This is a genomic window from Saccharospirillum sp. MSK14-1 (assembly GCF_003054965.1).
GTDB lineage: Bacteria > Pseudomonadota > Gammaproteobacteria > Pseudomonadales > Natronospirillaceae > Saccharospirillum.
In genome coordinates this window covers 1434858-1548159 of sequence record NZ_MIES01000033.1, presented here as the reverse complement: position 1 = coordinate 1548159, position 113302 = coordinate 1434858, and the positions used below count along the sequence as shown (strand labels likewise).

The following is a 113302-nucleotide window of genomic DNA, read 5'->3' as shown; positions in this document are numbered from 1 at the left end:
CGTTTTGATTACCAACGCAACGATGGGCAGTGGGAAACTCAGGAACGCGAAGCCTACGATCGAGGAAACGGTGCCACTGTACTGCTGTATAGCCCGATTAAGCAGACGGTCATTTTGACTCGGCAGTTTCGTCTCCCGACCTACATTAACGGCAATGAAGAGGGGTTTCTCATTGAAGCCTGTGCCGGCCTGCTGGATCAGGATAATGCTGAAGACTGCATCCGGCGCGAAGCCGAAGAAGAGACCGGTTATCGAGTTGATCAGATACAGAAGATCTTTGAGGCATATATGTCACCGGGATCAGTGACCGAGCTGGTTTATTTTTTCGTTGCTCAATACTGCGAATCAATGAAAGTATCGGAAGGTGGTGGTCTGGCGCATGAGCAAGAGAATATCGAGGTGCTGGAATTACCCTTTACCGATGCGTTGGCAATGATTGAAAGCGGAGAGATACGTGATGGCAAAACCATCATGTTGCTGCAATACCTTCAGTTAAAGGGAATGCTGTGACATAGTCCGGATATCGACGTGATACCTTATATCATCATTTGCTTATGAACGCCCAAGTTGATGCCTTTATCGAGAATGCCAAGCGTTGGTCCGATGAATACCGGGCGCTGCGCCATATTGTGCTGCAGACAGGCCTGACCGAGGCGTATAAATGGGGCAAACCCTGTTACACCTTAAACGACAATAACGTTCTGATCATTCAGGGTTTTAAACACTTCTGCGCCTTGCTGTTCACTAAAGGCGCCTTGATTGAAGATCCCACTGGCCTATTGCAGTGGCCGGGCGAACACACTCAATCTGCGAAGCGCAGCTGTTTTAACAATGTCGAAGAGATCCAGCAGCAGGCCGTTGCTGTTCGTGCCTGCATAGAGGATGCGATTCGAGTTGAAAAGGCGGGGTTGAAGGTTGAATTCAAGAAAAGCAAGGCGTTTTCTGTGCCCGCAGAATTCCAGCAGCGTCTTGAAGAATTGCCCGCACTGAAGACAGCGTTTGAATCGTTGACGCCGGGTCGTCAGCGTGCCTATTTGATGTATTTTTCCAATGCCAAACAATCAAAAACCCGGGCTGCTCGGGTGGAAAAACATCTGGAACGGATACTGGATGGGTTGGGGTTAACTGATTAAGTTGATAGGCGAGGCAAGGTCGCCTGTTAACACCTAAAAACCGGGAGGTTGAAATGGATATTGTTGCACTGACTCTCATGCCCATTGGCATGCTGGGATTTATTTTTGGACTGATTGCCTTTTCGAAGGTGGTTCGCTTAGAAACACAAGTCGATCACTTACGGGCTTTATTGGAAGAGCGCTCATCAAAATTGGGTGAGGATGCGCCGTTATGAAGTTGGCGTTGTGGTGGTTTTATTCAACCCTGCTTATCGTCTTTATCACCTTTGGTCTTTTTCAGGCGTTAACCATCGGTCAGTTGACGCTGGGGGTGTTGTTAAATGTTGCGTTGAACCTGCTGTGTTTGGTTGGCGTATATGGCTATGTCTATGAAAAGCCAATTTTTAAAAGAACCCTGTGGATTTTCCTGTTTTGGTTCCGGGTTATTTCTGTTGTTCTGAGTGTCTTGTTGCTGGCTGTGTATCCCATTAATGTGGCTCAGCGGTCGGCTGAGATGCTGTTCAATGTCGTCCTGATAGTGCCGTTGCTTTATGCATTGTTTCGATATGGATCGATCAACAATCCCATCTGGGGTGTGGAGAGTCAGGAGAATTTTGTGGCCGTACTGAAGCGAAAGCTGGGCTCCGCAGACGACATTGAAACGGTCATGATATCCAACGAACCTGACGGCCAACTGAAAACAACTCTGCGTATTTCCAAGTCGGACAGCGGGTACTTGATCCGGATCGAGAAAGAGGTAGCGGGTAAAACAGAAGCGTTTAGCAGCGAATTGGCGAACATTCATCAGCTCGCCAGATTTTTACAGCACAATACGCTAGCCCGAGCGGCTGACTTCTCATAAATAGAGGATGTAGAAATGATTAATTTTGGTCAGAACCCCTTACCACTCAGTCCAGTTCAGTCGCATGAAAAGACACGAGTGATCATTATGTATATCTGTTGCCTCTTTGTCTCTATTACAGCCATTGCCGGCCCTATCATCGGTTTGGTCATCGCGTTGGTTTCACGGAATCAGGTCAGTAGCGAGTTAGCGGGAAGTCATATTAGTAAACAGTTGCGAGTGTTTATGTTTACTGCCATCTGGATGGTGGGAAGCATTGCGTATTTCTTTTTGGCAGTTACCTTAACCTATTGGCTCGATACGGGTTTGGGTATAGATACTGAAGATTTCGAAGACTATGTTCTTCTGTCGGCAGCAGCAATATTGTTGGGTGCCTTGCTCTGGTACTTCTATCGCTCTTTGGTTGGTTTCATCTTGATTCTGAGAAATGAACCGATTAAAGGCTCAGCTAAGCGCTAAAGAAAAGTGCCTTTTATGTCTCTGGTTTTTCTGAATTGCAGCGGTCAGTCGAAATGGTAAAACCCTTTTTATGGTGGCTATATGCGGTGTTGATCATTGCTGTAACCACCGCGAATACTGGTTTAGGAGTCAGGGAAGACTATTCTTTGGCCGCATCCTCGGCGGGGGGCGTTGGGAGCTTGTGGATTCTCTTTGCCCTTTTTGGTCATGTATACAATAAGCCCATCATGGGGCCTGAGCTGTGGCGGTTTTTATTTTGGGTGGGATTGGTTGCTCATGTACCGATCATATTGGTGTTCGTGCATCTATTATATTCGACGGTAATGCCCTTTTTTGGGGCTGGCATTATCGTTACGGTCTTTTATGGATTATTGACCGTACCCTCACTATACGTTTTATATCGCTATGGCGACTTTTATCACCCCGCCTGGAATAACCATCGGTTCGACGGCCAGTTAGAAGCGCTGGAACAGCGTCTGTCGAGTGACTCTGAAGTGGTGCTTAATTATCAAGATTCTGAAGCACCATTGCACTTTGACATCAAAGTGACGGTGGCTGATGAGGGTTATCGAGTCGATATTAAAAAGCGTTACTACGATCAATCCTCTTCTTTCACTGATTACCTTTCAGATGCAGAGCGTGTGCTTCGCTTTATCTATCGCTTCCCAGAATTGAAGGCAATCACAATATGAAACTCTACGGTGATCATCAGTCTGGTAATTGCTACAAAGTTGAATTGTTATGCCATCTGATAAACAAGCCGGTTCAGTGGTTCGACGTCAATATTCTGAATCATGAAACAGAGGCCGCGGATTTTCTTGCTAAAAATCCCAATGGCAAGATTCCATTACTCGAGTTGGATGACGGTCGTTGCCTTTGGGAGTCCAATGCGATTATCAACTATCTGGCTGCCGGAACGGATTTTTTACCCACTGATCCGTTCACGCTGGCTAAGGTTCAGCAGTGGCAGTTCTTCGAGCAGTACAGCCACGAGCCTTACATCGCCGTTGCCCGTTTTATTGCTAAATACCTGGGATTGCCGAAAGAGCGTCAGGCTGAATACGATGCGAAACAAGCCGGTGGTCACAAGGCATTAGCGGTGATGGAAACCCAGCTGAAGCAAACGCCTTTTCTGGTTGGCGGTCAGATAAGTACGGCCGATATCAGTCTGTACGCGTACACGCATGTGGCTCCTGAAGGTGGGTTCGATTTGGAAAGTTACCCCGCCATTCAAGCCTGGATACAGAGAATTGCTGCCCAGAACAATTATCAGCCGATGATGGTCAGTTGATGGTGAACCTCCTGTTGATCTGGCTGGCGAATGGCGTGCTGATGTTGCACGTCTTTTTTGTGGTGTTTGTTGTCTTTGGCTTGGTGTTGATCTATCTGGGTTATTTTCTGCATTGGCGCTGGGTTTATCATCGTTGGCTTCGCATTGCGCACTTAGCGGCGATTGCCATCGTGGTGCTGCAATCCTGGCTTGGTGTGGTTTGTCCACTAACGATTCTGGAAATGAAATTGCGAGCCAGTGCTGGTTTAGAAACCTACAGTGGGTCTTTTATTCAGCACTGGTTGCAGACGTTGTTGTATTACAGCGCACCCGATTGGGTATTCGTTCTGGTCTACAGTGTATTTGGCAGTTTGGTACTGCTCAGTTGGTGGTTGGTTCGGCCGCGTTAGGCATTGATGCGGGTTTCACGCTGCGATACAACAGTGCCAGTGGCAGCAAGACTTCACCAATAAAGGTGTAGTGCGCAATCATGTAGCGATCGGTACCCAGCCAAAACCAGGTGATGGTGTCGAGCGCATAGCCGATACCCCCAATGATCAGCAGCCAGCCAACCATGGATGGCAGAAAGCTGGATCGTGCGACCAACCAGCCCATCGGCATCAGCCAGAGTCCCCAGAAAACATGGGCGATCATGATGCCATCAGCGTGAAGCTCAAAGGCGAATAACGCGGCGGCCTGCAGTTGTTCGGGGTTGAAGACTGCGCTGAGCGTTTCGCTGTTGAGCAACATCAACCCGGCCACGCGGCAGAGCTCGTTGAGCATGGCAATCGGCATGGTTGCCAGCGTAAACAGCACCATAAACCAGGCGGCCGTTTTTCCGAACGGACGCAATAAATAGAACAACGCGACCACCAGAAACAGTTGCGTAATCTGGATGGCAAAGGCCGTTAAGATACTCAGGCGTATCGCTGTGGTGTTGGCTGTGATGTTGGCTAAGGTCGCTGCATTGTCACCCTCCACCCATATAAATTCGGGCATGTACAGAATGCCGAAAACGCCCAATGGGATGAGTAGCAGATAGAGTGCTGCGGCGATGCGGGCCAGTTTTTGTTGATCTGGGTTCATGGATGGGTTTCCTATTCAGTGTTGTGGGGAATAGCGCAGAGCTGATTCGCTTTTGCTGCTGCAAATGGCCGGAGCTTGTTGGATCAGGGTGGCGTCGTTGATGGCATGAACCATAAAGAGGGCGAAGTCGGTGCGACGGGTCCGGTTGCTCGCCAGAATGGGATCACCAACGTGTTTGGACCAAACGGGCAGCCCTTCGCTGTCGCCTTCTTCTAAATCACTGCCGCGTACCACGGTCCAGCGTCGGTCGCTGTTGAATATCTGTTGGGTGGCGCGAACCTGATCGTCGATATCCACGACGCGTAACCAGCGTGCAATGCGCCCTGCCACGGCGACGATCGCCTTGAGCTTCCAGTCATAGCGATCCTGTCCGTCCAAGCTGATGTGCCAGCCACATGAAAAGATCAATCGGGCGTCTTCCGGCGCTTCGTTCAATACCGCCTGTGCCGTTCCGGAGGCGTAGCGTTGCATTCCCCAGGGCACCAAGACAGTCAGTACCGCCTGGCAGCCTTGGCTGGCCTGTCGAATGGTGTCGGCGTCGTCAGTTGGCGCCGCGTGCATTTCAATGCGACCCACAAAACGTGCGATCTTGGGTAGGCTCTGTTCCCGGCAAACGGTAGAGACCTGATAACCGGCTGCCAAGGCGTGTTCGATCATGTACTGGCCCAGTTTTCCGGAGGCGCCAACAATGCAGATTTTTTTAGCTTTCATAGCTGAGTTCCTGTGTCGGTTAAGTTGAATGCAGTTTACGTCGGCGTTTGGGAGCGTTACATTGCCGAAAATGGCCTGCCGCCTATGCAAAAATGCATATATCGAGGCGGGATAAGGAGCAGCGTGTGGATTGGTCTGCGATTAATTTTGATTGGAATCGCGCTCGGGCGTTTTTGGTGACTGCAGAAGAGGGGTCCTTTTCTGCGGGCGCTCGGGCGCTAGGTGTGGCGCAGCCGACATTAGGACGCCAGGTAGCAGCGCTGGAAGAGGAGCTGGGTGTCACGCTGTTCGAGCGGTTGGGGCAGGGGCTGGCTTTGACGGATGCCGGTCGGCAGTTGCAACAACATGTGAAGCTGATGGCTGAGGCTGCCAGTCGTTTGTCGATTTCCGCGACAGGACACAAAACGCAGTTGGAAGGTCGGGTCACCATAGCGGTCAGTGAGATCGAAGCGGTGTACTTGTTGCCACCGGTCATCGGCGATATTCGCCGGCGCTGGCCGGGTATCGAACTGAACGTCCAGGTGTCACACACCGTCGCCGATTTAAAACGGCGTGAGGCGGACGTGGCGTTGCGTTCATTCCGGCCGACGGAGCCGGATTTAATTGCGCGCAAGCTCTACGAAGAGGCGGTATGGCTCTATGGTACGCCCGACTATTTGTCGACTTTGAGGCGTCCTGAACGTCGCCAAGATGTTCAGGATGTACAGATCATTGGCTTTGAACCGGATCATCAAATGATCGATTACCTGGCGCCACAGGGGTGGGCGATTGGCGCGGACAATATGCGGCTCACAACCTTGTCGCAATTGTTGCAATTAGAATTGGTCAAGCAGCATCTGGGCCTGTGTTTCCTGCCCAAGCGCATCGGCGATGCCATACCCGGCTTGCAGCGTGCCTATGAGCATTTGGGAGCGCCCTTGCAGTTGCCATTGTGGTTGGTCAGTCATCGAGAATTGCGCACCAATCCGCGCGTGCGAGTGGTGTTTGATGCCTTGGCTCACCGTTTGGTGAGTGAGCCAGGGCAAGACGACGGTGACTAACGTTGGCCAGGGTGTCTGCGGTCACTTGCGTTGCTCATGACTAGGGCGCTAAATAGGGTTGGCGCTAATTACTGCTTGTTCAGTGTTGGGAGTCTGCGTTTGTTAAATTGTTGTTTGGTTGAGCCCTATTAAGGAAAGGATGATGAAAGTCGAATCGCTCAGCAAAGATGATCTACATCGTTTTTCCAAAACGGTGGTATCGGAATTGACCTTTATTGCCGGCGAAGGGATCGAGGGCGACGCTCATCGTGGCAAAAAAGTTCAGCATCGTTCACGGGTGAAAGCGAATCCGGATCAACCCAATTTGCGTCAGGTGCATTTGATCGGCGCCGAACTGCTGGCGCAGTTACAAAGCGACGGCTTTGATGTTCACCCAGCGACACTGGGCGAAAACGTTCTGACGTCTGGCATTGACCTGCTTGCATTACCCACCGATACCCAGTTGCAATTGGGAGATGATGTGACCTTACGCATAACCGGGTTGCGAAATCCTTGTGCCCAGCTAGACAACTATCAAAAAGGTCTCACGGCTGCGGTGCTCGATCGCGATGCCGATGGCAAGCTGATTCGCAAAGCCGGTGTGATGGCGGTGGTGGAAACCGGCGGTACTGTGCGTATTGGCGATGCAATTCAAGTGAATTTTCCGCCAGAACCTCACCAAACATTGGAGCCGGTATAGATGGAGGCTTCGTTTTGGCATGACCGCTGGCAGAGCAATCGCATTGCCTTTCATCTGGATGAAGCGAACCCTTTGCTGGTGCATTATTTCAGTCGTTTGCAGTTGTCTGCCGGGCGGCGGGTATTTGTCCCGCTGTGTGGCAAAACCAGAGACATTGGCTGGTTGCTGACACAAGGATACAGCGTTGTCGGTGCTGAGCTGGTTGAAACTGCTGTGGTGCAATTGTTTGCCGAGTTGGGTGTAGAGCCGACGGTGCATGAATACGGTCCGCTGAAGCATTATCAGGCACCCGCTGTGGATGTCTGGGTGGGCGACGTACTGGAGCTGACGCCTGCGTTGTTGGGCGAGGTCGATGCCGTCTATGATCGCGCGGCCCTGGTTGCGTTGCCCGAACACATGCGACCGGCCTATGCCCGTCAGATGCATCGCTTGGCGGCTGGGGTGCCACAGTTGCTGGTCAGCTATCATTACGATCAAAATGCACTGGCGGGACCGCCGTTTTCAGTGAGTGATCATGAAGTGCAGCGTTATTATGGTGATGCCTATCAGTTATCGCCGCTGGCACGTTTCGACATTCCCGGTGGGTTGAAGGGTAAGACGCCGGCGGAAGAAACACTGTGGCTGTTGGAACCCAAATAAAAACCAAAAATAGGGAACGCTTATGTTTGATTACTCCATCGCACACTGGCTCACTTTTTTTACCGCCGCGACCTTACTGAATTTGTCCCCAGGCCCTGATATGGCGTTTATTCTTGGCCAGACAGCGCGCTATGGTCGCAAAGGCGGTGTTGCCGCCATGTTGGGTATTTGGACGGGTGCGGGTGGTCATGTACTGATGGCGGCGCTCGGTCTGACGGCTGTTTTGGCCACCTCGGCAACGGTCTTCACGGTGATTAAATGGATCGGTGCAGCCTACCTGGTTTGGTTGGGAATTCAGGCATTGCTGAGCCGTGGTGGCAGTTATGAATCGACGGTCGCTGAGTCCGGATTAAAGCCTTGGAATCTGTATCGGGAGGGCGTCTTGGTGTCTTTGTTGAATCCCAAAGTGGCGGTTTTTTTCCTTGCTTTCTTGCCGCAGTTTGTCGTGCCAGGTGCCGGGCCGGTCAGTGCTCAGTTGGCCTTGCATGGCATCTTGATTGTTTTGGTAGCCGCCGTGATCGAGCCACCGTTGATATGGCTGGGTGCGGGTTTGGTCTCGCGCATTAAGTCGCAACCGGCGATTGGCCTTTGGTTGGATCGTGGTCTGGGGGCTCTACTGGTTACTTTGGGTGTGCGTTTGGCACTGAGTGAACGCTGAAGAGGAACGCAACAATGATTGATGGAAGCTGCCACTGTGGCGCCGTGCAATGGCAATTTAAGAAACCCGTCGAGTTTGCAACCGCGTGCAACTGTACCATTTGCCGACGTTATGGCGCTTTATGGGCATATGACTTTGAAGGCGAAGGCATTACCTTGGACGGGCCAACACAAGAATACGTTCGCCCGGGTCGTGATGGTATTGGCTTTCATTTTTGTACCCACTGCGGTTGTGTTCTGGGCTGGCGAGCGTTGCATCCGGAAGCGGATGGCCGACGTCGAATTGCAGTGAATTTGCGAACGGCAGAGCCCGAGGCCGTGGCAGACCTGCCGGTCAAACGCTTTAATGGCGTCGGTGATGGTGAACAACAGCCCTCAAATAATCACCGCGTTGCGGATATCTGGTTCTGATGGACGGCACTTGTCATTGCGCAGCGGTGCACTGGCACAGCTCTAAAAAATTCTCAACGGCAACGGCCTGTAATTGCACGCTGTGCCGCCGTTATGGTGTGTTATGGGGATACGACTATGAAGGCGAAGCGATAACCGTCACCGGTCCAGCGCGGACCTACGTTCATGGTGATGCAGGCATTGGTTTTCACTTCTGTCCGCACTGTGGCTGTATTGCTTATTGGCGCTCGATAGAAGCACAGCCCGATGGCCGTCGTCGCATTGCCGTCAATCTGCGTCTGGCGGAACCCGAGGCGGTGGCAGACATTCCGATCAAACATTTTGATGGGCTGGACCGCTTTGAACCTTTGCCGCAGGATGGTCGTTGTGTTCGTGATTATTGGGGTTAAGCCGATCATGCAAACACCAACCGGCGGCATTAATCATCAAGTGAAACACGGATGATTGAATTACAACCGCTGTTGCTGCGTTACCTGCAGCAATTGATCCAGTTATTGGAGAAAATTCCGGAAGAGTGTTTCCAGGCATCGCTGGCACCGGACATGTTTTCATTGGCCGAACAAGCCCGCATCGCTTCAAACTACAGTTTGCGACTCTACTGTCCGCTCATTCGCCAGCCCGTCCCCCAGTTTGATCAGCAGGAACTCAGTAAATCGGCGTTGTTGCAGGAAGTGAGTCAACGACGTGACTACTTGCGGCGTCAGCCAGCTGTGACAGAACTGAGTGACGCCCGGCGAATTAACGAGCGAGCGGGTTTTGCCGACCTCGAATTATCCGAGCCCCACTTTATTCAACACTACGGACTGCCGAATTTCTTTTTCCATCTCAGCATGGTGTATGCGATTGCACGTCAGCACGGTGTGGCATTGAGTAAGGCTGACTTTGATGGCTATCACGACTATCCCGGCGGGTTCAGTTTTATCCAGCCGGGATCTGACGAATAATCATTAACCGCGCATGATGGGGCGATCTAAATCCACAGCGGCCTTGTCTGGTTGGGCACTGTGGTAGCGGACAATGACTCGGTCACCAATCATGGCGTTCAGTCCAAACGATGCCGGAAGACCACGAAACCATTGGGTGCGACCCAGGTAGTCGATTTGCGCATCGACCAATCGCATCCGGTTTACGCTGATGCGGGAATAGTTCATCGCAACCAGGGTTCCGAAGGTCTCGCTGTCCGCCTGTTTCAGTGTCCGCTCTGCTTGCAGTGAACCGTAAAAATACTTCACCACATAGGCAAGACCCGTCAACGCCAGGACCAGTGTCCCGAGCATGATCAAGCGTGTGCTGACCGGTAGAATGGAATCGGGATTGAGCAATCGTTGGAATTGGCCAGAACTGATCATGATGTAGACGGTAGTGACACCAATGGCGGCTACCATCACCAGGATCGCTAGCGCCGGCGAACGGTTTCTCAGTAAATAGTACAACCCAAGTACCGCGACAATCGCGATGGGCAGGTAGGTTGACATTAATTCTAGGTGGGCAGGCATGGCATCCTTTCCTTAAATTGCAAAAGCCGACCAATATAAACACTTGTGGCGAGGCTGTCAGGTCTGGTTTGAAAGCAATGCTGTCATCGCTGTGATGCTTGTTGCTTTCACGGAAAGTCTCTATAAACAACTTATGGCGAGCTATCGTGGGCCGCCTTAACAGGAGCGTTGATTATGATGTGGATTGCCAATGGTTTGGTGTTGTTGGTAGCGGCCTTACACGCCTATTTTTTGGTTCTGGAAATGTTCTTGTGGGACAAACCGGCCGGTATGAAAGCCTTTGGATTGACGCCAGAGCAAGCGGCGGCAACCAAGGTGATGGCAGGCAATCAGGGTTTGTACAACGGTTTTCTGGCGGCGGGTTTGGTTTGGGGTGTATTGCTCGGTGAGGCGGGTTTGGCGATCAAGCTCTTTTTCCTCGGCTGTGTGATTGTGGCCGGTATTTATGGCGCCGCAACCGCCAGCCGTAAGATTCTTTGGGTACAGGCATTGCCCGCTTGCGTGGCGTTGCTGTGCGTCGTTATCGCGTAGCCGGCATGGTCATGAAACAGGTTAGGCGTTGGATGACGGCGATGTGTTTTACGGCGATCGTTGGCGGCGCAAATGCGGATGTTAATGAAACGCTCTTGCTGGAGCAGGCGTTAGCGCAGTTTGGCTTTAGCGAAACGACTTTAACCGTCGATGATCATGAATTGACCTATTACTACAGCGCTCGTACTGATCGTCCCAGGAACCTGGTGCTGTTCATTCAAGGAACAGATCCATTCCCCTTGTTCTTCTATGAATTAACGGATTCAGGCCCGAATTTTTTTACAGCCTTTCCCGATGACGCTGCGCATTTGTCGGATGATTACGCCTATGTCGTGGTGGCCAAGCCGGCGCTGAGTGGTATTCGGCAGTGGCAACATTTTGAGGTACCTCAAGCCTACCACGATGCAAACTATCGCCAGCGCCGGATTAGCGATATCCGTGCCGTTATTACTCACCTAAAACGTCGTCGTTTGTCTGAAGGTGGCGATATTGTGGTGTACGGCCATTCTGAGGGTGCGCAAGTTGGGGCAAGCCTGGCGCGAGTGGACAGTCGAATAACCCATCTGGGTTTTTGGTCAGGTAACGTACTCAACAATTTTTATGAGTTTGCGCTTTTTGAGCGTTTGGCGGCATTGAATGGCCAGCAAAGCGACACTCAGGCACATCAGAATATAATGGGTTTGCTGGAATGGTATCGCTCCGTGGTTGATGATCCGCAATCCACTGAGGTAGATGAGTGGGGTTACACCAACCGTCGTTGGGCGTCGTATCGTCATGCTCCCATTGACGATTTACTGGCACTGGATATTCCTATTTATGCCCAGTTCGCCAGTGAGGATGACAGCACGCCGATCGAAACCGCTTACCTGTTGCCGGTGCAATTCATCACGGCCGGAAAAGATAATTTGAACTTCCAGGTATGCCTGGGTTGTGATCATTCATACCAAGAAGTCATCGATGGAGACTTGCGTGATCATTGGTCGGAGATTTTTGAAGATTTTGTCGATTGGGTTGAGGCGCATTAAATCGTCGGGCCTTAATCGAAGGGGCTATCGGATAAACAGATCGCTGTCTCGATAGGAGGATACATGTTATCTCGGTTACCACCTTGGGTTGAGTATGGGGCATTCACCCTGGCATTGGTGGCTGGGTGCATTAATGCGATAGGTCTGCTTGGCGTCGAGCATCAGGCCATTTCTCATTTATCGGGTACGGCCACGCTGCTTGGAACCAGTCTGTCGCAAGTCAGTATGGCCCACAGTGCGCAGTTGTTGGCCGTACTGATCAGTTTCCTGTTGGGCGCTGTGGTCTCGGGTCTATTGCTGCGTGACAGTGCATTGAAGCTTGGCCGACACTACGAAACGCTTTTGTTGTTGGAAGCGGTGTTGCTGACGGTTGCTTTGCTGTTATTGGAAAATAATTCGGTCTACGGCCAGTACTTTGCCTCAGCCGCCTGCGGTATGCAGAACGCTTTAGTGACGACCTACAGCGGCGCTGTCATTCGAACCACCCACCTGACTGGTTTGTTCACCGACCTGGGACTGTTGATTGGCGGTTGGTTGCGTGGGGAATCCTTTGATAAGCGCAAACTGATTTTGTTTTTACTGATCATCGTCGGTTTTATTGGAGGTGGCAGTTTGGGGGCCTGGTTATTTTCCTGGCTGCATTTTGTTGCTTTATCGGTACCGGCCGTTATTTGCGCTGTGTTGGCGTTGCTGTATCACCGCTACCGAGTAAGGTTGACGTAGGTGAACTCAGGGCAATCGTTTGACCATTGATTACGGCAAGGAATGGTTAACCCTGGCGGCCGAACGAGAATGATTATACCGTTATCTCCGTGATAAGTATGCGCTCTGAATATCGCGTTCCAGGGTGTTCAGGTCCGCTTCCAGAATGGGTTGTACTGGCGTCCGTGATAATTAATTCACGATGTTGTCGATTAATCGGTGACTCATTCGACTAAAGCAATACCCAAAAAAAAGAAATGCTTTAGTTGAAGTAACCTGATCGGGAGTTGAGATGAGAATAACCATTAGCACAACGGTTCAAGCGCCCTTAGATGCCGTTTGGCAGGCCTGGACCACACCGGACGATATCAACCAATGGAATGCCGCTTCGGATGATTGGCATAACCCGCGCAGTCAGATTGATTTGCAAGTGGGCGGTCGTTTCAATTATCGGATGGAAGCACGCGATGGCAGTGGCGGCTTCGATTTCGAGGGTACTTTTACTCAGGTAGAGGTGCCGATTCTACTGGCTTATCGCATGGATGATGATCGTGAAGTCGTCATTGAGTTTGAGACGACAGAATCGGGTGTTGTGGTGACTGAGTCCTTTGATAGCGAAGATCAGAATACGGCCGAATTGCAGCGCCAGGGTTGGCAGGCCATTCTCGATCGGTTTGCTCGTCATGTTGAACATAAAATGACTTAGTTGAGTAGCGCGTAGGCGGTTGCAGAACCGCCTACGCTGTTAAGTTAACGGCTGGTTTTATTGTCTTCTTCGTCCAGTTCACTGGGGTACAGCCGGCCTTGTAACATCTCTTCCCAATCGCGCGTCATTTCACGCACTTTTTCGATGTACGGCTGGTTTTCCAGCGTTGGAATATTGGGATCCCACAGCTCTGATACTTCCACCATGGAGCGTCGATCCACCTTCTCGAACTCGTCGGCAATAAATTGTGCGCGCTCACGCGACAGACCCATGGCTTCAATCGCCGATCGTCCCAGACGGATCGAGCTGTCGTAGGTTTCGCGGATGACGTCACGGCAACCGGCGTACCAGAGATCGTAAACATGAAAGCGATCATAGGCGCGAGCGGTGATATGAACAGTTGGGTAGGTTTTATGTATGTAGTGAACGAGCTTGGTGATTTCATCTTTGCCGTCGATGGCGACCACCACCACTTTGGTGTTTTCAATGCCCGCCGCTTCCAGTAAATCCGGTCGGGTGGCGTCGCCGAAGAAAACCCGCAGACCGAAGGTGCGCAACATTTCCAACTGGGTTGAGCTGTAGTCGATAACCGTGGTGTTAAATCCACTGGCGCGCATCATGCGATTGACGATACCTCCGACTCTGCCATGCCCCAGAATCAGCACATCTCCCTGTTCAATTTTTTCATCCATTCGTCCTTCCGGCCGCGCGTGACGGGGTACGATCCAATGCTCGAAAGCCAAAAACAGCAAGGGTGTCAAAATCATTGAAAGGCCAATGACGAGCATCAGGCGATCGGCAATGGCACTGGGCAGAACGGCGTTGCTGACGCTGAATGACAACAACACAAACCCAAATTCACCGGCCTGTGCAAGCGCGATGGCGGTGAGTGATTTATCGGAACCTCGAATGCGAAAAACGTAGGCCAGTGTTCCTAAAATAACCGCTTTCAGGACAATCAGCCCCAGCGTTAAACCCAGTAAGACGGCGAATTCGTCGAACAGCAATACAAAGTTAATGCCCGCGCCGACCGTCATAAAGAACAGACCGAGCAATAAGGCTTTAAAGGGCTGGATGTCGGCTTCGAGCTCGTGTCGATATTCGCTGTTACCCAATACCAAACCCGCCAGGAAGGTCCCCAGTGCCGGTGACAAACCGACCAGGCTCATCAGTAAGGCAATGCCAATCACCAACAACAGTGCTGCGCCGGTGAACAGTTCTCGCAGTTGGGCGCTGGCCACAAAGCGCAGCAGCGGTCGGGCAAGATAGGTTCCGATGATCAGTACGAACGCCACAGCGGCGATGGTGACCAACGCGGTTTGCCAACCGACGAGGCCGTCAACCAAGCTAAGACCTGCGCCATGACTATCACTGCTGCTGTGAATGTCGCCCAGTGCCAGCAGCGGAATTAAGGCCAGCATGGGGATAACGGCAATGTCTTGGAACAGCAACACCGCAAAGCTGGCTTTGCCGCCGTCGCTTTGCATCAAGCCTTTTTCATTGAGGGTCTGCAACACGATGGCCGTCGATGACAGCGACAGTACCAAGCCAATGGCCAGGGCAATTTGCCACGGCTGGCCGAGCAGCATGGCAATGCCCATCACCGCTGCGGTGGTTACCCCCACCTGTGAACCGCCCAGGCCGATCAGCTTGCGCCGCATCGCCCACAGTTGTTGCGGGTTGAGTTCCAGCCCAACCAGAAACAGCATCATGACCACGCCGAATTCGGCGAAGTGCTGAACCGCGACCAGGTCGACGCCCAGGATGGTCAGCAATGGGCTGATCAGCACGCCGGCCAGCAGGTAGCCGAGTACTGAGCCCAAACCCAGTCGAGCAGCAATGGGCACGGCGAAGACACCCGCAATCAAAAACAGAAATGCAATCAGTAAGACGTCAGTCACAGGCGGCCTCGTTTAATGGCTTAATGGCGCAGGGGCGGGAGGGGCAAGCAGTACCATCGGTCAAGCGGGCGGGCTTGTCCAGTCCGCCTACGGTGGAGCAAATCGCTCCCAGCGATGTCAAAAGGTGGCTATAGTGGGGCCGTTTTTCGCGATTCAAACGATGTTTATGATCAGTCCCAAAGCCGAGCGTTATTATCAGTTATTGCAGCGCCAGATGGATCGGTTGCGCGCCGAACGCCAAACCCTGGCGCAAGAACGTGCCGCCCAGGAAGACTTTGCTCAGATGACGTTGCGTCTACCGCCGGATATGAGCGTTAAGGTTGAAACTCTGGCGGGTGTGCCAGGGCGTTGGTTGTTGCCCGCCAAGGTGCGTTCGTTTGGCACGGTGTTGTTTCTGCATGGCGGGGCTTACCAGACAGGGTCGTCGATGACGCATTTGAACCTGGCGGCGCATCTGGCTCAGGCCACCGGTCATCGTCTGTGGTTGCCGGACTATCGTCTGGCACCGGAGCATCCGTTTCCGGCTGGATTGGAGGATGCGTTAGCGAGTTATCAGGCGTTGCAAAAAGACGGACCGGTGGCCCTGGCGGGCGACTCTGCCGGTGGTGGATTGGCCTTGGCGACGGCGTTGCGGTTGCGCGATCAGCAGTTGCCCACCGTGGCGCTGGCACTGTTATCACCCTGGACCGATTTAACGCTCAGCGGCGACAGTCATCAAAGCCGGGCGCAGGTTGATCCGTTCTTTCCCACACCCGAGGGGCTGGCGTTGGCAGCCGAGCGCTATGCTGCGGATTACGCTCTGGATCACGTTGAAATATCCCCTTTATTTGCCGATTTTCGTGGCTTGCCGCCGATGCAGATTCATGTCGGCGACTACGAAACCTTGCTGGACGATTCGGTCGCACTGGTGCGTCGCGCGGAACAGGCGGGGGTGACCGCTCACTTAGAGGTCTGGCCGCAGCTGTGGCATGTCTGGCAGAGCTACGCCGGTCGGTTGCCGGAAGCGGATGCGTCGCTGGCGGCCTTGGGCGATTTCCTCAGCCGCCAGCTACTGGCCGGGCGTTAAGCCTGACGGTAGTGACCGAAGAAACGCCCCATCCGTTCCATGGCATCCTGCAGAGTCTCACGCGGTGGCAGGAAGACGATGCGGAAATGATCAATGTCCGGCCAGTTAAAACCGCGCCCGTGGACCAAGAGGATTTTTTCCTGACGCAATAGGTCCAGCACCAGTCGTTCGTCGTCGCTCAAATTGAATTTCTGTTTGTCGACTTTGACGAACATATAGAGCGCGCCCTTGGGTTTGACGCACGACAAACCCGGGATGGCATCGATCATCTCCCAGCACAGGTCGCGTTGGTCGCGCATGCGGCCACCGGGAATGATCAGATCATTGATGCTTTGGTAACCGCCGAGCGCGGTCTGAATCGCATGCTGGGCGGGTACGTTGGCGCACAGGCGCATATTGGCGAGCATGTTCAAGCCTTCGATAAAGTCGGTGGCTTGATATTTCGGTCCGCTGACCATCATCCAGCCGGAACGAAAACCGGCCAGGCGGTAGGCTTTCGACAGACCATTGAACGTGATGGTCAGTACATCGTCCGACAGCGCCGCCAGGCAATGATGGAGGGCATCGTCGTAAAGAATCTTGTCGTAGATTTCATCGGCCAGTATCACCAGGCCGTGTTCGCGGGCGATCTCAATCACCTCGAGCAGCAGTGCTTTGGAGTAAACCGCACCGGTCGGGTTATTCGGGTTGATCAGCACGATGGCTTTGGTGTTTTCGGTGATCTTGGCACGGATGTCGGCCGGGTCTGGGAACCAGTCCGATTGCTCATCGCAGATATAGTGCGCGGCGGTACCACCGGAGAGCGTAATGGCGCCGGTCCACAGTGGGTAATCCGGCGCCGGTACCAGGATTTCATCTCCGTTGTTGATCAGCCCCATGCACGCCAGCTGGATCAGTTCGCTGACGCCGTTGCCCAGATAAATGTCATCGATTTCCACGCCTTTCACATCGCGCTGCTGGTAATACTGCATCACCGCTTTGCGTGCCGAATACAGCCCTTTGGAATCGCTGTAACCTTCACCTTGCGGCAGGTTGCGAATGACGTCAGTGATGATTTCATCCGGCGCATCGAAACCGAAGGGTTTGGGGTTGCCGATATTCAGTTTGAGAATGCGGTGACCTTCATCTTCCAGTCGACGAGCTTCGTCGAGCACCGGGCCGCGAATGTCATAAAACACGTTGGCCAGCTTGTGCGATTTGTGCAGCGTTTTCATGAAACTCCCAAGCAGTTTACAGCGAACGGAGAGGGCTCTTTTTAAAAAGGGCGCTTTCGAAAAGGGCGCTTTGCGGGTCGTCGTGAGTGACGCAGACCTTGAAGGGCGGGCGAAAGACGCCATTGTCCAGGGCAGTCTGTTGCGCAAATCAGTATAAACCCGCGCATCGTTATTTCCTATGGGAGGTCCCTATGTCCGATAAAATCGTCAAAACTGATGCTCAGTGGCGTGAACAGTTGACCGAGGAGCAATACCACGTCACTCGGCAAGCCGGCACTGAACGTCCGTTTACCGGTGCGTATTGGGACACCGATAAGCCGGGCATCTATCGCTGTATTTGCTGCGGCAGTGAGCTGTTTAATGCCAGCACTAAATTTGATGCCGGTTGTGGTTGGCCGAGCTTCTATCAGTCGTTGGATCGCAATGCCATTGTTGAACGCGACGATTTTTCCCACGGCATGCATCGCATTGAAGTGTTGTGTGCCAGTTGCGATGCGCACCTAGGTCATGTGTTTCCAGACGGCCCGGAACCCACGGGCATGCGCTATTGCATCAATTCAGCGTCGCTGAATCTGGATGAGGCAAAGCCAGAGTGACGCTGTCGTTTGCTAACCTGCAACGCGACGCACTGGCGCACCATCACCAGGATGACATTGCCGATCGTCTGCCGTTGGTTGCCAGCCGCGATGCGTTGATCCATCGCTCCGACGCCGACTGGCTCAGTCTGATCAGCCGCCGAGTATTTCGTGCGGGCATGAAGCACTCGGTGATTGACGCGCGCTGGCCCGCTTTCGAAGAAGCCTTCTGGGGCTTTGACCCGCGCGCCTGCCAGTTGATCGATGACGATCGCTTTGAACAATTAATGCAGGACGAACGCCTGATTCGCCATTGGGGCAAGATGAAAACCATCCCGGTGAACGCTTTGATGGTGCAGCAGCGTTCAAAGTCGCACGGCGGCTTTGGCCGTTTTATCGCCGACTGGCCGGAAGACGACATCGTTGGACTGTGGCAAGTGCTCTCCAAAGAGGGCGTGCATCTGGGCGGTGATGGGGCATCTCGCTTATTGCGCATGGCCGGCAAAGACACCTTTGTGCTGTCCGGTGACGTGGTGCGAGTGCTGACCAATGCGGGCATCGTCGCGCGCAAACCCACGGCTAAGCGCGATCTGCGATTGGTGCAGGAGGTGTTTAACGACTTGGCCGAGCAATCGGGCTGGCCGTTGTCGCATCTGAGTATGTTGATGGCGCTTTCTACGGGAGACGCATGATGGGAGACGGGAGACGCCAGCTACGGAACCACTGAACGCGACCGGTAACTTGCGTTCAGCGTCTCCCGTCAAGCGTCTCCCGCAAAACGCTAGCCGATTTGCCCAGCCACTAACGCCGACCAGACCGTCACCAATAACGCCAGCGCCAGCAATCGATTCATCCAGCGATGTTGGCTGACACTGTGCAACCAGCGATTGGCGCTTTCCCCGAGCCAGGCCCAACAAAAGATGGCCGGTATCACCAACGAGAAAAAAGTGCCCGCCAGGTGCAACGCCTGAGGCAGTACCGGCTGTGCCGGATCGGCAAAGAGGCTGCTGATGGTGACCGCCATCAACCAGGTTTTGGTGTTCACCACTTGCAATGCCAGCCCGGTCGGCCAGCTGATCAGTTTAGCGTCGGGATCGGCTTCCAGATTAACCGGCGCCCGCGCCAGGGAAATGGCCAGCCAGGTCAACCAGAGTGTTCCCGCCCAGGCGAGCGACAGCCGAATCCAGTCGGTGTCCAGCAGCCAATTGGCCAACCCCAGTACCACCAGCATCACAATGCTCGACGCCGCCAGTGCCGACGCCAGCGCAAAAGGCCAGACACTGCGCCAGCCAGCGTGCTGGCCTTGAGTCAGCGCCAGCAGGTTGGTCGGGCCGGGGGTGATCACAGCGAAGAAAGCGAAGAGGGCAAAGGGCATAACAGACTCCAACAACCATTTCGAGAAGGAGTCGTCAGTGTGATGGCGCCCGGGGCGTCAGTCTGGAAGGTCCGTGCAGCGGCGCCGGTAATCGGCTGGTGTCAGTTGATAGGCCCGACGAAACCAACGACCCAGATGGCTTTGATCGGCAAAGCACAAGTCGGCGGCAACCTGCGCCGGTGTCTGGCCCAGCGCTAACAGACGTCGTGCCTGGGTCAGCCGCAACTGAATCAGATAGGCGTGAGGCGCGAGTCCGTAAGCGGTTTTGAAGGCGCGGCTGAGACGAAAGCGGTCGGTATTCAGCGTTTGGGCAAGGTCGGTAAGACCGACGTCCTGATGAATGTGATCGTGCAGGTAGGCGCGGGCGCGCTCGGCCAGTTGAGGCTGGCGTGGATCTTCACTGCGTTTGCGCCATTGCAGGTGCGCCGTGGCCTGGGTCAGCATCTGGTCGGTGCAGGCGTCGCGCACCATCCGTGATTCGCCCTGGTGTAAGGCCAGAAAGGCCGAGGCGATGCTGCCGATCAGGCGGCGGTCATTCGACAGGGTGGCGTCAACGTGCCACTCGAATTGATCCGGCAGCGTATCGAACAGTCCGTTCAGCTGAGTGTGTACCCAGTCTTTGGGCAAATAGAGAATGCGATAGGTAAAGCCTTCCTGTTGCGGCGCTTCGCCGTCGTGCACTTCCCCCGGTTCCAGCAAAAAGGCGTTTCCCGGTGTCGAGCGCTGCACCTGGCGGCGGCAATTGAACTGCTGCACGCCTTGCTCGGTGTAGCCGATGCAGTAGTCGTCGTGAAAATGCGGGTCGTAGGCATGGCCGCGAAAATGCGCACGCAACGATTCGATGCCGCTGTCGGCGTCTCGTTTGAGATCAATCCAGTGACGATTTTCGGCGGTCATGGCGGTTGGGCAGCATTGGCGTTAGGCAGAAGTGTAACAGTGAAGCATCGGGGCTGTCGGCTGTCTGGAACATTTGTGCAGATGCATCCAGCGTCGCATCTACTTAGTGCACTACAGTTTATTTTGATCCGAAACAGGGCATCTTCCGCCCTGAAAGGGCGCCATGTCGTCGCTTTCAGTCATAAGCGGGTGTCGCTTCTGGAAGTTGAAGTTTAGGGTTCAATGCTTTAGGGTGTTTTTTATTGAATGATCAATTAATAAAAACGGGAGGCGCTGAACGGAAGACGCAAGACGCTTGTTAGTGGCTGTAGCCAGCGTCTCCCGTCAGCGAAGCGTGCGTTCAGCGTCTCCCCAATCCAAAAGGATTGCCAATGCCCAAAGTCGGAATGGAGCCTATTCGCCGCCAGCAATTGATTGATGCCACCCGTGCTTGCATCGGTGAATCCGGGTTTGCGGCGACGACCGTACAGAGCATTGCCAAGCGAGCGGGCGTGTCGGCGGGCATCATTGCGCACTATTTCGGCAATAAGCTGGGTCTGTTGGAAGCGACAATGCGCGAGCTGTTGCAGCAATTGAAGCTGGATCTGATCGGTCGATTGCCCGCGAATCCGACGGCGGAGCAACGCATCGACGCCATTATTGAGACCAACTTTTCCAAAACGCAGACCGATCCGCTGTCGGCCAAAACCTGGTTGGCATTTTGGTCCAGCGCGATGCACGAACCGACCTTTGCTCGATTGCAGCGCATCAACGAAAAACGGCTGCATTCGAATCTGCGTTACAGCTTTAAACAACTGAATCATCCAGCGCCGAATCAGGCGGCTGGAACCCTGGCGGCCTTGATCGATGGCCTCTGGTTGCGCGGCGCTTTATCTCCGGACGGCATTCAGGCCGATCGCTGTATTGCGCTGTGTCGACACCAGACTGAGCTGTTGATCTCTGTCGCTAAACAACACTCGAATAATACGGAGACTGCTTGATGAGCTTGCCGAGACTGACCTCTTTCATCCACGGCGAATACCTGGCGCCGGGTGACGGCGAGACCTTTGAGGTGCTGAACCCGGCCACCGGCGACGCCATTTATGAAGTGGAAATGGCCAACGCTGAGACGGTGAATAAAGCGGTACGCAGCGCCCAGGAAGGATTTGCTACCTGGTCGGCGATGAGCGCGGTCGAACGCGCGCGCATTCTGCACAAGGCGGTGGCCTTACTGCGCGAGCGCAATGACGACTTGGCCAAAGTCGAAGTGCTCGACACTGGCAAACCCTGGCAGGAAGCGAGCGTGGTTGACGTCGTGACCGGCGCTGACGTGATCGAGTATTACGCGGGTCTGGCTCCGGCCATCGAAGGCGTGCAGCAGTCGTTGGGTCAGGATTTTTATTACACCCGTCGCGAACCGCTGGGCGTTTGTGCCGGCATCGGCGCGTGGAATTATCCATTGCAGATTGCTTGCTGGAAAGCAGGCCCGGCATTGGCGTGTGGTAATGCGCAGGTGTTTAAACCGTCGGAGGAAACGCCGATGGGTGCGGCCAAGCTGGCGGAAATTTTTATCGAAGCGGGCATGCCTGCGGGTGTGTTCAATGTGGTGCAGGGCGATGCTCGCGTCGGCCAAGCGTTAACCGGTCATCCGGACATTGCCAAGGTGTCATTCACCGGCGAAGTCGGCACCGGTAAGAAAGTGATGGCCGCATCGGCGGGCACACTCAAAGACGTCACCATGGAGTTGGGCGGTAAGTCGCCGCTGATCGTTTTCTCCGACGCCGATTTGGACAATGCCGTTGGCGGCGCTCTGCTCGCCAACTTCTATACCCAGGGCGAGGTATGCACCAACGGCACACGGGTGTTTGTGCACGACAGCATTTACGACACCTTCGTGGAACGCGTTAAAGATCGTACCGAACGCAATGTCGTTATCGGCGATCCGATGCATCCGGACACCAACATTGGCGCACTGATCTCGCGCGAGCACCAACGCAAAGTGGTGGGTTTTATTGAAGCGGGTAAAGCCAGTGGTGCGCGATTGGTCACCGGTGGTCAGCCGGTGCAGCCGGAAGGTTGTGAAGGTGGTTTCTTCGTACAGCCGACGGTCTTCGCCGATTGCACCGATGAAATGCCGCAAGTGCGCGAGGAAATTTTTGGTCCGGTGATGTCGATTCTGCGCTTCAGCGATGAAGCCGAAGTGATCGAACGCGCCAACGATACCCATTACGGCCTGGCAGCGGGCGTGTTCACTCAGGATATTCAGACAGCGCATCGCGTTATTGCTCAGTTGCAAGCGGGTATTTGCTGGATCAATGCCTGGGGCGATTCACCGGCAGAAATGCCAGTCGGTGGTTACAAACAGTCGGGTGTTGGCCGCGAAAACGGCATCGAAACGCTGGCGCAGTACACCCAAACCAAAGCCGTTTACGTTGGCATGGGCAAGATCGACGCTCCATTTTGAGGCCGCCTTTTTGAGTCGGCTGTTTAAACCACATTCAATTAACTGTCAGAAGTGAGCAAGAGCATGGCGTACCGCTTCGATACCGAATACGACTACATCATCATCGGCACCGGCTCGGCCGGTTGCGTGCTGGCCAATCGACTGTCCGAAGACAGCGATCGTCAGGTGCTGGTTCTGGAAGCCGGCCGTAAGGACGACACCTGGAAAATTCATATGCCAGCGGCGTTGATGTACAACCTGATGGACGACAAATACAACTGGTACTACCACACCGAACCGCAAGAACACATGGACGGCCGCAAACTGTATTGGCCGCGCGGTAAAGTCTGGGGTGGTGGTTCATCGTTGAACGCCATGGTTTATATCCGTGGCCATGCCTTCGATTACGACCGTTGGCAGGAAGAGGGGGCTACTGGCTGGTCGTACGCCGATGTGCTGCCGTATTTCCGCAAGGCAGAAACGCGCGAAAAAGGCGCTGATGATTATCGCGGTGGTGATGGTCCGCTGAACGTTCATACCGGCGATTATCCGAACCCATTGTTCGATGCCTTTATCGAAGCCGGACAGCAAGCCGGTTATCCGTTCACCGAAGACATGAACGGTTACCAGCAGGAAGGCGTTGGCGTGATGGACATGACCATCAAGAAAGGCAAGCGCTGGAATACCGCACAGGCTTTTCTGCGCCCGGTGCTGGATCGCCCGAATCTGACGGCCGAAACCGGCGCCATGGTGCAACGCATTTTGTTCGATGGCGATACCGCCGTTGGCGTTGAATACATTCAGCGTGGCAAAACGGTTCGAGTTAAAGCCAATAAAGAAGTCATTGCCAGCGGTGGCGCGATCAACTCGCCGCAGTTGCTGATGCTCTCGGGTATTGGTGATGAAACGCACCTCAAAGAAATGGGCATCGATGTTGTTGCACATCGTCCGGGTGTGGGCCAGAACCTGCAAGATCACCTGGAACTCTACGTGCAGCAAAAATGTTCCCAGCCAATCACGCTGTACAAATACCAGACCCAGCCGCACATGACTTTCGCGGGCATCACCTGGTTTTTGAATCACGATAAGGGCGCCTGCCGCACCACTCATTTGGAAGCCGGTGGTTTTATTCGCAGTGAGGCCGGTGTGCGTCACCCGGATATTCAATATCACTTTTTGCCGTCGCAGGTGATCGACCACGGTCGTACGCCGCCGCAGTTGCATGCCTATCAGTGCCACGTTGGACCGATGCGTCAGACCAGTCGTGGTTATCTGAAACTGCGCTCGGCTGATCCGAACGAGCATCCGATCATTCAGCCCAATTTGCTGTCGACCGAACGCGATGTTTGGGAGATGCGTCAGAGCGTCAAGCTGACCCGCGAAATCATGGCGCAGGATGCCTTCAAAGAATTTCGTGGTGAAGAACTGGAGCCGGGTCCGAACGTCCAGACCGATGAAGAAATCGATGCCTGGGTGCGCCAGAACGCCGACAGCGCTTATCACCCATCCTGCACCTGCAAGATGGGCGCGGCCGACGATCCGATGGCCGTGGTCGACAGCGAAGCGCGTGTCTATGGCGTGAAGAATCTGCGCGTGGTGGATGCCTCCATCATGCCATCACTGGTCAGCGGCAACCTCAATGCGCCGACCATCATGCTGGCGGAAAAATGCGCCGACCATATTCGCGGCCGTGAAATGCTGCCGCGTTCGACTGCGCCGGTTTGGGAGCACCCGAACTGGCAGACCGAGCAACGTTAATCGACACAGTGTAAGCAAGACCGGTCGCCTGGTGGCGGCCGGATTAAAGATTGCCGATTCCCGGCAAATAGCGGGCCGCAGAGCCTGCCTTAAACGACAGTAACCCCGAAGAGGACGAGACCATGAAAGTGCAATCGATGATGGCGGCCGCTCTGGTCGCCGGCAGTGCTGCCACTTTGGCTCACGCCGCCGAACAATGTGAAACCGTACGTTTTGCCGACGTTGGCTGGACCGACATTACCGCCACCACCGCTCTGACATCCGCCGTGCTGGAACGCATGGGTTATGAAACCGAAAGCGAGCTGTTGTCAGTACCGGTGACTTACCGTTCACTGGCCAACGGCGAAATCGACATCTTCCTGGGCAACTGGATGCCAACCATGGAAGGCGACATCGCCGCTTACCGTGAAGCCGGTACCGTCGACATTGTTGGTGTGAACCTCGAAGGCGCCAAATACACCCTGGCAGTGCCCCAGTATGTTGCCGATGCCGGTGTCACCAGCTTCGCCGATATCGCCACTCATGCTGATGAATTCGAAGAACGCATCTATGGCATCGAGCCGGGTAACGACGGCAATCGTCTGATCCAGGACATGATCGATACCAATGCCTTCGACCTGGAAGACTTCGAACTGGTGGCGTCCAGTGAAGCGGGCATGCTGGCTCAGGTTGGCCGTGCGGTGAACCGCGATGAGTGGATTGTCTTCCTGGGTTGGGAGCCGCATCCGATGAACGCCAACTTTGATCTGGCCTACCTGTCCGGTGGCGACGACTACTTCGGCCCGGATTTCGGCGGTGCCACCATCTACACCAACACCCGTGCGGGTTACGTTGATGAGTGCGCCAACGTCGGCACGCTGCTGAACAACCTGACGTTCACGCTGGCGGCCGAAAACGAAGTGATGGCGCTGATTCTGGATGAAGGCATGCAACCGGAAGCGGCGGCTGAGCAATGGTTGAGCAACAACCCGGACGTGCTCGACACCTGGTTGGAAGGTGTGACCACCCTTGACGGTGAACCCGCGCTGGACGCTGTTAAGTCTGCACTCTGATCTCTCACCAGACGAGGCCCGCCCGTGTGCGGGCCTCACAATGAGACACTGACTTATGGATAACTACAAGATTCCGCTGGGACCCATCATCGAAGCGTTTTTCGATTGGCTGGTTGATTCCGGTGCCTGGTTTTTCGATGGCGTGTCGATTGCTCTGGAATGGATGATCGAAGGCGTTACCGATGCATTACTCTGGTTCCCGCCCTGGGCCTTTATTCTGATCAGTGCGGCCTTGATTTACTGGTTGCGCCGCAATGTTGGCCTGACGGTGTTTGCGATCCTGTCGTTCTTGCTGGTGTGGAACCTCGGCTACTGGGAAGACACGCTGCAGACACTGGTGATGGTGGTCTGGGCAACCTTTATTTGTGTGTTGATCGGCGTACCGATTGGCATTGCCGCTGCGCACCGCAGCTGGCTCTACACCATTTTGCGACCGATCCTCGATTTGATGCAGACAGTGCCCACCTTTGTGTATCTGATCCCGACCCTGACGCTCTTTGGTTTGGGTGTGGTGCCCGGGTTGGTCGCGACCATTATTTTCTCCATCGCCGCACCGATTCGCCTGACGTGCCTGGGCATTTCTCAAGTGCCGACCGAATTGGTTGAAGCGGGCAAATCCTTTGGTTGTTCCAATCGCCAATTGTTGTGGCGCATTGAATTGCCAGCGGCTGCGTCGAGCATCGCAGCAGGCATTACCCAGTGCATTATGTTGTCGCTGTCCATGGTGGTGATTGCTGCTTTGGTCGGTGCCGATGGGCTGGGTAAGCCAGTCGTGCGGGCATTGAACACCGTTGATATCGCACGCGGTTTTGAAGCCGGTCTGGCGATCGTCCTGGTGGCGATCTTGCTCGACCGTCTGTTTAAACAACGTGAAGGAGCGGGCGCATGATTGAGTTTAAGAACGTCGATCTGATTTTCGGTAAGCGACCGGAACGCGGCCTGCCATTGATTGACGACGGTTATGACCGCACGCGTTTGCAGGCTGAAACCGGTCTGGTGTTAGGTGTGCACAACGTCAACCTGCGCGTTGAGAAAGGCGAAATCTGTGTGCTGATGGGTTTGTCCGGTTCGGGCAAGTCGAGCCTGCTGCGCTGTGTGAATGGTCTGAATACCGTGACCCGGGGTCAGGTGTTGATTGACCAGGAAGACGGTCAGCAAGTGGACTTCACCAACGCCGATGACACCACTCAACGCGAATTTTGCATGAAGCGCATTGCCATGGTGTTCCAGCGTTTTGCGCTGATGCCGTGGCTGACGGTGGCGGAAAACGTTGCCTTTGCGCTGGATGTGCAAAACCTGTCGAAAGACGAGATCAAGCGTCGTGTCGACGAGCAGCTGGAGCTGGTGGGTCTGACCGGCTGGCGCGATCACAAGCCCAGCGCTTTGTCCGGTGGTATGCAGCAACGTGTCGGTCTGGCGCGCGCCTTGGCCACGGAATCGGACATTCTGTTGATGGACGAACCGTTCTCAGCGCTCGATCCGCTGATCCGTCAGCAATTGCAGGATGAACTGCTGGTGCTGCAGGAGAAGCTGCAGAAGACCATCATCTTCGTCAGCCACGATCTGGACGAGGCGCTGAAGCTGGGCAACAACATTGCCATCATGAAAGACGGTGTGATTGTGCAGCAGGGCAAACCGCAGGAGATTGTGCTTAATCCGGCGGATGATTACGTCGAGGATTTTGTCGCTCACACTAATCCTTTGCACGTGCTGCGCGGTCGGGATGTGGCCCAGGCTCTGGCGGAACATCGGCAGGAAAACGGCCGTTATTGCATCGATGAGCGCCAGGGTTGCTGGTTCGATCCGAGCGATAACAAAGTTTACCGCGGCAGTGATGCGGTTGATGTGCAAAGCTGGCAGGAAGGCGATGCCATTGAATCGCTGGCGGCGGTGCCGACTCGCGTCAGTGGTCAATGCCGTTTCCGTGACATTATGGAAGTGCGTTATCGCACTGGCTGTGCGGTGTTGGTGGAAGATTCCGGCGATGTGAAAGTCGTCGGTGATACCCAACTGTATCGCAGTCTGCTCGGTCAGCGCGCGGCCTGATCGAAAGGCGACACCAGGCGAGTGTCCTCGTCTGGTGTCGCTGCTCTTCTAACTCTCCACCGGTTCCAGCATGGCCAGATGCTGATACAGCGTTTCGGTCAATTCTTTGATGGTCATCGCCTGTTCGGCCGTCATACCGGTACGGCAATAGAACAGTTCCGGCACGCTTTGCGCCTCTCGCTGCTTGTTGCGTCCTGCCTGGGTCAACTGAATCACTCTTTGACGTTCATCGCTTTGCGACCGTTTGCGTTCAATCAAACCTTTCTGTTCCAAGCGTTTCAGAATCGGCGTCAGACTGCCCGAGTCAAATCGCGTCTGCCGCACCAGTTCTTTGACGGCAATGCCGTCCGCTTCCCAAAGCGCCAACATCACCAGATACTGTGGATAGGTCAGATCCAACGGCTCGAGTAACGGCCGGTAGGCGCGCACCATGGCGTTAGTGGCCGAATACAGGGAATGGCAGATCTGGTTACTGAGGGTTTGTTCCGGGCGGGTGCTCATGGTCGTGGTTCGTTGAAGTGTGCAAGTATTTTGCGCACAAGGTATTGACGGGTCAAGTGAATCGGCATAAAGTTTGCGCACAAGATACTTGCTGGCAAGCAAAAAGGAGAAAGACTATGAAAATCGTACTGATTGTGTTGTTGGTTCTGCTGGCGCTGGTCGCGCTGAATATCCTGACCATCATTGTGCAGAACAATAAAGTGCCGGAACTGGGCCATGACAATGGCAAATTGAAAGCCCTGAGCAAGAAGCCCAATGCCGTTTCTACTCAAGCGGATGATGAAGAGCGTCGTGTACGCCCGTGGCCGTTCAAAGCTGACCAGACCACAACCCGGGCAGCCATTTTGGACGCGGTAAAAGCCTATGGTGGCGCCGAAGTCATCACCGTTGAAGACGACTACGTCTATGTGGTGTTCACCACCGCCAAGATGCATTTCCACGATGATGTTGAGTTCTATCTGGACAGCGAAGCCCAGCAAGTGCATTTCCGTTCCGCCAGCCGCGCCGGTTATTCCGATATGGGTCTCAATCGCCAGCGTTATGAAAAACTGACGGAACTCTATACCCAGGCCGAGGTCTGATCCGCTATGAAAGCTTACGATTTGATTGTCATCGGCACCGGCGCCGCCGGTTTAACCGCCGCCTTTACCGCCCTCGGGTTTGGTAAGCGCGTGCTGGTGGTGGAAAAAGATCGTCCCGGCGGTGAGTGCACCTGGTCCGGTTGTGTGCCTTCGAAGGCGCTCATCAACCAGGCCAAAGCCATTCATACTGCCCGCCAGTTTGCCGACGTACCGGTCGATGGCGCGGCGGTGCTGGAGAGGGTTCGCGGCGTCAGCGAACGGGTGTATCTGGATGAAACGCCTGAGGTGCTGGAAAAGGCCGGGGCGGATTATCTGAATGGCACGGCGCGGTTTATCGATGCCCATCATATTGAGGTTGATGGTCAGCAGATTGAAGGCCGTAAGTTCATTCTGGCGACTGGCAGCCGGCCGATGGTGCCGCCTATTGATGGCCTCGACAGCGTCGATTACCTGACCAATGAAAGCGTCTTTCAGCAAACGGAGTTGCCCCAGTCGGTGCTGGTACTCGGTGGCGGTGTGATCAGCATGGAGCTGGCGCAGGCGATGAATCGCCTGGGTGTGACAGTCACCATTGTGGAGATGGCGCCGGAAGTGTTGCCGCGTGAAGAACCTGAATTTGCCGCTGCGCTGCGTGAGCGTTTGCAGGGCGAAGGCGTTCGCTTTGAAGTCGGTACCAAGGCGGTGGAAGTGACAGCGTCGGACGCAGGCACGACCTTGGTAGCCGAACGCGAGGGTCAAACGTTGGAATTCAGCGCCGAGCGGATACTGGTGGCGCTGGGTCGTAAAGCCAATGTTGAGAATCTGGGTCTGGAAAACGCTGGTGTACAGGTTGATCGTGGTCTGGTGCTGAATAAGCAACTGCGTACCACCGCGAAAAACATCTACGCCTGTGGTGATGTGGCCGGGCCGTACTTGCTGAGTCATATGGCCAATTATCAGGGCAAAATTGCGGCTATGAACGCCATTTTGCCGCTGCGTCGTTCGGTCAATTACGACCACGTCAGCTGGGCGATTTTCACCGATCCGGAATTTGCCCGCGCCGGTTTAACCGAAGCCGAAGCGCGCGAACATTATGGCGACAGCATCCGTGTTTATCATTACGACATGGCCGAAAAACTCGACCGCGCCAAGACCAAAGCCGGCGATGGGGGTCGCATTAAGTTGATTATCAGTTCACGCGGCAAAGTGCTGGGCGCTCACATATTGGCCGAGCGTGCGGGTGAGTTGATCGCCGAGGTGCAGGTGCTAAAAACACTGGGGCTGAATTTCGGCAAACTGCAGGGGGTCATTCATCCGTACCCGACCTATGCCGACAGTTTGCGCCAGATGTCACAGCAGGTTTTTCTGGATAACATTTTTCTACATCCAGTGGTGCGTTTTGCTCGTAAGTTAGTGGGTAAGTAGCAATCAGGCGGTGCGCCGCCATTCCCCAGGCCCGCGTTTTCCCCCTTTCTCGCGGGCTTCTTTTTTTTCTTTTTAAGCCAATCCCTTTGGCTGTCCTTGGTTTCCTATCTCGGCTCTGTTTAAATCCCTGCCTTCGTTGTACCCCTGGAGCCTGTCATGACCGCCATTGTTACCCCCGAACTCACCGTAAGAGGCACCTGGGCCGGGTTCTGGCGGCTGTTACCGCTGTCGTTGTTTGTGGTGGCTTTTGGCTTGGCCTTTGGTCTGGCGGCGGTGCAAACCGGATTGTCACCGGCTGAAACGGTCTTAATGAGCATGACGGTCTTTGCGGGCACCGCTCAGTTTGCGGCGCTGGATTTGTGGGAAGGGCAGGTGCCAGTGTTCACCTTGCTGGTGACGACGTTTGCCATTAACGCCCGTCATCTGCTGATGGGCGCCAGTCTTTATCCCTGGCTGCGCAAACTGCCGATCGGCAAGCGCTATGCGTCCATTCTGGTGCTGTCAGACGCCAACTGGGCGATGACGCTGAACGATTTTCAGGGTGGTCACAGCCGTAACCTGGGTTTGCTCCTGGGCGGTGGGATTGCTCTCTGGTGCACCTGGATGACCGGCACCTTGTTGGGTATGGCCGGTGGCAGCGCCATTGCGGAGCCGGAAGTTTTTGGTCTGGATATGGTGATGGGCTGCTTTATGTTGGCCATGGCACTGGGCGGGCGTAAAAACGCGCGCATGATTACCGCCTGGCTGGTGGGCGGTTTGGCCGCTTTGTCCGCCTATTTATGGTTGCCCGCCAACACCCATGTGGTGATCGGCGCGCTCGCTGGCGGTCTGGTCGGTGTGTTCTGGCTGGAGGGCGAGCGATGATCGGTATCGATGCGTTTGGCGGTTACGGCGGTTTGATACTGATCGGCCTGATGGCCATGGTGACCCTGGTAACGCGCTTTGGTGGCGTCTGGATTATGTCGTTTATCCCCATCAGCCGGCGCGTGGAAAGCTTTATTAACGCCATGTCCGGTTCGGTGCTGATCGCCATTCTGGTGCCGGTGGCCGTGGAAGGCGATAGCGCGGCGCGCTTGGCGTTACTGGCAACCGCGGCGGTCATGCTGGCGACGCGGCGTACCATGCCGGCCATTGCGGCGGGTATTGTTACTGCGGCGGGCTGGCGCTTTCTATTCGGTTAGTCCTTATCAGCGCAAACGGGCGCAAGGCCTGCGCCCGCGGTGTTATCTCGGCCTTTCCATTCCCATGAATCAGCTCTCTGTATGGGTGGCTCAGAGGTTCCCTAGGCGGAACTGGCCGATCAACTGACGCTGGTCGGATGCCAGTCGCGTTAGTTTTTCGCTGTTGGTGGCGGCTTCGCCAGCGGTCTTGGCCAAGTCGTCCGCCATGTCGGAAATGTGCACCACGTTTTGAGTGACTTCCCGGGCAACCGCGCTTTGCTGCTCGGAGGCAGTGGCGATGGATTGGCTCATGTCGTTGATGTCCGCCAGACGCTGTACCATGGCGGCCAGCGATTCGCCGGTGCGTCGCGATTGTTCGGCCGAATTGCGCGACAATTCGCGGTTGTTGGACATAATCTGCACTGCGTTCTGGGCGCGTTGACGCAGTCGGTCGATCATGTCACGAATGTCGCCAGCGGATTGTTCTGAGCGGTTGGCCAGGTTGCGCACTTCTTCGGCCACGACCGCAAAACCACGCCCTTGTTCGCCCGCACGGGCCGCTTCGATGGCTGCATTCAGCGCTAACAAATTCGTCTGTTCAGCGATCTCCTGAATCACGTCGAGCACCGATTCAATCTGCTGGCTTTCTTCGCTCAGGCTGGTTACGACGGCTTCGGCTTCCTGCTGGGCGCGATCCAGATCCTGGCTGTAACGAATGTTGGTTTCCATGCTCGCCATGCTGTCTTCGGCCGCTTGTGTGACCTCGGCCACTTCGCTGCGGGTGCGTTCAGCATTACCAGCCACTTCGCCAACAGCGGCTTCCATTTCAGTGATGGCGGTCGCCACCGAACCGGTCTGCTGTTGCTGCTGTTCGACGCTCTGACGCGTTTGGTCGCTGGTCCCGGACGCGGCGGTTGCCAGTGAAGAAATGGTGTCGGATGACGTGCGGATCTCGCGGATGACTTCGCTCAGTCGGTCGGCTAATGCATTGACGCCCGCGCCAATGCGGCCAATTTCATCGCTGGATAAATGCGCCACGCGATCTGTTAAATCGCCCTCGGATAACCGCTCCAGTGTATGGAGGGTGCGTTTGAGTGGCGCGCGCATTGAACGGACCACGGATGCGCCAACGAGCACTGATAAACCCAACGCGAAGAACAACATCAACAGCGTCAGACGTTGAGCGTTAGTGGCGGTGTTTTCTGCCTCAAGCCCGGCTTGCTGAGTCAGTTCACGAATGCCGTTAATGATGCCATCGAGAATGCCCAGGCTGGCGGTCATGTTGGCATCCATTTCCTGCATCAGTAAGTTGCCCTGGCTGGAAAAGCGCACGTAGTGTTTGTGGCTTTGGAACAGACCGCTGTGCCCTTCGGTTGCCTCATGGAGTACCTCGATATAAGGCGCAATCACTTCAACATAGGCGGCGTTGTCTTCACGCATCGACGCCAGTTTGGCGTCCAGTTGCTGCAGGATAATATCCAATTCGGCTTCGGTGCTGTTGATGCGATCTACCCGAGAAATGGCCAGCGAGCGTTGCAACATGGATTGCGCCGACTCGGCCTGTTGCATCACGGTTTGCAGGTCCCATTGCAGGCCGGATTGCCCCAAGGCTTCGGCCTGGCTGGATAACGAACCCAGATCGCCGCTGAAAAATGCCCAGTCATTATTGAACAATTGGGCTTCAGTGAGCGCGCGCTGACGAGCTTCGATGCGGTCGGCGTGCAAATCAAGATGACGCTCGGCCTGAGTGAAGAGGGTATGTGCCATCCCCGCTTGATTCGACAGCTGTTCATGCAGGTTGGGGTAGCTTTGCAGTCGTCCATCCAGGTCGCTGGCCAGGGTCTGGTAGGTGTCGCGAACGGTCTGATATTGCGTTCGCAGCAACGCCCGACGGTCGTCTTCTTCGGCATTGGCGTGGGAAGTGACGGCCCGGTTACTTTCCTGCAATAGGCTGCGCAATCGATTGGTATCGTCCAGCAGACTGCCCAAATGGCTGGAGGCCAGTTCCATTTGTTCCGACAGTTTGTTTTCGACGCTGATCGAGTAAAGAGTGATGGCGGAAAAGATTAACAGCAGGGCGGCAAACCCGGCTACAACGCGGGCAATCAGGGAGAGTTTCATGTTGGGCTAGGTCCGCGATACAGCAAGAGTCGAGCGATCAAGGCTAAGCGAAGGGGGCGAGGGTGTCTATAGGGCTTGAGCGCGAGAGACGCATAACGGCAGGCGCTAAACGCCTAACCGGCGTCTCCCGTCATGCGTCAAGCAGCTGGCCTATCCGGCCAGCTTATCTTTAAGCAACTGATTCACCTGACCCGGGTTAGCCTGGCCTTTAGACGCTTTCATCACCTGGCCGACGAAGAAGCCAAAGACTTTGTCTTTGCCGGAGCGGTATTGTTCAACCTGTTCGGGGTTGGCGGCGATGACTTCGTCGATCATGGCTTCGATCGCGCCGGTATCGGTGACCTGTTTCAGGCCGCGTTTTTCGATGACTTCATCCGCGCTGCCTTCACCGGCGGCGATGCCTTCAAACACCTGCTTGGCCAGCTTATTGGACACGGTGTTGTCTTGAATGCGCTGAATCAGCTGACCCAGATGTTCGGCGCTGACTGGGCTGTCGGCGACATCGACTTCGTCGCGGTTGAGCAGAGCGGCCAGTTCACCCTGACACCAGTTGGCGGCCAGTTTGGCGTCGCCACAGATTTTCACGACCGCTTCAAAATAGTCAGCCATGGCACGGCTGGCGGCGAGCACGGTGGCGTCGTAGTCAGACAGACCGTAGTCGTTCTGGAAGCGCGCGATCTTGGCGTCCGGCAGTTCCGGTAATTGGTCGGCTACGGCCTGAACGTAGGCGTCATCGATTTCCACCGGCAGCAGGTCCGGCTCGGGGAAATAGCGGTAGTCGTTGGCGAACTCTTTGGAGCGCATCGACCGGGTTTCATTTTTGTCGGCGTCGTAAAGGCGCGTTTCCTGAACGATGTTACCGCCGTCTTCGATCACATCGATGTGCCGCTGCACTTCGACGTTGATGGCTTTTTCCACAAAGCGGAAGGAGTTGACGTTTTTGATTTCGGTACGCGTGCCCAGCTCGGTGGTGCCTTTGGGGCGGACCGAGACGTTGGCGTCGCAACGCATCGAACCTTCGGCCATATTGCCGTCGCTGATGCCGATGTAGGTCACGATGGAGTGAATCTTGCGCAGATACGCCACGGCTTCTTTGGCGTTGCGCAGTTCCGGTTCGGAAACAATTTCCAGCAGCGGTGTGCCGGCACGGTTTAAATCGATACCGGACATGCCTTCGAAATCTTCGTGCAGCGATTTACCCGCGTCTTCTTCCAGATGCGCGCGGGTAACGCCAATGGTGCGGTGGCTGCCGTCGTCGAGCACGATGTCCACTTCGCCTTTGCCGACGATGGGGTGGTCCATCTGCGTGATCTGGTAGCCTTTGGGCGAATCGGGATAGAAGTAGTTTTTGCGATCGAAGACAGAGCGCTTGCCGATGTCGGCATCAATGGCCAGACCAAAGGCAACCGCTTTACGCAGCGCGCCTTCGTTGAACACCGGCAGAGTGCCGGGCATGGCCAGGTCGACCAGACTGGCCTGGCTGTTAGGCTCAGCACCGAAGCGGGTGGCTGAGCCGGAAAAAATCTTGGACTGGGTGGAGAGCTGTACGTGGATCTCCAGTCCGATGACGATTTCCCATTCCATCTTTGGGTCCTCTGGAAGTTCGTAGGTGAGCCACCGAGGGCTCGCCTGAATCAGGTTTCAGCCTTAAGCCGGTGTTTTGGTGTGCCAGTCGGTTGCTTGCTGGAAGCGATGACCGATGTTCAACAAACGGCTTTCGTCAAAATAGTTGCCAATCAGTTGCAGACCCACCGGCAGGCCGTCGACCTGACCGCAGGGCAGGGCCAGACCGGGTAAGCCAGCGAGGTTGACCGAGAGGGTGTAGATGTCCTCCAGGTACATCGACACGGGGTCACCGGATTTCTCGCCCAGATTCCAGGCCGGAGACGGCGTGGTCGGGCCGAGGATGACATCGACATCCTCGAAGGCGCGCTGGTAGTCGTCTTTGATCAGGCGGCGCAGCTGCTGAGCCTTACGGTAATAGGCATCGTAATAGCCAGCTGACAGCGCATAGGTGCCGACCAGGATGCGGCGCTGAACTTCATCGCCAAAGCCTTCACTGCGGGTGCGCTTGTACATGTCTTCCAGATCAACCGGGTCGTCACAGCGATGGCCATAACGCACACCGTCATAACGCGACAGGTTGGTCGAGGCTTCCGCCGGGGCGATGATGTAGTAGGCCGGAATCGACAGTTCGGTGCGCGGCAGGGAAATTTCCTGAACCACCGCACCCTGGCTTTCTAACTCTTTGACCGCGGCCATAACCGCCGCGCGAATGCCGTCGTTCAGGCCATCACCAAAGTATTCTTTGGGCAGGCCGACGCGCAGACCGTTGAGCGGTTTGTCCAGATTGGCGCAGTAGTCCTCGACCGGTACATCCATGCTGGTGGTGTCTTTGGCATCGAAACCGGCCATGACGTTGAGCATCATGGCGGCGTCTTCAGCGGTGCGAGTCAAGGGGCCGCCACAGTCCAGTGACGAACCAAAGGCGATCATGCCCCAGCGCGAAACACGGCCGTAAGTGGGCTTTAAACCGGTCAGGTTGCAAAAAGCAGCAGGCTGACGAATGGAACCGCCGGTGTCGGTGCCGGTTGCGGCGGCGGCCAGACCCGCCGCAACCGCTGCGGCGGAACCGCCGGAGGAACCACCGGGAACCGTGTCGCGATTCCAGGGATTGCGAGTCGGGCCGTAGAACGAACTTTCGGTGGACGAACCCATGGCGAATTCATCCAGGTTGGCCTTGCCGAGGGTCACCGTGCCAGCCGTTTTGAAGCGCTCGGTGACGGTGGATTCGTAAGGCGCAATAAAGTTGTCGAGCATTTTAGAGCCGCACGAAGTGCGCACGCCTTCGGTACAAAAGATGTCTTTGTGTGCGATCGGCACACCGGACAATGCACCGGCTTCACCTTTGGCGCGAGCTTCATCAGCGGCGGCAGCACTGGCCAAAGCCGATTCTTCGGTGACGGTGATGTAAGCGTTGGTATCGGTGTCGGCGGCGATGCGATCCAGGAAATGGCGTGTCAATTCAACGCTGCTGAATTCACCGGCGGCGAGGCCGTCCGACAGTTGTTTCAGAGTTTTGTGTTCCATGGTCAATGTAGGGCTCACTCTATAACTTTCGGGACCAGATAGAGGCCGTCGGTGGTGCTTGGCGCTACGCCCTGATAGGCATCGCGCTGGTTGCTTTCGGTAATTTCATCGGCACGGACGCGGGCGGTGGCATCGAGGGGATTGGCCAGGGGTTCGACGCCGGAGGTGTCGACTTCCTGCATGCGATCCACCAATGTCAGGATGCTGTTCAGGCTCGCCAGAGTGGCTGGCATTTGATCGTCGCTGACTTTCAGGCGGGCCAGGTGGGCCACGATTTCAACCTCGTTACGATCAAGGCTCATGGGTGTCTCCTTAGGATGACATCGACTGGCTGGGTTGGAATGTCGTCGAAGTGACGCTGCGTGCACAAAAGGCACGCTAAATATTTGAAAGCGCGTAAGTTATCATATTTACAGCTTGCCCAACATCCCCGCCATTGATACATTGCGAGGCTGTTTAGTGGGGTTGATAGTGCTTTTTAATTAGCGCTGATTCGGCATGCCGGAACAGTCATTTTGACCCCCACCGCAGCCATCGGAACTGGAATTGTCAAATCATGTTTAAAAAGATTCGGGGAATGTTTTCGAGCGATCTGTCGATCGACTTGGGAACGGCGAACACCCTCATCTACGTACGCGATCGCGATATTGTCCTTAATGAACCTTCTGTTGTAGCCGTGCGCATGACCGGCAACCAGAAAACGGTTGCCGCTGTGGGCGAAGAAGCCAAGCGCATGCTGGGCCGTACGCCAGGTAGCATCCAGGCGATTCGTCCTTTGAAAGACGGCGTTATTGCCGACTTCCACGTCACCGAAAAAATGCTGCAGCACTTTATTTCCAAAGTGCATGAGAATTCCTGGTTTGCACCCAGCCCGCGCGTGTTGATCTGTGTGCCGTGTAAATCCACTCAGGTGGAACGTAAGGCGATTCGTGAATCCGCTTACGGTGCGGGTGCGCGTGAAGTTTTCCTGATCGAAGAGCCAATGGCCGCAGCCATCGGTGCCGGCCTGCCGGTTGAAGAAGCTCGTGGCTCCATGGTCGTGGACATCGGTGGTGGTACCACTGAGATCGCCGTTATTTCCTTGAACGGTGTGGTGTACGCCGAATCCGTTCGCGTCGGTGGTGACCGTTTTGATGAAGCCATCATCGCTTACATCCGTCGCAACTACGGCTCGCTGATCGGTGATTCCACGGCCGAGCGCATCAAGATTGAGATCGGTTGTGCCTACCCGGGTACTGAAATTCGCGAAATCGACGTTCGCGGTCGTAACCTGGCTGAAGGTATTCCGCGCAGCTTTACCCTCAATTCCAATGAGGTACTCGAAGCCCTGCAGGAAAGTCTGTCTGCTATTGTTTCAGCGGTGAAAGGTGCGCTGGAACAAACACCGCCGGAATTGGCGTCGGATATCGCCGAACGCGGTCTGGTCTTGACCGGTGGTGGTGCCATGCTGCGCGATCTGGATAAATTGCTCAGCGAAGAAACGGGCTTGCCGGTATTGATTTCCGACGACCCGCTGACCTGTGTCGCCCGTGGCGGTGGCCGGGCACTGGAGCTAATGGATGAGCGCATCTTCGATTTCACCTCTGACTGATCGTTTGTAGGAGGCTGTCATCAGCGCGCTCTTCACTGCCGGCCCCCAGCATGGTTATCGCCTGCTGGTGGCCGTTGTTTTTGCCATCACCTTAATGACGCTCGACGCTCGTTTTACTCAGCTCGATTACGTCCGCCAAGGTCTTTCCTATCTGGTTTCTCCCGTCCAGCAACTGATTCGTTTGCCGACCGATATGGTGCAATGGTCGAGTCAGACCTTTGCCGAGCGTGACGAACTGCTCGACGACAACCAGTCACTGCGCAGTCAGGTGTTGATCCTGCAACAAAAAGTGCAGCAACTGGCCGTGTTGCAGGCGGAAAACCAGCGTCTGCGTTCACTGCTGGGCGCAACCGAACGTTTTGAAGCGTCTTATCTGACCGCTGAGATGATCAGCATCGACCCCGACCCCTTTACTCACCAGGTGATCATTAACCGTGGCGCCCAGGATGGTGTGTATATGGGCCAGGCAGTGCTTGATGCGACCGGTCTGTTTGGGCAGGTGATTCAGGTGGATTCGTTGTCATCGCGGGTGTTACTGGTGGCCGATGCCAACCACGCCGTGCCGGTGCAGGTGAATCGCAATGGCATGCGTTCTATTTTGGTCGGCACTGGCGATCTGACCAGTCTGGAACTGGAATTCGTACCGGAAACGGCAGACATCCAGGTGGGTGATTTGCTGATGACCTCCGGTTTGGCCAGTCGGTTCCCGGAAGGTTATCCGGTTGCTGAAGTTCAGGCGGTGGAACACAACCCCGGTGAAGCGTTTGCTCAGATTCGTGCGCGTCCGCTGGCGGCGTTAGCGCGTAGCCGGAACCTTCTGCTGGTGTTTAAAGATGGCGAGGAGGTCAACCGATGAGACAACGTGCTAACCAGCCTCGGGCGCTCTGGGTTATTGCGGTTTCTTTCTTCGTAGCGTATTTGCTGGCCGCTGTGCCACTGCCGCATGTGATTGCTCTGGGTCGGCCAGACTGGGTCGGCCTGTTTCTGATTTTCTGGGTGCTGGCTGTACCCGAGCGCGTCGGCGTATTCATCGGCTTTTGTGTCGGAATACTGCAGGACGTGGTGATGGGGACTTATTTAGGCACCTTCGCACTGGCGTATTCGGCGCTGGCCTACGTGGTGTTGGTACTGCACCTTCGTTTACGCATGTACCCGTTGCTGCAGCAGGCGGTGGTGGTTTTTATGATCATCGCTCTCAGTCAGATTCTGGTGCAATGGTTTAAGAGTTTCTTTAACGCTGGTTTTGATGCCGGTATGCATTTGTTGCCGGCGGTCATCAGCGCCGTTTTTTGGCCCTGGATTTATATTTTGCTGCGTTCGGTTCAGGTGCAATTTCGCGTGCAATAGCATTCACGCACTGGCGAGAATCCTGTATGAAACTTTATTTGGCGTCGCAGTCACCAAGACGCAAACAATTGCTGGCCGATTTGGGTGTTGAGTTTGAAGTTTTGCCCATTGAGGTCGATGAAAGTACAACGGCATTAGAAAGTGCTGAAGAGTATGTTGCGCGTTTGGGCGAAGCCAAAGCGCGTGCCGGCCTTGATGTTTTGGCGGGCCGTGGTGAGTCGCAGGTGTTGACGCTGGGTTCTGATACCACCGTTGTGGCCGATCAGGATATTCTCGGTAAGCCGCGCGACTATGATGATTTTGCCGATATGATGGAGCGTCTGTCGGGTCGTTCGCATCGGGTATTTACGTCGGTGGCCGTGGCCTCACACGATTCGGTTGATCTGAAAGTGGTGGAGTCACGTGTGGTCTTTGCCGAGCTTGAACCTCAGGCGATACGCGCTTATTGGGACAGCGGTGAACCCCAGGACAAGGCCGGAGGGTATTCAGTTCAGGGGCTCGGCGCAGTTTTTATCAAACGTATTGAAGGCAGCTATTCTGCCATTGTCGGTCTGCCGCTGCGCGAGACGGCCCAATTGTTGACCAAGCGCGGTTTGCAGGTTTGGTCTGGAGCGCTGGAACGGGTCTGAGCGCGGTTGTGACGGCCACGGCTCGACGCCGACGCAACCAAAGGACACACACATGAATTCGGAAGTTCTGGTCAATGTGACCCCCATGGAAACCCGGGTGGCCGTGGTCGAAAACGGTGCCGTTCAGGAAGTCATGATTGAACGCGAACAGACCCGGGGCATTGTCGGTAACATCTATCGCGGCAAAGTCGTGCGGGTGCTGCCCGGCATGCAGGCGGCGTTTGTTGATATCAACCTGGAACGCGCGGCTTTTATTCACGCCTCCGATATCGATGCCAGTCGCGGTGATGGCGACGGTCAGAAATCCATTCAATCCTTGGTGCGCGAAGGCGAATCGATCACGGTTCAGGTGATTAAAGACCCCATTGGTACCAAAGGCGCCCGCCTAACCACTCAATTGTCAGTTCCTTCGCGCTATCTGGTTTATATGCCGGACAGTCATCATATTGGTGTGTCACAACGCATTGAAGGTGAAGACGAGCGTGAGCGTTTGCGCACGGCGGTGGCCAAAGCCAAAGAGGCCGAGGAAATTGAGCAGGGTGGTTATATTCTGCGCACGGCGGCAGAAGGCATCGGTGAAGCAGAAATTCAATCCGATCTGAATTATCTCAAACGGGTTTTCCGGGTGTTGAATGAGCGCATTGCGACCACACCGGGCCCGGCCATTATCTACGAAGACTTGCCGCTGTATTTAAAAGTGGCCCGCGATCTGGTGCGCGCTGATGTGGAAAAAATACGCATCGACTCGCGCGAAACCTTTACCAAGGTGATCGACTTTGTGCGCAAATATACGCCGGAAGTCGAGCCGGTGTTTGAATATTATCCGGGTGAACGTCCCATCTTTGAAATGTTCTCGGTTGAAGACGAAATCGCCCGAGCGTTGGGGCGCAAAGTAGAACTGAAATCCGGTGGCTATTTAATCATCGATCAGACCGAAGCCATGACCACGGTCGATGTAAACACTGGCGCTTTTGTCGGCCATCGCAATCTTGAAGAAACCATTTTTAAAACCAATCTGGAAGCGGTCACCGCCATTGTGCGTCAGCTTCGTTTGCGCAATTTGGGCGGCATTATCATCATCGATTTTATCGACATGGAAGACACCGAGCATCAGCGTCAGGTGTTGCGCATGTTGGAGAAAAATCTGGAGCGCGATCACGCCAAAAGCAAAGTCACCGGTGTATCAGAGTTGGGGTTGGTTGAAATGACCCGCAAGCGCACCCGTGAAAGTCTCGAGCATATGCTGACGGAAACCTGTCAGGTCTGTAGTGGTCGAGGTCGTCAGAAAACCGCCCAAACGGTGTGCTACGAAGTGTTCCGGGAAATTTTGCGTGAAGAACGCGCCTACAATAATGATCAGTATTTGGTGCTGGCCTCACAAGAAGTGGTTGATCGTTTGTTGGACGAAGAATCGTCGAACGTTGCCGACCTTGAAGAATTTATCGGCAAGCCGATTCGCTTTCAGGTAGAGCCCATGTATACCCAGGAACAGTTCGATGTCATTTTGCAGTAAGGCGCCGATCACCACAGGACTGAAACGCGCCCGATGATTCCGATTCGTTTTGGCCGGGCGCTGCTGTCCGCCTTGCTTAAGGTTTTTGCCTTTTGGGTATTGCTGGTGGCTGCCTATTTGGCGTTGGGTCGCCAGTTCTTTCCGGAAATTGAACATTACGACGAACAGCTCTCTGCCATCCTGTCGCAGAAGCTGGGCGTTGACGTGCGCATTGGTGCACTGGAAGGTCAGTGGCAGCGTTTTAATCCGGTATTGATCGCGCAAGACGTGGTGATCGGTGATCAGATTGAAGTCGATCGGCTGTTGTTGGAACCGGCGATCGTACAATCGCTGGTCACGCTTTCTCCGGTCTTTGGTCGCTTTGAACTGTCGGGTTTCAGCGCACATTTAGAGCAGCGCCCCAATGGCTGGCGTATGTTGGGATTGAGCAACCCGAGTGCCGACAGCGGCTCTAACCAGAGCGGCGAATCGAGCCGGGTGTCGGTGGAACGGCTGGCCAGCCTGATTCGCCAGCAGCGTCAAGTCAGCTTCACCGATCTGACGCTGACCATTCAACCTCAGGATTTGCCTCAAACCACCCTGGTCCTCAGTGAAGGTCGTCTGACCGGTTCCGGTGAAAGCAACTGGTTGCGTGCCGATGCCCATCTGGTACGAGACACCTTGGATGTTCCATTGGAGTTGCAGGCAGAAAGCGTCCGCAGCGACGGTGACTATCAGGTGGATCTGTATGCGCGGCACGGCGCTTTCGATTTCGCACCCTGGCTGAAAAGCCGCTTCCCCTGGCTGGCTGAACTGGATGTGGCGGGGGAGTACTGGCTGAGTCTGCGCCAGGATCGCTGGCAGGATTTGACCATGAGACTGCAGACCGATCAGATGCAGCTGCAAGGCAGTCAGGCGCACTTGAGTTTGAACAATGCCCAAACCGAACTGTATCTCAGCCGTGCCGATAACGGTTTTGATCTATGGGTGAACCAGCTGGAACAGCAATGGTCGCTGGACGACCAACCGCTGGATCACGCGAATGTGCCGGTCCAGGCGCGTTTGCAACAGCGCGATGGCCAATGGCAGGCGCAGTGGGATCGATTGCCGACACAGCCCCTGAGCGCCTGGATGGGGCTTCATAACGGTGGTGGTTTCTGGCGACAAGCCTTGCCTTATGGCGAATTACGCCAAGGTTGGCTGAGTGTCGATCGTGCCGATCCAGGCAGCGTGCAATTGTACGCCGAGGTCGCGGGTGCTGGCATGCAACCGGCGTCCGGTGCGCCCGGCTTGCAGGGTCTGAATGGCCAGTTGCAGGTTGCTCATCACCGTGCGTTATTGCGTTACGACGATCGCCAGCTCGATTTTAATTTACCCAACATCTACGACGATCCCTTTGTTTTTGACCGCCTAGCGGGCGAACTGAATGTCAGCTGGTGGCCTGGACTGGGGGTGCAATTGGCATCACGGCATCAAGCCTGGCTGGCTGCAGACGCTGAACAGCAACAGGCTGGCGTGTCAGATTTGCCCATGGCGGCGCGCTGGAAGCTGAACATTCCGCTGGGTAACCGCGAGCGCGAGCTGGGCTATCAGCTGGCCATCGAAGTGCCACAGGCGCCGTTGAGCTGGGTACAGCGACTGCGCCCGGATCACCAAATACCGGAAAACGCCCGGGATTGGATTGCCGGTGAAATTCTGGCCGGCGACTTCACCGATCTAACCTTTGCCCTGACGACCTCAAATCGACAGGGGCGTCTGGTGCAGACCGGCCTGAGTCTCGACGCCGATTTCAACGCCGCTCAGGTTCGGATCGCTCCAGACTGGCCGTTGCTGAATGAAGGCGAAGGTCGCCTGATGGTCGGGCTCGACCGGCTTGATGTGGACGCCCAGTCCGGTCGTATGGCCGGGTTGTCTCTCAATGAAGGGCAGTTGGGTTTCCCCTATCGTGAGCAACGACTGGCGTTGGAACTGGATGTTGGCGGTCCGGCAGCGGCCACGCTGGATTTGTTTCAAAAAGGCCCTTTGTCAGACCTGAGCGGTGGCAATTTAGTCGACTGGCGCGCCAGTGGTGACACTCAGGCCCAGGTTAAGTTGTCGATTCCACTGAACGGTGAGCCACTGCAAGGCAATGTCCAAGGCCAGCTGAATAACGGGCAGTTGACGTTGCCGGAGCAACAACTGGAGATCAAACAACTCAGTGGCGAACTGAACTACAACAGTGAACAGGGGCTGTACTCCAACCGCCTGAATGGTCAGGTGTTCAGCACACCCTACCGGGCAAGCTTGCGTACCATTCAGCAGGATCAAGCCGATGCCATTGAACTGACTGTTGCTGGTAACGCACCGTTGGCGGATTGGGGGCGCTGGCTGAACGATCCCTGGCTGTCGGCGCGACCTGAGCGTACGGCCGCTCGCGCCCGAATGCGGTTTGGCCGAGACATCGATATCGACATCCAGTCCGACCTGATCGGTGTGCCGCTGGCCTTGCCCGAGCCCTTGGGTAAAACCGCCAGTGAAACTGCGCCATTAACGGTTCGGCTGCATCGCGGTTCAGCGCAACCTGGGTGGCGGGTGAATCTGGATTACCGTGACGCCTTGGCAGCCGAACTTGAACTGAACGCTCAAAATGCTTTTGAACGCGGCACCGTGGCCATCAATCAGCCATTACGGATGCGTCCGGGTGAGCGTGGGTTGTTCATCGATGCGCAGGTGGACGAGGCCGATCCAGCGGCTTGGCAGCAAGCGTTGCAGGCGCAGGCTGAACGCTTTGATACGTCGTCGGACCGCCTCAGCACCGACGATACCACCGGGGCCAGCTGGGAGTGGCTGCGTGAAGTGAACTTGAACGGTCGGCGCTGGACCTATCTGGGGCAGCAATGGACGGATCCGAGCATTCAAATTCAGCGGGGTGAGGAAGGCTGGTTAATAACGCTGAGTGCGGTTGAAGTGGGCGGCCGTATTTCGCAACCCTTTAACCCGCAAGATCCGTTATTCATGGACCTCGACTTCCTGGCCCTGCCGTCGCGTGATGACGAGAGTGACGCCGGTGATGAGCCCAGCAACGTTCCCGAAGAGCCGGATTTCCCGGTTGATCCGCTGCAAGCCGCCCGCCCGGAAGACATTCCGCTGATGAACGTGCAAGTGGCTCAGCTGTCAGTCGGGGAGCGCGATCTGGGCAGTTGGCGCGTTGAAGTGGTCCCCGGCGATGACGATGTTCATTTCCGCAACATCCGCGCTGAAATACCGGGGGCGGAATTGAACGGCGGTTTGGTCTGGCGTTATTTGAATGATCGTCACCGTACCGAATTGACTGGTCAGGTTAGCATTGGCGATATCCAGACACTGCTGAACAGTTGGGGCTATGCCCCGGTGTTGGCCAGTAATGGCGGGAATTTCGAACTGAATCTGGGCTGGCAGGGTTCGCCTGCCTTTTTCGATTACAGTCGCTTGGAAGGACGCATTGGTCTGGAGTTGACCGATGGGGCCATTCTCGAACTGGACGAATATGAAGGGGTGAAGTTGGTCGGGTTGTTGAATTTCACCCGGGTCTTGCGCCGGTTGGCGTTTGATTTCTCCGACCTGATCAACGACGGCATTACCTACGACGTGATTCGAGGTGAACTGCTGTTTGATCGCGGTTTTGCCCGTGTTGGTGAACAGCTGATCATTGATGGGCCGGCCACCAAGTTCAGTTTCACCGGTGACGCCGACCTGTTACGCGATCAGATTGATGTCGACATGGTCATGACCGTACCCTTGTCGAGCACCTTCCCATTGGTGGCTTTGCTGGCTGGCGTCACACCTCAGGCCGCGGCGGCCATTTACGTGACGGAGCGGGTGTTCAACAACGAATTGGAGCGTCTGAGCTCCGCCCGGGTGCACGTAACGGGATCGCTGGATGAGCCTGAATTGCGGTTTTACCGGGTGTCCGATGGCAGTCAGGTACCGGCAGGTGCCTTACCGCAGACGGATGAATAATAAGCCACCCAAGCACGTCTGATCTGGCAGAGAACGGAGGTTGGCATGAAATGGTATTTGGCGCAGTTGATCAGTACTCAGGATACCTCGGCGAATGTGCAGGCGGTAGAACGGCACATGCGCGAAGCGGCCGACCAGGGCTGCCATGCGGTGCAGTTGCCAGAAATGTTCGCTCGTTTCGGTACCGCTAAAAATGCCGATATTGCCGAGGCCGAAGGCGATTTTACCGGACCGGTTGGCGAGCCATTACGCGCCTTGGCACAACGCTACGGTATTTGGATTGTGGCGGGCACGGTCCCGGTTCGCATCGCCGAAGAACCTCTGCCACGGGCGCGTCTGCATGTGCTTGATGGCAATGGCGAACTCCGCGCTTATTACGACAAAATTCATTTGTTCGACGCCACCGTTGGCGACGCCCAGGGGCGTTATCGTGAGTCCGATTATTACCAACCCGGCGAGCCGAAGGCGACAACCGTCGATACACCCTGGGGAACTTGGGGGTTGAGTGTTTGCTACGACCTGCGCTTTCCCGAGTTGTACCGTCGCTTGCGTGAGGCAGGCGCGCAGACACTGCTGGCACCGTCGGCCTTTACCTTTAAAACCGGTCAGGCGCATTGGGAATTATTGTGCCGCGCGCGGGCCGTGGAAAACGGCTGCTATCTGGTGGCGGCCAATCAAGGTGGGCAACACGACGCCAAGCGTCACACCTGGGGCCATTCGTTGATGGTCGACCCTTGGGGAGAGGTGACGCAACTGGGCGAAGGCGATGCGGGCTTGGTGGTCGACACGGACATCGAGCGACTGCAAACCGTGCGAGCCAATCTACCGAGCTGGGAAAACCGGCGTTTTTTCTGAATGAGCCGATGGCCGCTGAGTAAACTGACGTCGGTCGGTGACCTCACCCTCTTCATTCAACTGCCCTTCCTCAATGTCAAAACCGCCGTTGGCGTGGACTCTTATCCAAGTCCGGCAGCGCGTGCCGTAACGATCCCCGGTGATGGTTTGAGCTGAGAGCTGACGCTCAATATCGGTGGGTACGCCGGTGGATGGCAGCTGTGCATCGGCAACCGGTGAGCGGTCCGTCAGAACCGAAGCCCGAGCAAAGTCGGTTTCTAACACCGTCGTATCCGTTGCCATTTGCTGACGGGCGAGCAGGGTTTTCGGCCAGGGCGTATCCAACGCATCATTACTCAAAGCATGAATGCCTGGCTGCAACCACTGACCTTGTGGATGATCGGAACTGAACCAGAACAACCGCTGGGCGTTGCCGATAAGCAGGTTGAAGCCGCCATATACCGTTATCTCTGCTTGGATCTCGGTGTGAAAAGTTTCCACGCTGCCGCCAGCGGCGAGGTGACGGAGAAACCGCAGTGGCAGTTCCCCGCGGCTGCGTTCGGCGCGGCGGCCGATGTAGCCAGGGCGAATGTTGGTCAGCAGTGCAACATCGCCTCCTTCACCCATGGCCAACCAGGTGCCGCCGGCTTGTTGATCGCGACCGGCCAGGACGGCGGGCTGTTCGGTGGTCGCAGGCCACCAGTGCATGGGTTCCGTTGGGCGTTCGCGAAATTCATCGCGATTAGCGACCAACAGCAAAGGCACATCGGCCTCAGGCCGCCAGTTCAATACCATCAAGCACATGAGGGCTCCTTTGGCGCGGGGAGACGCTTGACGGAAGACGCAGAACGCTGAAAAAGCGCCGCACCCTCTCCGCTAGCGAGCGTCTACCGTATAGCGTCGAGCGCGCAGCCTTAGCTGCGCATATCGGTTGATTCAAAAATTTTGTCGGCGCTGGCCGCGACAAATCCCTGATACAGCTGGCCTTCGTCATTCAGATAGCGTTTAGCGAATTCGTAATAGCAGGTGGTCACGTCGTGTGTTTCGCCACCGGCAAACTCAAACGGTTGAATGCTGGCTTTGGTGGACCCTTGCTCCAGTAATACGTCGGGTGAGCCTTTAACACGACCACCGCTGGCATTGATGGAAAAGCCCAGGTCTTCCACCAAGGTGTTAATCGAGTCAATGCTGTCGATGTCGCGCAGGGCGTTAACGTCGATGGTGAAGTGGTTGCAACGCAGGCCGATCACACTCAGCCAGGCGGCGTATTCGCTCTCGCTGGCCAGTTGCTGGTAGTCGGCCCACGTCGGCACCGCCCACAGAGGCCCACGCCAGAAAATAGAGGCGTCGTTGACATCGCTCGGGTCAATCTGCTCGATCAGGCCGTCGATTAAACGCTGCGCTTCGGCCGACAATTCTTCCACGCGCAATTCACTGAGAAAGATGCGCGGCTGTTCCGGGTTGGGTGGAATGTAACCGTAAGCATCGAGTTTTTTCTCGGCAAAGTGGTATGGCTCGTAACGCTGATAACCCAGATCGAGAATAAAAGGTTCCAGTTTTTCCAGCGAGATAGGGCCGCGATTAAACGTCCGGAAGGCAACATGATCATTCTGGATGGTTTCACCACGATCACGCAGCGCCTGGGCGATGGTTTCGGCCTGAGGCGTCATGCGGATGTAGTCTTGCCAGAGGTGATCGAAAAAAGTGTCGATGTGCATAGCGGTCTCCACGCTTTTTATTTGTGCTGCAGTCTAGAGTCTGGTTCGGTTGCACGGTTAACAAGGCTAGGCCATTAATTTGTCACAGCGCGACCTTCCCTTGACGCCTTTGGCTGGTTAGGGTGCCTGCTGGATTTTTACAGGAGCTTGGCATGCCCAGTTGGTGGCCTTTTGTACTGGTGTATACCGCCGCTGTCATCAGCCCCGGTCCGGACTTTGCGCTGGTGGTTAAATCGGCCTTAACGCGGGGGCGTCGGGCCAGTACCTTGAACGCACTGGGTATCGGTTGCGGCGTGACCCTGCATACCCTGATTGCGGTGTTGGGTATCAGTGCGCTGGTGCAATCCTCAACCTGGCTAGCCATGACGCTGCCCTGGCTGGGCATCGCTTATCTGCTGTATCTCGGCTGGGGCGGATTGACGGCCATGCCGGCCGGTGAGACCGATCCGCAACTCGCCGCAACCACCGGTCAGGGCGATTTCTGGCGTGGCTTTTTAACCAATGTGCTTAACCCCAAAGCCTTGCTGTTTTTCTCGGCCATCCTGGTGCAATTGGTCAGTGGGTTGAACAGCTGGATGCAGATGGCCCTGGTGTTGTATGTGTTTGTGATAACCAGTGCCTGGTTTGCAGCGGTCGGTCTGGTGTTAGCGCGGCCGGCACTGCGCCAGCGGTTTTTGCGTCGCCGTCATTGGATCGATCGCACCGCTGGCGTTGTGTTTGTATTGCTGTCGTTGCTGTTTGTACTCGACTGGTGGCAACGCTGGATCAGCTGATCAACTCGGTTCTGTGACCAGCAATTCGGCTTCGTGTTTACGCTGGCGGCGAGAACGGCGCATCTGACGCAGGGAATCGATGGAAATAATCAGTAAAGCCAGCCAGATCAACCCGAAGGTAACCAGCTTGGCCGGGCTTAACGGTTCGCCGTAAATAAAGACGGCGGATAAAAACATGCCGCTCGGGGCGATGTATTGGAAGAAACCCAGCGCCGTCAGACTGATGCGGTTGGCGGCGGCGGCGAACAGCATCAGCGGCGTCATCGATACCGGGCCGGCACCGATCAGCAGCAGGTTCAGCCACAGGCTGTTGTTTAAGGGGTTGCTGGTCGGCGTCTGAACGATGAATAAGTACAGCAGTCCGATGGGCAGCAGCAGACCCGTTTCCAGTGCCATCCCGGTCAGGCTGTCGACGCCCAGTTTTTTGCGCACCAGACCATAGACCGCAAAACTGCCCGCCAGCGCCAGTGCAATCCACGGCAACTGACCAAACTGAATCACTTCAAACACCACGGCGGACACGCACAAAGCGGCCGCGAGTGTGCGCACTTTATCGAGCCGTTCGCCAAAGAAGATCATGCCCAGCAAAATGCTCATCAGTGGGTTGATGTAATAACCGAGGCTGGCGCTGAGCATAAAGTTGGCGTTCACCGCCCAGATAAAGAGACCCCAGTTAAAGCCAATCAGCGTCGTTGACGCCAGCAGCGCCCAGAGCGCTTTGCGATTTCGCAAAACGGTGAGCAAGGCCTCGCGACGGCGCAATAGAACAATGATGACCAGCGTAATCAGGAACGACCAGATAATGCGGTGGGCCAGAATTTCCACCGCGGGCACGTCACGGAGAATCTTCAGATACATAGGCGCAATGGCCCAGATGGTGTATGCGAGCAGGGCGTAGATAGCGCCGGTTTTTGTGCTGTTGTCCATGTGCTGTCCTGATGTTGATGGCTGGTACTTGGGGTGAAAATCGTCAAATGTGGTTGAGCGAGTCACGACCGCATTCGGGGCTGTTAATCAGTTGAATCAAGGTGTCGATGGCGTTGAGCAAGGTGTCGCGCTGCAATTGACCGCCGATGCACAGGCGAATTGCCTGGGGTGCTGCAAACTGGCCAGCAGCAAACACTTCAGCGGCTTTGATGCGGATGCGGTGCTCGGCGGCGCGCTCGACGAGGTTAACGGCGCGCCAGGGCGGCGGCAGTTCCAGCCAGACGTTAAAACCACCGCAATGGGCGTCGAGCCCGGCGGCATTGAAGCGTGATTGAATGGCCTGGTGACGCCATTGCAGCTCGGCTTTTTGCGTCGCGATCAGGCGGTCGGCGTAGCCGGAGGTCAGCCACTGGCAGGCGACTTCTGTCGTCAATGGCACCGCCATCCAGCAAGTGGCACGAAAGGCGGCGCTTAATGCGGGAATCCAGCGTTCCGGGCCGCGCATAAAACCAACGTGCAAACCGCCGCACAAGGCTTTCGACAGGCTGGCGATGGTGATGGTCAGTTCTGGATGCCGGGCAGAAAAGGAGGGCGCCTCGGGGTCACCCAGACACCCCTGAACATCGTCCTCAATCACCATGATTTGATACTGGCGGCAAAGCATGGCCAGTTCATCAATGCGTTGCGCAGACATGGCGCCACCGGTCGGGTTGTGTTGTCGCGTCATCAGATAAAGCACGCGCGGCGGCTGGCGTAAGCATTGCGCTTCCAGCGCTTGTGGCAGCATGCCTTCAAAGTCGAACGGCAATGGCATCAACCGCAACCCCTGCTGGTTCGCCGACGCCACCAGGCCCGGGTAAGTAAGGCCCTCACAGGCAACGCCATCACCGGCTTGCGTCAGGCCGAGCAGGGCAACAAAAAAGCCGTGCTGGCCGCCCAGTGTGACCAGCAAATCATCAGCACTGAAATCGCCCAGTCCGGTTTGTTTCAGCCATTGCCGGCCGACTTCACGTTGATGCGGCAAACCGAATTCGGATTGATAGCGCAGCAAGTGCGGCAGGATGGGAGAGTCTTGCAAGCTGACCAGACTCGACTGCAATTGTTCCGCCTGATCAAGCTCCAGCGCCTTGGAAAAGCCCAGGTCGATGCCGGTATCGACGGTGGAATCGGTCACCTGAAAATCGGTGGTCGGCACTGTCGCACCACGGACATAGGTGCCGCTGCCGACGCGCGCTTCAACCAGTCGGCGCCGTTCGGCTTCGGCGTAAGCCCGGGTGACGGTACCCACGGTAACGCCCAGCTCTTCCGCCAGTTGCCGATGAGTCGGTAAGCGATCGCCGGGTTTCAGATCGCCATCCTGCAGGGCCTGTTCGATGCGACTGGCCAACGCTTTGTACTTAGGACCGGTACATTGATCGATATTGAAAATTGTCATGGTTACAAAGATTTGCTTGCAGCCAAATGTCTGCGCATTAGACTGCAATTGTTCCTATTTGCCAAGGCTTCAATGGTTCCGTTTTGCGGATCGATGTGTTGAATCATCTGCAGTCCAGCGCGATAGCCGCTTTGTAGGGACCAGAAACCCATCCGCCAGAATTGTACCCCTACAAAAGGAGACAATATGCGACAGCCGTTTCAATTGGATGCCTATCAAACCCGGATGTCGGCTCAGGTCGTGGCCTGTGAGGGTCAGCGATTGGTGTTAGACAGCACTCTGTTTTATCCGCGCGGTGGTGGCCAACCCGGAGACAGGGGTTGGATCACAGCAGCCGGACAACGCTATGAGGTGGTGGACACCTGCTACAGCGATGACCGCTCGTGCATCGAACATCACCTGGCTGAAGCGGTGACGCTGACGCCGGGTGAAACCATTGAGCTGGAACTGGACTGGGATCGCCGCCATCGCCACATGCGCATGCATACCTGTCTGCATTTGCTGTGTCATCTGATCAAAGACCCGGTGACCGGCGGTAACGTGGGTGCGGACCAAAGCCGCGCCGAATTCGATCTGACCACGCCGGTCGACAAGCTGGAACTGGAAGCGCAACTGAATGCGCTGATTGCCAGCGGTGCTGAAATAACCACCGAATGGCTGCCCGAATCGATTCTCGATGAGCAGCCGGAACTGGTGCGCACCATGAGCGTTCAACCACCACGCGGCGCCGGTGAATTGCGGATGGTTCGGGTCGCGGGTCTCGACTACCAGCCCTGTGGCGGCACCCATGTGCGCAATATTCGCGAAATCGGTCAGGTGCGCATTCCATCGATTAAAAGCAAAGGCAAACAAAATAAACGCATCAATGTCGCACTGGTGGACTGACCCCCGCGACGCTCACGCCACGCTAAAGGAGAACAGTGAGATGGCTTTTCCGATGTACCAGGTTGACGCCTTCGCCGAGGCGGTATTTCAAGGCAATCCGGCCGCGGTGATGGTACTGAATGCGCCGCTGGATGACGCGGTGATGCAACAGTTGGCGATTGAAAACAACCTCTCGGAGACGGCCTTTGTGTGGCCGCACGGTGACGACTGGAACATCCGCTGGTTTATGCCTGGTCAGGAAGTCGATTTGTGTGGTCACGCCACCTTAGCCACTGCACACGTGCTGTGGAATGAACTGGGCTACAGCGCTGAAGTGCTGCATTTGCACAGTCGCAGTGGTCTGTTGGAAGTGCGTCGCGTGGGCGATCAACTGGAGTTGGATTTCCCGGCTTATTCGCCCAATCCCAGCCAGCTGCCAGCGCAGGTTGAGCAGCGATTAGCGTTGCCAACGGTTGATGTCATCGAAGACGGTTTTTTAATGGCGGTTCTTAACAGCGAACAACAGGTCGCTGAATTTGAGCATCATTTTGCTGACATTGATGCCGTCGACAACGCCGTCATCTTGACTGCCGCAAGCCAGCGTCCCGATGTCGATTTTGTGTCGCGGGTATTTTGTGGGCCCAAAGATGGCGTTATCGAAGATCCGGTGACCGGTTCCGCCCATTGTTTGCTGGCGCCTTACTGGGGTGAAAAACTGAATAAAACCACCCTGGTCGCCGAGCAGATTTCCAAGCGTCAAGGCCGGCTTGAGTGTGAATTAAAAGGCGACCGCGTGCGTTTGCGCGGCCGGGCTAAAACCTATTTGCGAGGCTTTGTTGAATGGACGTCCTGACGCTCAGTTTTTTAGCACCCATTCTGTTGTATGCCGCCAGTGTCACTGTGACGCCCGGCCCGAATAATCTGATGTTGACGGCTTCGGGTGTGAATTTTGGTTACTGGCGGACACTGCCGCACATCACCGGTATCTTCATTGGATTCCTGGCGTTAAACCTGATGGTCGCCGCTGGCATTGGGGCTGTTTTACTGGCTATTCCGCAGTTGCACTGGGCACTGAAAATCGCCGGGTCACTGTATTTACTGTGGCTTGGGTGGAACATTGCCACCGCCGGGGGTCTGGGCAAAGCCGACGGCAAAGCGCAGCCCATGCGCTGGTGGCAGGCGGCGTTGTTTCAAATGATCAATCCCAAAGCCTGGGCCATGGGGGTGACGGGGATTGCCGCCTTCAGTTTGACCGGTGACGACTACTGGCCCAGTGCTTTGGCCGTGGCCGGTATGTTTGCGTTGGTCAGCTATCCAAGCTGCAGCTTGTGGGCCTTATTGGGCACCCAACTGCGTCGTGCCTTGCAAGATGAACGTAAACGCCGCTGGTTTAATGGCGTGCTGGGTGGGCTCACCGCCTTGAGTGTGGTGTTTATTCTGCTGTGATCGTTTCGACCTTCTGCCCACGACGGCAATGTTCACCCTCCCGGCATCCCATGCCAAGAACGTTGTCGGGCAGGAGGTTTTATGTGATCTTCAGATGCCAGGGCCAGGCCCCTGAAACCCTTAGGGCGAACGAATTCTAAGATAGAACTAAATGTTCTAATATATCCGATTGTCATTCCATTATCGTTTATTTACTCTCACCGCCATCTTAATAACCGCCTGTATTTAAGGAGTTCAGATGGTCCGGTTAATCGCTTCCGTTTCGGCTTTGGCTGTGAGTTTGACACTGGCCGCAGCGCCGGCTCAGGCCGAAGATTCCCGTGAAATCCTCAATACCTCGTACGACATTGCGCGTGAGTTGTTTGCCGCCGTTAACCCGAAATTTATTGATTGGTGGGAAGCCGAGCAGGGCGAAACCGTCAGCGTGAAACAGTCGCACGGTGGTTCGTCGACTCAGGCGCGTTCCATCATGCAGGGTCTGCGTGCGGATGTCGTAACCTTCAATCAGGTGACTGACGTGAACGTTCTGGCCGAAGCCGGCCTGGTCGCTGACGACTGGCAGGCGCAGTACCCCAATAACGCCTCGCCCTATTATTCGACCACGGCGTTTTTGGTGCGCAAGGGCAATCCGAAAAACATCGAAGGCTGGGACGATCTGGCGGCCGATGGCGTTGAGTTGGTGTTCCCGAACCCGAAAACCTCCGGCAACGGTCGCTACACCTATCTTGCGGCCTGGGGCTATGCCGATCGCACCTTCGATGGTGATGAAGCCCAGATCGAAGACTTTATGAAAACCTTCCTCGGTAACGTGGAAGTGTTCGATACCGGCGGTCGTGGCGCCACCACCACCTTTGTGGAACGCGGCATTGGCGATGTGTTGATCACCTTTGAATCGGAAGTGAACAACATCCGTAACGAATACGGCGTTGATGACTACGAAGTCGTCGTACCGCCGGTCAGCATCCTGGCGGAGTTCCCGGTTGCCGTGGTGGAAGATTACGCCGAGCGTAACGGCAACCTCGACCTGGCGCGTGGTTACCTCGATTACCTCTACACCGTGGAAGCCCAGCGTCTGTTGGCCGGTTTCAACTACCGGGTCAATGACCAGAACGTTGCCGCCGAATTCAGCGATCGTTTCCCGCAAGCCGAACTGCTGCGCGTGGAAGACATTTTCGGCAGTTGGCCACAGGCGATGGAAACGCACTTCAGCAGCGGTGCCAAACTGGATCAGTTGCAACGTCGATGACCACGGCCCGTTTTTCATTGCAACGCCAACACCGGGTTCTGCCCGGTTTTGGTCTTTCTCTGGGCGTCTCCCTGACGTTTATTTCGCTGGTTCTGCTGCTGCCGCTGACCAGTCTGGTCGGGCAGTTGTCGCAGTTAAGCTGGTCGCAATATTGGTTTTTAATTACCGACCCGCGCATTGTGGCCAGTTACAGCGTCACCCTTGGTGCGGCTGCTGTGGCCTGCCTGTTTAATGCCGCCTTCGGCTTGCTGATGGCCTGGGTGTTGGTGCGATACGACTTCCCCGGTAAACGTCTGGTCGATGCGTTGATGGATCTGCCTTTTGCACTGCCCACTGCGGTGGCGGGCATTACCCTGGCGACGCTTTATTCCAGCAACGGCTGGATTGGGTCTTTGCTGGAACCGACCGGTATTTCCATTGCCTACACCTGGGTCGGCATTGCCTTAGCCATGGCCTTCACCAGTATTCCGTTTGTGGTGCGTACCGTGCAGCCGGTGCTGGAAGATTTGCCGGCGGAAATTGATGAAGCCGCAGTCAGTCTGGGCGCTAAAGACGGTCACGCTTTTCGTCGTGTTATTTTGCCGCATTTATGGCCAGCGCTGGTGACCGGAACGGGGCTCGCCTTTGTGCGTTCGCTCGGTGAATTTGGCGCGGTGATTTTTATCGCCGGTGGCAAACCCTATGAAACCGAAATCACCTCCTTGATGATTTTTGTGCGCCTGCAGGAATACGACTACGCCGGTGCGTCAGCCGTGGCGTCCATTGTGTTGGCCACTTCGTTACTGTTGTTGTTGGTGATTAACCTTTGGCAAGGCCGCTTTATTAAACGACTGCACGGAGGGCGTGGCTGATGATTCGCATTGGTGATGCACCGATCGTGCGCCGACTATTAATCGGCTCGGCGTTGTCGTTAACCGGGTTGTTTTTAGTACTGCCACTGGTAGCGATTTTTGCTCAGGCCTTCGCACGGGGTGTGGATATTTACTGGGACAATTTAAGCGACCAGTACACCTTGGCGGCCATCGGCTTAACGCTTTTTGTATCGGCATTAACGGTGCCGATTAATTTGGTGTTTGGCATATTTCTGGCCTGGCTGGTGACGCGTTTTGAATTTCCCGGTCGGCGTTTACTGCAAACCTTAATCGACATTCCGTTTGCGGTTTCGCCGGTGGTTGCAGGTCTGGTGTATCTGTTGCTCTATGGTCGCAACGGCTGGTTGGGGGGTTGGCTGGATGCCAACGACCTGCAAATTATGTTCGCTTGGCCGGGCATCGTTTTGGTGACGCTCTTTGTTACCTGTCCGTTTGTGGCGCGCGAATTGATTCCGTTAATGCAGGCACAGGGATCGCGTGAGGAAGAAGCCGCGGTCACGTTAGGCGCTTCGGGTTGGACCGTTTTCCGTCGGGTGACGTTACCGAACATTCGCGGCGCACTGCTCTACGGGGTGATTTTAACCAACGCTCGTGCGGTGGGTGAATTTGGCGCGGTCTCGGTGGTGGCCGGTGCAATTCGAGGCGAGACCAACACCTTACCGCTGCAGGTTGAGCAGCTGTATCAGGATTACAACACCGTTGGTGCGTTCACCAGCGCGTCCTTGTTGGCGCTGATGGCACTGATGACGCTGGCCGCGAAGGCCATGCTGGACAGGCGCGCGGAGCGCCGGGAGAAAAACGCATGAGCATCCGCATTGAACAGGTTGCCAAAACCTTTGGTCGCACTCAGGCGCTGGCGCCGATTGACCTGAACATTGCCGACGGCGAGTTGATCGGTTTGCTCGGTCCGTCCGGTTCGGGCAAGACCACCTTGCTGCGCATCATGGCCGGATTGGAACAGGCCGACGGTGGCCGCATTCATTTTGGTGAGCGCGACGTGACGCAACTGCACGTGCGTGATCGTCGCATCGGTTTTGTGTTTCAGCACTATGCTTTATTCCGGCATATGACGGTGTTTGAAAATGTCGCTTTCGGGTTAAGAGCCATGCCGCGACGTGAACGACCTTCGAACGCGGATATTCGTTCACGCGTCACGCAATTGCTGGAGATGGTTCGGCTCAATGAGTTTGCCGAACGCTTCCCGGCGCAATTATCCGGCGGTCAACAACAGCGTGTTGCACTGGCACGGGCGCTGGCGTTAAAACCGGATGTGCTGTTATTGGATGAACCCTTTGGCGCGCTCGATGCCAAGGTGCGCCAGGAACTGCGTCGCTGGTTGCGTCACCTGCATGACGAGCTGAATTTCACCAGTGTCTTTGTCACCCACGACCAAGAAGAAGCGTTGGAGTTATCCGATCGGGTGGTGGTGATGAGCAACGGTCGTATCGAACAGATTGCCACGCCGGATGAATTGTATCGTCAGCCGGCCAACCGTTTTGTGTTTGAATTTTTGGGCGATGTGAATCGTCTGGAAGGCGATGTGCGCGATGGCGTTTTAACATGCGGCGACGCGCATTTGGACGTAGGCGATCTGGCCGATGGCGGTCAGGAGCTTTTGTTGCGGCCACACGAAATTTCACTCGCGGGCGAACCCAGTGCCCATACCCACTTACCCGTTACCGTGACCGCCATTGTGCCGGTCGGTGCCGAAGTACGACTGGAGCTTGAAGCCGATTGGCTGGTGGAGCCCTGGCTGGCGACGATCAGCCACGCCGACTTTGAACGATTGGACGTACAACGCGGTAAGCGTTTATTTGCCACACCCACCCACTGGCATCGTTTTAATGCGCAGACGGTCGCTGAACCGGCTGCGGTGGCGATGAGTTGAATAGGACGGGTTCGCCAGATGTTGGCGAACCCGTCCTAGTTTCGTTCAGTCTTCTTTAACCGGTACCAGCCACACCACCTGATAAGGTGCCAGTGCCAACTCGTCATTGGACGCCATTTGCTGTTCGCCAATCAGGTCGTAATAAGTCCAGGCTTCGTGCGAGGGCAGTAAGCGGGTTAAATTCAGCGTGCGCGGCACAGCGGTGACGTTAAAAATACCGTATACACGACTGTCTTCGGCGTCGCGGCGCAAAATAAAAAACGCCGAGTCGAGATCAACCACGCGCTGACGCGCTTCCGGATGAAACGCTGCCTGTTCGCCGCGCAACTGAATGCGTCGCGCCAGTTCCTGACTGACGATGTAAGACGGATGACGTTCGTCGGTCATCACCTCATTCAGATCATTCCATTGCCAGGTTTTCCGGTTGATTGAGCGCAGCCGGCCGGTGCGTTCAACACCCGCCAAATCGTTGGGAGTACCGATCAGGCTTTGCAAATAAAAACCGGGAATGCCTTGCAGGCTCATCATCAGCGTTTGTGAACACAGAAACCGTTCCACCTGCCATTGATCCGCACCGGTGCGCGTGCCTTTGAGCGCATCAAAATAACTGATGTTGATTTCGTAAGGGCTGTCTTTGCCGTTTGGGTTGGCCTTCATGCTGACGTAGCCACCGAACTGGTGCATGCAATCGAGCAGGCTTTGAATTTCGTAGGCGGGCAAAATACCTTCCAGCGCACGCAAGCCAATGCCGTCGTGACTGGCGGTAAAATTCAAATAGGTGCAATGCGGGGGTGGCGGTGCCAAGGTCATCGCCCAGTTGGTGAGTAGGTCAGCATTGCCCCGGTTCAGGGTGTAGAGCACCAGCGGTGGCAATGCGAACTGATAGACCATGGAGGCTTCATCGCAATCGCCGAAATAGGACAGGTTTTCTTCGTGCGGGACATTGGTTTCAGTCACCAGAATGACCCAGGGTGCGATCGCATCGACGATGTCGCGCATCAATTTGACGATCTCATGAGTTTCCGGCAAATGGATGCAGGAAGTGCCCAGTTGTTTCCATAAAAACGCGACGGCATCGAGCCGAACCAGGCGGGCGCCTTTGGACAGATAGAACAAAAAGATGTCCATCATGGCCAGCAGCACATCGGGGTTTTCATAATTCAGATCGATCTGATCTTCGCTGAAAGTGGCCCACACATGTCGTGTGCCACGATGGGTATTAATGGGCGCTGCCAAGGGTGAGGAGCGTGGGCGCGTCACCATTGAAACATCGGTATTGGGATCAAGATCGATAAAATAGTTACAGCCCGGTTCTTGGTTCTGAATGTATTCGATAAACCAGAGGTTTTCGCGTGAGCAATGGTTCAACACCAGATCGAACATGATGCCAAAACGACGCGCCAGGGCATCGATGTGGTCCCACTGGCCCACGGTGTCCCGCACCTGTTTAAAGTCGATGACTGAAAAGCCGTCGTCAGAGCTGTAAGGATAGAAAGGCAGCAGATGAATGTTGCTGATCAGGCTGGGGTAAAACGCTTCCAGAAAGCGTTCCAGTTGCAGCAGACCGGGTTCGTCACGATTGCGGATGGCATCGCCGTAGGTGATCAACAGATTATCGGTTTCATCCCAATCCGAGCTGCGGGTGTGGTGGTAAATGGCGCTCTGGTAACGATTCAATAAACCCATCAACTGATCGGTCACCGCCGGGGCACGCTCGGCACCATAGAGCAATGTCAGACGTTGTTCGGCGGATTCTCGAAAAGCCGTCAGACGGGCCTCGGCTTCTGTCATGTTAGTCTCCCTAACCTGATGTATGATGATGACGGTGGATGCGTCGCACCATCCTGGTGCCATGCCCCATGTTAGTGCAATTGAGGTTGTGTAAGGACAGTCCCAACCCGAAACCCGCCTTGGCGCGCCAATTCGGTGCGCCGCGGCCAGTCTGACCCGTACACTGAGGTTGTATCGCAAACAACGCGCCAAAATTGCGAATGGTCAGGTAATTGCTTAGAACTGAAGACAAGCGGAAATAGAGGATAGGAAATGATTCGCAAATGTATGTTCCCCGTCGGCGGCTACGGTACGCGTTTTTTACCAGCCACCAAAGCGCTGCCCAAGGAAATGCTGCCCGTCGTTAACAAGCCGCTGGTGCAATATGGGGTTGAGGAAGCGATCGAGGCCGGGCTGAACGAGATCGGCTTTGTGACCGGCCGTGGCAAGCGTGCCATCGCGGACCATTTTGATATTTCCTATGAGTTGGAGCACCAAATCAACGGTTCCAACAAGGAAGAATTTCTCAAATCGATTCGCCATGTGATGGACGAAGGCATCTTCTCCTTCACGCGCCAAAAAGAAATGAAGGGCTTGGGCCATGCGATCCTGTGTGGTGAAACTCTGATCGGTAACGAACCGTTCGGCGTTATTCTGGCCGATGATTTGTGCGTACCGGAGCCGGAAGAAACCACGGAAAACGTCCTGGCGCAGATGGTTAAAGTCTTCAATCAATTCCGTTGCAGCATTGTCGCGGTCATGGAAGTGCCGGAAGATGAAATTCATAAGTACGGTGTGATTGACGGCGAAGAAATGAAAGACGGTCTCTATCGCGTTAAGAGCATGGTGGAAAAACCCAATAAGGAAGACGCGCCGTCTAATCTGGCAGTGATTGGCCGTTACATTTTGACGCCGGATATTTTTGAGATTCTGCGCAACACCCCACCGGGTAAAAACGACGAAGTTCAGTTGACCGATGCCTTGATGACCCAAGCGCAGGATGGCGTTGTGATGGCCTATCGCCTGAAAGGCAAACGCTTTGATTGCGGGTCGGTTGAAGGCTTTGTTGAAGCCACCAACTTCTGCTACGAAAACCTCTATAAAAAAGGTCTGTTGACCTGATATGGCCTGCCCGGGCCGGCCTGGCCCGGGTTTTATCGACGACTTTTCGGAAGACAACGATGTCTGATATCACCCTTCGTGATGGCGGCCTGGAACACCCGGCTGTTGTTGAGTTATTGGCTGCGCATCTGGCGGGCATGGCGGAGCACTCTCCGCCAGAAAGCGTGCATGCGCTTGACCTGAGTGCTTTGCAGCAGCCGGACATTCAATTCTGGACCGCTTGGCGGGATGATCAGTTGCTGGGTTGTGCGGCGCTCAAAGCGCTGGATGAAACGCACGGTGAGTTAAAGTCGATGCGCACCGACCCCCAGTTTTTACGCCAGGGTGTTGCGCGGGCGTTGTTGCAGCACGCCTTGGAGCAGGCGCGCTCGAATGGCATGACGCGCATCAGCCTGGAAACCGGTTCGATGGACGCCTTTGCACCAGCGCGCAAAATGTACGAAGCCGTTGGCTTTGAATACACCGATCCGTTTGGCGACTACCAGCCGGACCCGCATTCGGTTTTCATGACCTTGACATTCTAGGGCCGCCCGCGGGCAGCCGGCTCTGCTAACCTGACGGCTTTGCTGTTGGTGCGGAGTAGGCTGCCATGTTGCGACGTCTTGTTATCGGTTATGTGTCTTTAGCGTTAGTTGGGTCGACGGTTCTGGCTGAATCTCCCACCGAATCCATTCAAACCTCTGCTGCTCGTTTTAATAATCTTTATACCCTGCAAATTGCCCAGTCTGGCGAGGTGATCCTGGCCGAGAGCTTTAATGGCGCCCGGTTGGATCAACCGGCGAACATTAAATCGGCGTCTAAATCATTGATGTCCGCTTTGGTAGGCATCGCCATTGAGCGCGGCGTGCTTGAGGGCACCGACCAAGCCATCGCGCCATTGCTCCAGGATCAACTCCCCGCAAACCCCGACCCGCGCTTGCAGCAAATTACCATTGGTCATTTGCTGTCGATGCAGGCTGGGCTGGAACGGACCTCGGGCCGCAATTACGGCAACTGGGTGAGCAGTGGCAACTGGGTACAAAATGCTCTGGCGCGGCCATTTGAAGCGCAGCCGGGTGGTCGCATGCAGTATTCCACCGGCAGTACGCATTTATTGTCCGCCATCCTCGCGCGTGAAACGGGCCAGCCGACGGATGAGCTGGCCAATGAATGGCTGGCGCCTGCGGGGATCCGAGTGGTGAGCTGGTTACGCGACCCGCAAGGCATTCCGCTGGGCGGTAATCAGGTGAGCATGACACCGGCGTCGTTGCTGGCGTTTGGCGAACTCTATCGTCGGGGTGGTCAGGCGGCTGATGGTACCCAGGTATTGCCGTCGCAATGGATCGACGCCAGCTGGCAACGCTACACGCGTTCGCGTTACACCGGAGATGGCTACGGTTATGGCTGGTTTCTGCGCGATTTTGACGGCTACGATGGCTATTACGGCTGGGGTTACGGTGGGCAAATGGTTTACGTGCTGCCGCAACTGGCGCTGACCATTGCCATTACCTCCAACCCCAATACCCCGGCCGGGCGCAGTGGTTATCGCGGTCAGCTGCATCGTCTGGTTGAACGCGAGATCGTGCCCCTGGCTGAACAGCGCCTGGCTCGTCTGGATGCCAACGTCATGGTTGCTGCCAAAGAAGTTGAGTAGACTGCGCTGTCGTTGATCGAAGTTAAGAGGGCGTTGTCATGAAAGCATGGTTGATTCTGGCGGTTGCAATTACTGCCGAAGTGGTGGGCACGACAGCGCTTAAAGCCAGCGAGAATTTCAGTCGGTTGTGGCCGTCAGTCATCGTTGTTATCAGCTACGGTCTGGCGTTTTATTTATTGGCGCAAACGCTGAAAGTGATACCGGTTGGCATCGCTTATGCGATCTGGGCCGGTGGCGGCATTGTATTGATTACCCTGGTGTCCTGGTGGCTGTTCGATCAGAAACTGGACTGGCCGGCGCTGTTGGGAATGGCGCTGATCCTGAGCGGGGTATTGGTATTGAATCTGTTTTCACGGGCGGTGCCACACTAGGCGCGCTAAACCAGTCAGGGAAACTCGAAAAGGATGGTCGGTCATGGCGGTATTCAATCGTAAGCGAGTGACGTTAATCTCAACGGTGTTGGCTGTTACTGCCTGTACGGTGGCAGATTCCGAAAGTGTACTGACGTCGGGAATGTCGGCCTACATCGATGTGATTGCGCGTGGCAATGGCACCACTGAGGTCGTTGCTGCGTTGGCCGCGGGCGACACGTTAAATTCGGCACGAATTGAATTGCAGGGCGATGATCGCTTGATGGCGAGCAATGGCGAACAGATCCGTCAATTGTCGAAACGGCACACCGGTTTTTTAAGCTACGGCACCAGCTTGAATGGTGACAGCGTTAACCGGCGTTACACGGTCGATTTCGAACGCACTGTCGATTCATCGACGCACTCCTGGACCTATCTGCCGGAACCGTTCGACATTACGCATCCCGCAAGCGACGTACTGATTGAGGATGAGGGGGTCGATCTGGAGTGGGAAGTCACTCACGGAGGTCAGTTGCGCCTGAAGGTAAGCATGGAATGCAGTAACTATGCGAATCAGAAATCGTTTCGAAGCTCGGTTACCAACATCAGCGATGATGGACACCAGTACCTGGATTTAGACGGCCTCATGTCTGCTTTTAATCAGCCATACTTTTTCGATGTCTGTGATGTGACCGCCACCTTGCAAAGTCATCAGAGCGGCCAACTGGATACCCGTTTTGGAAAGGGTGGGTCGATTGAAGGCATTCAGAGTCGCAGCCGTCATTTTAAATTCGAACCCTAATCGTCTTGCACTGTTGAGCAGAGGTAACCCATGCGCGTGGTATTGGCACAAAACGACAGCGACTTGCAGAAACTGGCGCCGGTGATGTGCCAGTTACGTCCGCATTTTGAACCCGAAGCATTGGTGCGGCAGGCGCGTCAGCAAATGGAACAAGAAGGCTACCACCTGGCAATGGTGGTGGATGATAACGAGGCGGTGTTGTGCGTCGCTGGCTTTGTCATTCAGCGCAAGCTGGCCTGGGGCAAACATCTGTATGTGGATGATCTGGTGACCGACGAACAGCAGCGTTCTACCGGTGCCGGTGCATTGATGATTGAGTGGTTATCGGATTACGCCCGTGAACAGGGCTGTGAACAATTGCATCTCGACAGTGGCGTGCAGCGTTTCGCCGCCCATCGCTTTTACTTCCGTCATGGCTTTGTGATTAACAGCCATCATTTTGCGATCACGGAACTCTGAGGCTCGATGCGCCCCAGAATTCCAACGCTCAGATCGGCCAGGTGAACAACCATCCCAACCACAGCAGGGCAGCAATCAAACTGAACAGCAACCAGTAGCGGTTGATGTTACTGCGCTCGCTGGCGCCAGTCATGGCGGGCTTGCGGCCATGGACCATGGCTTCGACCAAGGGTTCTTTAAAGCGCAGTCGGTGGTACAACACCGCCAGGATGTGGGTCGCCACCAGCGCTAAAATCAGCGCGGGCAGGCGAGGGTGAAACCAGGCCGCCAGGTCGATCACCCAGTCAGGCGCGTTCAGATTGAACGGGCCATACCAGAACACATCGTCGCTGTAGAACAGACCGCTGACGACCTGAATGGTTAACACCACCAGCAGTAAAACCACCATGGCTGCACCGGCCGGGTTGTGGCCCAGCTCGGCGGCGTCAGCACGGCCGCGCGCCAGTTCACCCAGATGCCGGATAACGGCTTTGGGGGACAGATTCCAGCTGGAGAAGCGCGCGTAGGTTGTACCCACCAACGCCCAGATCAGCCGGAACACCAGCAAAGCCGACAGCGCATAGCCAGCGTAAAAGTGCACCTGCATATTGCCCACGTTAACGCTGACAAACAGCGCGATCAGGCAGATCACCAGACCCCAATGCACCAGCCGAACCGGTAAATCCCAGACTTTGGTTTCCGTCTTCATCACGGTGTCCCGTTAGCGGCAGCTGCGATCTTTGAATTGACGGTGACCGTCTTTGCGCATATCGCCAATGGCTTGCAAATGGCTGGCAGCGGCGCCGGTGTCACCCGCTTCCAGAGCGGCAGAGGCTTCGTCTAAACGAGCCACCATGTCGGTCATGGCGTTCTGGAAGGCTTCGATGTCGGCGCTGTCGCCGCCGTCAGCCAGGGAATAGGGAGTTTCATCGGAGGCATCGACAGCGGCGGTGCGCAGCGTTGCCAGGCGAGATTGCGCTTCTTCAATGTTGTTGCTGCGAATGGCGCTGACCAGAGGGCGCATGTTGTCGGCCATGGTTTCCATGTTGGCGTACAGCGCCGTTTCATCACAGCTTTCGGCATAAGCCGTCGCTGCCAGGCCAAAGCTGATGGCCGTCGCGGCCAGGAAGCGTTTCAGATTGAGAGTCATAGTGGATCCTTATCACGGTTAGGAATCGTCAAAACCCGGCCATGATACTAAAGCGACTCTGGCGGCAGGATGGAGCCAAAGTGGAGGGAGTGTAAAGTTCGTGTTTAGACGCGGCCCGCCCGTCGCGTTCTGTTTCAGCATGGTGCGCGGACGAGGCCTGGCACCGCCTTGGCGCGGCCTATGTTCGACTTTGGCGCGTTTTGGATCGGTGTTCATAGATGGGAATAATCGATTTAATAGTTTAATTATAAAATTAAGGTCGATTGCTATCAGCTATCGAAGTCATTGGTAAGCATTCGTTTAATCCAGCCAGGGTGCTCCTTACTATAAGTGGTGTCGAAGGCGGTAGCGTTCCGCCCTAGCTTATTCACACATGACCTTAAACGATTAAAGGAGCACTTTATGTCTCGCTATATCGATTCCGAATTGAAGCCGTTTAAAGCGACTGCTTTCCACAACGGTGAATTTGTTGACGTCAGCAGTGACGACATCAAAGGCAAATGGGCCATCTTCTTCTTCTATCCGGCTGACTTCACCTTTGTTTGCCCGACCGAACTGGGTGACCTGGCTGACAACTACGAAGAGTTCAAGAAAATGGGCGTTGAAATCTACTCGGTTTCTACTGACACCCACTTCACTCACAAAGCCTGGCACGAAACGTCTGACACCATCGGCAAAATTCAGTACCCGATGTTGGGCGACCCGACCGGCACCATCACTCGCAACTTCGGTGTGATGATCGAAGAAGACGGCCTGGCTGATCGCGGTACCTTCGTGATCGATCCGGAAGGTCGTATCAAGATCGTTGAAATCACCGACGGTGGCATTGGCCGTGACGCCAGCGAACTGCTGCGCAAAGTCAAAGCGGCTCAGTACATCGCTGCGCACCCAGGCGAAGTCTGCCCGGCGAAGTGGAAAGAAGGTGAAGAAACTCTGTCTCCGTCACTGGACCTGGTCGGCAAAATCTAAGTCGACACAATCTGAGAGCGGATTAAACGACAGAAACGGGCCCTCCTGCGGGAGGGCTTTTTTATAAATTCCGCAGTCTGGCTTGATGCCTTCAAGCGAGACTGGTTTGGACACACGAAGGACAAACCGATGTTGGATGCCAATCTTAAACAGCAACTGGACACCTATTTGCAAAATATTGTCACGCCCATCGAGGTCAGTGTGTCCAGTGATGATTCCGCCAAAGGTCGTGAACTGAGCGAACTGGCGAACGAAATCATCGAACTGAGTGACAAAATCAGCCAGGGTTCATACCAAGGTTCGCGTACCCCAAGCATGTCGATTGCACCGGTCGGTGAAACACCGCGCGTCAGCTTTGCCGGCGTGCCAATGGGCCACGAATTTACGTCCCTGGTGCTGGCGTTACTGCAGGCCGGTGGTCACCCATCAAAAGCCGACCAGACCCTGCAGGATCAGATCAAAGCGATTCCCGGTCCGCTGCACTTTGAAACCTATATTTCGCTGTCGTGCCAGAACTGCCCGGACGTGGTTCAGGCACTGAACCTGATGGCGAAACTGAACCCGAACATTACCCACGAAATGATCGACGGTGGTGTGTTCCAGGACGAAGTCGAAGCCAAAGAAATCATGGCCGTGCCGTCGGTTTACCTGAACGGTGAACACTTTGGCCAAGGCCGGATGTCACTGGAAGATATTGTTGCGCGCGTTGATACCGGCGCTGCCGAACAGCAGGTGGAAGCCCTGAACCAGCGCGAACAATACGATGTGCTCGTTGTCGGTGGTGGACCGGCCGGTGCCGCCGCTGCTATTTATGCGGCGCGTAAAGGCATTCGTACTGGCTTGGTGGCCGAGCGGTTTGGTGGTCAGGTCATGGACACCGTGGGCATCGAAAACTTTATCTCTGTGCCTTATACCGAAGGCCCGAAACTGTCGGCCAATCTGGAACAGCACGTTAAAGAATACGGCGTTGATCTGATTATTGGTCAACGCGCGGCTGAATTAACACGCGATGGCGTGGTTAAGCTGGGCCTGGAAAGTGGTGCGGCCTTGAGTTCACGCTCGGTTATTCTGGCCCCCGGTGCGCGCTGGCGGAAAATCGGTGTGCCCGGCGAAGCCGAATACACCAACAAGGGCGTGGCCTATTGCCCGCACTGCGATGGTCCTTTCTACAAAGGCAAGCGCGTTGCGGTGATCGGTGGCGGTAACTCCGGCATCGAAGCAGCCATCGACCTGGCCGGTATTGTTGAGCACGTCACCGTGCTGGAATTTGCCGACACCCTGCGTGCCGACGAAGTGCTGCAACGCAAAGCCAAGTCGCTGCCCAATGTCGATATTCTGACCAACGCTCAGACCACCGAAATTGCCGGTAACGGCAAGGCGGTCACCGCTTTGAATTACACCGATCGTGCGACCGGCGAAGCCAAGTCGATTGAACTGGCCGGTGTCTTTGTGCAGATCGGTCTGGTGCCCAACACCGAATGGTTGCAAGACAGCGATGTTGAGCTGAACCGCATGGGCGAGATGGTGATCGACAGTCGCGGTGCGACCTCTGTGCCAGGCGTTTATGCCGCCGGTGATGCCACGACCGTGCCGTACAAACAGATCGTCATTTCCATGGGCGCCGGTGCGACGGCTGCGCTGGGTGCTTTTGACTATCTGATTCGTGAATCGGCGCCGGTGACCGACGGTGCAGCAGAAAAAGCAGAATCTGAAGCGGTGGCCTAAGCCGTTTCCACTGAAGGTTGTGCAGACACAAAAAAGGGCCCGGATGGGCCCTTTTTTTTATGGCGTTGAGCGTTGTTCGCTCACGTCTTTTTTCGAAGCATCAGCCTTCGTAACGCTGCATCACCAAGGTGGCGTTGGTGCCGCCGAAGCCGAAGCTGTTCGACATGATGCGGTTCAGCTTCACGCCTTCGCGCAGCTCGGTCACCACATTGGCGTCGCCGGCTTCCGGGTCGAGGTTGTCGACGTTGGCGCTGGCGGCAATGAAGTCGCCTTCCATCATCAACAGGCTGTAAATGGCTTCCTGTACGCCCGCGGCGCCCAGGCTGTGGCCAGACAGCGACTTGGTGGAAGCAACCGGCGGCATTTGTTCACCGAACACTGTGCTGACCGCTTTCAGTTCAGTCACATCACCGGCCGGTGTGGAGGTGCCGTGGGCGTTGATGTAATCGATGCTGCCTTCAACGTTTTGCATCGCCATTTGCATGCACCGCACCGCGCCTTCACCGCTCGGCGCTACCATGTTGTAGCCGTCGCTGGTGGCGCCGTAACCGACGATTTCCGCGTAGATTTTCGCGCCGCGTGCTTTGGCGTGTTCCAACTCTTCCAGAACCAGCATGCCGCCGCCACCGGCGATGACAAAGCCATCACGGTCGGCGTCGTAAGCACGGCTGGCGCGCTCTGGTGTCTCGTTGTACTGAGTCGACAGAGCGCCCATGGCGTCGAACAGGCTGCTCATGGTCCAGTGCTCAGCTTCGGCACCGCCGGCAAACATCACGTCTTGCTTACCAAGCTGGATCAGCTCCATGGCGTTGCCAATGCAATGCGCGCTGGTGGAGCAGGCTGAGGAAATGGAGTAGTTCACGCCTTTGATCTGAAACGGCGTTGCCAGGCAGGCAGACACGGTAGAACCCATGGTCTGGGTAACACGATAGGGGCCAACACGCTTGAGGCCTTTTTCGCGCAGAATGTCGGCTGCTTCGGTCTGGCTGCCGGAATCGGCGCCACCGGAACCGGCAACGATGCCGGTGCGGATGTTCGAGACCTGATCTTCGGTCAAACCCGCATCGGCAATGGCTTGCTGCATGGAGACGTAAGCAAAGCCGGCCGCATCGCCCATAAAACGGATCGATTTGCGGTCGATGTGTTCCGACAGATCAATCTCCGGCGTACCGGAAACGTGGCTGCGCATGCCCATGTCGGCATAGGTCTGGTTAAAGCGAATGCCAGAACGACCGGCACGCAGATTGGCGGCAACGGTGGTGGCATCGTTGCCCAGGCAGGAAACAATGCCCAGGCCAGTCACTACAACGCGTTTCATCGATTAGCCTCCCATCTGTTCAGGTTTGAACAGACCGACTTTCAAGTCTTTGGCGAAGTAGATGGGTTTGCCATCGCACTCGACCACACCATCGGCAATGCCCATGACCAGGCGCGATTCCATCACGCGCTTAATGTTCAGTTTGTAGGTCACGAGCTTGGCATCGGGCTCGATCTGGCCTTTGAACGCCAGCTCGCCGACGCCCAGTGCCCGGCCGCGGCCTTCGTTGCCGCGCCAGCCCAGGAAGAAACCAACCAGCTGCCACATGGCGTCGAGGCCCAGGCAGCCAGGCATGACCGGGTCACCTGGGAAGTGGCACTGGAAGAACCAGAGGTCCGGATTGATATCCAGTTCAGCAATGATTTCGCCTTTGCCGTTCTCGCCACCGGTATCGGTGATCAAACGGATGCGATCCATCATCAGCATGTTGTCGACGGGCAATTGAGCGTTGCCCGGGCCGAACATGCGCCCATAGCCGCACTCGATAAGGTCCGCTTTGTCGAATGAATTGGGGCGATCTGTCATAAAAGTCGGGTTCTCTGTCGTCAAGTAAGAGGAATAGTGGCACGCACGATAGCTGAAAGGGTGGGGTGATTCCATGCCGTGGGGGAAAAAGTGAGTCAAGATTATAGGGGGTTAAGGCAAAAAGGAGCGTGGGTCAGTCGCCCATTCCGGTGCGGCTTTCTATCGTTTGAAGCCAGGTTTGAAGATTGGCTGAATTCGTTTGAATCGGAAAAGCACGGGTGGGCGCCGGATTCAGAGCGGTTCTGGGTCCCTGGGTTCGTTTCCGGTCAAAAAACAAACAATCCATCGCCAGTGGGTTTGAGGGGTGCTAATTGATTCACACTGCTGAGTAAAATCCCGCTAACCTCAGCCTGCTTTTCTGGACAGTGTTCGACAGCCTTCCTAGAGATGGGTGTCCGCAATGGACGTACCCAATCAATGACACAGGGAGTGTTGAATCATGATGAATAAGTGGTTGTGCATTATTACAACGTTAATGTTTTTGGCGGGATGTAATTCGGAAGACGGTGGTAAGCCGTTGCTGTCTTTTGATGTCAGTGGGCACTGGCAGGTATCGATCGACACCGGCGATGAGTTTGAGCCATTGCAGACCATCGTTGTTGATCCAGAAGGGCGTTTTATGGGAACGGACGGTGAAAACACTCTGGTCGGCCGGGATGCTGATTCATTAAAGCTGGATGGCAAAGGTGTTAGCGGTTCTGGTGTAGTTTGCAATGAAGACGGAGATGAGCCGCTGGGTTTCTCCTGCAATGAAGTGTCGTTTAACTTAGTAATAGAAGATGACGATCATCTGGTAGGCAGTGCGACGTTCGTAGTAGAACCAACCAGTATCAGTGTTGATGTGAAGCTGGAGCGCCTGAAAGAACTGGATGTCGATATTGATGATCCAGAGTTGTATGGGAGTTGGGAGTCAGTCAATGGAACCGGCACAACGCTGCAGGTTAATTCCGATCTGACCTTTACGGCGGAACATGCGAATGGCGATGGTGCCGAAGGTCAGTATTCAAAAGAGAGTGCCAATATTTACAGCGTTGAAGGCGCAGCGTCCTATGACGGTACTGAAGTAGCTATTACCGGGCTGGGTTTTTTTGATGCTGATGGGCAGCTGACTATTGGGGTTAGCGCTGAATTAGATGGCAATGTATTTGCCACTGGGGATTTGTACCAGAGCATTAAATTTGAGTAATCCATAGGATCGAAAAGGCCCATGTTTGAAAAAGCATGGGCTTTTTTGTGTTTGCAGGGCAGGCAAATGCTACGGGAATGCAAGCCGATTGAAGGGGTAGGGTAAAAGGTTGATTCTCCGTTCGGTGTTTAAAGTTGCTATGGCCTATGATGGCGGCTGGTGGTTGGCGCTTTTGGGTTGTGGCTGTGGGTATGCGTTGTCGGGTCGTTGGGGTGAGTGCGTTGGTGTTGGTCGGCTGTGCCTCTGTGGTTCAGGCCGAATCGGGTTTTTCCAACCGTTTTTATCTGCGTTATCAGGATTTCAACGACGCCAATGCTGACCAGGTGTATGAGCAGCTGATATACAATGGCCGGCCGGAATTGCAGCCGGTTTTTGACGACTTGCAAAGTACTTTCTTGGTGGGCGGCGTTGACCTCACCTACAAATCCGGTTTGTGGAAAGGCTTTATCGGTTGGGAAGTTTCGTCCTTTGATGTCGACTTTCACTATGACAGTGACCCCGCCTCTGACGACTTCTACCTGGCGTCGTTTGAGGTAAATAACCTATACGTCGGGGCGGGTTACGACCGCCCTTTGTATGCTGGCCCGGTGTGGTTTGGCATTGCGGCTCACTACAATTGGCCTGCGGTTGAAAACAGCTATCAGGAGTTCGATGTCAATCCTTCGGCCTATTGGTCGCTGAGTGTGACACTCAGTCTGGTTGGCAAGAGTGAGGTGGGTAATTGGGCGACGTATATCGGATCAACCCAGGGCAAGCGCATCGCGGGTCGGGATTTCCCGGTGGCCGACGGTGTAGAGCTTGGGTTGGAAGTGCCCTGGGTTTGGGTTGATTGATGGTTTGGTTGTAGGGTTAGAAAAAAATGCCGGCTAGATAGCCGGCATTTTTTAAATGTATCTTCAACAATTATTTAGAAATTTGGTTCTTGCCCGTTGAATTCTTCGAGAGTGAAAACTCCATATACTTCTTCATCATTGGATTCGCTTGTTGTCTCCGCAGTAAAGCCGCCAACGAATTGCATCTCTCCAGATTGGCCAGTGAATACACCACTCACGTTACCGTCGAGTTTAAGTTGATCGATAATACTTTCATCACTGTTGTCGTAGTGAGTGAGCTGGCTAGGGCTTGTTACGTCAGCGTTAAGAGTACTACCAGTTACTTGCCCAGAGAAACCAATATCCCACTCTGAAAAGCTGAGCTCATCTGATGTACTCAAGTATATATTCCCATCGGCAGCTAAAGTGCCAAGATCTACGGTTAAGTTTGCAAACGACGAATCTAAATTGAGGTTTGTCTGCATATTGGAAAGTGAATTAGAGAAGGTCATGACACCCTCGCCACTCAAAGCAGCCGTTGTAGGTTCGACTTCGATATAAAAAAACGGTTGGTCAACTCCACCGGAATTAAAGCCTGTATTATTGCCTGCATCGACAACTCCTACTACACCCCCATCAGAACTCCACTCTTGCCAGTTAAAAAAAGTGTCGCCTTGGTTTTCAAGAAAACTATTTTCGTCAGGTCGGAGAATGAAATTGGGTGGGTCGTAGAGGTTGTTGCTTAGATCTTGACCATCGTATGCAATATAAAACGAAGATGGAGGTTGTTGTTCGTTAAATATCGTACCAGTGGTCACTAAAATAGGACCATTCTCCGAAATTGGTTGTCCATTGCTGCCGGTATCGGATGGTGCAAATACGACGATTCCCGTAGTGATGTCACCGCTGTTTAACACAGCTCGCTCAGCGTCCGTCAACACCACACTCTTTTCTTGCAGCTCGATAAAGGCGTCTTCCAAGTCGGATAGATTAAAGTCGCCGGTGTCGAAATCATTGTTGGTATCGGCGCTGGTGATGACGCCGGTATCCGGGTCGTCGGTGGGGCCTTCGGCGCTGTCGTTGGTGAGATCGCCGTCGCCGTTATCGGCGTCGGTGCCACCGTCTTCATCGTTGCTGTCGTCTTCGTCGCCGTCTTCATCCGAGCCGGTTTCTGGGGTGTTTGGCACGTTCAGATTGGCTGGCGGGTTCAGCAGGCCTTGCGGCAAGTTACCGGCCTGTACCTGAGCGAAGACGAAGTCGCTGTCGAGACCGAGGTTTAAGGAACCCTGATCGTTAGTCAGGACGATGCCGCCTTCGTACACACCCACGGTTAACGTTTCCGATTGGAAGACTGCTTCGTAATGCGTGCCGCGAATACCGATGCTGGCATTCGGCGTGCGCACCTGATAAGCGTCGCGTTCGGACTTGCCAAAGCTGCCGCTGATGGTGCGGAAGCCGCCGCCGAGCAGGTCCATCAGTACGCGTTCGCTCTGGGTGTCGGTGGCGCCGTGGTATTCGCTGATGCGCAATTGCGAATCGGCGCGCAGGGCGAGAATGGCATTGTCTTCAAAGCGCAGTTGCAGTCGGCCATCGGCGCCGGTCACCAGGGTATCGCCTTCAAAAATATCGGAACGGCGCTGTAACGCGCGGCGCTGATCTTGTGCATCAACGGCAAACACGTCGCCGGCTGCAATAACCACTTTGCCCGCGGCGGCCCAACTGTTGAGCGGCACCAGAACGGTCAGTAAAACCAGTAGAAGGGGTGTGCTGAATGTGCGTGTTTTCATGGTGCGTCCTGCTAAATCCGTAAGTGGATAAGTACTGCCCTGATCGTGGTTCTTCCTTGAAAAAAAACGGTCTTAGTTTTCGGGTGGCGATGGATCGGTTTCATCCATTACAAATACGCCGTAGGCTTCTTGCGTTGAATCGCTGGTAGCACTAAAACCACCGGCGAACTGCAAATTGTTGCTGCCTCCGGTGAAGATCCCCGTGACGCTGCCATTTAACGATGTGCCTTCTACATCGCTGTTATAGAGCGAAGCCTGTAAGGCGGCGCCATTGATGTTGCCGTTGAAGTTTAGATTCCAGTCGCCGTCATTCGTACCCAGAAAATTCAGACTGCCGTCGGCACTTAAATCATTGAAGTTAACGTCCATGCTGCCACTCACCGTGCTATTGGTCAGATCGCCCATACCATTCACCGCGTAGCACCCTGAGCAAAGCTCAAAGGAACTGGTGCCGGAAAGCTTTGCGGTGGTGGGTTCTGCCTGGATAAAAAAGAACGATTCGCTGGTAACGCCGGCATTAAAGTCAGAGGTGTCACCGGCTTCAATGTCATAGGTGTCGTCGCCGTCTTCATTCCAGTGTTCCCAATGTACCTGCGCTGATAAATCGCTGCCGTTACCGCTATCGACGCCGGCTGTTCCCGCAAGGCCGTCGGTGCGTATGACCAGGTTGGGCAGGTAAAAGTTATCGTCGAGTTCCTGACCGGTCTGGGTGTCGTAGGCGACAAAGAAACTGCCGATATTGGTACCGCCGGTTTGGCCGCTGTGAACCACCATGGGCACGGCGTTCGGTGTTGGGTCGATACCACCGTTGGTGGGCGCAAATACCATGATGCCGGTTACCTTGCCGTCGCTTTTCAGGGCGTTTATTTCACTGCTCGATAATTCAACGACGCTGTCCGGGTCTTGCAGATCGACCTGATCTTCAATGCCATCTTCCACGGCGCTGAAGTCGAAATCGTCGTCGCTGATTTCATCGGCGTCGGGAATGGGCAGGGTGGTGTTGTCCGGATCGTTGCTCGGTGCCTGGCTGTCGTCGTTGTTGAGGTCGGAAATATCGTTGTCCGGTGCGTTGCCAGAATCGGACTCGTTGTCGTCATCGCTGGCTTCGTCGTTCTCGCCACCAGCATCAGACTGCGGTGTGCTCGGCACGTTCAGATTGGCCGGTGGGTTCAGCAAGCCTTGGGGCAGGTTGCCGGTTTGCACCTGAGCGTAGAGGAAGTCGCTGTCCAGACCGAGATCGAGGGTGCCGAATTCGTTGGTGACCGAGATGCCGCCTTCATACACACCCACGGTCAGCGTTTCCGATTGAAATACTGCTTCATAGTGCGTGCCACGAATGCCGATGCTGGCCGTGGGCGTGCGCACCTGGTACGCATCGCGGTCGGATTTACCAAAGCTACCGCTGATGGTGCGAAAGCCGCCCGCCAATAAGTCCATCAACACCCGTTCGCCTTGGCCGCCGATGGCACCGTGGTATTCGCTGATGCGCAGTTGCGAGTTGGCACGCAGGGCGAGGATGGCGTTGTCTTCAAAGCGCAATTGCAGGGCGCTGTCAGCGCCGGTAATCAGGATGTCGCCTTCAAACACATCGGAGCGGCGTTGCAGCAGACGGCGTTGGTCCTGGGCGTTGACGGCAAATACATCGCCGGTGGCAATCACCACCTTGCCCGCCGCAGCCCACAGTGGGGCTGGCATTAACAGCGCCAGCACCAGCGCGATGCGGTGGAAGGAAGACAATACGTTCATTACTGCGACTCCTAGAACGTCAGCGTTACCGACTGGTTGATCACCAGCCGATCACGATCATAGGCGTTAATGTTGGATATCAGCCATTCCAGGCGTCCGCCCGTCCGGGTCTGTAACCAGGGCTTGGCTTGCCAGCTCAGACCCAGATCGGCGGTGATCAGTTGGTCTTTGCGGATTTTGGTCTGGTTGCTGCTGCTGTTCTCTAAAAACAGCAGGTCGTCGTCTTGATAGGTGCGAATGTCGTGGCGGAAGGCGAAATCGCTGGTCAGGTTACGCGGCCATTGCCAGCCGAGGCTGTAGCGATTACTGAAGCCGTTCCATTCCAAATGGCCGTCGCTGTTGCCGCCCCGGCGAAAACGCACGAACTGAGAATCGAAGCGGTGACGGCGATTGTTTGAGGCGGAGGTCAGCAAAATACCGACGGCGTCGGTGCTGCTATCGGCGGCGCTGTCACTTTGTGCAAAGCCCATGTTCAACTGAGCGGCCAGACCGCCTTCCCATTGGCTACCCAACGGCGTCGTTGCCTGACCACTTAAAGCGGCAGAAAACTGATAGGCCTCACCACCGACCAGGGTTTGACTGAGGTTGGCCGAGGCCTGAGCCCGCGATTTGCGCGGCAAAGCCTGCTGGATGCGGTATTGGCCGGTAAGGCGCGTTTGGTTGAACGCTTCGTTGTCGCTCGGGTAGCGGGTACTTTGGCCCAGCAGGCCGAACACATGGCCGGTCTTCAGGCTGGTCGGTTGTACTAAGCGGGCGCCGAATCGATATTGGGTATAGACGCTGTCGACGGCCAATGATTCCTCGCTCAGATCCGTCAGCCCCAGAAGGTTAGGGTCGAGCTGGCCGTCGACGTTGCCACCGCCATTGATGTTGGTGTCGTAACCGGCTTCAAAACCAGCAAACAGATTGAACTGACGGTCGCGGGCGCGTTCGATGGCCGTAATGCGATCGAGAAACGCCTGAATATTGGCTTGCACTTGCGGCGGCGGGTTGGTGGCCAGCACCCGATTAAACTCGGTACGACTGCGCACCAGGTTGTTGTTGGCATAGTAAGCCCGGGCCAGATCGAGCCGGGCGCGGTGTTGTTCGGGCTGCAGAATCAGCACGCGTTCCAGGGCGAATATGGCTTCGCGGGTTTCGCCATCGTGCAGCAGTAACTGGGCGTAGTAGAAATCGAAGCGCGGTGTACCTTCAAAACGCTCCAGCAGTTCTGGCGCCATGATTCGGGCGGGCTCCCACTGGTCGGCACGAATCATGCTGATAAATTCTTCGAGCACGGGGCCGTTAACATCTTGATCGAGTGATACGACCGGGCCGTTGTTAGTCGACGATTCGGCCGTCACCGACAACGGAAACGAAAGCGCGGAAGCGAGTGCGAATGCAGAGAAGAAGCCAGTCCAGCGGCGGGAGCGAGAAGAAAAATCCATTGATACTTCGTCCGTGGCAAATGATCCCGTCCTCAATTGCAGCGTCAAATGGACGATAACTGCAATAATCGGGCTGGGAACTACTTAAGTTGTGCGTTGGTTGCTATGCTTAGGTGCAGTTTGCCTATCAGTTCGCAAAGTAACCTTATTTGGTGCGGTCAACCACGCGGTTAGAGCTTTATCTGACCGTGAATTGTCCACTTTGTGATCAGTTTAACAGTGCGGCCTATTAATTGGTATGCCGGCCACGCTGGTGCAGTAATAAAGGAGCCCTAATGGGTTTGGACTTATCAGATTCGCTCAATAAGCACGTCTTGTTGGTCGACGACTTTGCCAACGTGCGTAAGTCGATCAAAAGCATGATTACTTCCATTGGGCTTCGAAATGTTTTTGAAGCAGCACACGGTAATGAGGCCACCCGCATTGTTCGGGAGCAGAAGCTCGATATCGTGATGTGCGACTACAACCTGGAAAAGGGTAAAAACGGGTCTCAGCTGCTGGAAGAGTGGCGTAAGCGCGGCTGGCTGTCGCATGAAACCATCTTCGTCATGATCACCGCCGAAACCTCGCGTGACCGGGTGATGGGCACCCTGGAATTCCAACCGGACGATTACCTGGCCAAGCCCTTTGCCATGGATACGCTCAAACAGCGTCTGGTGCGTTGGATGGACCGGCAAGAAGAACTGCGGCCGGTCAATGCCGCTTTGGATAAAGGCAATTGGGCCGAAGTGGCCAAGATGTGCCGCGATCTGATCAAGAGCAAGAGCCGGTATCGCTCCTGGGCACAGCGCAAATACCATCAGGCGTTGCTGAAGCTGGATCGGTTGGAAGACGCCACCAAATTCCTCGGCATTGTGCTCAAAGAACGCGAATACCCCTGGGCGCGCCTGGAAGTTCACCGCATTCAGGTAGCCCGTAAGGAATTGCCAAAGGCGGAAAAAGGCCTGCGCAACCTGATCAACAAAGAACCCAATCTGATCGACGCCTACGATTTGCTGGCTCAGGTGCAGAACATGCTGAAGCAACCCGAGCACGTTCAGCATACACTGGAGCAGGCATTGGAGCGCTCGCCGTTGAGCATTCCGCGTCAGCGCAGTCTGGCCAAGGTAGCGACCGGTAATGGGGATCTGGCCACGGCCACCCGCGCATATAAAGAGGTGGTCAATCTGTGCGAAGGCACCATGCACGACGCACCGGATGTCTATAAAGATGCCTTGAGGGCCACCCGGACGCGGATGGCGCTGGAAACCAACGAAGCGCAGCGTCGCCGGTTACGTCTTGATGCGATGACGTACCTAAAGAAGTTAATGAAGAATTTCCCCGACGATACCGATGCCGATCTGGTATCGCGCGCTTATCGTTCCTTCCTGAACGATCCGCAGGATACGCGGGCCCGCGCCGATGGCTTTATTAAAGAGTTGGCGCAAAAGGCGTCTCGCAAGATGGAAGAGCTGTCTCAGGACAGCGCCGTCGATATTGCGGAAATCATCTACGAAAAAGGCGAGAACGAACTGGCGGACGAGCTGATCGACAAGCTGCGTGATTACCACCGTTCGTCCAAGGCTTTCCTGGAGCGTTTGAATCAGGTTCAGACCGAGCCGACAACCACGGCCGAGTCGCGCGAAAAAGCGCATCACATGAACATTCAGGGTATCGAGCACTACAAGAAGAAGCGCTATACCGAGGCAGTGGGTCAGTTCGAGGAAGCCCTGGAGCTGTCGCCGCGTCACCCGGGCATTATTCTTAACCTGGTGCAGTCGAGCCTGTTGGAAGTGGGCACCGGTTCGCCGACCAAGCAGCGACTCGATCAGTGCGTGGAGTTGGTCAAGCGACTAAGCTACCTGCCACGCGATCACTATCAGTACGATCGCTACCTGACCATTCGCTCCAAACTCAACGATCTGACCGATGGCGCAGTCATCGCTCAATGACGAGGCAGTCGATGAATAAGCTGGAACTCGACATGAACACCATCATGGCGTCGACCGTTCATGATGTGAAAAATGCTCTGAGTCTGATAGATGACCAGATCCGCGACGTGATGGCTGAGGTTGAACAGGCGAGCCCGGAAGGCGCGGCGTATTTGAATCGTATTCGTCTGGAAACCGGTCGTATTAATAACGACCTGGTGCACATGCTGGGTTTGTACCGCATGCACCACAACACCTTTCATCCGAGCTTCGACGATGTGCCGGTGGAAGAGGTGGTGCAGGATGCCAGTTCCCGTTACACCGAAAGCCTCGCGGCGCTGGGCATCGAGCTGAACATCGAGATGGAGGACCGCGATTGCGTTTGGTACATGGATCCGGCGCTGATCGAAAGTGTGCTGGCGAATATTCTGACCAACTGCATCCGTTACACCAAAGACCGCGTGGACGTACAGGTAGCGGAACGCGACGGTGGTTTGTCGATTCGGGTGATCGATAACGGTGAAGGCTACCCGGAGAAGATGCTCAATTTTATGGGCACCGAAGACGAGCAGGGTGACGTCAACTTTCAGACCGGCAGCACCGGCCTGGGATTGTTCTTCTGTTATCAGATTGCCAGCTTGCACCGTAACGGTAAGCAACACGGTACCATCAAGCTGTCGAATGATGACCAGGGCGGCGCCAGCTTTGAGCTGTGGTTGCCCTGAATAACGGGTGTCGTGGTTCGGGCAATGGATGAAGAGTTGACCGCATGGTCAGCTTTGCTATCCTTGGCCCGTATCAACTACCCCTCAGGCCGTCATGACCGAGACCGCCCTTCCCGCCGGCGCGACATTGCTGCTGGCTCAAACGCTCGACTTTCCAACTCCGACTGAGTTCCGCCATCAGCCTCAGGCTGCGCTGGTATTAGCCGATGGCCGCATTCATTGGCACGGCGATCGTGCCGACTTGCCCTGGCCACGCAACGCCTTCGACAGCATCTACGATTATGGCAATGCCTGGTTACTGCCCGGTTTTATCGACAGCCACGTTCATGCCGCTCAGATGCCGGTAATGGCGAGTTGGGGTGAACAGTTACTGGATTGGCTGGAGCGCTACACCTTTCCTGCTGAACGGCGATTCGAAGATCCCGCCGTGGCACGCCAGGCCAGCAGTGCCTTCCTCGACAGTTTGCTCGCGCACGGCACCACCACGGCCATGGTGTTTGGTACTGTGCATGAAGACGCCACCGATGCGCTGTTCGAAGCTGCCCAAAGCCGCGGCATGGCAATGATTGCTGGCAAGGTGTTGATGGATCGTCATTGCCCCGATTTTCTGCGCGATACCGCCCAAAGCGGGTTTGACGCCAGTGCGCGTTTGATCGAACGCTGGCACGGTCGCGACCGTTTGCGCTATGCGGTCACACCGCGGTTTGCACCGACCTCGACCGAAGCACAGCTGGAAGGCGCTGGCGCCTTGATGACGCTCGCGGACGGCCTTTACAGCCAGACGCACGTGTCGGAAAACCCGGATGAAGTGGCTTGGGTGCAGTCGCTGTTTCCCGATGCCAAAGACTACGTCGACGTCTATGAACGTTATGGCTTGCTGAACGACCACGCTGTCCTGGCGCACGGTCTGCATTTGACCGATCGCGAATGGCAGTCGCTGGCGCGTAATGGTGCGCGTCTGGCGGTTTGCCCGACTTCCAATACCTTCCTCGGCAGTGGCTTATTTGATTTCCAACGTGCGCAGGCCGAAGGCGTGGCGCTGAGTCTGGCGACAGATGTGGGCGGTGGCACCTCGTTGTCGCAATTAGTGTCAGCGGCTGAGGCCTATAAAGTGGCGCAGCTTCGCGGCCAGAAGTTATCGGCCGGTTGGTTGTTGCACCAGATCACCCAGGGTAACGCCGAGGCGCTGCATCTGGGCGATGACATCGGCACGCTGGACATCGGCAAACAGGCGGATCTGGTGGTGTTGAATCCGGCGGCCAGCCACAATTTGTCGACGCGCCTTGAGGGTGTCGAAGCGCTTGATGAGCAATTGTTTGCTCTGGTCATTCTGGGTGACGAGCGTTTAACCCAGGCAACCTGGGTGTCGGGTGTGCGTCGTTATTGCAATGGTCAGACAACATCCATAAGCTAAAAACAACGCGGAATCAGTAAGTTAAGGCGCCTGTGCACGAAATGGACGCAGGTGCTTTAAATCATCCCTTTGCAGTGTAGGACGCCACCATGGTCGATCAGGCCCAAAAACGGCTGAAGGAAGAATTTCAGACCAAGGAAAAAGCCGGACGCATTCGGCAGCAAAATGAAGCGGTCATTCTGAAAGCAGCGGAAATGGAATTTTCCCAGCACGGCTTTCGTGGCGCTTCATTGAATGCCATTGCCGAGCGGGCGGGGTTGCCCAAATCCAACATTCTGTACTACTTCCAGAACAAGGCCGGGCTTTATGGCGCGGTGCTGTCGGACATTCTGGGCATGTGGAATCAGTCGTTTAACGATGCCACTGTGGATGACGACCCGGCTGAGGCCATCGGAGCCTACATCCGCGCCAAGATTCGTTACTCACGCAGTCATCCGTTGGCGTCGAAAATTTTCGCCATCGAAGTGATTCAGGGCGCTCCGCATCTGAAAAAATATCTGGCAGACGATCTGCACATCTGGGCACGAGGCCGTGCCAAGGTGATGCAGGCGTGGATTGATGCGGGCAAGATGGACCCGGTCGACCCGCTGCATCTGATGTTTTTAATCTGGGGCGCAACCCAGCACTACGCTGACTTTGCCACCCAGGTGCAGTGGGCGCTGGATTCAGAAGAATTGGATGAAGCGGACTACAACACCGCCGTGGAAACGGTGACGCATGTGGTACTCAAAGGGGTTGGCTTGGGCTGATTCGGCTCAGCGACGACCGTTGTTTTTCTCGTGTTGAATCAGTAATTCATCCAGCGTCAGTTGGTAGGATTCGACAAAGTGGGTCATAAAATAATCCGCTTCCGGATGCTCCAGCTTGCGAATTTTGCGTTCAATATCGAGCGCCGCTCGGGAAAACTCCTGGTTGTTGGCGTTCAATTCTGACTGACACTTCAAATAAGCGCTGATTAAATCGGCCGCCTTCACCAGTTCGGCGACTTCCGGGTCCATGGATTGATGCCGCAAATAAGGCGTATAGGCTTTGCGCATCCAGTCGGGTAACTGCGCCAGCATTTCCTGTTCGGCTTCGTCTTCAATCGCTTTGTAGGCAGAGGTGATGGTGCTGGAGTGGTATTTAATCGGCGACGGCAAATCGCCGGTAATGATTTCACCGACATCGTGATAGAGCGCCGCCGTTGCGACACTTTCCGGTGAGCACTGGCCCTGAAACTGTTCGTTGCGGATCACCGCCAGAGCGTGAGCGATGGTTGCCACTTGCCAGGAATGTTCCATGACGTTTTCTTCGATCACGTTGCGTTTGAGTCCCCAGCGTTTGATCCAACGCAGTCGACTTAAGTAAGCGAAGAAACGATAGGTGGTCATGGTTTTTCCCGTCGACGAATGGCGTAGCGGCAACGTTGGCCGTCACTGAGCAAATGTTCCGCGCGTTCAACCTGAAAGTCTGGACCCAGGCTGTCCCGAAACACCGATAACTCAGAACGACAAAAATTTTGGCAGTCTTGTGCGGCGCTGCAGATAGGGCAGTGATGCTCGATCAATTCCCAGCCACCGTCGGTGGCGATGACTTCCGCCATATAACCTTCGCGCGACCGTTCGTTGGCGAGCGCATCCAGTTTGGCTTCGGCGTTGTTGCCGACATCGTTTAGTGCATTGCGATAGCGCTGACGTTGGTTGTTTTCGCGTTCGCTGATTAAACGCTCCAAGCCGTCTTCGCCGAACAGGTGACGAACCTGACTGATCAGTTCGACCGTGAGGCGGTCGTGACGATCACCAAAGCGATCATGGCCGTCACGGGTCAAGCGCCAAAGTCGACGCGGACGACCGCGACCGCCGGGGGTTTCCTGCCAGTGCACCAGGCCATCGCGCTCCATACGTTCCAGATGCCCGCGGGCGCCCATGCTGGTCAGGCCCGTCGCTGCGCCGACGTCGGCTGCCGTCAGGGCGTCGCTGCGTTTAAGCAGTTGCAAGATGTCATCGCGGGCGCTCATGGCTTGGGCAGTCTCAAGTTACAGGCCGATTAAAGCCTTAGGTGGTCGTCAGCACGGACTTTTCAAGTCTGGCGCTTGGCGTCGGTGCTGACAAGGCCTTGGCATCGCTGGGACGGAGTGTTGAGATAGTGGTGTACTCGATCAAAAGGCAGTCATCGTGCAATTACACATTCCCCGTGCCTTACGCGCGGGTGATCGCCTGGCGGCGGTCAGTTTGTCCTGGGGCGGTCCGGGTGTTTTTCCACAGCAATATGCATTGGGTAAGCGTCAGCTGGAAGCCGAGTTCGGGGTTGAATTGGTGGCGATGCCCAATGCATTGCGCGCTGCGAACTGGCTGGCACAAAACCCATCGGCCCGCGCGGATGATTTAATGCAGGCCTTTGCGGATCCCAACATCGCCGGTGTGGTCTCGACCATTGGAGGCGATGATTCCATCCGCCTGCTGCCGTTTCTGGATTTCGATGTCCTGCGTGCCAATCCCAAAGTCTTTCTGGGGTATTCCGACAGTACCATCACGCATCTGGCGTGTTTGCGCGCCGGAGTGCGCTCTTATTATGGTCCGTCCATCATGGCCGGTTTTGGCGAGCGTGGCGGTCTGCTGCCCTTTATGGTCGACAGCGTGCGCGCCACTTTATTTGAACCGCAACCACAATGGACACTGCCTGAAAACGAAGGTGTCTGGTCGACCGATGTGGTGGACTGGGACATTCCCATTGCCGGCAGTCCTACCCGGCCGCGCGAACAGCCGACCCAATGGCAGTGGTTGCAAGGCCGTGGCGAGGTGCGAGGTCATTTGCTGGGCGGCTGTATGGACTCGCTCAATGAACTGCCGGGTACACCGCTGTGGCCGACGCTCGATCAATGGCAGGACGCGGTGCTCTTTATGGAAACCTCGGAAGAGGCTCCGCCTCCGGATCGTCTGTTGCGGTTCATTCGGTCTCTGGATGCCATGGGCGTATTGCGTCGTCTAAACGGTATTCTGCTGGGCCGTCCTGGCGGTTGTCGGCCAGAACAGTTTGCCGATTATGATAGGGCGCTATTGCGGGGTGTGCGTGACGAGGCCGGACTGGCGATGCCCTTGGTGACTCACCTGGACTTTGGGCATACCGATCCGATGTGGGTGTTGCCGGTGGGGGCGACTATCGCGATCGATTGCGACGCTCAGCAGTTGCGGCTGTGTGAGCCCTCGACCGGGCCAAGTGACTGATTTTGCTAAAAAGATAGGGTAGAGTAGCCGGCACTCATTCCCTGCGAAATGGCTGTTATGACCACTGAATTTGACGACATTCGCCCGTATCACGACGACGAATTACCGGCCATGCTCAAGGCCACTGTGAATGACGTTGAATTACACAGCGCCATTGCTTCCTGGATCGCACCAGGGCTCAATCGCAAGGCGCCCTGGTTGATCCGGCCTTTGGTTAAGCTGGCGTTGAAATGGCAGTTTCGCGGGGTTCGCCGGGTCGATGACTTTCAACCGCGGTTACGGCGGTTTGTGAAGCGTATTCTCGATAAGTCGGTTTCCGACTTAGAGGTTCGCGGTCTCGATAAACTCGATCCGAACACCGCCTATTTGTTTGTCTCCAATCACCGCGACATTGTGATGGATCCGGCCATGGTTAACTGGGCGCTGTATCACGCGGGTTTTCAGACCGTGCGCATTGCCATTGGCGATAACCTGCTGAGCAAGCCCTTCGCGTCGCATCTGATGCGGCTGAATAAGAGTTTTATCGTGCGGCGCGCCGTTAAGGGCGTCAAAGCCAAGTGGCGGGCGGCACAAACATTGTCGCGCTATATCCATCATTGCATCACGGTCGATAACGCCAATGTCTGGATCGCTCAGCGCGAAGGTCGTGCTAAAGATGGCTACGACCGAACCAACCCAGCCGTCATCAATATGTTCAGCCTGAGCAAACCGGACGATCGTGAGTTCGGTGATTACATCCGGGAACTGAACATCGTGCCGGTGTGCATCAGTTACGAACTCGACCCGCTCGATCTGGCCAAGGCCCGCGAGCTGTACGCTCAGCAGCAAAAAGGCGGTTATCGCAAGCGCGCTCACGAAGACATCCAGTCCATTGCCCGAGGCATGACCGGTTGGAAAGGCCGGGTCCAGTTGACCTTTGGCAATGTGTTGGACGGTGACTACGCCTCTGACGAAGCGGTGGCCGAAGCGATTGATGAACAGGTACACCACCTGTACCGCGTGTTTGAAACCAACGAATGGGCTTATACCACCCTGGCGGGCGATTCCCCGGAGCCAGCCAATGCTGAAGTTGAGCAGCTGGCGCGCCGTGTTGGCAGTGCTCGCGACACCCTGAAGCCTTATCTGTTACGTCAATATGCCAATGCGGTGCGGATGAAGCAGGGCCAAGCACCGCTGGCTGCGACGCTTCCTGGCGAAGACAGCGCCCAGCCCGGCACTCAATAGCGGTAACTTTCCTTTGGCAGCTGGCCGTTCATCACCTGGAAGGCGGCGGCGCGCTGATCGTTGTGCAGCCGTCGGTTGGCTATAAAACGCGCCAGCCAGGGCAGGGGTTGAATGGTCTGGCCGGTGGCAGATGCCAACACGTAGGCCTTGGCGCATTGTTCAAATAATTCCGCATTCAGTACCAGTCGGTTCGCCGTCGTCCCCAGCAACAGCGGCTGACCCGCCAGCCAGTGAACGTTGCCTCCGGTATCGAGATGTTGGACGTCGTTTGGGCCGATCCATGGCATTTTTCCCAGGTGACGAACCTGTTCGTCAAAAACACCCGGCATCTGCCCCTCCAAACTGAACAGATGATGTCCGAAGCGTCCACAGCCCGCGGCGATGGCACACACATCTGTTCGGCTGCGAAATAAATGGTCTGCCAAGGCCGACTCCCCGTTACCGGCGCCGACCATCCATTGCGGCCGTTCTGCGGTGGCTTTGCCAAACCAGAAACCGTCTGCACCGGGCACGCGCATAGCCAGCCAGGCGCTCGGTGTTTGCAGCAGTTGCTGGCGCATCAGTTGGCTGCGGCTGGATTGCCAGAGCTTACGCTGAGTTTCGATCAGGTCGGTCATCGGCCACTTCCTCGTGCAAATCCTTAAGCAGGGCGGTCAATTTAGCCACTTCCGTGGGCGGCTCTGAATTCAGTCTCAATGAGATGCGTTCTTGCAAATGATTGGCCGCCAATCGTTCTAGTTGCTCGATGACGGTCACCGCAGCCGCACTGTCGACGCCAGCGCAGAACACGCCGCGATGGCGGATGAGCCAAGCATTGGCATCGGAGCCGACAGCTCGCTCGAGCCGCTTGGCCAGCCAGTGGGTTCCCATCAGAGCGTAACTGACCACCTTGACCTGCTTGCCGAGAACCGCGTGTTGGGCGGCAGGCACTTCAAGGGCATCGCCCAGTAAAGCGCAGGCACTGGCAAAGGGTTGATGAGTGAGAATGCTGCACTGTAATTCTGGCCGACGACGCAGCACCTGAGCGTGCAGTTTGGCGTCAGCTGATGGGCTTAGAGACGTTTCGATGGACGATAAATCGCTCAGGCGAAGTAAGCCGATATCGGCAGCGGTTAAAAGTTGATAGTCAGCAACCGCAGGTGTGACCGCAACGACGTCGTCATCCAGACGCATCATCAGGTTCCCACCCGAGACGGAAAAATAGCCTTGCCGGGACAATTGCAAGCACAACCCAACCACCGAATCGCGCTGGTGTTCAAATAGCATTTTGAGCTTCCCTTGTTACTGCATCCTTGGTCTTGCTAGATACACCATAGTACCGTTGTGGGAGTTCGCTATATCGAAGCTACTCCACATTTTGGCCATGTTATTCCTAAATGGAGGGGGGCGTTTCTGTCCGCAGTGGCGGGATCCTATGAGGCGTGGGGTCGGGTTGTTTCTTGCGTCACTGAGCGAGAAGGTAAAACAGCGCCGGTTGGGTTTGATTCGATGGTTATACCGTTATCTTTCCAGTGGGTTCAGTGGGGTGATGAGAAGGTAGGGCACAACTGTCCGCAGCTGTGATGGTTTTTGTGCAGACAGTTGTTGGGTGAGGTGGCCGGTCGGTGGTTTAGACCGGCTCGATCAGAAAGGTCATTAACTGGCGTCGGCGAGCCAGTTACGGATCACCAGCCGGCCGCTGGAATCATCGCGTTCGAAGTCGATACGGCGGGGCAGTGCATCGGCGCCTTCGCCATAATAAGCAGGAAAGCTGACCGTCCAGCCAGACTGCTGCAACCGGGTCAATCGACCCTGGTTATCGAGGGTGAGGGTGCCAATGTCGCGGGGGGAGGCTCGGCCACGCACCCAGTATTGCAGATGATCGAGTGGCAGATTCATGTCGGCCAGACGCTGGCCCAGTTCGGTGAGGCTGCGGGCACGCCAGACATCATCGCCTTGGCGCAGAGTCACGCGACCGGGGCGGCCTGCGACTTCAACCCGCCCCTGACCCAGCGGACCGCTCAGTTCAATTTCAAAGTCCGCTTGCGATTGTACCCAGTCCACATTAAAGCTGCTGGCTTCGGTCGCATTGCGGACCGCCATCTTGCCGCTGAAGGCCCAGGTTTCGGTCAGGTCGGCGAAATCGGGTTGCGAATCGCGGTTGGCGCAGCCAGCGAGAACGAACAGGGCCGTCGCCAGAATCAGCAGCTGTTTCACAGTTCCACTCCGAAGCGTTCAACCATGCCCTCGGCGGTAGGACTGGTGGCGTTTAACTCGAACGCATGGCGCAACCAACGCAGTGCTTCATCGCGCTCGCCTTGTACCCAGAGCACTTCGGCCAGATGAGCGGCGACTTCATCGTTATCGAATTCCGCCAGCGCTTTGCGCAACCATTCCTCGGCTAACACCAGATTACCGAGTCGGTATTCCACCCAGCCTTTGGAATCCATGATCGCCGGGTCTTCGGGTTCGAGTGCCAAGGCGCGATCGATGTAGTCTTTGGCTTGCGCCAGGTTCAGGTTGCGATCGGCCCAGCTGTACCCCAGCGCGTTCAAGGCTGAGGCGTTATTGGGATCGACGTCCAGGACGGTACTCAGGTTGCGATCAGCCAGTTCATAATCGCCAGTACCGGTGGCGATCAGCGCCTGATCGTAGAGCAGGGCCGTATCACGTGGGTTTTGTTCCAGGCCATCGCTCAGCACGGCAATGGCGCGTTCCGGTTCGCCACGACTGCGCATGGCACCTGCCTCAAGCCGCCAGATAAGGGCGTTTTGCTGCGGGAATTCAGTGCGCGCCTGGGCCAGCAAATCCTGCAATTCAGCCAGGTTGTCTGCTGCCCACAGTTCGGTCAGTTCGGCCAGTGCTGAAATGACAAAGGGCGGTTCCTGCACCTCCAGAAAATGATTGGCGGCCTGGTCTGGACGAGCGTATTCAACGTTGATTCGGCCCAGATAATAGTGCGCTTCATCGGCATGGGCGCTTTGTGTAAGACGTTTGAACAAGGCTTCGGCGGTATCGTAGTCACCGGCTTCGAAGGATTCACGAGCGAAGGTGCGTACGATCAAAGGTTCGTTGGGGAAGCGGTTAAAGAGCGACTCCAAAACCTCGGTTTTATCGGCCATGCCCTGGCTGTAGGCAAAGCTGGCATAAGCGCTGGCGATCTGGCTGTTTTCAGGAAAGCGTTCGGCGAGGTTGGCGATAAGCTGGTGTGCTTGCTCCACCTCATTGCGTTCCAGATGAAGGCGATACGCCAGCAGGCCCGCTCCTGGCGTGTCGGACAGCTGACGTGAGCGCTGTACCTGGGCGAAAGCCGCTTCAAATTCACCGGCATCGGCCAGCAGACTGGCGCTGCCATAGGGCAAGGCAGCGGATCGGGGGTATTGGCTTTGCAAACGCTGATAAACAGCGGCTAACTCAATTTGGCGCTGAGGCGTTAATTGGCCCGTGCCGATCAGGGCGGTTTCTACGGGGGCTTGCGCATCCAGCTTCAACCAGGCATCCAGCGCTCGCTCACCGGTTACGAAATCGCCGTTGGCGAGGCTGGAAACCGCCAGTCCCTGCCAGGCTTCCGGCACCTCTGGCTCCAGTTCCACCCAGTGCTGGGCGTGCGTCTGCATTCGGCTGTAGTCGTTGATCAACTGACTGAGCGCGGACGCGCGACGCGCGACCTGTGGATCGTCGGTGCGGTTATCCAGGTGGCTGTACAGTTCGGTTGCGGTACCGAATTCGCCCCGGTTGGTGGCAATTTCTGCCAGCAATAACTGATAGAAACTCTGGCCGTCGAGCGGCGTCGCCGGAATGGCAGGCTCGGCGGATTCCGGCTCGATGACAGCCGTCTGACTGCTCTGCGGCGTTTCAGTTGAAGCCGTCATGCCGGTGGCACAACCACTGAGCACCAGACTGGCCAGGGCGAGTGACGGCAAAACGTGAATAAAACGGGAACGGTGTTCGGTGTGAGCTGACTTCATGCGATGACGGTTGTCCTGATCAGTAAAAACGGCATGACTGCGCGCGTCATTGTGCCAGATGGTGATAGGACTGTCCCATTCAGGCGGTTATGCCGCCGGGCAACGAAGCTTGTAACGAAGGTCGGGACGCCTGCATCAGCCGAAACAGGCAGGCTTTCGCACTGAGTAAAGCCGTGTAAAGGCCGCTCTATCGGTGTTTCCTGGCTCTGAGCTGTCGCCTCGAACCGGTAAAATCGGTAGACTACGCGCCTTCCAGCGATAGCGAGTGGATCCCGCCCGAGATGTCATTACTGGCCATCGGCATCAATCACCAGACCGCCCCGATTGATATTCGGGAGAAGGTCAGCTTTGCGCCCGAAACCATGTCGGAATCATTGGCGTCGGTGTTGTCGTTACCGGGTATCGAAGAAACCGTCATTCTGTCGACCTGCAACCGCAGCGAAATCTATTGCGCGGCGGACGAACGCAGCGTTGAAGCGGTGGTGCAGTGGCTGGCGGACTACCACAACGTCGATATCAATCAATTGCGCGATGCGCTCTATATTCATGTCGACCGCCCAGCCATCGAGCATCTCGGGCGTGTTGCCGCCGGACTCGATTCCATGGTGTTGGGCGAACCCCAAATTCTTGGCCAACTGAAGTCGGCGTTTGCTGTGGCGCAGGAATACGATTCGGTCGGCCAGCAACTCAATCATTTGTTCCAACACAGCTTTCGCGTTGCTAAATCGGTGCGCACCCAGACGGCCATTGGCGAGAATGCTGTCAGCGTTGCCTTTGCCGCGGTCAGCCTCAGCACCCGGATTTTCGATCAGTTGAGCAAATGCCGCGCGTTGCTGGTCGGCGCCGGTGAAACCATTGATCTGGTGGCGCGTCATCTGCGCGATAAAGGCGTCACCGATTTGGTCGTTGCCAACCGGACACTGACCCGGGCGCAGGAACTGGCTGAACAATTTGGCGCGCGCGCTGTATTGCTGTCGGACATTCCCGATGAATTACCCAACGCCGATATCGTCATCAGTTCCACCGCCAGTCAGTTGCCCATCATCGGCAAAGGCATGGTTGAACGTGCGTTAAAAAAACGCCGCCATCGCCCGGTATTTATGGTCGATATTGCCGTGCCGCGAGATATCGAAGCTGAGGTGGGCGACATGGGCGATGTCTACCTCTACACCGTCGATGATCTAAAGTCGGTGATTGAAGCCAATGTGCGCAGTCGTCGTGAAGCGGCCAAAGAAGCGTTGCAGATTATTGGTCGCTCGACCGATGCTTTTAATCAATCGCTGATGGAACGCCAGGCGGCCGATGTGATTCGTCAGCTGCGCAATAAAAGCGAAGCCATGAAAAGCAGCGAGCTGGAAAAAGCCCGCCGGGCGCTGGCTCAGGGCAGTGACCCGGAACAGGTGCTGGAGCAATTGGCGCGCGGCCTGACCAATAAACTGCTGCACGCGCCGACCGTCGCCCTGCGCAAAGCACACGGCGACGGCGAAGCTGATGCGCGAGACTGGGCAACGCGTTTGTTCGATCTCGAAGATTCCTAGCGACTTAAGCCGCACTCATCTTTTTATCCAAGCCGTTGTAAACCGCGGTTTGCCGCAACCACAGTTGGAATGCGAACGCATGAAAGATTCCATCCGCCACAAGCTGGCCGATTTGACCGAACGGTATCAGGAACTGGCCCGCTTAATGGCCGAACCCGATGTGATTGGCGATCAGAATCGCTTCCGTGCTTACTCTCAGGAGTACGCTGAACTGGAAGAAGTCGTGAGCTGTTTTGAAGATTACCAAGGCAGCGAAAGCGATCTCGACGATGCCCGCTTAATGCTCAACGACAGCGACCCGGACATGCGCGAACTGGGCAAAGATGAAGTCCGTTCAGCCGAAGCCCGCTTGGCGGAACTCAGTGAGCAACTCGAAGTGTTGCTGCTGCCCAAAGATCCAAACGACGGCAAGAACGTCTTTCTGGAAATTCGTGCCGGAACCGGCGGTGATGAAGCAGCGTTGTTTGCCGGTGATCTGTATCGGATGTATGCCCGTTACGCCGAACAGCTGGGCTGGCGTCTGGAAATTCTTTCGGCCAGCGAAGGCGAGCACGGCGGCTACAAAGAAGTGATTACTCGCATCAGCGGCGAGCGCGTTTATTCGCGGCTGAAATTTGAATCTGGCGCGCATCGCGTACAGCGTGTACCGGCGACCGAAAGCCAGGGGCGCATTCATACCTCGGCCTGCACGGTCGCGGTGATGCCCGAGGCCGATGAACTGGCCGAAGTGGAAATCGATAAAAATCAGTTGCGCGTCGATACCTTCCGCGCCTCTGGCGCCGGTGGTCAGCACGTTAACAAAACCGACTCGGCGATTCGGATTACCCATTTGCCGACGGGCATCGTGGTGGAGTGTCAGGATGAGCGCTCGCAGCACAAAAACCGCGCCCGGGCGATGTCGTTGCTGGCGGCGCGTTTGCAAGATGCCCAGCAAAGTGCTGCCGCTCAGGAACAAGCCGATACCCGACGTTCATTGGTCGGCAGCGGTGACCGCTCCGAACGCATTCGTACCTACAACTTTCCACAGGGTCGCGTGACCGATCACCGCATCAACCTGACTTTGTACAAGCTCGATGAAGTCATGACCGGCGATCTCGATCCGGTCATCGTGCCCTTGTTGCAGGAAGATCAGGCTCGTCTGCTGGCGGAGATGGCCTCGTGACGACCGTGAAAGCGGTTCGGCAATCCGCACTCGAACGCGGTGTGGATGCGCTCGATGCCGATCTGTTGCTGGCGCGTGCATTGGGCCAAACCCGCACCTGGTTATTCACCTGGCCCGATAAAACCGTCGAGCCCGGACCGTTAGCCACCTTTGAAGCCTTACTCGATCGTCGTCTGGCCGGAGAGCCGGTCGCGCATATTCTGGGTGAGAAAGAGTTCTGGTCATTGCCGCTGGCGGTCAACGCTTCAACGCTGCTGCCCCGTCCGGATACCGAAACGCTGGTGGCCGCGGTGCTGGATCGCTTTAGCGCTGCACCGCTGAACCTGGCTGACCTGGGCACCGGCACCGGTGCCATCGCTTTGGCGCTGGCCAGTGAACGGCCGAACTGGCACATCGTAGCGATTGATCGCATTGCCGAAGCGGTTGAACTGGCGCAGCTCAATGCCGAACGATTGGGTTTGCGGGTTAAGGTGCTCGAAGGCCATTGGTGCATGCCGCTGGCCGATGCCAGTCTGGATGTGTTGGTCAGCAATCCGCCTTACATCGATGCTCAAGATCCGCACCTGGCGCAGGGCGATGTGCGCTTCGAACCGCGCTCAGCATTGGTCGCCGATGAACATGGGCTGGCGGATATTCGGCGCATCGTTGGTGAAGGTCGTCGGGTGTTAAAACCCGGCGGCTGGCTGTTTCTGGAACACGGCTGGCAACAGGGCGAGAAGGTGCGTGAATTGCTTAAACAGGCGGGATATCACCAGATCAAAACGCTGCATGATTTGGCTGACCGCGAACGGGTCAGCCTGGGGCATTTATAAACGTTAATAGACCAGTCGAATAACGGTCTGGGCAACACAGGCCGGGCGGCGCATGTTTTCGATTTCGACGGTGATCTCTTCGGTCACTTCCAGACCCCGACGGACGATTTTCACGCCGACGATTTTCTTACTGCCACGAACCCGGCTGCCGGCTTTCAATGGAAACGGAAAGCGCACCTGATTGAGTCCCATATTGACGACCATCTTGGCGCCTTTGTACGGCGGGTTTTCCGGGTCGACCGCATTCGTCAGCCGCGGAATCAACGACAAGGTTAAAAAGCCATGGGCAATGGCCGCTTTAAAAGGCGACTCTTCAGCGGCGCGTTCCGGGTCGGTATGAATCCACTGACGATCTTCGGTGACCTCAGCGAATTGATTGATGCGTTCCTGTTCGACGGTCATCCATTCACCGACGTAGACAACGCTGTCCATCTGCGCCATTAATTGCTGGCGCATCATTTCCGCTTCCGGGCTGTCGCAACTGGGCTGGGTTTCGGTTTCGTCCAGCGACCGATGGTCACTGTCCAAAATCCAGTTAACCCATTGGTAATTACGCGCGCTTTGCCACAGCTCGCTCCAATACTCGCGCCACTGCGGTGCAATTAGGTCACGAAATTCCGCCTGATTGCGCGTCAGGCGTTCGGTTTTTTCTTTCAACATATCGATGACGTTCATCCGGCATCCCTCTTCCCGGGTGATGGCTGATAACTGGCCGTACAGGGTGATGGCCAATCGGAACGGTACCGGCAAATGTCACCGTTCCGGGATCTTTAACGATGTATAAACACTTCAAGTGAGTAACGATGGTTTAACAACAAGGGTTTAACAACAACGGTGTCACGATCGATTATTAGTCTTTAAAGCACGAATAATGCCATATTTTTGGCGGCTATTCTTGGCCACAAGTCACAACTCCATTCAACGGCGCCCGTCTATCCAGCTGTCCAGCTTGGTCTCGATCTGGCGCAACAAGATCGACATGGCTTCAGCCGATGCCCAGCCAACGTGTGGGGTGACAATGACACGCGGATGCTCAGCCAGTCGCCAGATGGTGTCCGATGGCTGCGGTGGTTCGTTGGCCGCGACATCCAGACCCGCGCCGCCCAGTTGACCGGTACGCAATGCATCCAGTACATCCGATTCGTTAATCAAACCGCCTCGGCCGGTATTAATCAGCACGCATCCTGGTTTCACCATGGCCAGCGTTTGGGTGTTCATCAGTTCGGCCGTCGCCGGGGTGAGCGGGCAATGAAGGCTGAGCACATCGGCTCGGCCGAGTGCGGTCTGGAAGTCGGTATAACCAGGACGGGTGGTTTCGGCATCGGCGCGTTCGGCATAACAAATGTCCATGCCCAGCGCTTGAGCGCGGTTGGCCAGTGCATCACCCAAAGCACCCCGGCCGATGATGGTCAGCGTCCGGCCGGAGAGGTTGTGAATGGGAGCCACCCGGTTGCAGAAAAACGGGCTGTCGGACCAACCGCGTTGATCGGCATCGGCCAGGTATTCTTTGAGGTTTCGCGCCAGCGCCAGCATCAACATCAGCGCATGTTCGCCGACCGCTTCAGCGGCATAACCAACGGCGTTAATCACGGTAATGCCGGTGTCGCGGCAGTAGTCGAGGTCAACATTGTTGGTGCCAGTGGCGGTCACCGCAATGCATTCGAGCTTGGGCAATTGCGCCAGCAAAGGCGCATCGAGCACGACTTTATTGACCACCGCCAGTTGGCAGTCGGTCAGGCGTTCAAGGCGTTGATCGGGCTGGGTGAGAGGGTATTCGGTCCAATCGGTGATGGCCGCTGGCACTTGTAATACCAGCTCATCAGGGAAGGTACCGCGGTCGAGAAAGGCGCCTTTCATCTTGGCTTCCCGTGTCGCAGTCAAAGATGCGCGTAGAGTAACGGTTGACGCTACGACAGGGAAGCCGAGAACGATGGAGGTCAGTGCTTCAGGTTCGAAAGCGCGACAGATGTTGACGAATATTGTCACTGACCTGATGCAGTTTGTCGGACCCCAGCGTGGCTTGCTGAACGTTTTCGGCCAGACGGTCGGAAGCGTCTTGAATGGCGGTGGCAATGCGACTGATCTCATCGGTGGCGCTGTTTTGCTCACGCGACGCTTCGGCAATGGTGTAAGCGCGCTGCGAAATATCGGTGATCGACTCGGCCACGATGTCCAGACTTGCCGTTACCGACTGAGCGCTTTCTGCCGTTGCTGCGGTGAGTTCTTTGCTGGTGTTCATCAGCGAGACGGCGTCGCGCGTCTGATTTTGCAGCGCTTCAATCATCGACTGAATTTCACCCGTGGCGTCGTGTGTACGTTGCGATAAGGCGCGCACTTCATCGGCCACCACGGCAAAGCCACGCCCCTGATCGCCGGCACGAGCGGCTTCGATGGCCGCATTCAGTGCCAGCAAGTTGGTTTGTTCAGCAATGCCTTGAATGGTCGCCAGAATGGCGTTGATCTGTTGCGCCTGGTCGTCTAGTTTGCCGATAACGGTGGTGGCGTTATCAATCTGGTCACTGAGGCGGCTCATCCGCTGGCGGTTTTCGCTGGCTCCGGAAGAGCCTTTTTTGCCTTCTTCGTTGGCGTTTTTGGCAGCCTCGGCGGTGTCGCTGGCATTGCTTGCGACTTCGGCGGCGGTCGATGACATCTGGTTAATGGCTGCAGCAACCTGACTGATTTCCGATTGCTGCAACTGAATGGCGTCGTTGTTGGCCTTGGCTCGGTCGCGCGCCGATTCCGACATGCTGGCTAACTGGTGAGCTGAATCGAGGCTGGTGGCTACCAACTCGTGGATGGATTCAATAAATCGATTGAACGACTGGCTGAGTCGACCAACTTCGTCGTCGCGAACCACCTTCAGACGTCGGGTCAGGTCAGCTTCGCCCTGGGCGATGTCCGACATGGCGGCGTTCACTTCGATCAACGGCTTCAGCAAGGCCGAAATCACCACGCCGCACACCAAGGTCACGATAAGGATGGTCAGTGCTGAGATCAGACCGTTGCTCAGGGCTAGGTTTGCCAGTTCGGCATAGGCTTCGCTGTGCGGCGCGAGCAGTGCAATTTCCCAGTCGGTGCCGGCAATGGCAAAGCTGGCGGCCAACCAGGCTTCACCATTGATGGTGACGGAGCTGGGTTGGTGACTCAGTGTAAAGTCGCCCAGCAGGTCACTTACTGCTGTGCTCAAGCGCTCTTCGTCGGGATGGACAATAAAGCTGTCATTGCCATCGATGACCGCTGCGTAACCGCTGTCCCACAGCTGCACACCCAGCACCTCATCGACAATGGCGGTGAGGGCAACATCGGCGGCTAACACGCCACCGTTCGCCGGACGGGCAAAACTCATCACCAGATCGCCGCTGGAGGCATCAACGTAAGGCGGGGTCAGAATCAGGTCATTTTGCTGCTGGGCTTGCTGATACCAGGGGCGGGTGCGCGGATCGTAGTCGTCGGGCAGGGCGGTTTCCGGCTGAATCAGCATGCGCCCGCCGCTGGTGCCCAGATACATATACAGAAAATCCCCGGCACTGGCACCCTGAGCCACCACGGGCAGTACACCGCGACCCGCATTCAGCGCGTCGGCCGAGCCGTCGAGTACCGCCTGCTTGGCAGTCAGCCAATGCGCAACAAACCGACTGGTGGCTGAGCCGGAGCGTTGAATCCGGTCTTCCACCGCCTCGCTTAAGTTGTTGCGCGCTTGCAGATAATTAATCACGCCATTGATGGCGACCAGAATGAGTACGCTGAAGGCGACACTGCCCATCAAACGCGCTCGAATGCTGAGCGATTTCACGCTGCTTCCCTCGCTGAAAACGGTTTTGTGTCTTTTGACTATAGCTGCCGTTTCAGCAAGTACTTAAGAAGTTAGCCGTTACTCCGGGTTTTGCGCCGCCTGAACCGCGGTTAGCGCAATGGTGTAGATAATGTCTTCAACACCGGCACCGCGCGATAAATCGTTCACCGGTTTGCGCAAACCCTGCAACATCGGACCGATGCTGACCACATTGGCACTGCGTTGCACCGCCTTGTAGGTGGTGTTGCCGGTGTTCAGGTCGGGGAACACGAAGACGTTAGCACGACCCGCCACCTTGCTGTTCGGCGCCTTGCCTTTGGCAACGCTCGGAGTGCTCGCGGCATCGTATTGCAACGGGCCGTCGATCAGCAGGTCCGGGCGTTTTTGCTGCGCGAGTTTTGTGGCCTCACGCACTTTCTCGACATCGCTGCCTGCGCCGGATTCGCCGGTGGAGTAACTGATCATGGCGATGCGCGGTTCAATGCCGAACGCACGCGCCGAATCGCCGGACTGAATGGCAATGTCGGCCAGTTCACTGGCGTTGGGGTCGGGGTTAACGGCACAGTCGCCATAAACCACGGCCTGATCGGGCAGCAACATAAAGAACACCGACGACACCAGCGCCGCATCCGGCTTGGTTTTGATCAACTGCAACGCTGGACGAATGGTGTTGGCGGTAGTATGCACGGCACCCGAGACCAGACCATCGACTTCATCTTGTGCCAGCATCATGGTCGCCAGCACCACGGTGTCTTCCAGCTGTGCTTCGGCCATTGGTTCACTCAAGCCTTTGTGTTTACGCAGCTCGACCATCGGCGCGATGTAGTGTTCGCGCACGGCTTCCGGATCGATGATTTCCAGATCGTCCGGCAAGGTCAGATTCTGACTGGCAGCGACGCGTTGCACTTCCTCTGGGCGACCGAGCAACACACAGCGAGCCATACCTTTGCGGTGACATTGCACGGCGGCCTGAACCGTGCGGGGTTCTTCTCCCTCTGGCAGCACAATGCGTTTATTGGCCGCGCGTGCCTGTTGCACCAATCGGTGTCGAAACGCCGGTGGCGACAAGCGTTTTTCCATATCCAGGCGAGTGCGTTCCAGCAACCAGTCGCTTTCCAGATCGCCGGCGACGGCATTCATCACCGCTTCCATCCGTTCAATATCATCGGTCGGCACTTCGGTGTTTAACGCATTTAATTGTTGAGCGGTGGTGAAGGTATTGGTCGGTACCTGCATCACCGGTAAGCCGGTTTTAAATGCGGCCTGGCACAATTCCAATACGGCCGGATCCGGTTGGATGCCACCGGTAAAGACCAATCCGGATAGCGGCACGCCGTTCAGTGCCGCCATGCAACTGGCCAGCAGAATGTCTTCGCGGTCTCCGGGGGTGACCACTAAGGTTCCCGCGCGCAGGGTGTGCAGCATGTTGCGCATGGTGCGCGCGCAAACGGTGATGGTCTGCACGCGGCGCTCGGCCAGTTGGCCTTCGTAGAGTAAGTCCGCTTGCAGGTGGCGTTGAATGTCCAACGCCCGTGGCGCGACCAACAACGGGTCCCACAAGATGGTGCCCAGGCAAAGGAATTGATCGTTGAACACATTCAACGACCGGGCAGTGACGCGAACATCGGCCGCGCTTGCCGGTTCCGGCGGGTCTTCACCGGCCAATACCTGCTGGCTTTCTTCGCTGGGGGCGCCCACTTTGTTGAGAATGCAGCCGAGCACCCGATCGTTGCGTGTCCCGCCAAACAAGCTGGCGGTCATGCGAATGCGTTCAGCCAGGGTTGACCAGTCGTCGTCGTTGCGCGCGCCCACCAGAATAACGTCGGCATCCAGCGCTCGCGCCAGGTTCACATTGAGTTTGCCGATGTAACTTTCATCTGCAACCGGCACCAGACCTTCAACAATGACGACATCGGCATCGCCCGCTGATTGCTGGTAAACGTGGATCACTTCTTCCATCAACGCATCGGTGCGATCTTCCGCCAGTTGCTGTTGCGCATAACCCAGCGTTAAGGGTTGCGCCGGCTCCAAACCCAGCGTGGCTTTGACCAGGTGCGTCGATCGTTCCGGACCGTCTTCGCGCGCTTGTGTTTGGGCGATGGGTTTGCAAAAAGCAACCTTAACGCCGCGCTGCTCAAGCGCGCGAACCAGGCCCAGACAAACCGACGTTAACCCCGTGCCGGTGCCGGTAGCGGTGACAAAAAAGCTGTGTTGCATAGGTCAGAGAACCTCCGTCAGGCGGCGCGTGTCTTGGGCGATCATCCATTCTTCGCGAGTCGGGATCACCAGTGCTGCGGTTGAATCAGGTCGGGTGATGCGCGCATGCTCGCCCGGTTTTAGGTTGGCGGCTTCATCGCAATCGAACCCCAGCAGACTCAGATGACCGAGCACCTGACTGCGAATAACCGCTGCGTTTTCGCCAATGCCGCCGGTGAAGACCAACGCATCCAGCCGCGACAGGCTCATCGCCAGACCGCCGATTTTTCGTGCCAAGCGGAAACAGAACACATCGATGGCCAGGCGCGCATCGTTGTTGCCGGTGTCAGCCGCTTCAATCAGGGTGCGCATGTCGTTGGACAGACCGGACAATCCCAGTAAACCAGATTGACGATTCAGTGCTTCGTTAATGTCGTCGAGCGATAACTCGAGCCGGTCAGCCAGATAGGCGTGCAAACCCGGGTCGACATCGCCTGAACGCGTGCCCATCACCAGGCCTTCCAGTGGCGTCAGCCCCATGGTGGTGTCGACGGCGCGACCATTACGGACGGCGGTGGCGCTGCAACCGTTGCCCAGATGCGCGCTGATGACGCCGTGATCATTCGGGTCCAATTGCAATTGCGCCACCGCCTGACCGGCGACATAACGATGGCTGGTGCCATGAAAGCCATAACGGCGCACACCCAGCTCGGTGTACCAGTCTTTAGGCACTGCATAGAGAAACGCCGCTGGTGCCAATGTCTGGTGAAAGGCGGTATCGAACACCGCCACCTGGGGCACCTCGGGGTAAAGCGATTGTAAAGCCTTAATGCCGAGCAATGCCGGTGGATTATGCAGCGGCGCCAGGCTTGCGCAGGCGTCGATGCCGTCGATAACGGCGTCATCAATCACCACCGATTGACTGAAGGCTTCACCCCCATGAACCACCCGATGACCGATGGCCGCAGGCGTGCCATAGTCGGCGTTAAGGCGTTTGCCGATCGCGGCAAGTGCGGCTTCATGACCTTCGCCCTCCAGCGATTGGCGTTGCTTTCCAGAAGCGTCCTGCCATGTTAAAACCGCCTCGGGTGTGCCCAGTCGTTCAGCCAAACCGCTGAGCAATTCAGTGTCGTTTGTTGTTTCCGACGCGCCGCTGAATAACGAAAATTTCAACGAGGACGAACCGGAATTGATCACCAGGATGGGAGTCTTCAACGTCAAGCAGGTCACCACATAAAACAATAAGGGGAAGTTGTGCCCGAAGTGTATAAGAGCGCAGGTGTGAAAGGTATGGCTCGGTTACTGAGCTGCGTCATGATTTGGGGTTGTTCTCTGGTGGTTTCGGCGGCGCAATGGCCATCGGGTTATGGCCAATGGGTGAGTGGCGGTTATTTTATTGGCCATACCGAACCCTTCAGTCGAGTGGTGTTTAATGGTGTTGAAATCGATGTCGATGGCGACGGTTATTACTTGTTGCCTTTCGAGCGCGACAGCGAAGGTCCGCAGCAATTAAGCATCACCCTCGCCAGTGGTGATATTCAGCATTTCGAGCCCGAGATCGATCGGCGTGATTTTAATGTTCAACGCATCGATGGCTTAGACCCGAATCGAGTTGAGCCTCCGCCAGAAGTGATCGATCGCATCCTTGCTGATGCCGAACGCGCGGCTCTGGCGCGGCAACAATACATTGACAGCAATGCCTGGCGACAACCCTTTATCTGGCCCGTGCGAGGCCGAATCTCCGGCGTCTATGGCAGTCAGCGCATTTTGAATGGTGAGCCGCGCCAACCGCATTGGGGTGTTGATCTGGCGCGCCCAACCGGGACGCCCGTGCGCGCGCCAGCCGATGGCGTGATCACCCTGGCTGAACCGGATATGTATTTCAGCGGCGGCACCATCATGCTCAATCACGGTGCCGGTTTATCGTCGACCTTTTTGCATTTATCGCGCCTCGATGTGAGCGTTGGCACACAGGTTGTGCAAGGCGATGTGATTGGGGCCGTGGGCAGCACCGGTCGGTCGACCGGGCCGCATCTGGATTGGCGCATTAACGCGGGTGAAGCGCGCATCGACGCCGCCTATTGGGTGCCGCCGCAGGATGAATTGTGTGAGCCTGAAGGCGAGGGTGAGGAAGTCGTGTTATTGCTGCACGGGCTGGGACGTGGTGAAGGATCAATGAATGCCTTGGCCGGTGATCTGCGCGATGCCGGTTTCGCCACCTGTAATCAGGCGTATCCCAGCCGGCAACAAAGTTTGCCGCAGCTGTCGGGTTATGCTGCCAACGCGCTCGATGGACTGGAGCAGGCGGGCTATCAGCGCGTGCATCTGGTGACGCATTCAATGGGTGGCATTTTAGCGCGTTATTTATTGCAGTATCGGGCGTTGCCCGGTGACGGTCGGCTGGTCATGCTCAGCCCGCCTAATCATGGCAGTGAGATTGTTGATGCGTTTGGTGATCAACGCTGGTTTCAGTGGCTGATGGGGCCGGCCGCTGGCGCACTGGCAACCGATAAAACCGCTCTGGTGAATCGTCTGGCGCCCATCGAGACGCGTACCGGCATCATCACCGGCACGCGCTCCAGTGATCCCTGGTTTAATTTTCTGTTCGATGGTGAACACGATGGCAAAGTCTCGGTCGACAGTGCTCGTCTGAACGAAGCCGATGGCTTCCGTCTGGTTGACGCAGGCCACACCTTTATTATGAGAGATCGAGAAGTGCGCGCTCTGGTGATTGAATTTTTGCAGCAGGGTGTTTTTGTGCATTAGCGTTTTTGCACCTAAGCATTGTTTTGCAAAGAGAATGCGACGGGCTTCGTAGACATCGTTAAAACTGTGCACGAAGCCCGTGCTAGAGCCGCCAGCCCCCTTGTTTTTCTTTACAAAACTCCGCAACATGGCGGGGTCCGTCCCTTAGGTAACCTCTAGGGAATGACCAACCTTTTGCGAGAGAGACTCATGAATAAAAAACTTACCATTGGCGCCATTGTGGTCGCCGTAGTGATTGTTCTGGCCGTCGTTTTCGTCCAGCAATCACGTCCGCAAGAAGTCAAAATTGGCTTTCTGGGTGGATTCACTGGTCCGATTGAAAGCCTGACACCGCCGATTTTTTCCGGCGCTGAACTGGCTGTGGCTCAGGTGAATGCCCAAGGCGGTATCCTCGATGGCGAAACACTGCTGATTCCGAGTGCCGACACGTCGTGTGCCGACTCTTCTGTTGCTGTCAGCGGCGCTGACCGTCTGGTTAACACCGAAGGTGTGACTGCCATCGTTGGTGCTCTGTGCTCCGGCGCGACCATCGCTGCGGCGAACCAAGTTGCCGTTCCGGCCAATGTGGTGATGATTTCTCCGGCTTCTACTTCGCCGGCGCTGACCACTCTGGACGACAACGATCTGGTATACCGCACGCCGCCGTCTGATGCCTATCAGGGCGAAGTCCTGGCTCAATTGCTGATCAGCAAAGGCATCGAAGATGCCGCCGTTACCTACGTCAACAACGACTACGGTAAAGGTCTGGCTGACGCTTTTGCTTCTGCTTTCGAAGCTAACGGTGGTGAAGTGACTGCCAACCTGGCTCACGAAGACGGTAAAGCCGACTACCGCGCTGAAATCGGTTCTCTGACCGGCAGCGGTTCTGAAAACCTGGTCGTACTGGCTTACGCCGACGGCTCTGGTCAGACCATCCTGCGTCAAGCCTACGAAAGTGGTGCATTCAGCACTTACGTCGGTGCTGACGGCATGGTCGGTGACGCTCTGGTAACTGCGGTTGGTGCTGACGTACTGGCTGGCATGATCGCGACTCGTCCGGGTACTCCGGAACTGCCGGGTGCTGACCTGTTCGCCGCTCAGGCTGAAGAAGCGGGTTTCGATCCGAACTCAGTCTTCGCCGGTCAGGCTTATGATGCTGCCTTCATGCTGGCGCTGGCCATCGAGAAAAACGGCAACAGCCGCGATGGTCTGGTTGCTGCACTGCGCGACATCGCCACTGCTCCGGGTGAAGTGATCCTGCCGGGCGAGTGGGAAAAAGCCAAAGCTCTGCTGGCCGAAGGCGCTGACATCAACTACGAAGGTGCCACTGGCTCCCACGAGTTCGATGCCAACGGTGACGTACCGGGTGTGATCGTTGAAATGACCGTCGAGAATGGTCGTTTCGTAGAAGTAGGCCGCGCGGGTAACTGATCAACGCGAACTGCTTTACAGAAAAAGCCGGCATCGCGCCGGTTTTTTTTATGGCGGTAATTTCATCTGGGGTTGTCGATGGCCTTGGCACGAAACAGCGGCGACAGCAGCAATATAGGGTGGCGATGTTCTCGCGGTTCGAAGGTTATTAACCCGTTGCCACTGGCTTTGGAATCACCCTCCGACCCTCTGGCTGAATAATTACCCAGCATAAAAAAAGCCACCCGAAGGTGGCTTTTTTTATCGGTGATGGCCGATCAGGTGTGGTGTTTGACCTGCTCGGGAATCAACCCTTTCGGTGCGTAACGCAGTACCATGGAAATGATCAGGCCGATGACAAAGACGCGGGCTTGCAATGCTCTGCTGTCGAGATCGCTCGGTGCCTGCCAGCCAAACCAGGCGTCGCCCAGATTGCGCACCACATCGAGCAACAGCAGCGCAACGGGTTCTGACATGGTCCAGACGACGTATACGAAGACAGCGCCAAAGAGCGTACCCAGGTTATTACCCGGACCACCCAGAATCACCATCACCCAAATCAAAAAGGTGTGGTTCAACGGCAGGAACCCGCTGGGATCGAAAATGCCATTGAAGGTGATCAAGGCTGCACCGCCAATGCCCATCAACACCGAACCGAAAATGAAGACTTCCAGACGACGACCGTTGACGTCTTTACCCATGGCCGATGACGACAGTTCGTTGTCGCGAATCGAGCGCATGGTCCGACCCCAGGGTGCGTTGTAAGCCCGGTGCAACAGGAAGAACAGGGCGGCAATGATGACGGCCGTCAGCGACAGGTAGGCGGCACGCGCACCAATAAAACCAATGTCCGCCGGGCCAGGAACCGGCCAGGGAATGGGTGATACAGTTAAGGTGCCGCGAGTCAGCCAGTCGGCGTTTTTCAAAAACGCCTTAATGATTTCGGCAATGCCGAGGGTGGCGATGGCCAGATAGTCCGAACGCAAACCCAGGCAGATATGGCCGATAAAGTAAGCCACCGCACCCGCCAAAGCGCCGCCGACCAACCAGCCCAGCCAGACCGGCAAACCCAGACCGCCAATAAAGCCGGCTTCGGATTCAATGGCCGATGCGACCGGGTCGAGCGAGACTTTGATCCACAGGTAACCCAGCAGGCCAACAACAATGCCCAGCCAGGCGCCGAGTTTTTTCGGTGCACCGAAGCGCTTCAGCTGCGTCAGGCCGACGACCACTGCCACGACCAGCGCGGCTTTTAAGAGCACGCCGCCCAGTTGACCGGGCAGATCCGTGGCCCAGAAATCGTCGTTGATCGGGAAGCCGAGCAACACCGACATATAACCGCCCAGGGCGACAAAACCCATGATACCGGCGTTGAACAATCCCGCGTAGCCCCACTGAATGGTCAAGCCCAGTGCGAGGATGGCGTAGCAGGCGGCTTCAGCTAACAGACGAATGCTGAACGGCGCGCCCATAAAGGCGAACACCAGCACCAGAATCAGAGCCAGGCCACCAAACAGATAAAGGTTCTTTTCAGATTGATTCATTACAGGACCTTCCCTTTCAGGATGCCGGTCGGGCGCCACACGAGAATCGCGACCAGAATGAAGAACGGAATGGTGATTTTGTATTCAGTCGGCACGAACGATAGATCGGCGGGTAAATCCCAACCGAAGGCGGTTTCCAGTGGACGCAACAAGATGGCCCAATTGAACACCGCCAGCGTTTCGGCAAAGCCCACCACAAAACCGCCGACCAAAGCGCCATAGGGATGACCCACACCACCGACGATGGCGGCAGCGAAAATAGGCAGCAAAATCATAAAGGAGAGGTCGGGTTTCAGAGTGACGTCGAGCGACAGCAAGGTACCGGCCGCACACGCCAGCGCACCGGCAATCACCCAGGTAACACCGACGACGGTGTTGGTGTTGATGCCAGATACGCGAGCCAGATCGGGGTTGTCGGACATGGCGCGCATGGCCTTACCCAAACGGGTGCGGTTGAGGAAGATGTGCAGCGCCACGACGGCAAAGATCGTAAACAGGAACAGCAGAATCTGCGGCTCGGTGACCACGATGCTTTCTGATGCGTCGCTCAGGTTAAAACTGAAAATGCTTTTGCGGTCGTCAATGTACAGGCTCTGAGTGCCGGTACCGGCGAAGAAACGAATCAGGCCTTGCAGCATTAGGGTGACACCGACGGACGCCATCACCATCACCACTGGCTTGACGTTGTTGTCACGCAGTGGTTTGTAAAAGGCTTTATCGAGACCAATGGCGATCACCGCTGTGGCGGCCATCGCGACCGGCATCATCACGAAAGCCGTGGGCAGCCCAATGGCCGGGCCTACTGCCGGGAACAGCGCGGTCAGGATCAGCACGATAAAGGTGCCCATGGTCATCATGTCGGCGTGGGCAAAGTGTGCGAAGCGCAGAATGCCAAAAATCAGCGTGACGCCGATTGCGCCGATGGCGTAGATGGAACCGATCACGGCTCCGGAAATCAGCACGAAATTGATAAAGAAAATCAGCTCGTTCAAAACGGACTCCTTGTAACCTCAACCACCCAGGAAGCTTTTTGCCACTTCCGGATCGGCGAGCAAATTGGCGCCGGTGTCTGTGTAACGGTTCTGGCCGGCGGCCAATACGAACCCCTTGTGCGCAATGCGCAGTGCCTGTTTGGCGTTTTGTTCCACCATCAGCACACCGACGCCGCTTTCGTTAACGGCGATCACACGCTCGAAAATTTCGTTCATATAGAGCGGTGACAAACCGGCGGTCGGTTCGTCCAGCAACAGCAGACTGGGCTCGACCATCAGAGCGCGGCCCATGGCCACCATCTGACGCTGACCGCCAGAAAGCTCACCGGCCGGTTGGCGGCGTTTGTCCTTTAAGTCGGGGAAGAAGGAGTAGACGCGTTCGAGCATATAGCTGTAGTCGTCTTTGCGCGTGAAGGCGCCCATTTCCAGGTTCTCTTCCACGCTCAGGCTGACGAACACATTGTGTTCCTGCGGCACGAACGCCATGCCTTTGCGCACCAGCGCATCGGGGGCGTTGTTGGTGATGTCGTCACCGCGCAGGGTAATGCTGCCTTCACTGATGTTGAGCAGGCCGAATATGGCTTTCAGCGTGGTCGATTTACCGGCGCCGTTGGGGCCGACAATGACGCCGATCTCATCCTGTTCGATGCTCATCTTGACGCCATTGAGAATGTTCATACCGCCGTAACCGGCGTAGATGTCATGGGTTTCAAGCAGTGCCATTGGATGCTCCGGTCTCGCTCGGGTCGCTGCCGAAATAGGCTTCGATAACGGCGGGGTTGTTCTGAATTTCCTCGATGGTGCCTTCAACCATCACACTGCCTTGCGCCAGTACGATGACCGGATCACACAGCTCGGCGATCATGTCCATGTCGTGCTCGATCACCAGGAAGGTGTAACCCATCTCTTCATTCAGACGCTGGATATTGCGCACCAGATCTTTGAGCAGAGTCCGGTTCACACCAGCGGCGATTTCATCGAGCAACACCACCTTGGCATCGACCATCATGGTGCGACCCAGTTCCAGCAGTTTCTTCTGACCACCGGAGAGGTTGCCGGCCAGCTCGTTACGCACGTGGCTTAAACCAATAAAGTCGATCACCTCAATGGCTTTCTGGCGCACTTCCGCTTCACGAGCGGCCACCAGGCCCGGACGGAACCAGGTATTAAAGATGTTCTCGCCCGGTTGTTCCGGCGGCACCATCATCAGGTTTTCCAGAGCACTCAGATGACTGAATTCCTGGGCAATCTGGAAAGTCCGCAACAGGCCTTTGCCGAACAATTGCTGAGACGGCAGGTTGGTGATGTCTTCGCCATCGAGCATGATGCGACCGCTGTCGATCGGAAACGTGCCGGCGATGAGATTAAACAGAGTCGATTTACCAGCGCCGTTGGGGCCGATCAAACCGGTGATGGAACCTTTCTCAACGCTGATTGAACAGTCGTTGATGACTTGCAGCGCGCCGAAAGCTTTCGAAACGCCGCTGACGTCAATGATGGAACTCATTAACCCTCCCACATTCTTGGGTTGACCGCCGCTCTTCGGCGGCTGGCCGCTGTAATGGGCGTGCGCTGATATCCAGGCCGGTGGCAGCCAGATCTGATCGCCAAAGCGAAAGCAGACCGCCGGGCACGGCTCAACTGAAATGGCACGCTCGAGATTTTGCAACGTAAAAGCGTCAGTGAGGACGCCGGGCGTTTCGGAGTTCCCTTACGCCTCTTTTTTCGGGTGTTTTTACGGAGTCACGATCGAAGATCGCCGACGGCCGATAAAATCCGGGCGATTCTACACGTTTCGGGCGGGGAAATGAACGCGCCAGGCCGCTATCTCGGGCCTGGCACAAAAAGTTTCAGACGCTGTCCGTGCGTTTGGCTGGCCAGCGACACAACACCAGCATTAGAACTGGCAACAACAACCAGGCCTGCCCGCCAAAGCGTTGATAGGGCGTGATGCCCTGGCGCAGCTGAACATCGCCTTTGACGGCGGCAATTTCAAACTGAGCGCTGCGCTGCACAATGCGACCCCGGGCGTCGATCAGCGCGGAAATGCCGTTCTGAGTGGCGCGCACAATGTCGCGGCCGTTTTCGATGGCGCGCATCCGGGTGATCTGCAAATGCTGATGGGGCGCCAGTGAATCGCCAAACCAGGCATCGTTGCTGACCATGATCAGCAAATCGGAATCGCGCGCCAGTTGGCGTACCAGGCCCGGATAGGCGGCTTCATAGCAGATGACCGGCGCCAACTGACGGGTCTGGCCCGCATAATTCCAGGGCATGGTGCGCTGTGGGGTTTGCGCCGGTGACATGGTCGACATCGGAATGCTGAAAAAGTTGATCAGACCGCGCAGTTGGGCGTCGAACGGCAGGTATTCGCCGAAGGGCACCAGGTGCTGTTTGCGGTATTCGCCCGACGCGGTACCGAAGCCGAGCAGGGTGTTAAAGAAGCGGCCGTCTTCGCTGTTGATGATACCGGTGACGATGCCCTGGTTTCGGTCTAAACCCAACTGATCCAGTTGACTTAAATAGGTCGACAGACGTTCCGGGCGTGCGGTCAGTGCCGCCTCTGGCCACAGCATCAGATCGACATCGGCGTGCAGACCGGCCTGACGACCGTAAAAATCGAGCGTCGGACGCAGCATGTCTGAGCGCCACTTGTCGGTCTGGGCAATGTTGGACTGAACCGCGACGGCACGAATGCGATCGGAGGCGGTGGTCCAGTGATCGGCCGGCCAGAGTGCACCGGCGCCAAAACCGAGCAGTGTTGCTAGGACTGCGCTGATCATTCCCCAGCGCGCGGCACGCCCGGCGGCGACCAGGCGGGTGAGCTGTGCCGCGGCTAGCGCCAGCGCCAAACTCAACCCGTAAACACTGACCAGCGACGACAGTTGCCCGAACCAGGTGCCGGTGTGCGCATAGCCCGCCAACAACCAAGGCATGCCGGTAAACAACCAGGAGCGCAGCCACTCGAACATCACCCACAGCGCAGGCGCACCCAGCGTCAGAGCACCGCGACGACCGGCGAGAAAGCGGTGATACAGCCAGGCTTGAAGGGCCGAGAGCAAGGCAAAACCCAAACAGAAGGCCGTGGTCATCAACACCGACAGGGCAACGCCCGTATGGACGGTGCGCATCGAGGCATAGACCCAGGAAATGCCCAGGCCGAACAGGCCCGCGCCAAAACACAAACCCAGCCAGAACGCCTGCCGGGAGCTGCGCGCCTGATGCACCACCCAGAAATAACCGGCGATGCTCAGCCAGGCCAGTGGCCACAGATAAAAAGGCGCTAATGCCAGTGGCAGCAACAGTCCGAACAGGACGGCCAGCACCGACAAGACACGGGGATTGGTGGCGCTTAAGCGGTTGCCAGCAAAACGGGGGGCGGACGGCATGGCGGCTCCTCAACCGCTGAACGAAGCCCGAATCATGCCTTTTGCCGATGGCGTTTTAAAGTCGCTTTGGTGCTTGGTCGGCGGGTTAATCAATCGGCTGACGTTGATCATTAAATTGACTCGGGCGTCGTGCTAGTCTGACGGCTCGCTGCGTTATTCAGGGAGATCGAATGAAGCCGTTGATGCTGAGTTTGCTGGTCGTGATGATGGTCATGCCGGTTCACGCCGTAGAAACCCCGAGTGCCACCGAGTTGCTGGATCGCATGGACACGCTCTACCAGCAGGATTCCGCCCACGCCATCATGACCATGACGGTGGTGACGCCGGATTACCAACGCGCCATGCAACTGGAAAGCTGGTCGCTGGGTCTGGATTATGCGTTGGTAAAGGTGCTCGAACCGGTGCGTGAACGCGGTGTGGCAACGCTGCAGCGCGACACCGAGATGTGGAATTTCCTGCCTAAGATCAACAAGGTGGTGAAGGTGCCACCGTCGATGATGATGGGCTCCTGGATGGGCTCAGATTTCACCAACGACGACCTGATGCGCGACACCTCCTGGTCCGAAGAATACGACGTCTCTTTGCGCGAAACCGCCGACACCTATGAGCTGCAATTAACGCCCTTCGAAAACACCGTAACCGTCTGGGGCGCCATGACCTTGCTGATCGATAAGGCCAGCTTGCTGCCGCTGGAACAACGCTACTTCGATGAAGACGGCGAACAGATGCGCGTGATGACGTTCTCCAATGTGACCGATTTTGGCGGCACCGCCTTGCCCGCCACGATGACGCTGACGCCGCTGAACAAAGCAGGTCAGTACACCGAGGTGGAATATCAGCAACTTGAGTTTAACGTCGGTCTCGACGACGGTTTCTTCACGCTGCAAAACCTGCGGCGACGTCGCTGAGGAGGCTGCTCGTGCTGATGTTCAAACTGGCGCTGCGAAATATTCTGCGCAGCCGTCGCCGCACCCTTTTGACGTTACTCAGCCTCGGCGGCGGCTATTTGCTGACCGCGCTGCAACTGTCGGTGACCGAAGGCAGTTACGATCAGATGCTCAGCACCTACACCCGTGATACCACCGGTCACGTGCAGATTACCGCTGAAGGTTATGTTGAAACGCCGCGTCTGTACGACAGCCTGAGCCTGAACGATGCTGATTTGAGTGAACTGGAAGCCCAGCCCAATGTGGTGGCGGTGACGCCACGCATCGAAAGCAGTGCGCTGGCCTATGGTGAGACCAAAAGCTTCCCAGTCGACGTGGTGGGCATCGATCCGCAACGCGAAGCCGGTTTGTCGTTTCTGGCCGACAAGCTCAGAGCCGGCACTTATCTAACCGACCAGCCGGATACCGACGGCTATTTTGCCGCCATGATCGGTGCGCAAGTGGCGCGGCAATTAAGCGTGGGGGTTGGCGATGAACTGGTGTTGGTGTCGCAAGGCGCCGATGGATCTCTGGCAAATGATCTGTACCGCGTCAGCGCCATTGTTGGCACCATCGACAGCGCCGAATCCCGGCGTGTGGTTCTGCCGCTGCGTGCGGCCCAGCAGTTCTACGCCATGCCCGGCAAAGTACACCGTCTGATCGTGCTGGGCCGTGATTACCGACGGGCGCCGCAACTGGCGGAACAACTCGATGGCTGGGCGGGTCAGCATTGGGATGACACCGATGTCGGGGCCACTTCCTGGCAGGTCGTGGCGGCCGATTTTTATCGCACCATGGAGGCCGATAAATCCGGCGGTCAGGTGACCATGGTGATATTGATTTTCCTGGTCTGCGTCGGTGTGCTGAACACCATTTTGATGTCAGTGATGGAGCGCACGGGCGAATTCGGTGTGCTCAAAGCCATCGGCACGTCGCCGGGTCGGCTGTTCCGGCTGATCATGCTCGAAGCCGGGTTGCTTGCCATTCTCGCCTGTCTGTTGGCGTTGATTCTGGTGTTGCCGATCAACGCCTGGTTTACCTGGGTCGGCTTGGAAATTGAACCGATTGAATTTTCCGGTGTGTTGTTCACTCGCTACGCCGGGCAGATGTCGTTCTATGTCTTTGCGCAACCGGCGCTGTTGATTGTGGTAGCGACCTTGATCGCAGCGCTGTGGCCAGCCTGGCGCGCCGCGCGTTTGGTTCCGGTGGAGGCGATGCGACGCTTATGACCTGGCATCTGGCTTTGCGCAACCTGGCGCGCAATCGGCGGCGAACGTTTTTAACGGCGATGATCATCAGCCTCAGTCTGGCCGCGTTGGTGCTGACCGACGGCGTCATTTCCGCCATGGCTGACACCATGGTGCGCTCGGCAACGCGACTGTACGGCGGCGATGCGCAAATTCATCAGCGCGATTATCTGGCCGCGCGCGATGAATCATTCACGTTCGGCGAGGTGGCGGCGTTATTGGATCAACTTGACCAGAGTGAATGGGTCGAAGCCGCCACGCCCCGCGCACTGGCATTTGGCATGGTCTCAAGCTCGGCCAGTAACCGGGCGGTGCAAGTGATGGGCATCGATCCGTCGCGTGAAGCGCGGGTGTCGAAATTGGCAAATGTGGTGGTCGAGGGGGACTACCTCGATGCCGGCGGCAGCGAGACGCAGTTGTTGATCGGCTGGCGGCTGGCGCAATTGCTGGAGGCGGAACTGGGCGACCGCATTGTGCTGTCGGTGCATAACCAGATCGATGAAACCGCTGAGCAACAGCTGTTTCGGGTATCGGGCATTTTCCGGTTTAACGCCCGCGAACTGGACGAAAACGCCGCCTTTATTCTGCTGCCACGCGCCCAGCAGATGCTGGGTATTGGCCAGCAGATTCATGAGCTGGCGTTAAATCTGCGTCAGGCATCGCTGGCCGGCCAAGCCGATTTGCCGCTCTTTGCTCAACTCAGTAACGCCGATCGTATTGCCGAAGGCTGGCCGCAATTGATGCCACAGCTCGATGGCATGTTGCAGATGACGCGTTACTCAACGGTCATTGTCGGTGTCATTCTGTTTGTGCTGGCAGCATTAGGCGTGATCAACGGTCTGTTTATGTCGATCTACGAACGCGTCTGGGAGTTCGGCGTGTTGCTGGCCATCGGTACGCGGCGGCGCGTCCTCTTTGGATTGATTCTGGCCGAAGGTCTGTTGCTCGGCGTCGGCGCCATTGTCATTGGTCTGGTGGTGGGCGTTTTGGTCACTGTGTTGGTGGCGCAGATCGGCATTGATTACGGCGGCATGGAAGTGGCGGGCGTGGCGCTGAACGAAGTCATCCGGCCGCAGTTGAACCTCAGTCAGTTGATCATTTTGCCGATCTGGGTGCTGGCGTTAACGCTGCTGGCCTGCCTGTATCCGGCGGCGCACGCGGCGCGCATCGTGCCGGCCCGGGCGCTGCATAAAAGTCTTTAGAGTCGGGAGTCAAACCGCATGAGTACGGTGATTGAAACGGTCGGGCTGAGCCGGCATTACGGCAGCGGCGATACGCTGGTGAAGGCGCTCGATGCTGTCGACCTGCGTATCGAAGCGGGCGAGTTCACCGCCATTGTCGGGCCATCGGGTTCCGGTAAATCGACGCTGCTGCAATTGATCGGCGGGCTCGATCATCCCAGCGAAGGTGAAGTGCATCTGGCCGGTCAGCCGATTTCCAGTTACAGCGGTCGTCAGCTGTCGGATTTTCGTCGCGATCATATCGGTTTTATTTTCCAGGCTTACAATCTGATTCCGGTACTGAGTGCCGCTGAAAACTGCGAATACATCATGTTGCTGCAAGGCATCAAAGCCGACGAACGTCAGCGGCGGGTGGCGACCATGTTGCAGCAAGTTGGCCTGGCCGGACGTGAAGATCGGCGGCCGTCGCAGTTGTCGGGTGGGCAGCAACAACGGGTGGCGGTGGCGCGCGCCATGGTCAGTCAACCGGACATCATTCTCGCCGATGAACCGACCGCCAACCTCGATTCCCAAACCGGTATGGACCTGCTCGATATGATGGTTGAACTGAACCAGCGCGACGGCATGACGTTCGTGTTCTCCACGCACGATCCGAAAATTATGGAGCGGGCACGGCGCTTGGTGTATTTGCGCGACGGAGTCGTGGAACGGGAGGAGCGGCGTGATTGATCGCAGCTTAGCCGTTGGCCTGCTCAGTTTGTTGCCGTTGTCGGCGCTTGCGGCCAAAGACGTCTGGTTGGATGTCGGCGCGGGTTTTGATCAGCAATGGCAGAACGACTCGGGCGACGATGCCAGCGTGCAATCGCTCGACGCTCGTTTTAACACCCTCTGGTATCCGCAGGCGCCGCTTGAGTTCGGCGTGCAATACGGTCTGGAACAACGCGCTTTTCTCGCGGGCGGTGCAACTGACACCGAACCGACCACAGCGGACTTCCGCGTTGCCGATCTCGATGCGGCGTTAATCGAAGACGATGACGCCGCCCTCTATCAGAATCTGGATCGACTCTACGGCCAGTGGTTCAGCCCGGTCGGCGATATTACGCTCGGTCGTCAGGCGATTGGTTTTGGTCTGGCGAAACGCTTTTCGCCGGTCGATGTGGTGCAACCGGCTGGGTTACGCGCCACCGAACGGCGCTACCGGCCCGGTGTTGATGCGGCGCGCTGGCTGATACCGGCTGGGGCGGTCAGTGAAGTCGATTTGGGTTGGGTGTTTGGCGACGACGAACTATTGTTCGCCCGCGGTTACCGTCAGCTGGGTTCGACCTCATTGGAAGTGACGGCGCTGACCTTAAACCAAGAGCAGCAGCTGTACGGTGTCGGTGCTGAAGGTTCCATCGGTCTGTTTGGTTTGTGGCAGGAAACCGCCTGGCTCAGCGATGATCAAGAAGCGGGCTGGCGCATGACCATCGGTGCCGATCATCGGATCTGGCGCGACATCTATCTGCAATTTGAATATCACTACAACGGTTTGGGCGCTGATGACAGCGACGATTACGGCCGCTCGGCAGACAGTGCCTTTTACCACAGCGGCCTGG

General features: G+C 56.1%; 113 protein-coding genes (2 of these 113 only partly in view). 73 read left to right on the top strand and 40 right to left on the bottom strand.

What is annotated here, in order from left to right:
• The 8 genes in view from nudK to BGP77_RS16290 are tightly spaced (at most 53 nt apart) and all read left to right on the top strand, a layout consistent with a single transcriptional unit that may run on beyond the window.
• Positions 1-510: the 3' portion of a GDP-mannose pyrophosphatase NudK gene (gene nudK / locus BGP77_RS16320; RefSeq protein WP_108165769.1), read on the top strand. Its footprint begins 69 nt before the window's first position; the window shows 510 of its 579 coding nt (coding positions 70-579); its start codon lies off the left edge, out of view; its stop codon occupies positions 508-510.
• Between the two features lie 44 nt (positions 511-554).
• Complete coding sequence (locus tag BGP77_RS16315) at positions 555-1133, top strand: YdeI family protein (protein ID WP_108165768.1); 579 nt, start codon at positions 555-557, stop codon at positions 1131-1133.
• A gap of 53 nt (positions 1134-1186) precedes the next feature.
• Positions 1187-1348 carry a hypothetical protein gene (locus BGP77_RS18080; protein WP_158269410.1) on the top strand — a complete coding sequence of 54 codons (162 nt, stop codon included), beginning with the start codon at positions 1187-1189 and terminating at the stop codon, positions 1346-1348.
• Complete coding sequence (locus BGP77_RS16310) at positions 1345-1974, top strand: hypothetical protein (protein ID WP_108165767.1); 630 nt, start codon at positions 1345-1347, stop codon at positions 1972-1974. Before BGP77_RS18080 ends, BGP77_RS16310 begins: the two co-directional genes overlap by 4 nt.
• Positions 1975-1989: 15 nt before the next feature.
• Positions 1990-2433: a hypothetical protein gene (locus BGP77_RS16305; protein ID WP_108165766.1), complete on the top strand. Its 444-nt coding sequence runs from the start codon at positions 1990-1992 to the stop codon at positions 2431-2433.
• A gap of 53 nt (positions 2434-2486) precedes the next feature.
• Complete coding sequence (locus BGP77_RS16300) at positions 2487-3125, top strand: hypothetical protein (protein WP_108165765.1); 639 nt, start codon at positions 2487-2489, stop codon at positions 3123-3125.
• The gene (locus BGP77_RS16295) at positions 3122-3724 is read left to right on the top strand and encodes a glutathione S-transferase family protein (protein WP_108165764.1); all 603 of its coding nucleotides are present in this window, start codon (positions 3122-3124) and stop codon (positions 3722-3724) included. Before BGP77_RS16300 ends, BGP77_RS16295 begins: the two co-directional genes overlap by 4 nt.
• Positions 3724-4113 (top strand): DUF2784 domain-containing protein, encoded by a 390-nt coding sequence (locus BGP77_RS16290; protein WP_108165763.1) that lies wholly within the window; start codon positions 3724-3726, stop codon positions 4111-4113. Before BGP77_RS16295 ends, BGP77_RS16290 begins: the two co-directional genes overlap by 1 nt.
• Here BGP77_RS16290 and BGP77_RS16285 read toward each other — a convergent pair.
• Positions 4085-4789 carry a DUF4386 domain-containing protein gene (locus tag BGP77_RS16285; protein WP_108165762.1) on the bottom strand — a complete coding sequence of 235 codons (705 nt, stop codon included), beginning with the start codon at positions 4787-4789 and terminating at the stop codon, positions 4085-4087. The two genes, BGP77_RS16290 and BGP77_RS16285, sit on opposite strands and share 29 nt — an antisense overlap.
• Before the next feature lie 15 nt (positions 4790-4804).
• Positions 4805-5500 carry an NAD(P)H-binding protein gene (locus BGP77_RS16280; protein ID WP_108165761.1) on the bottom strand — a complete coding sequence of 232 codons (696 nt, stop codon included), beginning with the start codon at positions 5498-5500 and terminating at the stop codon, positions 4805-4807.
• 125 nt (positions 5501-5625) lie between these two features.
• Between BGP77_RS16280 and BGP77_RS16275 the strand changes: the two genes are divergently transcribed.
• The 7 genes from BGP77_RS16275 to BGP77_RS16245 all read left to right on the top strand — a co-directional run bounded on the left by BGP77_RS16275 (position 5626) and on the right by BGP77_RS16245 (position 9870).
• Positions 5626-6540, top strand: coding sequence for a LysR family transcriptional regulator (locus tag BGP77_RS16275; protein ID WP_108165760.1), 915 nt, complete (start codon positions 5626-5628; stop codon positions 6538-6540).
• Positions 6541-6682: 142 nt separating this feature from the next.
• Positions 6683-7219, top strand: coding sequence for an MOSC domain-containing protein (locus BGP77_RS16270; RefSeq protein ID WP_108165759.1), 537 nt, complete (start codon positions 6683-6685; stop codon positions 7217-7219).
• Complete coding sequence (gene tmpT / locus BGP77_RS16265) at positions 7220-7858, top strand: thiopurine S-methyltransferase (protein ID WP_108165758.1); 639 nt, start codon at positions 7220-7222, stop codon at positions 7856-7858.
• A 22-nt stretch (positions 7859-7880) separates the two neighbouring features.
• On the top strand, positions 7881-8516 hold the full coding sequence (locus BGP77_RS16260; RefSeq protein WP_108165757.1) for a LysE family translocator: 636 nt from the start codon (positions 7881-7883) through the stop codon (positions 8514-8516).
• 14 nt (positions 8517-8530) lie between these two features.
• The gene (locus tag BGP77_RS16255) at positions 8531-8926 is read left to right on the top strand and encodes a GFA family protein (protein WP_108165756.1); all 396 of its coding nucleotides are present in this window, start codon (positions 8531-8533) and stop codon (positions 8924-8926) included.
• Positions 8926-9315 (top strand): GFA family protein, encoded by a 390-nt coding sequence (locus tag BGP77_RS16250; RefSeq protein WP_108165755.1) that lies wholly within the window; start codon positions 8926-8928, stop codon positions 9313-9315. The genes BGP77_RS16255 and BGP77_RS16250 overlap by 1 nt, the downstream gene beginning before the upstream one ends.
• A 51-nt stretch (positions 9316-9366) precedes the next feature.
• Positions 9367-9870 (top strand): DUF1993 family protein, encoded by a 504-nt coding sequence (locus BGP77_RS16245; RefSeq protein WP_108165754.1) that lies wholly within the window; start codon positions 9367-9369, stop codon positions 9868-9870.
• Positions 9871-9873: 3 nt separating this feature from the next.
• Here the strand turns inward: BGP77_RS16245 and BGP77_RS16240 are convergent, their stop codons facing one another.
• Positions 9874-10422 (bottom strand): hypothetical protein, encoded by a 549-nt coding sequence (locus BGP77_RS16240; RefSeq protein ID WP_146171276.1) that lies wholly within the window; start codon positions 10420-10422, stop codon positions 9874-9876.
• A 174-nt stretch (positions 10423-10596) separates the two neighbouring features.
• Between BGP77_RS16240 and BGP77_RS16235 the strand changes: the two genes are divergently transcribed.
• From BGP77_RS16235 to BGP77_RS16220, 4 genes are all read left to right on the top strand, one after another.
• Entirely contained in the window at positions 10597-10953 is a 357-nt protein-coding gene (locus BGP77_RS16235; RefSeq protein WP_199224288.1) for a DUF1304 domain-containing protein, read from the top strand.
• An 11-nt stretch (positions 10954-10964) separates the two neighbouring features.
• Positions 10965-11978, top strand: a complete 1014-nt coding sequence (locus BGP77_RS16230; protein ID WP_146171275.1) for a hypothetical protein — start codon at positions 10965-10967, stop codon at positions 11976-11978.
• A gap of 63 nt (positions 11979-12041) precedes the next feature.
• Positions 12042-12701, top strand: coding sequence for a YoaK family protein (locus BGP77_RS16225; RefSeq protein WP_108165751.1), 660 nt, complete (start codon positions 12042-12044; stop codon positions 12699-12701).
• 271 nt (positions 12702-12972) lie between these two features.
• Entirely contained in the window at positions 12973-13386 is a 414-nt protein-coding gene (locus BGP77_RS16220; RefSeq protein ID WP_108165750.1) for an SRPBCC family protein, read from the top strand.
• 44 nt (positions 13387-13430) lie between these two features.
• On the opposite strand, the gene BGP77_RS16215 is transcribed toward BGP77_RS16220, so the two are convergent.
• Positions 13431-15287, bottom strand: coding sequence for a monovalent cation:proton antiporter-2 (CPA2) family protein (locus BGP77_RS16215; RefSeq protein ID WP_108165749.1), 1857 nt, complete (start codon positions 15285-15287; stop codon positions 13431-13433).
• A 160-nt stretch (positions 15288-15447) separates the two neighbouring features.
• Here BGP77_RS16215 and BGP77_RS16210 point away from each other — a divergent pair, with 160 nt between their 5' ends.
• Complete coding sequence (locus BGP77_RS16210) at positions 15448-16353, top strand: alpha/beta hydrolase (protein WP_146171274.1); 906 nt, start codon at positions 15448-15450, stop codon at positions 16351-16353.
• Here BGP77_RS16210 and BGP77_RS16205 read toward each other — a convergent pair.
• Complete coding sequence (locus BGP77_RS16205) at positions 16350-17567, bottom strand: pyridoxal phosphate-dependent aminotransferase (protein WP_108165747.1); 1218 nt, start codon at positions 17565-17567, stop codon at positions 16350-16352. The genes BGP77_RS16210 and BGP77_RS16205 overlap by 4 nt on opposite strands.
• A 191-nt stretch (positions 17568-17758) precedes the next feature.
• On the opposite strand from BGP77_RS16205, the gene msrB reads away from it, so the two are divergent.
• Positions 17759-18163, top strand: coding sequence for a peptide-methionine (R)-S-oxide reductase MsrB (gene msrB / locus BGP77_RS16200; protein WP_108165746.1), 405 nt, complete (start codon positions 17759-17761; stop codon positions 18161-18163).
• On the top strand, positions 18160-18834 hold the full coding sequence (locus tag BGP77_RS16195; protein ID WP_233252378.1) for a DNA-3-methyladenine glycosylase I: 675 nt from the start codon (positions 18160-18162) through the stop codon (positions 18832-18834). Before msrB ends, BGP77_RS16195 begins: the two co-directional genes overlap by 4 nt.
• A gap of 89 nt (positions 18835-18923) precedes the next feature.
• On the opposite strand, the gene BGP77_RS16190 is transcribed toward BGP77_RS16195, so the two are convergent.
• Positions 18924-19517, bottom strand: a complete 594-nt coding sequence (locus BGP77_RS16190) for a LysE family translocator (protein WP_108165745.1) — start codon at positions 19515-19517, stop codon at positions 18924-18926.
• Positions 19518-19574: 57 nt separating this feature from the next.
• Positions 19575-20414, bottom strand: coding sequence for an AraC family transcriptional regulator (locus BGP77_RS16185; protein ID WP_108165744.1), 840 nt, complete (start codon positions 20412-20414; stop codon positions 19575-19577).
• 371 nt (positions 20415-20785) lie between these two features.
• Between BGP77_RS16185 and betI the strand changes: the two genes are divergently transcribed.
• From betI to choV, 6 genes are all read left to right on the top strand, one after another.
• A complete protein-coding gene (gene betI / locus BGP77_RS16180; protein WP_108165743.1) occupies positions 20786-21394 on the top strand; it encodes a transcriptional regulator BetI in 609 nt (202 codons plus the stop codon).
• A complete protein-coding gene (betB, locus tag BGP77_RS16175) occupies positions 21394-22857 on the top strand; it encodes a betaine-aldehyde dehydrogenase (RefSeq protein WP_108165742.1) in 1464 nt (487 codons plus the stop codon). The genes betI and betB overlap by 1 nt, the downstream gene beginning before the upstream one ends.
• A gap of 63 nt (positions 22858-22920) precedes the next feature.
• Entirely contained in the window at positions 22921-24594 is a 1674-nt protein-coding gene (gene betA / locus BGP77_RS16170; protein WP_108165741.1) for a choline dehydrogenase, read from the top strand.
• Positions 24595-24716: 122 nt separating this feature from the next.
• Entirely contained in the window at positions 24717-25646 is a 930-nt protein-coding gene (locus BGP77_RS16165; protein ID WP_108165740.1) for a choline ABC transporter substrate-binding protein, read from the top strand.
• A 55-nt stretch (positions 25647-25701) separates the two neighbouring features.
• Positions 25702-26535, top strand: a complete 834-nt coding sequence (gene choW, locus BGP77_RS16160) for a choline ABC transporter permease subunit (protein ID WP_108165739.1) — start codon at positions 25702-25704, stop codon at positions 26533-26535.
• Positions 26532-27692, top strand: a complete 1161-nt coding sequence (choV, locus tag BGP77_RS16155; RefSeq protein ID WP_108165738.1) for a choline ABC transporter ATP-binding protein — start codon at positions 26532-26534, stop codon at positions 27690-27692. The genes choW and choV overlap by 4 nt, the downstream gene beginning before the upstream one ends.
• Before the next feature lie 48 nt (positions 27693-27740).
• Here choV and BGP77_RS16150 read toward each other — a convergent pair whose 3' ends face one another.
• The gene (locus BGP77_RS16150) at positions 27741-28193 is read right to left on the bottom strand and encodes a MarR family winged helix-turn-helix transcriptional regulator (RefSeq protein WP_108165737.1); all 453 of its coding nucleotides are present in this window, start codon (positions 28191-28193) and stop codon (positions 27741-27743) included.
• A 116-nt stretch (positions 28194-28309) separates the two neighbouring features.
• Here BGP77_RS16150 and BGP77_RS16145 point away from each other — a divergent pair, with 116 nt between their 5' ends.
• The 4 genes from BGP77_RS16145 (at position 28310) to BGP77_RS16130 (ending at position 31359) form a co-directional block, all read left to right on the top strand.
• Positions 28310-28774 (top strand): DUF1499 domain-containing protein, encoded by a 465-nt coding sequence (locus BGP77_RS16145; protein WP_108165736.1) that lies wholly within the window; start codon positions 28310-28312, stop codon positions 28772-28774.
• A 6-nt stretch (positions 28775-28780) separates the two neighbouring features.
• Entirely contained in the window at positions 28781-30178 is a 1398-nt protein-coding gene (locus tag BGP77_RS16140) for an NAD(P)/FAD-dependent oxidoreductase (RefSeq protein WP_108165735.1), read from the top strand.
• Between the two features lie 156 nt (positions 30179-30334).
• Entirely contained in the window at positions 30335-31042 is a 708-nt protein-coding gene (locus BGP77_RS16135) for an AzlC family ABC transporter permease (protein ID WP_108165734.1), read from the top strand.
• A complete protein-coding gene (locus BGP77_RS16130) occupies positions 31039-31359 on the top strand; it encodes an AzlD family protein (protein WP_108165733.1) in 321 nt (106 codons plus the stop codon). Before BGP77_RS16135 ends, BGP77_RS16130 begins: the two co-directional genes overlap by 4 nt.
• A gap of 90 nt (positions 31360-31449) precedes the next feature.
• Here the strand turns inward: BGP77_RS16130 and BGP77_RS16125 are convergent, their stop codons facing one another.
• The 4 genes from BGP77_RS16125 to gatC all read right to left on the bottom strand — a co-directional run bounded on the left by BGP77_RS16125 (position 31450) and on the right by gatC (position 36851).
• Positions 31450-33459, bottom strand: a complete 2010-nt coding sequence (locus tag BGP77_RS16125; protein ID WP_108165732.1) for a methyl-accepting chemotaxis protein — start codon at positions 33457-33459, stop codon at positions 31450-31452.
• Positions 33460-33609: 150 nt separating this feature from the next.
• Positions 33610-35043 (bottom strand): Asp-tRNA(Asn)/Glu-tRNA(Gln) amidotransferase subunit GatB, encoded by a 1434-nt coding sequence (gene gatB / locus BGP77_RS16120; protein ID WP_108165731.1) that lies wholly within the window; start codon positions 35041-35043, stop codon positions 33610-33612.
• 63 nt (positions 35044-35106) lie between these two features.
• The gene (gene gatA, locus BGP77_RS16115) at positions 35107-36549 is read right to left on the bottom strand and encodes an Asp-tRNA(Asn)/Glu-tRNA(Gln) amidotransferase subunit GatA (protein ID WP_108165730.1); all 1443 of its coding nucleotides are present in this window, start codon (positions 36547-36549) and stop codon (positions 35107-35109) included.
• Positions 36550-36563: 14 nt separating this feature from the next.
• Positions 36564-36851: an Asp-tRNA(Asn)/Glu-tRNA(Gln) amidotransferase subunit GatC gene (gene gatC, locus BGP77_RS16110; protein ID WP_108165729.1), complete on the bottom strand. Its 288-nt coding sequence runs from the start codon at positions 36849-36851 to the stop codon at positions 36564-36566.
• A gap of 254 nt (positions 36852-37105) precedes the next feature.
• On the opposite strand from gatC, the gene BGP77_RS16105 reads away from it, so the two are divergent.
• The 7 genes from BGP77_RS16105 to BGP77_RS16075 are packed head-to-tail and all read left to right on the top strand — an operon-like array spanning position 37106 to position 46441.
• Positions 37106-38140, top strand: coding sequence for a rod shape-determining protein (locus BGP77_RS16105; protein ID WP_108165728.1), 1035 nt, complete (start codon positions 37106-37108; stop codon positions 38138-38140).
• A gap of 19 nt (positions 38141-38159) precedes the next feature.
• Positions 38160-38996, top strand: coding sequence for a rod shape-determining protein MreC (gene mreC / locus BGP77_RS16100; RefSeq protein WP_108165727.1), 837 nt, complete (start codon positions 38160-38162; stop codon positions 38994-38996).
• Positions 38993-39487, top strand: a complete 495-nt coding sequence (mreD, locus tag BGP77_RS16095; RefSeq protein WP_108165726.1) for a rod shape-determining protein MreD — start codon at positions 38993-38995, stop codon at positions 39485-39487. Before mreC ends, mreD begins: the two co-directional genes overlap by 4 nt.
• 26 nt (positions 39488-39513) lie before the next feature.
• Positions 39514-40116, top strand: a complete 603-nt coding sequence (locus BGP77_RS16090) for a nucleoside triphosphate pyrophosphatase (RefSeq protein WP_108165725.1) — start codon at positions 39514-39516, stop codon at positions 40114-40116.
• Between the two features lie 52 nt (positions 40117-40168).
• A complete protein-coding gene (gene rng / locus BGP77_RS16085; RefSeq protein ID WP_108165724.1) occupies positions 40169-41629 on the top strand; it encodes a ribonuclease G in 1461 nt (486 codons plus the stop codon).
• Between the two features lie 33 nt (positions 41630-41662).
• The gene (locus tag BGP77_RS16080; protein ID WP_108165723.1) at positions 41663-45586 is read left to right on the top strand and encodes a YhdP family protein; all 3924 of its coding nucleotides are present in this window, start codon (positions 41663-41665) and stop codon (positions 45584-45586) included.
• A gap of 45 nt (positions 45587-45631) precedes the next feature.
• Positions 45632-46441 (top strand): carbon-nitrogen hydrolase family protein, encoded by an 810-nt coding sequence (locus tag BGP77_RS16075; RefSeq protein WP_108165722.1) that lies wholly within the window; start codon positions 45632-45634, stop codon positions 46439-46441.
• Here BGP77_RS16075 and BGP77_RS16070 read toward each other — a convergent pair.
• Together BGP77_RS16070 and BGP77_RS16065 are read right to left on the bottom strand one after the other, a co-directional pair.
• Positions 46409-47224: an NRDE family protein gene (locus BGP77_RS16070; protein WP_108165721.1), complete on the bottom strand. Its 816-nt coding sequence runs from the start codon at positions 47222-47224 to the stop codon at positions 46409-46411. The two genes, BGP77_RS16075 and BGP77_RS16070, sit on opposite strands and share 33 nt — an antisense overlap.
• Before the next feature lie 110 nt (positions 47225-47334).
• Positions 47335-48138: a DUF1338 domain-containing protein gene (locus tag BGP77_RS16065; protein ID WP_108165720.1), complete on the bottom strand. Its 804-nt coding sequence runs from the start codon at positions 48136-48138 to the stop codon at positions 47335-47337.
• Between the two features lie 152 nt (positions 48139-48290).
• Between BGP77_RS16065 and BGP77_RS16060 the strand changes: the two genes are divergently transcribed.
• A complete protein-coding gene (locus BGP77_RS16060) occupies positions 48291-48911 on the top strand; it encodes a LysE family translocator (RefSeq protein ID WP_108165719.1) in 621 nt (206 codons plus the stop codon).
• Here the strand turns inward: BGP77_RS16060 and rarD are convergent, their stop codons facing one another.
• Both rarD and BGP77_RS16050 read right to left on the bottom strand, forming a co-directional pair.
• Positions 48912-49838, bottom strand: coding sequence for an EamA family transporter RarD (gene rarD / locus BGP77_RS16055; RefSeq protein WP_108165718.1), 927 nt, complete (start codon positions 49836-49838; stop codon positions 48912-48914).
• Between the two features lie 43 nt (positions 49839-49881).
• Positions 49882-51273: a PLP-dependent aminotransferase family protein gene (locus BGP77_RS16050; protein WP_146171273.1), complete on the bottom strand. Its 1392-nt coding sequence runs from the start codon at positions 51271-51273 to the stop codon at positions 49882-49884.
• Positions 51274-51459: 186 nt separating this feature from the next.
• Here BGP77_RS16050 and BGP77_RS16045 point away from each other — a divergent pair, with 186 nt between their 5' ends.
• The 7 genes from BGP77_RS16045 (at position 51460) to BGP77_RS16015 (ending at position 57589) form a co-directional block, all read left to right on the top strand.
• On the top strand, positions 51460-52158 hold the full coding sequence (locus BGP77_RS16045; RefSeq protein WP_108165716.1) for an alanyl-tRNA editing protein: 699 nt from the start codon (positions 51460-51462) through the stop codon (positions 52156-52158).
• Positions 52159-52198: 40 nt separating this feature from the next.
• Positions 52199-52990, top strand: a complete 792-nt coding sequence (locus BGP77_RS16040; RefSeq protein WP_108165715.1) for a PhzF family phenazine biosynthesis protein — start codon at positions 52199-52201, stop codon at positions 52988-52990.
• Positions 52978-53583 (top strand): LysE family translocator, encoded by a 606-nt coding sequence (locus BGP77_RS16035; protein ID WP_108165714.1) that lies wholly within the window; start codon positions 52978-52980, stop codon positions 53581-53583. The genes BGP77_RS16040 and BGP77_RS16035 overlap by 13 nt, the downstream gene beginning before the upstream one ends.
• 238 nt (positions 53584-53821) lie before the next feature.
• Entirely contained in the window at positions 53822-54829 is a 1008-nt protein-coding gene (gene cysP / locus BGP77_RS16030) for a thiosulfate ABC transporter substrate-binding protein CysP (protein WP_108165713.1), read from the top strand.
• Positions 54826-55680 carry a sulfate/thiosulfate ABC transporter permease CysT gene (cysT, locus tag BGP77_RS16025; protein WP_108165712.1) on the top strand — a complete coding sequence of 285 codons (855 nt, stop codon included), beginning with the start codon at positions 54826-54828 and terminating at the stop codon, positions 55678-55680. Before cysP ends, cysT begins: the two co-directional genes overlap by 4 nt.
• Positions 55680-56507, top strand: coding sequence for a sulfate ABC transporter permease subunit CysW (gene cysW / locus BGP77_RS16020; RefSeq protein ID WP_108165711.1), 828 nt, complete (start codon positions 55680-55682; stop codon positions 56505-56507). Before cysT ends, cysW begins: the two co-directional genes overlap by 1 nt.
• Positions 56504-57589, top strand: coding sequence for a sulfate/molybdate ABC transporter ATP-binding protein (locus BGP77_RS16015; RefSeq protein ID WP_108165710.1), 1086 nt, complete (start codon positions 56504-56506; stop codon positions 57587-57589). The genes cysW and BGP77_RS16015 overlap by 4 nt, the downstream gene beginning before the upstream one ends.
• Before the next feature lie 45 nt (positions 57590-57634).
• Here BGP77_RS16015 and BGP77_RS16010 read toward each other — a convergent pair whose 3' ends face one another.
• Positions 57635-59380: a sugar phosphorylase gene (locus BGP77_RS16010; RefSeq protein ID WP_158269409.1), complete on the bottom strand. Its 1746-nt coding sequence runs from the start codon at positions 59378-59380 to the stop codon at positions 57635-57637.
• A 252-nt stretch (positions 59381-59632) separates the two neighbouring features.
• On the opposite strand from BGP77_RS16010, the gene galU reads away from it, so the two are divergent.
• The 6 genes from galU to BGP77_RS15980 all read left to right on the top strand — a co-directional run bounded on the left by galU (position 59633) and on the right by BGP77_RS15980 (position 63725).
• Positions 59633-60481 carry a UTP--glucose-1-phosphate uridylyltransferase GalU gene (galU, locus tag BGP77_RS16005; protein ID WP_108165708.1) on the top strand — a complete coding sequence of 283 codons (849 nt, stop codon included), beginning with the start codon at positions 59633-59635 and terminating at the stop codon, positions 60479-60481.
• Positions 60482-60540: 59 nt separating this feature from the next.
• Positions 60541-61005: a GNAT family N-acetyltransferase gene (locus tag BGP77_RS16000; RefSeq protein WP_108165707.1), complete on the top strand. Its 465-nt coding sequence runs from the start codon at positions 60541-60543 to the stop codon at positions 61003-61005.
• A 65-nt stretch (positions 61006-61070) separates the two neighbouring features.
• Positions 61071-62114, top strand: a complete 1044-nt coding sequence (locus tag BGP77_RS15995; protein WP_108165706.1) for a serine hydrolase — start codon at positions 61071-61073, stop codon at positions 62112-62114.
• A gap of 38 nt (positions 62115-62152) precedes the next feature.
• Positions 62153-62485, top strand: a complete 333-nt coding sequence (locus BGP77_RS15990) for an SMR family transporter (protein ID WP_108165705.1) — start codon at positions 62153-62155, stop codon at positions 62483-62485.
• A 43-nt stretch (positions 62486-62528) separates the two neighbouring features.
• Positions 62529-63266: a hypothetical protein gene (locus tag BGP77_RS15985; RefSeq protein ID WP_108165704.1), complete on the top strand. Its 738-nt coding sequence runs from the start codon at positions 62529-62531 to the stop codon at positions 63264-63266.
• A 30-nt stretch (positions 63267-63296) separates the two neighbouring features.
• A complete protein-coding gene (locus tag BGP77_RS15980; protein ID WP_108165703.1) occupies positions 63297-63725 on the top strand; it encodes a GNAT family N-acetyltransferase in 429 nt (142 codons plus the stop codon).
• 28 nt (positions 63726-63753) lie between these two features.
• Here the strand turns inward: BGP77_RS15980 and BGP77_RS15975 are convergent, their stop codons facing one another.
• Both BGP77_RS15975 and BGP77_RS15970 read right to left on the bottom strand, forming a co-directional pair.
• A complete protein-coding gene (locus tag BGP77_RS15975) occupies positions 63754-64413 on the bottom strand; it encodes a cytochrome b/b6 domain-containing protein (protein WP_108165702.1) in 660 nt (219 codons plus the stop codon).
• Positions 64414-64425: 12 nt separating this feature from the next.
• Entirely contained in the window at positions 64426-64854 is a 429-nt protein-coding gene (locus BGP77_RS15970; protein ID WP_108165701.1) for a cytochrome b562, read from the bottom strand.
• A gap of 402 nt (positions 64855-65256) precedes the next feature.
• Here BGP77_RS15970 and ahpC point away from each other — a divergent pair, with 402 nt between their 5' ends.
• Together ahpC and ahpF are read left to right on the top strand one after the other, a co-directional pair.
• Positions 65257-65823 carry an alkyl hydroperoxide reductase subunit C gene (gene ahpC / locus BGP77_RS15965; RefSeq protein WP_108165700.1) on the top strand — a complete coding sequence of 189 codons (567 nt, stop codon included), beginning with the start codon at positions 65257-65259 and terminating at the stop codon, positions 65821-65823.
• 129 nt (positions 65824-65952) lie between these two features.
• Positions 65953-67548 (top strand): alkyl hydroperoxide reductase subunit F, encoded by a 1596-nt coding sequence (gene ahpF / locus BGP77_RS15960; RefSeq protein ID WP_108165699.1) that lies wholly within the window; start codon positions 65953-65955, stop codon positions 67546-67548.
• Between the two features lie 100 nt (positions 67549-67648).
• On the opposite strand, the gene fabB is transcribed toward ahpF, so the two are convergent.
• Entirely contained in the window at positions 67649-68866 is a 1218-nt protein-coding gene (gene fabB / locus BGP77_RS15955; protein WP_108165698.1) for a beta-ketoacyl-ACP synthase I, read from the bottom strand.
• A gap of 3 nt (positions 68867-68869) precedes the next feature.
• Positions 68870-69391, bottom strand: coding sequence for a bifunctional 3-hydroxydecanoyl-ACP dehydratase/trans-2-decenoyl-ACP isomerase (gene fabA, locus BGP77_RS15950; protein ID WP_108165697.1), 522 nt, complete (start codon positions 69389-69391; stop codon positions 68870-68872).
• A gap of 439 nt (positions 69392-69830) precedes the next feature.
• On the opposite strand from fabA, the gene BGP77_RS15945 reads away from it, so the two are divergent.
• Positions 69831-70577, top strand: a complete 747-nt coding sequence (locus BGP77_RS15945; protein ID WP_108165696.1) for a hypothetical protein — start codon at positions 69831-69833, stop codon at positions 70575-70577.
• 191 nt (positions 70578-70768) lie between these two features.
• Positions 70769-71410 (top strand): hypothetical protein, encoded by a 642-nt coding sequence (locus tag BGP77_RS15940; protein WP_146171272.1) that lies wholly within the window; start codon positions 70769-70771, stop codon positions 71408-71410.
• A 74-nt stretch (positions 71411-71484) separates the two neighbouring features.
• Here BGP77_RS15940 and BGP77_RS15935 read toward each other — a convergent pair whose 3' ends face one another.
• The 3 genes from BGP77_RS15935 to BGP77_RS15925 all read right to left on the bottom strand — a co-directional run bounded on the left by BGP77_RS15935 (position 71485) and on the right by BGP77_RS15925 (position 76349).
• Positions 71485-73176: a FecR domain-containing protein gene (locus BGP77_RS15935; protein WP_108165694.1), complete on the bottom strand. Its 1692-nt coding sequence runs from the start codon at positions 73174-73176 to the stop codon at positions 71485-71487.
• A gap of 72 nt (positions 73177-73248) precedes the next feature.
• Positions 73249-74922, bottom strand: coding sequence for a FecR domain-containing protein (locus BGP77_RS15930; RefSeq protein WP_108165693.1), 1674 nt, complete (start codon positions 74920-74922; stop codon positions 73249-73251).
• 11 nt (positions 74923-74933) lie between these two features.
• On the bottom strand, positions 74934-76349 hold the full coding sequence (locus tag BGP77_RS15925; protein WP_108165692.1) for a tetratricopeptide repeat protein: 1416 nt from the start codon (positions 76347-76349) through the stop codon (positions 74934-74936).
• 275 nt (positions 76350-76624) lie between these two features.
• On the opposite strand from BGP77_RS15925, the gene BGP77_RS15920 reads away from it, so the two are divergent.
• The 4 genes from BGP77_RS15920 to BGP77_RS15905 all read left to right on the top strand — a co-directional run bounded on the left by BGP77_RS15920 (position 76625) and on the right by BGP77_RS15905 (position 81147).
• Positions 76625-78280: a tetratricopeptide repeat-containing response regulator gene (locus BGP77_RS15920; protein WP_108165691.1), complete on the top strand. Its 1656-nt coding sequence runs from the start codon at positions 76625-76627 to the stop codon at positions 78278-78280.
• 11 nt (positions 78281-78291) lie between these two features.
• Complete coding sequence (locus BGP77_RS15915) at positions 78292-78984, top strand: sensor histidine kinase KdpD (protein ID WP_158269408.1); 693 nt, start codon at positions 78292-78294, stop codon at positions 78982-78984.
• Between the two features lie 94 nt (positions 78985-79078).
• Positions 79079-80398, top strand: a complete 1320-nt coding sequence (guaD, locus tag BGP77_RS15910; protein WP_108165689.1) for a guanine deaminase — start codon at positions 79079-79081, stop codon at positions 80396-80398.
• An 89-nt stretch (positions 80399-80487) separates the two neighbouring features.
• Positions 80488-81147 carry a TetR/AcrR family transcriptional regulator gene (locus tag BGP77_RS15905; RefSeq protein WP_108165688.1) on the top strand — a complete coding sequence of 220 codons (660 nt, stop codon included), beginning with the start codon at positions 80488-80490 and terminating at the stop codon, positions 81145-81147.
• 6 nt (positions 81148-81153) lie between these two features.
• Here the strand turns inward: BGP77_RS15905 and yfbR are convergent, their stop codons facing one another.
• Both yfbR and BGP77_RS15895 read right to left on the bottom strand, forming a co-directional pair.
• Positions 81154-81768: a 5'-deoxynucleotidase gene (gene yfbR / locus BGP77_RS15900; protein ID WP_108165687.1), complete on the bottom strand. Its 615-nt coding sequence runs from the start codon at positions 81766-81768 to the stop codon at positions 81154-81156.
• Positions 81765-82394, bottom strand: coding sequence for a metalloregulator ArsR/SmtB family transcription factor (locus tag BGP77_RS15895; protein WP_108165686.1), 630 nt, complete (start codon positions 82392-82394; stop codon positions 81765-81767). Before BGP77_RS15895 ends, yfbR begins: the two co-directional genes overlap by 4 nt.
• A 157-nt stretch (positions 82395-82551) precedes the next feature.
• Between BGP77_RS15895 and BGP77_RS15890 the strand changes: the two genes are divergently transcribed.
• Together BGP77_RS15890 and BGP77_RS15885 are read left to right on the top strand one after the other, a co-directional pair.
• Positions 82552-83601 carry a S66 peptidase family protein gene (locus BGP77_RS15890; RefSeq protein ID WP_233252376.1) on the top strand — a complete coding sequence of 350 codons (1050 nt, stop codon included), beginning with the start codon at positions 82552-82554 and terminating at the stop codon, positions 83599-83601.
• A gap of 57 nt (positions 83602-83658) precedes the next feature.
• The gene (locus BGP77_RS15885; protein ID WP_233252375.1) at positions 83659-84825 is read left to right on the top strand and encodes a 1-acyl-sn-glycerol-3-phosphate acyltransferase; all 1167 of its coding nucleotides are present in this window, start codon (positions 83659-83661) and stop codon (positions 84823-84825) included.
• Here BGP77_RS15885 and BGP77_RS15880 read toward each other — a convergent pair.
• The 4 genes from BGP77_RS15880 to BGP77_RS15865 form a co-directional block, all read right to left on the bottom strand.
• Positions 84819-85442, bottom strand: coding sequence for a hypothetical protein (locus BGP77_RS15880; RefSeq protein WP_108165683.1), 624 nt, complete (start codon positions 85440-85442; stop codon positions 84819-84821). The genes BGP77_RS15885 and BGP77_RS15880 overlap by 7 nt on opposite strands.
• Positions 85414-86091 (bottom strand): class II aldolase/adducin family protein, encoded by a 678-nt coding sequence (locus BGP77_RS15875; RefSeq protein WP_108165682.1) that lies wholly within the window; start codon positions 86089-86091, stop codon positions 85414-85416. Before BGP77_RS15875 ends, BGP77_RS15880 begins: the two co-directional genes overlap by 29 nt.
• A 369-nt stretch (positions 86092-86460) precedes the next feature.
• Entirely contained in the window at positions 86461-87021 is a 561-nt protein-coding gene (gene lolB, locus BGP77_RS15870; RefSeq protein WP_108165681.1) for a lipoprotein insertase outer membrane protein LolB, read from the bottom strand.
• Positions 87018-88772 carry a tetratricopeptide repeat protein gene (locus tag BGP77_RS15865; protein ID WP_108165680.1) on the bottom strand — a complete coding sequence of 585 codons (1755 nt, stop codon included), beginning with the start codon at positions 88770-88772 and terminating at the stop codon, positions 87018-87020. The genes lolB and BGP77_RS15865 overlap by 4 nt, the downstream gene beginning before the upstream one ends.
• A gap of 281 nt (positions 88773-89053) precedes the next feature.
• Here BGP77_RS15865 and hemA point away from each other — a divergent pair, with 281 nt between their 5' ends.
• From hemA to prmC, 3 genes are all read left to right on the top strand, one after another.
• A complete protein-coding gene (gene hemA, locus BGP77_RS15860) occupies positions 89054-90310 on the top strand; it encodes a glutamyl-tRNA reductase (RefSeq protein WP_108165679.1) in 1257 nt (418 codons plus the stop codon).
• A 79-nt stretch (positions 90311-90389) separates the two neighbouring features.
• Entirely contained in the window at positions 90390-91472 is a 1083-nt protein-coding gene (gene prfA, locus BGP77_RS15855) for a peptide chain release factor 1 (RefSeq protein WP_108165678.1), read from the top strand.
• Entirely contained in the window at positions 91469-92284 is an 816-nt protein-coding gene (prmC, locus tag BGP77_RS15850) for a peptide chain release factor N(5)-glutamine methyltransferase (RefSeq protein ID WP_108165677.1), read from the top strand. The genes prfA and prmC overlap by 4 nt, the downstream gene beginning before the upstream one ends.
• A 3-nt stretch (positions 92285-92287) precedes the next feature.
• Here the strand turns inward: prmC and BGP77_RS15845 are convergent, their stop codons facing one another.
• The 5 genes from BGP77_RS15845 to BGP77_RS15825 form a co-directional block, all read right to left on the bottom strand.
• The gene (locus tag BGP77_RS15845) at positions 92288-92959 is read right to left on the bottom strand and encodes a MaoC family dehydratase (protein WP_108165676.1); all 672 of its coding nucleotides are present in this window, start codon (positions 92957-92959) and stop codon (positions 92288-92290) included.
• A gap of 243 nt (positions 92960-93202) precedes the next feature.
• A complete protein-coding gene (locus tag BGP77_RS15840) occupies positions 93203-94141 on the bottom strand; it encodes a D-2-hydroxyacid dehydrogenase (RefSeq protein WP_108165675.1) in 939 nt (312 codons plus the stop codon).
• Positions 94142-94229: 88 nt separating this feature from the next.
• A complete protein-coding gene (locus BGP77_RS15835) occupies positions 94230-96077 on the bottom strand; it encodes a methyl-accepting chemotaxis protein (RefSeq protein ID WP_108165674.1) in 1848 nt (615 codons plus the stop codon).
• Positions 96078-96155: 78 nt separating this feature from the next.
• Entirely contained in the window at positions 96156-98294 is a 2139-nt protein-coding gene (gene pta / locus BGP77_RS15830; RefSeq protein WP_108165673.1) for a phosphate acetyltransferase, read from the bottom strand.
• 3 nt (positions 98295-98297) lie between these two features.
• Positions 98298-99494 (bottom strand): acetate kinase, encoded by a 1197-nt coding sequence (locus BGP77_RS15825; RefSeq protein WP_108166008.1) that lies wholly within the window; start codon positions 99492-99494, stop codon positions 98298-98300.
• A gap of 69 nt (positions 99495-99563) precedes the next feature.
• Between BGP77_RS15825 and BGP77_RS15820 the strand changes: the two genes are divergently transcribed.
• Entirely contained in the window at positions 99564-101039 is a 1476-nt protein-coding gene (locus tag BGP77_RS15820; protein ID WP_108166007.1) for a peptidoglycan DD-metalloendopeptidase family protein, read from the top strand.
• Positions 101040-101228: 189 nt separating this feature from the next.
• Entirely contained in the window at positions 101229-102449 is a 1221-nt protein-coding gene (locus BGP77_RS15815) for an ABC transporter substrate-binding protein (RefSeq protein ID WP_108165672.1), read from the top strand.
• 257 nt (positions 102450-102706) lie between these two features.
• On the opposite strand, the gene BGP77_RS15810 is transcribed toward BGP77_RS15815, so the two are convergent.
• The 5 genes from BGP77_RS15810 to lnt all read right to left on the bottom strand — a co-directional run bounded on the left by BGP77_RS15810 (position 102707) and on the right by lnt (position 108353).
• The gene (locus BGP77_RS15810; RefSeq protein ID WP_108165671.1) at positions 102707-103972 is read right to left on the bottom strand and encodes a branched-chain amino acid ABC transporter permease; all 1266 of its coding nucleotides are present in this window, start codon (positions 103970-103972) and stop codon (positions 102707-102709) included.
• Positions 103972-104964, bottom strand: coding sequence for a branched-chain amino acid ABC transporter permease (locus BGP77_RS15805; protein WP_108165670.1), 993 nt, complete (start codon positions 104962-104964; stop codon positions 103972-103974). The genes BGP77_RS15810 and BGP77_RS15805 overlap by 1 nt, the downstream gene beginning before the upstream one ends.
• Before the next feature lie 18 nt (positions 104965-104982).
• A complete protein-coding gene (locus tag BGP77_RS15800) occupies positions 104983-105687 on the bottom strand; it encodes an ABC transporter ATP-binding protein (protein WP_108165669.1) in 705 nt (234 codons plus the stop codon).
• Positions 105674-106471 (bottom strand): ABC transporter ATP-binding protein, encoded by a 798-nt coding sequence (locus BGP77_RS15795; RefSeq protein WP_108166006.1) that lies wholly within the window; start codon positions 106469-106471, stop codon positions 105674-105676. Before BGP77_RS15795 ends, BGP77_RS15800 begins: the two co-directional genes overlap by 14 nt.
• Positions 106472-106814: 343 nt before the next feature.
• On the bottom strand, positions 106815-108353 hold the full coding sequence (gene lnt / locus BGP77_RS15790) for an apolipoprotein N-acyltransferase (RefSeq protein ID WP_108165668.1): 1539 nt from the start codon (positions 108351-108353) through the stop codon (positions 106815-106817).
• A gap of 170 nt (positions 108354-108523) precedes the next feature.
• Between lnt and BGP77_RS15785 the strand changes: the two genes are divergently transcribed.
• The 5 genes in view from BGP77_RS15785 to BGP77_RS15765 are tightly spaced (at most 18 nt apart) and all read left to right on the top strand, a layout consistent with a single transcriptional unit that may run on beyond the window.
• Positions 108524-109261, top strand: a complete 738-nt coding sequence (locus BGP77_RS15785; protein WP_108165667.1) for an outer membrane lipoprotein-sorting protein — start codon at positions 108524-108526, stop codon at positions 109259-109261.
• 17 nt (positions 109262-109278) lie between these two features.
• Positions 109279-110508, top strand: coding sequence for an ABC transporter permease (locus tag BGP77_RS15780; RefSeq protein WP_233252402.1), 1230 nt, complete (start codon positions 109279-109281; stop codon positions 110506-110508).
• Positions 110505-111728, top strand: coding sequence for an FtsX-like permease family protein (locus BGP77_RS15775; protein WP_108165665.1), 1224 nt, complete (start codon positions 110505-110507; stop codon positions 111726-111728). The genes BGP77_RS15780 and BGP77_RS15775 overlap by 4 nt, the downstream gene beginning before the upstream one ends.
• A gap of 18 nt (positions 111729-111746) precedes the next feature.
• Positions 111747-112436, top strand: coding sequence for an ABC transporter ATP-binding protein (locus tag BGP77_RS15770; protein ID WP_108165664.1), 690 nt, complete (start codon positions 111747-111749; stop codon positions 112434-112436).
• Positions 112429-113302: the 5' portion of a hypothetical protein gene (locus BGP77_RS15765; RefSeq protein ID WP_108165663.1), read on the top strand. The gene runs 266 nt beyond the window's last position; 874 of the gene's 1140 nt are visible here — the first part of the coding sequence; the start codon lies at positions 112429-112431; its stop codon lies beyond the right edge, outside the window. The genes BGP77_RS15770 and BGP77_RS15765 overlap by 8 nt, the downstream gene beginning before the upstream one ends.

Coding starts and splice junctions, on each gene's coding strand:
- BGP77_RS16315 (WP_108165768.1), top strand. CDS start 555: ATGAACGCCCAAGTTGATGCCTTTATCGAGAATGCCAAGCGTTGGTCC.
- BGP77_RS18080 (WP_158269410.1), top strand. CDS start 1,187: ATGGATATTGTTGCACTGACTCTCATGCCCATTGGCATGCTGGGATTT.
- BGP77_RS16310 (WP_108165767.1), top strand. CDS start 1,345: ATGAAGTTGGCGTTGTGGTGGTTTTATTCAACCCTGCTTATCGTCTTT.
- BGP77_RS16305 (WP_108165766.1), top strand. CDS start 1,990: ATGATTAATTTTGGTCAGAACCCCTTACCACTCAGTCCAGTTCAGTCG.
- BGP77_RS16300 (WP_108165765.1), top strand. CDS start 2,487: ATGGTAAAACCCTTTTTATGGTGGCTATATGCGGTGTTGATCATTGCT.
- BGP77_RS16295 (WP_108165764.1), top strand. CDS start 3,122: ATGAAACTCTACGGTGATCATCAGTCTGGTAATTGCTACAAAGTTGAA.
- BGP77_RS16290 (WP_108165763.1), top strand. CDS start 3,724: ATGGTGAACCTCCTGTTGATCTGGCTGGCGAATGGCGTGCTGATGTTG.
- BGP77_RS16285 (WP_108165762.1), bottom strand. CDS start 4,789: ATGAACCCAGATCAACAAAAACTGGCCCGCATCGCCGCAGCACTCTAT.
- BGP77_RS16280 (WP_108165761.1), bottom strand. CDS start 5,500: ATGAAAGCTAAAAAAATCTGCATTGTTGGCGCCTCCGGAAAACTGGGC.
- BGP77_RS16270 (WP_108165759.1), top strand. CDS start 6,683: ATGAAAGTCGAATCGCTCAGCAAAGATGATCTACATCGTTTTTCCAAA.
- tmpT (WP_108165758.1), top strand. CDS start 7,220: ATGGAGGCTTCGTTTTGGCATGACCGCTGGCAGAGCAATCGCATTGCC.
- BGP77_RS16260 (WP_108165757.1), top strand. CDS start 7,881: ATGTTTGATTACTCCATCGCACACTGGCTCACTTTTTTTACCGCCGCG.
- BGP77_RS16255 (WP_108165756.1), top strand. CDS start 8,531: ATGATTGATGGAAGCTGCCACTGTGGCGCCGTGCAATGGCAATTTAAG.
- BGP77_RS16250 (WP_108165755.1), top strand. CDS start 8,926: ATGGACGGCACTTGTCATTGCGCAGCGGTGCACTGGCACAGCTCTAAA.
- BGP77_RS16245 (WP_108165754.1), top strand. CDS start 9,367: ATGATTGAATTACAACCGCTGTTGCTGCGTTACCTGCAGCAATTGATC.
- BGP77_RS16240 (WP_146171276.1), bottom strand. CDS start 10,422: ATGCCTGCCCACCTAGAATTAATGTCAACCTACCTGCCCATCGCGATT.
- BGP77_RS16235 (WP_199224288.1), top strand. CDS start 10,597: ATGATGTGGATTGCCAATGGTTTGGTGTTGTTGGTAGCGGCCTTACAC.
- BGP77_RS16230 (WP_146171275.1), top strand. CDS start 10,965: ATGAAACAGGTTAGGCGTTGGATGACGGCGATGTGTTTTACGGCGATC.
- BGP77_RS16225 (WP_108165751.1), top strand. CDS start 12,042: ATGTTATCTCGGTTACCACCTTGGGTTGAGTATGGGGCATTCACCCTG.
- BGP77_RS16220 (WP_108165750.1), top strand. CDS start 12,973: ATGAGAATAACCATTAGCACAACGGTTCAAGCGCCCTTAGATGCCGTT.
- BGP77_RS16210 (WP_146171274.1), top strand. CDS start 15,448: ATGTTTATGATCAGTCCCAAAGCCGAGCGTTATTATCAGTTATTGCAG.
- BGP77_RS16205 (WP_108165747.1), bottom strand. CDS start 17,567: ATGAAAACGCTGCACAAATCGCACAAGCTGGCCAACGTGTTTTATGAC.
- msrB (WP_108165746.1), top strand. CDS start 17,759: ATGTCCGATAAAATCGTCAAAACTGATGCTCAGTGGCGTGAACAGTTG.
- BGP77_RS16190 (WP_108165745.1), bottom strand. CDS start 19,517: ATGCCCTTTGCCCTCTTCGCTTTCTTCGCTGTGATCACCCCCGGCCCG.
- BGP77_RS16185 (WP_108165744.1), bottom strand. CDS start 20,414: ATGACCGCCGAAAATCGTCACTGGATTGATCTCAAACGAGACGCCGAC.
- betI (WP_108165743.1), top strand. CDS start 20,786: ATGCCCAAAGTCGGAATGGAGCCTATTCGCCGCCAGCAATTGATTGAT.
- betB (WP_108165742.1), top strand. CDS start 21,394: ATGAGCTTGCCGAGACTGACCTCTTTCATCCACGGCGAATACCTGGCG.
- betA (WP_108165741.1), top strand. CDS start 22,921: ATGGCGTACCGCTTCGATACCGAATACGACTACATCATCATCGGCACC.
- BGP77_RS16165 (WP_108165740.1), top strand. CDS start 24,717: ATGAAAGTGCAATCGATGATGGCGGCCGCTCTGGTCGCCGGCAGTGCT.
- choW (WP_108165739.1), top strand. CDS start 25,702: ATGGATAACTACAAGATTCCGCTGGGACCCATCATCGAAGCGTTTTTC.
- choV (WP_108165738.1), top strand. CDS start 26,532: ATGATTGAGTTTAAGAACGTCGATCTGATTTTCGGTAAGCGACCGGAA.
- BGP77_RS16150 (WP_108165737.1), bottom strand. CDS start 28,193: ATGAGCACCCGCCCGGAACAAACCCTCAGTAACCAGATCTGCCATTCC.
- BGP77_RS16145 (WP_108165736.1), top strand. CDS start 28,310: ATGAAAATCGTACTGATTGTGTTGTTGGTTCTGCTGGCGCTGGTCGCG.
- BGP77_RS16140 (WP_108165735.1), top strand. CDS start 28,781: ATGAAAGCTTACGATTTGATTGTCATCGGCACCGGCGCCGCCGGTTTA.
- BGP77_RS16135 (WP_108165734.1), top strand. CDS start 30,335: ATGACCGCCATTGTTACCCCCGAACTCACCGTAAGAGGCACCTGGGCC.
- BGP77_RS16130 (WP_108165733.1), top strand. CDS start 31,039: ATGATCGGTATCGATGCGTTTGGCGGTTACGGCGGTTTGATACTGATC.
- BGP77_RS16125 (WP_108165732.1), bottom strand. CDS start 33,459: ATGAAACTCTCCCTGATTGCCCGCGTTGTAGCCGGGTTTGCCGCCCTG.
- gatB (WP_108165731.1), bottom strand. CDS start 35,043: ATGGAATGGGAAATCGTCATCGGACTGGAGATCCACGTACAGCTCTCC.
- gatA (WP_108165730.1), bottom strand. CDS start 36,549: ATGGAACACAAAACTCTGAAACAACTGTCGGACGGCCTCGCCGCCGGT.
- gatC (WP_108165729.1), bottom strand. CDS start 36,851: ATGAGCCTTGATCGTAACGAGGTTGAAATCGTGGCCCACCTGGCCCGC.
- BGP77_RS16105 (WP_108165728.1), top strand. CDS start 37,106: ATGTTTAAAAAGATTCGGGGAATGTTTTCGAGCGATCTGTCGATCGAC.
- mreD (WP_108165726.1), top strand. CDS start 38,993: ATGAGACAACGTGCTAACCAGCCTCGGGCGCTCTGGGTTATTGCGGTT.
- BGP77_RS16090 (WP_108165725.1), top strand. CDS start 39,514: ATGAAACTTTATTTGGCGTCGCAGTCACCAAGACGCAAACAATTGCTG.
- rng (WP_108165724.1), top strand. CDS start 40,169: ATGAATTCGGAAGTTCTGGTCAATGTGACCCCCATGGAAACCCGGGTG.
- BGP77_RS16080 (WP_108165723.1), top strand. CDS start 41,663: ATGATTCCGATTCGTTTTGGCCGGGCGCTGCTGTCCGCCTTGCTTAAG.
- BGP77_RS16075 (WP_108165722.1), top strand. CDS start 45,632: ATGAAATGGTATTTGGCGCAGTTGATCAGTACTCAGGATACCTCGGCG.
- BGP77_RS16070 (WP_108165721.1), bottom strand. CDS start 47,224: ATGTGCTTGATGGTATTGAACTGGCGGCCTGAGGCCGATGTGCCTTTG.
- BGP77_RS16065 (WP_108165720.1), bottom strand. CDS start 48,138: ATGCACATCGACACTTTTTTCGATCACCTCTGGCAAGACTACATCCGC.
- BGP77_RS16060 (WP_108165719.1), top strand. CDS start 48,291: ATGCCCAGTTGGTGGCCTTTTGTACTGGTGTATACCGCCGCTGTCATC.
- rarD (WP_108165718.1), bottom strand. CDS start 49,838: ATGGACAACAGCACAAAAACCGGCGCTATCTACGCCCTGCTCGCATAC.
- BGP77_RS16050 (WP_146171273.1), bottom strand. CDS start 51,273: ATGACAATTTTCAATATCGATCAATGTACCGGTCCTAAGTACAAAGCG.
- BGP77_RS16045 (WP_108165716.1), top strand. CDS start 51,460: ATGCGACAGCCGTTTCAATTGGATGCCTATCAAACCCGGATGTCGGCT.
- BGP77_RS16040 (WP_108165715.1), top strand. CDS start 52,199: ATGGCTTTTCCGATGTACCAGGTTGACGCCTTCGCCGAGGCGGTATTT.
- BGP77_RS16035 (WP_108165714.1), top strand. CDS start 52,978: ATGGACGTCCTGACGCTCAGTTTTTTAGCACCCATTCTGTTGTATGCC.
- cysP (WP_108165713.1), top strand. CDS start 53,822: ATGGTCCGGTTAATCGCTTCCGTTTCGGCTTTGGCTGTGAGTTTGACA.
- cysT (WP_108165712.1), top strand. CDS start 54,826: ATGACCACGGCCCGTTTTTCATTGCAACGCCAACACCGGGTTCTGCCC.
- cysW (WP_108165711.1), top strand. CDS start 55,680: ATGATTCGCATTGGTGATGCACCGATCGTGCGCCGACTATTAATCGGC.
- BGP77_RS16015 (WP_108165710.1), top strand. CDS start 56,504: ATGAGCATCCGCATTGAACAGGTTGCCAAAACCTTTGGTCGCACTCAG.
- BGP77_RS16010 (WP_158269409.1), bottom strand. CDS start 59,380: ATGACAGAAGCCGAGGCCCGTCTGACGGCTTTTCGAGAATCCGCCGAA.
- galU (WP_108165708.1), top strand. CDS start 59,633: ATGATTCGCAAATGTATGTTCCCCGTCGGCGGCTACGGTACGCGTTTT.
- BGP77_RS16000 (WP_108165707.1), top strand. CDS start 60,541: ATGTCTGATATCACCCTTCGTGATGGCGGCCTGGAACACCCGGCTGTT.
- BGP77_RS15995 (WP_108165706.1), top strand. CDS start 61,071: ATGTTGCGACGTCTTGTTATCGGTTATGTGTCTTTAGCGTTAGTTGGG.
- BGP77_RS15990 (WP_108165705.1), top strand. CDS start 62,153: ATGAAAGCATGGTTGATTCTGGCGGTTGCAATTACTGCCGAAGTGGTG.
- BGP77_RS15985 (WP_108165704.1), top strand. CDS start 62,529: ATGGCGGTATTCAATCGTAAGCGAGTGACGTTAATCTCAACGGTGTTG.
- BGP77_RS15980 (WP_108165703.1), top strand. CDS start 63,297: ATGCGCGTGGTATTGGCACAAAACGACAGCGACTTGCAGAAACTGGCG.
- BGP77_RS15975 (WP_108165702.1), bottom strand. CDS start 64,413: ATGAAGACGGAAACCAAAGTCTGGGATTTACCGGTTCGGCTGGTGCAT.
- BGP77_RS15970 (WP_108165701.1), bottom strand. CDS start 64,854: ATGACTCTCAATCTGAAACGCTTCCTGGCCGCGACGGCCATCAGCTTT.
- ahpC (WP_108165700.1), top strand. CDS start 65,257: ATGTCTCGCTATATCGATTCCGAATTGAAGCCGTTTAAAGCGACTGCT.
- ahpF (WP_108165699.1), top strand. CDS start 65,953: ATGTTGGATGCCAATCTTAAACAGCAACTGGACACCTATTTGCAAAAT.
- fabB (WP_108165698.1), bottom strand. CDS start 68,866: ATGAAACGCGTTGTAGTGACTGGCCTGGGCATTGTTTCCTGCCTGGGC.
- fabA (WP_108165697.1), bottom strand. CDS start 69,391: ATGACAGATCGCCCCAATTCATTCGACAAAGCGGACCTTATCGAGTGC.
- BGP77_RS15945 (WP_108165696.1), top strand. CDS start 69,831: ATGATGAATAAGTGGTTGTGCATTATTACAACGTTAATGTTTTTGGCG.
- BGP77_RS15940 (WP_146171272.1), top strand. CDS start 70,769: ATGCGTTGTCGGGTCGTTGGGGTGAGTGCGTTGGTGTTGGTCGGCTGT.
- BGP77_RS15935 (WP_108165694.1), bottom strand. CDS start 73,176: ATGAAAACACGCACATTCAGCACACCCCTTCTACTGGTTTTACTGACC.
- BGP77_RS15930 (WP_108165693.1), bottom strand. CDS start 74,922: ATGAACGTATTGTCTTCCTTCCACCGCATCGCGCTGGTGCTGGCGCTG.
- BGP77_RS15925 (WP_108165692.1), bottom strand. CDS start 76,349: ATGGATTTTTCTTCTCGCTCCCGCCGCTGGACTGGCTTCTTCTCTGCA.
- BGP77_RS15920 (WP_108165691.1), top strand. CDS start 76,625: ATGGGTTTGGACTTATCAGATTCGCTCAATAAGCACGTCTTGTTGGTC.
- BGP77_RS15915 (WP_158269408.1), top strand. CDS start 78,292: ATGAATAAGCTGGAACTCGACATGAACACCATCATGGCGTCGACCGTT.
- guaD (WP_108165689.1), top strand. CDS start 79,079: ATGACCGAGACCGCCCTTCCCGCCGGCGCGACATTGCTGCTGGCTCAA.
- BGP77_RS15905 (WP_108165688.1), top strand. CDS start 80,488: ATGGTCGATCAGGCCCAAAAACGGCTGAAGGAAGAATTTCAGACCAAG.
- yfbR (WP_108165687.1), bottom strand. CDS start 81,768: ATGACCACCTATCGTTTCTTCGCTTACTTAAGTCGACTGCGTTGGATC.
- BGP77_RS15895 (WP_108165686.1), bottom strand. CDS start 82,394: ATGAGCGCCCGCGATGACATCTTGCAACTGCTTAAACGCAGCGACGCC.
- BGP77_RS15885 (WP_233252375.1), top strand. CDS start 83,659: ATGACCACTGAATTTGACGACATTCGCCCGTATCACGACGACGAATTA.
- BGP77_RS15880 (WP_108165683.1), bottom strand. CDS start 85,442: ATGACCGACCTGATCGAAACTCAGCGTAAGCTCTGGCAATCCAGCCGC.
- BGP77_RS15875 (WP_108165682.1), bottom strand. CDS start 86,091: ATGCTATTTGAACACCAGCGCGATTCGGTGGTTGGGTTGTGCTTGCAA.
- BGP77_RS15865 (WP_108165680.1), bottom strand. CDS start 88,772: ATGAAGTCAGCTCACACCGAACACCGTTCCCGTTTTATTCACGTTTTG.
- hemA (WP_108165679.1), top strand. CDS start 89,054: ATGTCATTACTGGCCATCGGCATCAATCACCAGACCGCCCCGATTGAT.
- prfA (WP_108165678.1), top strand. CDS start 90,390: ATGAAAGATTCCATCCGCCACAAGCTGGCCGATTTGACCGAACGGTAT.
- BGP77_RS15845 (WP_108165676.1), bottom strand. CDS start 92,959: ATGAACGTCATCGATATGTTGAAAGAAAAAACCGAACGCCTGACGCGC.
- BGP77_RS15840 (WP_108165675.1), bottom strand. CDS start 94,141: ATGAAAGGCGCCTTTCTCGACCGCGGTACCTTCCCTGATGAGCTGGTA.
- pta (WP_108165673.1), bottom strand. CDS start 98,294: ATGCAACACAGCTTTTTTGTCACCGCTACCGGCACCGGCACGGGGTTA.
- BGP77_RS15820 (WP_108166007.1), top strand. CDS start 99,564: ATGGCTCGGTTACTGAGCTGCGTCATGATTTGGGGTTGTTCTCTGGTG.
- BGP77_RS15815 (WP_108165672.1), top strand. CDS start 101,229: ATGAATAAAAAACTTACCATTGGCGCCATTGTGGTCGCCGTAGTGATT.
- BGP77_RS15810 (WP_108165671.1), bottom strand. CDS start 103,972: ATGAATCAATCTGAAAAGAACCTTTATCTGTTTGGTGGCCTGGCTCTG.
- BGP77_RS15800 (WP_108165669.1), bottom strand. CDS start 105,687: ATGGCACTGCTTGAAACCCATGACATCTACGCCGGTTACGGCGGTATG.
- BGP77_RS15795 (WP_108166006.1), bottom strand. CDS start 106,471: ATGAGTTCCATCATTGACGTCAGCGGCGTTTCGAAAGCTTTCGGCGCG.
- lnt (WP_108165668.1), bottom strand. CDS start 108,353: ATGCCGTCCGCCCCCCGTTTTGCTGGCAACCGCTTAAGCGCCACCAAT.
- BGP77_RS15785 (WP_108165667.1), top strand. CDS start 108,524: ATGAAGCCGTTGATGCTGAGTTTGCTGGTCGTGATGATGGTCATGCCG.
- BGP77_RS15780 (WP_233252402.1), top strand. CDS start 109,279: ATGTTCAAACTGGCGCTGCGAAATATTCTGCGCAGCCGTCGCCGCACC.
- BGP77_RS15775 (WP_108165665.1), top strand. CDS start 110,505: ATGACCTGGCATCTGGCTTTGCGCAACCTGGCGCGCAATCGGCGGCGA.
- BGP77_RS15770 (WP_108165664.1), top strand. CDS start 111,747: ATGAGTACGGTGATTGAAACGGTCGGGCTGAGCCGGCATTACGGCAGC.